General features: G+C 71.1%; 99 protein-coding genes and 2 tRNA genes (1 of these 101 cut by a window edge). 23 read left to right on the top strand and 78 right to left on the bottom strand.

Features of this window, described 5'->3' with window-relative positions; genetic code table 11:
• The 11 genes from ACFWPS_RS02420 to ACFWPS_RS02370 form a co-directional block, all read right to left on the bottom strand.
• Positions 1-871, bottom strand: partial view of a histidine-type phosphatase gene (locus tag ACFWPS_RS02420; RefSeq protein WP_383699998.1) — the 5' portion only. Its footprint begins 482 nt before the window's first position; only the first 871 of its 1,353 coding nucleotides appear in the window; its start codon is at positions 869-871; its stop codon lies off the left edge, out of view.
• An 88-nt stretch (positions 872-959) separates the two neighbouring features.
• Entirely contained in the window at positions 960-1,811 is an 852-nt protein-coding gene (locus ACFWPS_RS02415; RefSeq protein ID WP_383699996.1) for an isoprenyl transferase, read from the bottom strand.
• 31 nt (positions 1,812-1,842) lie between these two features.
• On the bottom strand, positions 1,843-2,592 hold the full coding sequence (gene recO, locus ACFWPS_RS02410) for a DNA repair protein RecO (protein WP_383699994.1): 750 nt from the start codon (positions 2,590-2,592) through the stop codon (positions 1,843-1,845).
• Positions 2,589-2,717, bottom strand: a complete 129-nt coding sequence (locus tag ACFWPS_RS02405; protein WP_383699992.1) for a hypothetical protein — start codon at positions 2,715-2,717, stop codon at positions 2,589-2,591. Before ACFWPS_RS02405 ends, recO begins: the two co-directional genes overlap by 4 nt.
• Positions 2,718-2,766: 49 nt before the next feature.
• On the bottom strand, positions 2,767-2,982 hold the full coding sequence (locus tag ACFWPS_RS02400) for a hypothetical protein (RefSeq protein ID WP_383699990.1): 216 nt from the start codon (positions 2,980-2,982) through the stop codon (positions 2,767-2,769).
• Between the two features lie 122 nt (positions 2,983-3,104).
• The gene (locus ACFWPS_RS02395; RefSeq protein ID WP_383699988.1) at positions 3,105-4,031 is read right to left on the bottom strand and encodes a dihydrodipicolinate synthase family protein; all 927 of its coding nucleotides are present in this window, start codon (positions 4,029-4,031) and stop codon (positions 3,105-3,107) included.
• Positions 4,028-5,029, bottom strand: a complete 1,002-nt coding sequence (locus tag ACFWPS_RS02390; protein ID WP_383699986.1) for an oligopeptide/dipeptide ABC transporter ATP-binding protein — start codon at positions 5,027-5,029, stop codon at positions 4,028-4,030. Before ACFWPS_RS02390 ends, ACFWPS_RS02395 begins: the two co-directional genes overlap by 4 nt.
• Positions 5,026-7,047, bottom strand: a complete 2,022-nt coding sequence (locus ACFWPS_RS02385) for a dipeptide/oligopeptide/nickel ABC transporter permease/ATP-binding protein (protein WP_383699984.1) — start codon at positions 7,045-7,047, stop codon at positions 5,026-5,028. The genes ACFWPS_RS02390 and ACFWPS_RS02385 overlap by 4 nt, the downstream gene beginning before the upstream one ends.
• Positions 7,044-8,003 (bottom strand): ABC transporter permease, encoded by a 960-nt coding sequence (locus tag ACFWPS_RS02380; protein ID WP_383699982.1) that lies wholly within the window; start codon positions 8,001-8,003, stop codon positions 7,044-7,046. The genes ACFWPS_RS02385 and ACFWPS_RS02380 overlap by 4 nt, the downstream gene beginning before the upstream one ends.
• 4 nt (positions 8,004-8,007) lie before the next feature.
• Positions 8,008-9,612, bottom strand: coding sequence for an ABC transporter substrate-binding protein (locus ACFWPS_RS02375; RefSeq protein ID WP_383699980.1), 1,605 nt, complete (start codon positions 9,610-9,612; stop codon positions 8,008-8,010).
• Between the two features lie 207 nt (positions 9,613-9,819).
• The gene (locus ACFWPS_RS02370; protein WP_383699978.1) at positions 9,820-10,236 is read right to left on the bottom strand and encodes a nuclear transport factor 2 family protein; all 417 of its coding nucleotides are present in this window, start codon (positions 10,234-10,236) and stop codon (positions 9,820-9,822) included.
• A 126-nt stretch (positions 10,237-10,362) separates the two neighbouring features.
• Between ACFWPS_RS02370 and ACFWPS_RS02365 the strand changes: the two genes are divergently transcribed.
• Positions 10,363-10,995 (top strand): TetR/AcrR family transcriptional regulator, encoded by a 633-nt coding sequence (locus ACFWPS_RS02365; protein ID WP_383699976.1) that lies wholly within the window; start codon positions 10,363-10,365, stop codon positions 10,993-10,995.
• A 101-nt stretch (positions 10,996-11,096) separates the two neighbouring features.
• Here the strand turns inward: ACFWPS_RS02365 and ACFWPS_RS02360 are convergent, their stop codons facing one another.
• Positions 11,097-14,639 carry a tetratricopeptide repeat protein gene (locus ACFWPS_RS02360; RefSeq protein ID WP_383699974.1) on the bottom strand — a complete coding sequence of 1,181 codons (3,543 nt, stop codon included), beginning with the start codon at positions 14,637-14,639 and terminating at the stop codon, positions 11,097-11,099.
• 326 nt (positions 14,640-14,965) lie between these two features.
• Positions 14,966-15,718 carry an SDR family oxidoreductase gene (locus ACFWPS_RS02355; protein ID WP_383699972.1) on the bottom strand — a complete coding sequence of 251 codons (753 nt, stop codon included), beginning with the start codon at positions 15,716-15,718 and terminating at the stop codon, positions 14,966-14,968.
• 120 nt (positions 15,719-15,838) lie between these two features.
• Between ACFWPS_RS02355 and ACFWPS_RS02350 the strand changes: the two genes are divergently transcribed.
• Positions 15,839-16,447 carry a TetR/AcrR family transcriptional regulator C-terminal ligand-binding domain-containing protein gene (locus ACFWPS_RS02350; RefSeq protein ID WP_383699970.1) on the top strand — a complete coding sequence of 203 codons (609 nt, stop codon included), beginning with the start codon at positions 15,839-15,841 and terminating at the stop codon, positions 16,445-16,447.
• 6 nt (positions 16,448-16,453) lie between these two features.
• Here ACFWPS_RS02350 and ACFWPS_RS02345 read toward each other — a convergent pair whose 3' ends face one another.
• The 5 genes from ACFWPS_RS02345 to leuA all read right to left on the bottom strand — a co-directional run bounded on the left by ACFWPS_RS02345 (position 16,454) and on the right by leuA (position 22,137).
• Positions 16,454-17,416, bottom strand: coding sequence for a hypothetical protein (locus ACFWPS_RS02345; RefSeq protein WP_383699968.1), 963 nt, complete (start codon positions 17,414-17,416; stop codon positions 16,454-16,456).
• Positions 17,413-17,946: a SigE family RNA polymerase sigma factor gene (locus ACFWPS_RS02340; protein ID WP_383699966.1), complete on the bottom strand. Its 534-nt coding sequence runs from the start codon at positions 17,944-17,946 to the stop codon at positions 17,413-17,415. Before ACFWPS_RS02340 ends, ACFWPS_RS02345 begins: the two co-directional genes overlap by 4 nt.
• A gap of 70 nt (positions 17,947-18,016) precedes the next feature.
• A complete protein-coding gene (locus ACFWPS_RS02335) occupies positions 18,017-19,192 on the bottom strand; it encodes an exo-alpha-sialidase (RefSeq protein ID WP_383700422.1) in 1,176 nt (391 codons plus the stop codon).
• Positions 19,193-19,534: 342 nt separating this feature from the next.
• The gene (locus tag ACFWPS_RS02330) at positions 19,535-20,230 is read right to left on the bottom strand and encodes a TerB family tellurite resistance protein (protein WP_383699964.1); all 696 of its coding nucleotides are present in this window, start codon (positions 20,228-20,230) and stop codon (positions 19,535-19,537) included.
• 185 nt (positions 20,231-20,415) lie between these two features.
• The gene (leuA, locus tag ACFWPS_RS02325; protein WP_383699962.1) at positions 20,416-22,137 is read right to left on the bottom strand and encodes a 2-isopropylmalate synthase; all 1,722 of its coding nucleotides are present in this window, start codon (positions 22,135-22,137) and stop codon (positions 20,416-20,418) included.
• 320 nt (positions 22,138-22,457) lie between these two features.
• Here leuA and ACFWPS_RS02320 point away from each other — a divergent pair, with 320 nt between their 5' ends.
• The 4 genes from ACFWPS_RS02320 (at position 22,458) to ACFWPS_RS02305 (ending at position 26,515) form a co-directional block, all read left to right on the top strand.
• Positions 22,458-23,546: a M4 family metallopeptidase gene (locus tag ACFWPS_RS02320; RefSeq protein ID WP_383699960.1), complete on the top strand. Its 1,089-nt coding sequence runs from the start codon at positions 22,458-22,460 to the stop codon at positions 23,544-23,546.
• A gap of 46 nt (positions 23,547-23,592) precedes the next feature.
• Positions 23,593-23,859 carry a protealysin inhibitor emfourin gene (locus tag ACFWPS_RS02315; protein WP_383699958.1) on the top strand — a complete coding sequence of 89 codons (267 nt, stop codon included), beginning with the start codon at positions 23,593-23,595 and terminating at the stop codon, positions 23,857-23,859.
• A 71-nt stretch (positions 23,860-23,930) separates the two neighbouring features.
• On the top strand, positions 23,931-25,256 hold the full coding sequence (locus ACFWPS_RS02310) for a GH1 family beta-glucosidase (RefSeq protein ID WP_383699955.1): 1,326 nt from the start codon (positions 23,931-23,933) through the stop codon (positions 25,254-25,256).
• A complete protein-coding gene (locus tag ACFWPS_RS02305) occupies positions 25,253-26,515 on the top strand; it encodes an MFS transporter (RefSeq protein WP_383699953.1) in 1,263 nt (420 codons plus the stop codon). Before ACFWPS_RS02310 ends, ACFWPS_RS02305 begins: the two co-directional genes overlap by 4 nt.
• A 160-nt stretch (positions 26,516-26,675) precedes the next feature.
• Here ACFWPS_RS02305 and ACFWPS_RS02300 read toward each other — a convergent pair whose 3' ends face one another.
• Positions 26,676-27,533, bottom strand: coding sequence for an NAD-dependent epimerase/dehydratase family protein (locus ACFWPS_RS02300; RefSeq protein ID WP_383699951.1), 858 nt, complete (start codon positions 27,531-27,533; stop codon positions 26,676-26,678).
• Between the two features lie 122 nt (positions 27,534-27,655).
• Between ACFWPS_RS02300 and ACFWPS_RS02295 the strand changes: the two genes are divergently transcribed.
• On the top strand, positions 27,656-28,516 hold the full coding sequence (locus ACFWPS_RS02295; protein ID WP_383699949.1) for a helix-turn-helix transcriptional regulator: 861 nt from the start codon (positions 27,656-27,658) through the stop codon (positions 28,514-28,516).
• Here the strand turns inward: ACFWPS_RS02295 and ACFWPS_RS02290 are convergent.
• Positions 28,504-29,043 (bottom strand): hypothetical protein, encoded by a 540-nt coding sequence (locus ACFWPS_RS02290; RefSeq protein ID WP_383699947.1) that lies wholly within the window; start codon positions 29,041-29,043, stop codon positions 28,504-28,506. The genes ACFWPS_RS02295 and ACFWPS_RS02290 overlap by 13 nt on opposite strands.
• A gap of 138 nt (positions 29,044-29,181) precedes the next feature.
• Positions 29,182-30,150 (bottom strand): GTPase Era, encoded by a 969-nt coding sequence (gene era / locus ACFWPS_RS02285; RefSeq protein WP_383699945.1) that lies wholly within the window; start codon positions 30,148-30,150, stop codon positions 29,182-29,184.
• 144 nt (positions 30,151-30,294) lie between these two features.
• On the opposite strand from era, the gene ACFWPS_RS02280 reads away from it, so the two are divergent.
• On the top strand, positions 30,295-31,605 hold the full coding sequence (locus ACFWPS_RS02280) for an ammonium transporter (protein ID WP_383699943.1): 1,311 nt from the start codon (positions 30,295-30,297) through the stop codon (positions 31,603-31,605).
• On the top strand, positions 31,602-31,940 hold the full coding sequence (locus tag ACFWPS_RS02275) for a P-II family nitrogen regulator (protein WP_383699941.1): 339 nt from the start codon (positions 31,602-31,604) through the stop codon (positions 31,938-31,940). The genes ACFWPS_RS02280 and ACFWPS_RS02275 overlap by 4 nt, the downstream gene beginning before the upstream one ends.
• Here ACFWPS_RS02275 and ACFWPS_RS02270 read toward each other — a convergent pair.
• The 8 genes from ACFWPS_RS02270 to ACFWPS_RS02235 form a co-directional block, all read right to left on the bottom strand.
• Entirely contained in the window at positions 31,834-32,898 is a 1,065-nt protein-coding gene (locus tag ACFWPS_RS02270; protein WP_383699939.1) for a WxL protein peptidoglycan domain-containing protein, read from the bottom strand. The two genes, ACFWPS_RS02275 and ACFWPS_RS02270, sit on opposite strands and share 107 nt — an antisense overlap.
• 96 nt (positions 32,899-32,994) lie before the next feature.
• The gene (locus ACFWPS_RS02265) at positions 32,995-34,329 is read right to left on the bottom strand and encodes a beta-xylosidase (protein ID WP_383699937.1); all 1,335 of its coding nucleotides are present in this window, start codon (positions 34,327-34,329) and stop codon (positions 32,995-32,997) included.
• A 151-nt stretch (positions 34,330-34,480) separates the two neighbouring features.
• Positions 34,481-34,972, bottom strand: coding sequence for a hypothetical protein (locus ACFWPS_RS02260; RefSeq protein WP_383699935.1), 492 nt, complete (start codon positions 34,970-34,972; stop codon positions 34,481-34,483).
• A 511-nt stretch (positions 34,973-35,483) separates the two neighbouring features.
• Entirely contained in the window at positions 35,484-35,834 is a 351-nt protein-coding gene (locus ACFWPS_RS02255; protein ID WP_383699933.1) for a cytidine deaminase, read from the bottom strand.
• Between the two features lie 158 nt (positions 35,835-35,992).
• Entirely contained in the window at positions 35,993-36,352 is a 360-nt protein-coding gene (locus ACFWPS_RS02250) for an MmcQ/YjbR family DNA-binding protein (protein WP_383699931.1), read from the bottom strand.
• Positions 36,349-37,650, bottom strand: coding sequence for a hemolysin family protein (locus ACFWPS_RS02245; RefSeq protein WP_383699929.1), 1,302 nt, complete (start codon positions 37,648-37,650; stop codon positions 36,349-36,351). The genes ACFWPS_RS02250 and ACFWPS_RS02245 overlap by 4 nt, the downstream gene beginning before the upstream one ends.
• Before the next feature lie 15 nt (positions 37,651-37,665).
• On the bottom strand, positions 37,666-38,163 hold the full coding sequence (ybeY, locus tag ACFWPS_RS02240) for an rRNA maturation RNase YbeY (RefSeq protein WP_383699927.1): 498 nt from the start codon (positions 38,161-38,163) through the stop codon (positions 37,666-37,668).
• A 14-nt stretch (positions 38,164-38,177) separates the two neighbouring features.
• The gene (locus ACFWPS_RS02235) at positions 38,178-39,245 is read right to left on the bottom strand and encodes a PhoH family protein (protein WP_383699925.1); all 1,068 of its coding nucleotides are present in this window, start codon (positions 39,243-39,245) and stop codon (positions 38,178-38,180) included.
• A 252-nt stretch (positions 39,246-39,497) separates the two neighbouring features.
• On the opposite strand from ACFWPS_RS02235, the gene ACFWPS_RS02230 reads away from it, so the two are divergent.
• On the top strand, positions 39,498-40,187 hold the full coding sequence (locus ACFWPS_RS02230) for an FAD binding domain-containing protein (protein ID WP_383699923.1): 690 nt from the start codon (positions 39,498-39,500) through the stop codon (positions 40,185-40,187).
• A 298-nt stretch (positions 40,188-40,485) separates the two neighbouring features.
• Here the strand turns inward: ACFWPS_RS02230 and ACFWPS_RS02225 are convergent, their stop codons facing one another.
• Entirely contained in the window at positions 40,486-41,661 is a 1,176-nt protein-coding gene (locus ACFWPS_RS02225) for a carbohydrate kinase family protein (RefSeq protein WP_383699921.1), read from the bottom strand.
• A gap of 178 nt (positions 41,662-41,839) precedes the next feature.
• Positions 41,840-42,790 carry a 5-dehydro-4-deoxyglucarate dehydratase gene (locus ACFWPS_RS02220; protein WP_383699919.1) on the bottom strand — a complete coding sequence of 317 codons (951 nt, stop codon included), beginning with the start codon at positions 42,788-42,790 and terminating at the stop codon, positions 41,840-41,842.
• Positions 42,791-42,897: 107 nt separating this feature from the next.
• Between ACFWPS_RS02220 and ACFWPS_RS02215 the strand changes: the two genes are divergently transcribed.
• Positions 42,898-43,674: an IclR family transcriptional regulator gene (locus ACFWPS_RS02215; protein WP_383699917.1), complete on the top strand. Its 777-nt coding sequence runs from the start codon at positions 42,898-42,900 to the stop codon at positions 43,672-43,674.
• A gap of 399 nt (positions 43,675-44,073) precedes the next feature.
• Positions 44,074-45,261 carry an MFS transporter gene (locus tag ACFWPS_RS02210; RefSeq protein WP_383699915.1) on the top strand — a complete coding sequence of 396 codons (1,188 nt, stop codon included), beginning with the start codon at positions 44,074-44,076 and terminating at the stop codon, positions 45,259-45,261.
• Positions 45,262-45,268: 7 nt separating this feature from the next.
• Here ACFWPS_RS02210 and ACFWPS_RS02205 read toward each other — a convergent pair whose 3' ends face one another.
• The 10 genes from ACFWPS_RS02205 to hrcA all read right to left on the bottom strand — a co-directional run bounded on the left by ACFWPS_RS02205 (position 45,269) and on the right by hrcA (position 56,490).
• Positions 45,269-46,261, bottom strand: coding sequence for an adenosine deaminase (locus ACFWPS_RS02205; RefSeq protein ID WP_383699913.1), 993 nt, complete (start codon positions 46,259-46,261; stop codon positions 45,269-45,271).
• 20 nt (positions 46,262-46,281) lie between these two features.
• A complete protein-coding gene (locus ACFWPS_RS02200) occupies positions 46,282-47,187 on the bottom strand; it encodes a ribonuclease Z (protein ID WP_383699911.1) in 906 nt (301 codons plus the stop codon).
• A gap of 6 nt (positions 47,188-47,193) precedes the next feature.
• Complete coding sequence (locus ACFWPS_RS02195) at positions 47,194-47,547, bottom strand: histidine triad nucleotide-binding protein (protein WP_383699909.1); 354 nt, start codon at positions 47,545-47,547, stop codon at positions 47,194-47,196.
• Positions 47,548-47,637: 90 nt separating this feature from the next.
• Entirely contained in the window at positions 47,638-50,868 is a 3,231-nt protein-coding gene (locus tag ACFWPS_RS02190) for a S41 family peptidase (RefSeq protein WP_383699907.1), read from the bottom strand.
• Positions 50,869-50,914: 46 nt separating this feature from the next.
• On the bottom strand, positions 50,915-51,496 hold the full coding sequence (locus tag ACFWPS_RS02185) for a hypothetical protein (protein WP_383699905.1): 582 nt from the start codon (positions 51,494-51,496) through the stop codon (positions 50,915-50,917).
• Positions 51,497-51,599: 103 nt separating this feature from the next.
• Positions 51,600-51,992 carry a VOC family protein gene (locus ACFWPS_RS02180; RefSeq protein ID WP_383699898.1) on the bottom strand — a complete coding sequence of 131 codons (393 nt, stop codon included), beginning with the start codon at positions 51,990-51,992 and terminating at the stop codon, positions 51,600-51,602.
• Between the two features lie 31 nt (positions 51,993-52,023).
• Complete coding sequence (locus ACFWPS_RS02175) at positions 52,024-52,782, bottom strand: 16S rRNA (uracil(1498)-N(3))-methyltransferase (protein WP_383699896.1); 759 nt, start codon at positions 52,780-52,782, stop codon at positions 52,024-52,026.
• Positions 52,779-53,861 (bottom strand): nitronate monooxygenase, encoded by a 1,083-nt coding sequence (locus ACFWPS_RS02170; protein WP_383699894.1) that lies wholly within the window; start codon positions 53,859-53,861, stop codon positions 52,779-52,781. The genes ACFWPS_RS02175 and ACFWPS_RS02170 overlap by 4 nt, the downstream gene beginning before the upstream one ends.
• Positions 53,862-54,336: 475 nt before the next feature.
• Positions 54,337-55,473, bottom strand: coding sequence for a molecular chaperone DnaJ (gene dnaJ / locus ACFWPS_RS02165; RefSeq protein ID WP_217549614.1), 1,137 nt, complete (start codon positions 55,471-55,473; stop codon positions 54,337-54,339).
• Positions 55,474-56,490: a heat-inducible transcriptional repressor HrcA gene (gene hrcA / locus ACFWPS_RS02160; protein WP_383699892.1), complete on the bottom strand. Its 1,017-nt coding sequence runs from the start codon at positions 56,488-56,490 to the stop codon at positions 55,474-55,476.
• Between the two features lie 172 nt (positions 56,491-56,662).
• Here hrcA and ACFWPS_RS02155 point away from each other — a divergent pair, with 172 nt between their 5' ends.
• Positions 56,663-57,388, top strand: coding sequence for an MBL fold metallo-hydrolase (locus ACFWPS_RS02155; RefSeq protein WP_383699890.1), 726 nt, complete (start codon positions 56,663-56,665; stop codon positions 57,386-57,388).
• A gap of 31 nt (positions 57,389-57,419) precedes the next feature.
• Positions 57,420-58,235, top strand: coding sequence for a DUF3097 domain-containing protein (locus tag ACFWPS_RS02150; protein WP_383699888.1), 816 nt, complete (start codon positions 57,420-57,422; stop codon positions 58,233-58,235).
• 69 nt (positions 58,236-58,304) lie between these two features.
• Here ACFWPS_RS02150 and hemW read toward each other — a convergent pair whose 3' ends face one another.
• Positions 58,305-59,537, bottom strand: coding sequence for a radical SAM family heme chaperone HemW (gene hemW, locus ACFWPS_RS02145; protein WP_383699886.1), 1,233 nt, complete (start codon positions 59,535-59,537; stop codon positions 58,305-58,307).
• 109 nt (positions 59,538-59,646) lie between these two features.
• Positions 59,647-61,710, bottom strand: a complete 2,064-nt coding sequence (locus tag ACFWPS_RS02140; protein ID WP_383699884.1) for a SpoIIE family protein phosphatase — start codon at positions 61,708-61,710, stop codon at positions 59,647-59,649.
• Positions 61,711-61,812: 102 nt separating this feature from the next.
• Here ACFWPS_RS02140 and ACFWPS_RS02135 point away from each other — a divergent pair, with 102 nt between their 5' ends.
• Positions 61,813-65,934, top strand: coding sequence for a HAMP domain-containing protein (locus tag ACFWPS_RS02135; protein WP_383699882.1), 4,122 nt, complete (start codon positions 61,813-61,815; stop codon positions 65,932-65,934).
• The gene (locus ACFWPS_RS02130; RefSeq protein WP_383699880.1) at positions 65,931-66,491 is read left to right on the top strand and encodes a two-component system response regulator; all 561 of its coding nucleotides are present in this window, start codon (positions 65,931-65,933) and stop codon (positions 66,489-66,491) included. Before ACFWPS_RS02135 ends, ACFWPS_RS02130 begins: the two co-directional genes overlap by 4 nt.
• 63 nt (positions 66,492-66,554) lie before the next feature.
• Here the strand turns inward: ACFWPS_RS02130 and ACFWPS_RS02125 are convergent, their stop codons facing one another.
• The gene (locus tag ACFWPS_RS02125) at positions 66,555-68,429 is read right to left on the bottom strand and encodes an AMP-dependent synthetase/ligase (RefSeq protein ID WP_383699878.1); all 1,875 of its coding nucleotides are present in this window, start codon (positions 68,427-68,429) and stop codon (positions 66,555-66,557) included.
• A 273-nt stretch (positions 68,430-68,702) separates the two neighbouring features.
• Entirely contained in the window at positions 68,703-70,577 is a 1,875-nt protein-coding gene (gene lepA / locus ACFWPS_RS02120; protein ID WP_383699876.1) for a translation elongation factor 4, read from the bottom strand.
• Positions 70,578-70,798: 221 nt separating this feature from the next.
• On the opposite strand from lepA, the gene rpsT reads away from it, so the two are divergent.
• Positions 70,799-71,065 (top strand): 30S ribosomal protein S20, encoded by a 267-nt coding sequence (rpsT, locus tag ACFWPS_RS02115; RefSeq protein WP_383699874.1) that lies wholly within the window; start codon positions 70,799-70,801, stop codon positions 71,063-71,065.
• A 205-nt stretch (positions 71,066-71,270) separates the two neighbouring features.
• Here rpsT and holA read toward each other — a convergent pair whose 3' ends face one another.
• The 9 genes from holA to leuS form a co-directional block, all read right to left on the bottom strand.
• Positions 71,271-72,260 carry a DNA polymerase III subunit delta gene (gene holA, locus ACFWPS_RS02110; protein ID WP_383699872.1) on the bottom strand — a complete coding sequence of 330 codons (990 nt, stop codon included), beginning with the start codon at positions 72,258-72,260 and terminating at the stop codon, positions 71,271-71,273.
• A 72-nt stretch (positions 72,261-72,332) separates the two neighbouring features.
• Complete coding sequence (locus tag ACFWPS_RS02105; protein WP_383699870.1) at positions 72,333-72,578, bottom strand: hypothetical protein; 246 nt, start codon at positions 72,576-72,578, stop codon at positions 72,333-72,335.
• Between the two features lie 61 nt (positions 72,579-72,639).
• Positions 72,640-73,521, bottom strand: a complete 882-nt coding sequence (locus ACFWPS_RS02100) for a YceI family protein (protein WP_383699868.1) — start codon at positions 73,519-73,521, stop codon at positions 72,640-72,642.
• 174 nt (positions 73,522-73,695) lie between these two features.
• Positions 73,696-74,541: an arylamine N-acetyltransferase gene (locus ACFWPS_RS02095; protein WP_383700420.1), complete on the bottom strand. Its 846-nt coding sequence runs from the start codon at positions 74,539-74,541 to the stop codon at positions 73,696-73,698.
• Between the two features lie 13 nt (positions 74,542-74,554).
• Positions 74,555-77,161, bottom strand: a complete 2,607-nt coding sequence (locus ACFWPS_RS02090; protein WP_383699866.1) for a ComEC/Rec2 family competence protein — start codon at positions 77,159-77,161, stop codon at positions 74,555-74,557.
• Between the two features lie 5 nt (positions 77,162-77,166).
• Complete coding sequence (locus tag ACFWPS_RS02085) at positions 77,167-78,330, bottom strand: helix-hairpin-helix domain-containing protein (RefSeq protein WP_383699864.1); 1,164 nt, start codon at positions 78,328-78,330, stop codon at positions 77,167-77,169.
• Between the two features lie 131 nt (positions 78,331-78,461).
• Positions 78,462-79,307, bottom strand: a complete 846-nt coding sequence (locus ACFWPS_RS02080) for a DegV family protein (protein WP_383699862.1) — start codon at positions 79,305-79,307, stop codon at positions 78,462-78,464.
• 72 nt (positions 79,308-79,379) lie between these two features.
• Entirely contained in the window at positions 79,380-80,108 is a 729-nt protein-coding gene (locus ACFWPS_RS02075; RefSeq protein ID WP_383699860.1) for a hypothetical protein, read from the bottom strand.
• A 151-nt stretch (positions 80,109-80,259) separates the two neighbouring features.
• Positions 80,260-83,139, bottom strand: coding sequence for a leucine--tRNA ligase (gene leuS, locus ACFWPS_RS02070; protein ID WP_383699858.1), 2,880 nt, complete (start codon positions 83,137-83,139; stop codon positions 80,260-80,262).
• Between the two features lie 427 nt (positions 83,140-83,566).
• On the opposite strand from leuS, the gene ACFWPS_RS02065 reads away from it, so the two are divergent.
• Positions 83,567-84,835: a cytochrome b/b6 domain-containing protein gene (locus ACFWPS_RS02065; protein ID WP_383699856.1), complete on the top strand. Its 1,269-nt coding sequence runs from the start codon at positions 83,567-83,569 to the stop codon at positions 84,833-84,835.
• A complete protein-coding gene (locus ACFWPS_RS02060) occupies positions 84,832-86,445 on the top strand; it encodes an NADH-ubiquinone oxidoreductase-F iron-sulfur binding region domain-containing protein (protein ID WP_383699854.1) in 1,614 nt (537 codons plus the stop codon). Before ACFWPS_RS02065 ends, ACFWPS_RS02060 begins: the two co-directional genes overlap by 4 nt.
• Positions 86,446-86,658: 213 nt before the next feature.
• Here ACFWPS_RS02060 and ACFWPS_RS02055 read toward each other — a convergent pair.
• Positions 86,659-86,731 (bottom strand) — tRNA-Ala (locus ACFWPS_RS02055).
• 113 nt (positions 86,732-86,844) lie between these two features.
• Here ACFWPS_RS02055 and ACFWPS_RS02050 point away from each other — a divergent pair.
• Positions 86,845-88,056: a glycosyltransferase 87 family protein gene (locus ACFWPS_RS02050; RefSeq protein ID WP_383699852.1), complete on the top strand. Its 1,212-nt coding sequence runs from the start codon at positions 86,845-86,847 to the stop codon at positions 88,054-88,056.
• On the opposite strand, the gene ACFWPS_RS02045 is transcribed toward ACFWPS_RS02050, so the two are convergent.
• The 3 genes from ACFWPS_RS02045 to ACFWPS_RS02035 form a co-directional block, all read right to left on the bottom strand.
• Complete coding sequence (locus ACFWPS_RS02045) at positions 88,035-88,268, bottom strand: hypothetical protein (protein WP_006136074.1); 234 nt, start codon at positions 88,266-88,268, stop codon at positions 88,035-88,037. The genes ACFWPS_RS02050 and ACFWPS_RS02045 overlap by 22 nt on opposite strands.
• A 3-nt stretch (positions 88,269-88,271) precedes the next feature.
• Positions 88,272-88,445, bottom strand: a complete 174-nt coding sequence (locus ACFWPS_RS02040) for a hypothetical protein (RefSeq protein ID WP_107436402.1) — start codon at positions 88,443-88,445, stop codon at positions 88,272-88,274.
• A gap of 68 nt (positions 88,446-88,513) precedes the next feature.
• Positions 88,514-89,983 carry an MFS transporter gene (locus ACFWPS_RS02035; protein WP_383699850.1) on the bottom strand — a complete coding sequence of 490 codons (1,470 nt, stop codon included), beginning with the start codon at positions 89,981-89,983 and terminating at the stop codon, positions 88,514-88,516.
• A 94-nt stretch (positions 89,984-90,077) separates the two neighbouring features.
• Here ACFWPS_RS02035 and ACFWPS_RS02030 point away from each other — a divergent pair, with 94 nt between their 5' ends.
• Positions 90,078-91,019 carry a helix-turn-helix transcriptional regulator gene (locus ACFWPS_RS02030; protein WP_383699848.1) on the top strand — a complete coding sequence of 314 codons (942 nt, stop codon included), beginning with the start codon at positions 90,078-90,080 and terminating at the stop codon, positions 91,017-91,019.
• A gap of 67 nt (positions 91,020-91,086) precedes the next feature.
• Here ACFWPS_RS02030 and ACFWPS_RS02025 read toward each other — a convergent pair.
• The 7 genes from ACFWPS_RS02025 to ACFWPS_RS01995 all read right to left on the bottom strand — a co-directional run bounded on the left by ACFWPS_RS02025 (position 91,087) and on the right by ACFWPS_RS01995 (position 95,568).
• Positions 91,087-91,159, bottom strand: a tRNA-Ala gene (locus ACFWPS_RS02025).
• 154 nt (positions 91,160-91,313) lie between these two features.
• Positions 91,314-91,982, bottom strand: a complete 669-nt coding sequence (locus ACFWPS_RS02020) for a histidine phosphatase family protein (RefSeq protein ID WP_383699846.1) — start codon at positions 91,980-91,982, stop codon at positions 91,314-91,316.
• Positions 91,979-92,425 (bottom strand): ribosome silencing factor, encoded by a 447-nt coding sequence (gene rsfS / locus ACFWPS_RS02015; protein ID WP_350780500.1) that lies wholly within the window; start codon positions 92,423-92,425, stop codon positions 91,979-91,981. The genes ACFWPS_RS02020 and rsfS overlap by 4 nt, the downstream gene beginning before the upstream one ends.
• 103 nt (positions 92,426-92,528) lie before the next feature.
• Positions 92,529-94,244 (bottom strand): LCP family protein, encoded by a 1,716-nt coding sequence (locus ACFWPS_RS02010; RefSeq protein WP_383699844.1) that lies wholly within the window; start codon positions 94,242-94,244, stop codon positions 92,529-92,531.
• A 16-nt stretch (positions 94,245-94,260) separates the two neighbouring features.
• Complete coding sequence (gene nadD / locus ACFWPS_RS02005) at positions 94,261-94,944, bottom strand: nicotinate-nucleotide adenylyltransferase (RefSeq protein WP_383699842.1); 684 nt, start codon at positions 94,942-94,944, stop codon at positions 94,261-94,263.
• Between the two features lie 85 nt (positions 94,945-95,029).
• A complete protein-coding gene (locus ACFWPS_RS02000; RefSeq protein WP_167450157.1) occupies positions 95,030-95,197 on the bottom strand; it encodes a hypothetical protein in 168 nt (55 codons plus the stop codon).
• A gap of 209 nt (positions 95,198-95,406) precedes the next feature.
• Entirely contained in the window at positions 95,407-95,568 is a 162-nt protein-coding gene (locus ACFWPS_RS01995; protein WP_217549548.1) for a hypothetical protein, read from the bottom strand.
• Positions 95,569-95,668: 100 nt separating this feature from the next.
• On the opposite strand from ACFWPS_RS01995, the gene ACFWPS_RS01990 reads away from it, so the two are divergent.
• Entirely contained in the window at positions 95,669-96,769 is a 1,101-nt protein-coding gene (locus tag ACFWPS_RS01990) for a M48 family metallopeptidase (protein ID WP_383699840.1), read from the top strand.
• 85 nt (positions 96,770-96,854) lie between these two features.
• On the opposite strand, the gene ACFWPS_RS01985 is transcribed toward ACFWPS_RS01990, so the two are convergent.
• From ACFWPS_RS01985 to proB, 5 genes are all read right to left on the bottom strand, one after another.
• Positions 96,855-97,925, bottom strand: coding sequence for a hypothetical protein (locus ACFWPS_RS01985; RefSeq protein ID WP_383699838.1), 1,071 nt, complete (start codon positions 97,923-97,925; stop codon positions 96,855-96,857).
• Between the two features lie 100 nt (positions 97,926-98,025).
• Positions 98,026-98,604 (bottom strand): hypothetical protein, encoded by a 579-nt coding sequence (locus ACFWPS_RS01980; protein ID WP_383699836.1) that lies wholly within the window; start codon positions 98,602-98,604, stop codon positions 98,026-98,028.
• A gap of 179 nt (positions 98,605-98,783) precedes the next feature.
• Positions 98,784-100,070: a glutamate-5-semialdehyde dehydrogenase gene (locus ACFWPS_RS01975; RefSeq protein WP_383699834.1), complete on the bottom strand. Its 1,287-nt coding sequence runs from the start codon at positions 100,068-100,070 to the stop codon at positions 98,784-98,786.
• A 112-nt stretch (positions 100,071-100,182) separates the two neighbouring features.
• Positions 100,183-100,611 carry a hypothetical protein gene (locus ACFWPS_RS01970; protein ID WP_046733220.1) on the bottom strand — a complete coding sequence of 143 codons (429 nt, stop codon included), beginning with the start codon at positions 100,609-100,611 and terminating at the stop codon, positions 100,183-100,185.
• Between the two features lie 123 nt (positions 100,612-100,734).
• Positions 100,735-101,862, bottom strand: coding sequence for a glutamate 5-kinase (proB, locus tag ACFWPS_RS01965; RefSeq protein WP_383699832.1), 1,128 nt, complete (start codon positions 101,860-101,862; stop codon positions 100,735-100,737).
• Between the two features lie 224 nt (positions 101,863-102,086).
• Here proB and ACFWPS_RS01960 point away from each other — a divergent pair, with 224 nt between their 5' ends.
• Complete coding sequence (locus ACFWPS_RS01960) at positions 102,087-103,487, top strand: polysaccharide pyruvyl transferase family protein (protein ID WP_383699830.1); 1,401 nt, start codon at positions 102,087-102,089, stop codon at positions 103,485-103,487.
• A gap of 15 nt (positions 103,488-103,502) precedes the next feature.
• Here the strand turns inward: ACFWPS_RS01960 and ACFWPS_RS01955 are convergent, their stop codons facing one another.
• From ACFWPS_RS01955 to rplU, 8 genes are all read right to left on the bottom strand, one after another.
• The gene (locus ACFWPS_RS01955; RefSeq protein WP_383700416.1) at positions 103,503-104,663 is read right to left on the bottom strand and encodes a glycosyltransferase family 2 protein; all 1,161 of its coding nucleotides are present in this window, start codon (positions 104,661-104,663) and stop codon (positions 103,503-103,505) included.
• A gap of 382 nt (positions 104,664-105,045) precedes the next feature.
• The gene (locus ACFWPS_RS01950) at positions 105,046-107,160 is read right to left on the bottom strand and encodes a hypothetical protein (protein WP_383699828.1); all 2,115 of its coding nucleotides are present in this window, start codon (positions 107,158-107,160) and stop codon (positions 105,046-105,048) included.
• A 155-nt stretch (positions 107,161-107,315) separates the two neighbouring features.
• Positions 107,316-108,815, bottom strand: coding sequence for a D-ribitol-5-phosphate cytidylyltransferase (locus tag ACFWPS_RS01945; protein WP_383699826.1), 1,500 nt, complete (start codon positions 108,813-108,815; stop codon positions 107,316-107,318).
• A 288-nt stretch (positions 108,816-109,103) separates the two neighbouring features.
• Positions 109,104-110,333, bottom strand: a complete 1,230-nt coding sequence (locus ACFWPS_RS01940; RefSeq protein WP_383699824.1) for a hypothetical protein — start codon at positions 110,331-110,333, stop codon at positions 109,104-109,106.
• 114 nt (positions 110,334-110,447) lie between these two features.
• Complete coding sequence (locus tag ACFWPS_RS01935) at positions 110,448-111,998, bottom strand: alkaline phosphatase D family protein (RefSeq protein WP_383699822.1); 1,551 nt, start codon at positions 111,996-111,998, stop codon at positions 110,448-110,450.
• A 297-nt stretch (positions 111,999-112,295) separates the two neighbouring features.
• Positions 112,296-113,735 (bottom strand): GTPase ObgE, encoded by a 1,440-nt coding sequence (gene obgE, locus ACFWPS_RS01930; RefSeq protein WP_383699820.1) that lies wholly within the window; start codon positions 113,733-113,735, stop codon positions 112,296-112,298.
• Positions 113,736-113,861: 126 nt separating this feature from the next.
• On the bottom strand, positions 113,862-114,116 hold the full coding sequence (rpmA, locus tag ACFWPS_RS01925; protein WP_010041940.1) for a 50S ribosomal protein L27: 255 nt from the start codon (positions 114,114-114,116) through the stop codon (positions 113,862-113,864).
• Positions 114,117-114,130: 14 nt separating this feature from the next.
• A complete protein-coding gene (gene rplU, locus ACFWPS_RS01920; RefSeq protein WP_007381993.1) occupies positions 114,131-114,451 on the bottom strand; it encodes a 50S ribosomal protein L21 in 321 nt (106 codons plus the stop codon).
• Positions 114,452-114,775: the final 324 nt, after the last annotated feature.

Here is a 114,775-nt window from a genome sequence, read left to right as displayed (position 1 = left end):
AGCGGTCGAAGTCCCAGCCCCTGCCGTCCGGGCTCTCCTCGCTCATGGCGGGCGCGATGGCGTAGAGGTTGTAGACAGCGGTGGCGGCGGTGATGTCGTCGGCCGTGGAGGAGAACTCGCCGTCGACGACGCGCTGCACGAACGCCGGCTTGAAGATCCTGCCGAGGACCCGGGCCGCTGCCCGGTGCGAGGCCGGCTGGTCGGTGACCGACTTCAGGGTCGAGGCGAGACGCTCGTCGCCCGCCAGCCACTTCTGGTAGTCGGCGCCGCCGGCCGACTTGTGGAAGTAGAGGAGGTTCTTGTCGACGCGCGCGGTGCCGAAGGAGGACTTCAGCGCCGGATCGGCGTCGGTGAGGGCGGTGGAGAAGACCGTACCGCTGTCGACCGCGCGGCCCTGGCCGGAGCTGACGACGTCGATCTTCTCGCCGCTCGCGGCGATCGAGGAGAACAGACCCGGCAGGCGCTTCTCCAGACGGACCGCCGTCGCGCGGAGTTCGTCCTTGCCGCGGCCGCTGAGGTTGCCGTACCCGATCGCGCTCATGGCCGCTTCGAGGGCCTGCACGTCCGGGCCGAACTTCTCGCCGAGCCGGGTGAGTTGGCCGTCCGCCCGGGCCTGGTTCCAGAGCGCGAGGACGGTGTCGCCGTCCTCGCCGTCCGTCGCGGAGCGGGAACCGTGCCGGGAGACGTTCTCGGTGAAGACGGCGGTGTAGCCGGCGGGCGGCTGCTGGTAGGTGCGCGGGTTCTGGCCAGGGGTGTACACGGCCTTGGTGCCGTAGCTGTCACGGTGGGCGAGCCCGGTGTCCGTGGCGTGCGCGGGCAGCGCGGTGAGGAGCAGGGCGCCGAGGGAGAGGACGGGGACGACTCGCTTCATGAGGACCGTTCCAGAGGCGGGAGACCGGGAGGTGGCCAGGGGTGGATCTTCCGCATCCTCGACGGCCCTCATGAACGAGGAGTGACCGTCAGGTGCCGGACGGGGATTCCTCCGTGCGGCCCTCCATGGCCAGCAGCTCCTCGTTGGGGATGGCCCCGCCGAACCGCCGGTCGCGGGAGGCGTATTCGATGCACGCCCGCCACAGGTCACGGCGGTCGAAGTCGGGCCACAGGACGTCCTGGAAGACCATCTCGGCGTAAGCGCTCTGCCAGATCAGGTAGTTGGAGGTGCGCTGCTCGCCGCTGGGCCGCAGGAACATGTCCACGTCCGGCATGTCCCCGTAGTACATGTGCTTCTGCAGGGTCTTCTCAGTGATCTTCGACGGGTCGAGGCGGCCCGCCTTGACCTCCTCGGCGATCGCCTGCACCGCGTCGGTGATCTCGGCACGGCCGCCGTAGTTCATGCAGAAGTACAGGGTGAGCCGGTCGTTGTCCTTGGTCTGCTCCTGGGCGACCTGCAGCTCCTTGGCGACCGACTTCCACAGCCGGGGCATCCGGCCCGCCCAGCGCACCCGGACGCCGAGCCCGTCGAGCTGGTCGCGGGACTTGCGGATGAAGTCGCGGTTGAAGTTCATCAGGAAGCGGACCTCTTCGGGCGAGCGCTTCCAGTTCTCGGTGGAGAAGGCGTACAGCGAGATGTTGCGGACGCCGATCTCGATCGCGCCCTGCAGCACGTCCAGCACCTGCTCGGCGCCGACCTTGTGGCCCTCGGTGCGCGGCAGCCCGCGCTCCTTCGCCCAGCGGCCGTTGCCGTCCATGACGATAGCCACATGGCCCGGGACCAGCTCGCCCGGGAGCTTGGGCGGGCGGGCGCCGGACGGGTGCGGCTCCGGCGCCTGGTACTCACGCCGCTGGCGCCCCAGGATCCCGCGTACGACCATGTGCTTCTCGTCTCCCTCTGGCTTTTCTCTACTAGCTTTTCTCTACGTACCTGAGCGAGCGCAGCCCGCGCTCCAGATGCCAGTGCAGATAGGCGGACACCAGCCCGCTGCCCTCCCGGACGTACCGTGCCTCGGCCGCGTCCGCGGTCTCCCAGTCTCCCGTAAGCAGCGCGCCGAGCAGAACCAGGGCCTGCGGCGAGGGTACGACGCTGCCGGGCACCCGGCAGTCGACGCAGACGGTGCCGCCGGAGCCGACCGAGAAGAAGCGGTTCGGACCGGGCATGCCGCACTTGGCGCAGGCGTCGAAGCTGGGCGCGTAGCCGTTGACGGCGAGGGAGCGCAGCAGGAAGGCGTCGAGGACGAGATGCGGGGCGTGCTCGCCCCGGGCGAGGGTCCTGAGCGCCCCCACCAGCAGCAGGTACTGCTGCACCGCGGGCTCGCCCTCGTGGTCCGTGAACCGCTCGGCGGTCTCCAGCATGGCCGTGCCGGCGGTGTACCGCGCGTAGTCGGTGACGATCCCGCCGCCGTACGGCGCGATGGTCTCGCTCTGCGTGCACAGCGGCAGCCCTCGCCCGATCAGCTCGCTCCCCCGGGCGAAGAACTGCACGTCGACGTGGGAGAAGGGCTCCAGCCGGGCCCCGAACTTCGACTTGGTCCGCCGCACCCCACGAGCGACGGCCCGCACCCGGCCGTGTCCGCGGGTGAGCATCGTGATGATCCGGTCCGCCTCACCCAGCTTCTGGGTGCGCAGCACGATGCCGTCATCCCGAAAGAGACTCATCGTGCACCGACCCGGGGCGGCTGGGGGTGCGGGGGTCGTCCCCCGCATGGCTGCAGCATGATCCGGTCCGCCTCACCCAGCTTCTGGGTGCGCAGCACGATGCCGTCGTCGCGGAACAGGCTCATGGCCCCATTCTGCCCTGCCGCGGAAGGGGGCGGTTCCGCGACGGAACCTTCAGGGGGCCTCGCCGCGGCTGCGGGCGTTGGCGTGGGCGGTGGCCGCGCTGAGCCGTTCGGCCTGGGTGGCGACGCGTACGGCGTCCGGGTGCGCGTCCCACTCCCGTCCTCCCCCGTACGGCCGCAACTGCACGTAGGGACCCTCGTGGCCCATGACGATGCCGAGCTGTCCGGTACGGGTGTCGACGGCACAGGAGCCGATGGGGAGGTTCATCGCGTTCACCTCACCTGGCTCCCCCGCCCCTGGGAATTTCACGCTTCGCATCACCGATGTGGCGCTGCGTGCCTAGACTCGGCCGGAGTCTGTCCCGGGGGCCCGGGATGCCTCCGTGTCGGCTACATCAGGCCCGCCCCCGCGAGGTACTTCGCCACGCACTCCGTCTCCTCCTGCGACAGCGGCACCTGGGGCTCGGCCGTGGCCGGGCAGTCGATCACCCCGCGCAGGTACAGCGCCGCCTTGAACGCGCCCAGCCCCGCCGAACTGCCGCCCATCCGGGCCGGGTTCCCGGCGCCGGTCATCCGGAAGAGACCGCACAGCCGCTCCTGTTCCGCCCGCGCCCGGTCCCAGTCGCCCGCGCGGCAGAGGCGGTGCAGGCGGACGTAGCCGTCCGGGTCGACGTTGGCGAGGCCCGGCACCGCCCCGTCGGCGCCCAGTGCGAGGGCCGAGTCGACGGTCAGCTCGGAACCCGTCAGCGCGCTGAAGCCGGACAGGCCCCTGCTGCCCGTGACGACCTCGCGGAAGCCCGCCAGGTCGCCGCTGGAGTCCTTCAGCCCCGCCAGCACCCCGTCGCCGGCCAGTTCGAGAACGAGGTCGGCGGGGAGCTTGGTGTGGACGGCGACCGGGATGTCGTAGGCGATCACCGGGACCGGGGACCGGCCGGCGACCAGGCGGAAGTGGCGGGCGATCTCGGCGGGGTGGGTGCGGGTGTAGAAGGGGGCGGTGACGACGACCGCGTCCGCACCGGCCGCGGTGACGGACGCGACGTGGTCCAGGACCCGGGGGGTCGTCATGTCGATGACGCCCGCCAGGACCGGGAGCCGGCCGGCCACGTGGCAGACCACCGTCTCCGTGACCAGCCTGCGCTGCCGGTCCGTCAGGTACGCCACCTCCGACGTCGAGCCGAGCACGAACAGGCCGTCCACCCCGGCCGCCGTCAGATGGTCGACGAGCCTGCGCAGGGAGGGGACGTCCACCTCGCGGTCCGGTGTCAGGGGCGTGCAGACGGGCGGTACGACACCGGTCAGCGGGGTGGGAAGCGTCATCTGGTCTCCCTGGGCGGGCTGTGGCTCGGCTGGTCCTCCTCCAACGGATGGTGACAGCGGTAGCGGTGACCGGGGCGTGACGCGGCCGTGAAGTCAGGCATGCGGACGGCACACTCGTCGTCCGTCCGCCAGCACCGGGTGCGGAACGGGCACCCGGACGGCGGCCGGGTCGCCGAGGGGACCGGACCGGTGAGCGGGATGGGGTCGATCGGGTTCAGCAGGCCCGGGGTGGCCGAGAACAGGGCCCGGGTGTACGGGTGCAGGGCGTGGTCGGTGACGTCGGCGGCCGGGGTGTCCTCGACGATCCGGCCCAGGTACATGGTGATCACCCGGTCGCTCATCCGCCGTACCGTCTGGATGTCGTGGGAGACGAAGACCAGGGCGAGGCCGAGGCGTTCGCGCAGGTCCAGCAGGAGGTTGAGGATCTGGGCGCGGACCGAGACGTCCAGCGCGCTGGTCGGTTCGTCCGCCACCACCAGGCCGGGGTCCAGGGCGAGGGCCCGGGCGATCGCGACGCGCTGCCGCTGGCCGCCGGAGAGCTGGCCGGGGAGGGCCTCGGCGAGCGCCCGGGGCAGCCCGACCAGGCTCATCAACTCCCTTACCCGGTCCTCCCGTTCGGCCTTCGTGCCGCGCTCGTGGACGTCCAGCGGGTCGCGGAGGATACGGCGTACCGGCAGACGGCGGTTGAGGGCCGTCGACGGGTCCTGGAAGACCATGCCGGTGCTGGCGCCGACGGCCGACCGGCGTTCGGCAGGCAGCATCGACCACAGGTCCCGGCCGTGGAAGGTGACCGTGCCGGCGGTCGGCCGCTCGATCCCCACCAGCACCTTCGCCAGTGTCGACTTCCCGCACCCCGACTCGCCGACCACCCCGACCGTCTCACCGGCCGCCACGGTGAGGTCGGCGCCGGTCAGCGCGTACACCCGGTCCCGGCCGAACACGCCCCCGCCGCGGGCCCGGTGGACCACGTGGACGCCGGACAGCTGCACCGCGCTCAAGTCACCGCCTCCGTGCTCGCCGCCAGGTCGACGGCCGGGTGGTGGCAGGCCGCGGTGTGGACGGGGCTGCCGTGGAGGGCCGGTGGTGTCGTACGGCAGATGTCGCTCGCCGCCGGGCAGCGGTCGCTGAAGCGGCAGCCCGCCGGGAAGTCCGCGGGGGACGGCACCACGCCCCTGATCTGGGTGAGCCGCTCGGCCCCTGACTCCAGCGACAGCACGCTGCCGAGCAGGCCGCGCGTGTAGTGGTGGGTGGGGGCGGCGACCAGCTCCGCGGTGACGCCGGTCTCGACGATCTGGCCGCCGTACATGACCACCACCCGGTCGGTGACGTCCGCGACCAGGGCGAGGTCGTGGGAGACGAGGATCAGTGCGAAGCCGAGTTCCTCGCGGAGGCGGAGGAGGAGTTCCATCACCTGGGCCTGGACGGTGACGTCGAGAGCGGTGGTCGGTTCGTCGGCGATGATCAGGCGGGGGTCGCGGGAGAGGGCCATCGCGATGAGGACGCGCTGGCGCTGGCCGCCGGAGAGTTCGTGGGGGTAACTGGGGAGTGTGCGGGTGGGGTCCAGGCCGACGAGGGTGAGGAGTTCGGCGGGGGTGCGGTGGCCGCCGCGCCGGGTGAGTTGTCTGAGCTGGGCGTTGACGGTCATGGAGGGGTTCAGGGAGGAGAGGGCGTCCTGGTAGACCATCGCGATCTCGTGGCCGAGGATGCGGCGGTGGGGGGTGGTCAGGTCGATGGGCGGGTGCGGGCCGGTGGGGGTTGATCGCGCAGTTCCCCGCGCCCCTTCGGGGCGCGTCACCTCACCGGGATGAAAATCGATCCGCCCTGTCACCCTTGCCGACTTCGGCTGCAGGCCCATGATCGTCAGGGCGGTCAGGGACTTTCCGCAGCCCGACTCCCCCACCAGGCCCAGGACTTCGGCGGGATGCACCTCGAAGCCGATGCCGTCGACGACGTTCACGCCCCGGTGGCGGTCGGCGAAGCCGATGGTGAGGTCGCGGACCGACAGCACCGGCGGGCCCTGCTGGGAGGGCAGCGGCCGGGCGCGTCGGCGCAGTCGCTCCCCCGCCTCCGCCAGGCCGGGCAGCTCCAGGACCTCACCGGGCTCGACGGCCGCCACCGGATCGGCCCCCGTCGGCTCCGTCTCCCTCGCCGCCGGTGACGCCCACGCGTCCGAGACGCCCTCGGAGAGGATGTTCAGGGAGAGGACCGTGAGGAGGATCAGCAGGCCGGGGAAGAGGGTGGCCCACCAGCCGCCGGTCAGGACCATGTTCTTGCCGTCCGCGATGACGCTGCCCCAGGACGGGTCGGGGGGCCGTACACCGGCGCCGATGAAGGACAGGGACGCCTCGAAGACGATGGCCTCGGCGACCTGGACCGTGCAGAAGACGAGGATGGGGGCGAGACAGTTGACCGCCACATGGCGGACGACGATGTGCGGGGTGCGGGCGCCGATCACGCGTTCCGCGGTGACGTAGTCCTCGCCGTACTGGTCGAGGACGTTCGCCCGGACCACCCGGGCCACCGGCGGGGTGAACAGGAAGGCGATCGCGCAGATCAGGACCGTGATCCCGCCGCCGAAGACCGCGACGAGGACAGCGGCGAGAGCGATACCGGGGAACGCCATCACGACGTCCAGGCAGCGCATCAGCGCCTCGTCGACGGCCTTGCGGGAGGTGGCCGCGAGGGCGCCGAGGAGGGCTCCCGCGACCAGGGCGAGGCAGGTCGCGCCGAGGCCGATCGCCAGGGACCAGCGGGCGCCGTACACCAGCCGGCTGAGGATGTCCCGGCCGAGGCTGTCCTGGCCCATCCAGTGGCCGGCGGAGGGGTGGCCGGTGCCGTCGGCGGGGGCCTGCTGGGCGAGGGGGTCGTCGGGGGCGAGGAGCGGGGCGAGGGCGGCCACCAGGACGACCACGGTCAGGAAGGCGAGGGCCGCCTTCGACGACGGCGACAGTCTGCGCAGGCGTACGCCGGGGCGGGCCAGGGCCGTGGAGAGTGCGGCGCGGGTGGTCGTCGTCATGCGGCCTCCCTCAGGCGCGGGTTGACCAGCAGGCAGAGGATGTCGATGACGAGGTTGACGACGACGAAGCCGGTCGCGGTGGTGAGGACGACGCCCTGGACCACGGCGGGGTCGCCGTTCTGGACGGCGTCGATCATCAGCTTGCCCATGCCGGGCAGGGCGAAGACGGTCTCGATGACGACGGCGCCGCCGAGGAGGTAGCCGACGCGCAGGCCCAGCACGGTCAGGGGGTTCACGAGCGCGTTGCGGAGCACGTTGCGGCCGACCACGACATGGGGCGGCAGGCCGCTGCCGATCGCGGTGCGGACGTAGTCCTTGTCGAGTTCCTCGACCACCGAGGTGCGGACGATCCGGGTGAGCTGGGCGGCCACCGGGAGGGAGAGCGCGAGGGCGGGCAGGGCCATGGTCTTCAGCCAGCCGGTGACGGAGTCCTCGGGGTTGATGTAGCCGCCGGACGGGAACCAGCCCAGGCCGACGGCCAGGTACTGGATCATCAGCAGCGCCAGCCAGAAGGCGGGGGCGGCGACCCCGACGAGGGAGAGGACACGGATGACCTGGTCGGCGGCCCGGTCCCGGTGGATGGCCGCGGTCACGCCTGCGGCCAGCGCCAGGACGACGGCGATGCCGAGGCCGAGGAAGGTCAGCTGGAGGGTGAGCGGCAGGGCGGTGCGGACCTGGTCGAGGACCGGGGTGCGGGTGAGGGCGCTGGTGCCGAGGTCGCCGTGGAGCAGGCCGCCGACGAAGCGGACGTAGCGCAGGGGCAGGGGGTCGAGGAGGCCGTTGCGCTCCCGGAAGTCGTGGAGCTGTCGCGGGGTGGGGTTGGCGCCCTGGAAGAACGCGGACGCCGGGTCGACGTCGGAGAAGCGCATCACCAGGAACACGAACAGGGCGATGCCGAGCAGCAGCGGCACCAGCAGGGCGGTGCGGCGCAGCAGGATGCGCAGGACGGCGGTCATGCCGTCAGGCCCACTTGGCGGTGAGGACGTTGATGCCGGGATAGGGCTGGGCCCTTATGCCGGTGAGCCTGCGCGGGTCCCAGGCGGTGATCAGCTCGTTGTGGACGACCGGGTAGAGGACGGCCTGTTCGGCGACGACGTCGATGTAGTCCTGGATCATCGTCTTCTTCTTGTCCGGGTCCGGTTCGCGGGTGGCCGCGTCCATGTCCTTGAAGAGCTGTTTCGCGACGGCGTCGTCCGACCAGCGCGCGTAGCCCGTCCAGAGGTTCTCGGGGCCGTAGTTGTAGTGCATGATCAGGTCGGCGTCGAGGCCGAACTGGTTGGGGTTCGAGACGGCGGCGACGACCTGGTAGTCCTGCTTCTGGTCCATCTTGGTGAACACGGCCGTGGTCTCCTGGGGGGACAGGGTCGTGGCGACGCCGATCGCGTCCCAGGACGACTTGATGGTGGGCAGGCAGTCGACGAGCCAGCTCACGTTGACGGCGAGGATGTTCACGTGGAGGCCGCTGACTCCGGCGGCCTTCAGCAGGGCCCGTGCCTTCGCCGGGTCGTGGTCGTAGACCGTCTTCGCGGGCCGGTAGCCGGGGTTGGTCTCGTTCAGGAACGAACTCGCGGGTTTTCCGTGGCCCTTGAGGGCGACCTCGACGATCTTCGCCTTGTCGATGGCGTAGTGCAGGGCCTGCCGGACCCGGACGTCGTCGAAGGGCTTGTGCCGGGTGTTGAACATCAGGAACGCGTTGTTCATCCCGGCGCCGCCGCCGACCGACAGCCCGCCCTGTTCGAGGCGGGGGATGTTGGCGTACGGGATGTTGTCGGAGAGCTGGGCGCCGGCGCCGCCCCCGGAGATCCTGGCCACGCGCGAGGACGCGTCGACGATCGTCAGCCAGTTCATCTTCCGGAAGGCGGGCCTGCGGGGGCCGTTGTAGCGGTCGTACGCGGCGAAGGTGGTGTTCGACTTCGGGTGGTGCCCGGTCTGCCGGTACGGTCCGGAGCCGATCGCCAGTCCCCTGATCGCGTCGTCCCAGGCGCCGGGCCGGGAGAACACGTGCGCCGGCATGATCTTGGCGAGGGTGAGGCGGGCGAGTCCGTCCGGGAAGGGGAACCTGAGGACCAGGTCGACGGTCCGGGTGTCGACCTTGCGGATCTCCTTGAGCCAGCTCGCGAAGAAGCCCTGGGCGAGGGTCCGGGTGCCGGGGTCGAGGATCCGGTCGAAGACGAAGACCACGTCGTCGGCGGTGACCGGCCTGCCGTCGTGGAAGGTGGCGCCCGGGCGGAGGGCGAACCGCCAGGTGGTGGCGTTCGCGTCGGCGGGCAGCCGGGTCGCCAGCGCCGGGTAGGGGGCGCGGGTGATCGGGTCGGTGTCGGCCAGGCCCTCGTAGATGTGGTTGTTGGCGGCCATCGCGAACGCGGACGCCGTCTGCGTGGGGTCCCAGCTGCCGTCGTTGCCGTAGCCGATCACGGCCGTGAGGGTGCGGTCGGAGCCGTCGCCGCCGAGGTCGATCGTGGACCTGGGGCCGCACGCCGCCAGCGACGGCAGGACGGCTGCCGCGCCCAGCGCGCCGGTGTGTTTCAGGAACGTCCTGCGGGCGTGGGTCGCCTCGTCGCGCACGGTGCCTCCAGTGTGGGGGAACGGAGACGTCGGACATCCTGTGTAAGCGCGACCATAAGAGGGGGTTCGGGGGCGGTCAAGGCAACGCACGCGAATGGCGTAAACCACCAGAGGTGGGACCAATGGCACCGTGAGGGGCGAGGCCATGGCACCGCACAGGCGCGGGAGTTGGCGCCGGCCGCACGGGCGGCGGCCGGCGCCGGGGTGCTACGCGGGAGCCGCCAGCTGAGCGGCGACCGCGGCGCCGTCCAGCCACACGTTCTCCCGGGAGATCCGGCCGTCACGGAACTCGAAGACGTGCAGGATCCGGAAGGTGATCCGGCGACCGCCGCCCGGGATGCCCAGCATGGCGCCGGGCACGGTCCCCGTCATCACGTTCTCCACGGTGACGGCGTCGTCGGAGTAGTAGGTGTGGGTCCGCTCCTCGCTCTCGGCGTGGAAGTCCTTGCACAGCTGCCGGTAGAAGTCGAGCGCCGCCGGGATGCCGCGCTTCGGGCCGTTCGGATCGCCGACGACGTCGTGCTCGATGTCGTCGGTGTAGACGGCGACCGAACCCTCCGGATCACCGCGTTCCTCGGCGCTCATGTGCGCCTCGATCAGCGCTTCCATCTCGGCGGTTGTCATGGAGCCCATGGTCGGGAGCCCCCTCTCTCGTCACGCCGCGCGCTCCTCGCGGAGCCCGCGGCCCCCGTAATGAGACAGTGCTACCGTAATGAGAGAAGTTTCTCACGACAAGAGGGGGCTCTCATCATGGAGGGGAGTGCTGGGAGCGCGGGGGGCGCGCAGGACGGCAGGCGCAACCAGAAGCTGCGCACCCGCCGGGCGCTCGTCGACGCGGCCGCCGAACTGCTCCGCGAGGGACGCGCCGTCACCATCGCGGACGTGGCCGAGACCGCCCGGGTCTCGCCCGCCACCGCCTACCGCTACTTCTCCAGCCCCCAGGAGCTGATCCGGGAGACCCGCACCCTGCTGCGCAGCCCGGACGTCACCGCGGACCTGCCCTCCGATCCCGCCGGGCGCGTGGACGCGGTGGTCTCCCGGGTCGCCGACATGCAGCTCGCGAACGAGCCTGCGTGGCGGGCGATGCTCGGCGCGAGCCTGGAGCGGTACTTCCAGCAGACCGACGGACAGGAGGAGCGGTTCCCCACCCGCAGCCGCAACCGCCTCGACCTCTCCCGCGCCGCCCTGGACCCCCTCGCCGCGACCCTCCCGCCGGACGCGCTGCGCCGGCTGACCATGGCTCTCACCCTGGTCTACGGCGTGGAGGCACTGGTCTCGACCCGTGACGTCTGCGACCTGGAGCCCGAGGAGGCGAAGAACGTCATGCGCTGGGCGGCCGGGGCCCTGCTCGATGCGGCCCTGCGGGAGAGCACGGAGGGCTAGTGGCGCTTCGTCGGATTCCTTGGTCGTCGGCGCCGTGTCCGGATGAGGACGGCAGCGGGGCGGGTGCGGCTGCACTCACTCCTGCCGGAGTACACGCTGGACTACATGGCCCCACCTGCTGCGGCGTCCTCCAGTCGCCGGCGCAACGGTTGCAGTAGCGCCGGGTCCACGGACAGTGTCCGCTGGAGGTCCGTCAGGTCCTGAAGTGCTTCGCGGACCCGGGAGGGCTGCGGAGCACGGGCCAGGAAACGCTCCGTCTCTTCCGCTGCTTTGTCCCACTCGGGGAGCGCGCAGTAGATCACCAGAAGACCGCCCATGGCGTCAATGGCATCAGAGCCGTCGGTGGATGCCTCGTCAGTGAGGATCGCTACAGCTCTACGCCAATGTTCGTGCTCCCCAGGGTCTCCGAGCAGTCGCAGAGTCACGGCAGCTTCGAAGTGCGCCCAGGCGTCGTCGGGGTCGAGTCCGATGGCACGGTCGAAGTCGGCGACGGCGTCTTCGAAGTGCTCCATCACACGGTGGGTGATGCCTCGCTGGGCGATGGCCCAGGCGTAGCTGTTGTTGAGTTCGACGGCACGGTCGAGGTCGGTCAGGGCGTCCTCGTAGCGCCCCAGGGCATGGTGGGTCTGTCCACGGCTGCCGATCGCCCAGGCGTACGCGTTATCGAGTTCGACGGCCCGGTCGAAGTCGGCAAGGGCCTCCTCGTAATGCCCCAGGAGACGGTGGCTCTCACCTCGTTCGGCGAGGGCCCACGTATCGCCGGGGGCGAGTTCGATGGCCCGGTTGAGGTCGGCCAGGGCGTCGTCGTAATCCCCCAGAACGCGGCGGGTGATGCCTCGTTGGGCGATGGCCCAGGCGTACGCGTTGTCGAGTTCGACGGCACGGTCGAGGTCGGTCAGGGCGTCCTCGTAGCGCCCCAGGGCGCGGTGGGTCTGTCCACGGCTGCCGATCGCCCAGGCGTACGCGTTATCGAGTTCGACGGCCCGGTCGAAGTCGGCAAGGGCCTCCTCGTAGTGCCCCAGGAGGCGGTGCGCCTCACCTCGTTGGGCGAGGGCCCAGGTGTAGCTGTTGTTGATTTCGATGGCCCGGTCGAGGTCGGCGAGGGCGGCGTCGAAGTGCCCCAGGAGGCGGTGGATCTCACCTCGTTGGGCGAGGGTCCAGGCGTTGTCGGGGTCGAGTCCGACGGCGCGGTCGAGGTCGGCGACGGCGGCGTCGAAGTGCTCCATGACGCGGTGGGTCTCACCTCGTTGGTTGAGGGTCCAGACGTAGCTGTTGTTGAGTTCGATGGCACGGTCGAGGTCGGTCAGGGCGTCCTCGTAGCGCCCCAGGGCATGGTGGGTCTGTCCACGGCTGCCGATGGTCCAGGCGTCGTTGGGGTCGAGTTCGACGGCGCGGTCGAAGTCGGCGAGGGCCTCGTCCTGGCGGCCGGCGAGGCGGTGGGTCTCACCTCGTTGGGCGAAGGCCAACGAGTAGGTGTCGTTGATTTCGATGGCACGGTCGAAGTCGGCGACGGCGTCGTCGTAGCGCTCCATGACGCGGTGGGTTATCCCTCGTTGGACGGTGGTCCAGGCGTCGTTGGGGTCGAGTCCGATGGCACGGTCGAAGTCGGCGACGGCGTCGTCGTAGCGCTCCATGACGCGGTGGGTGATGCCTCGCTGGGTGATGGTCAAGGCATCGTCCGGAGCGAGTTCGACGGCGCGGTCGAGGTCGGCAAGGGCGTCGTCGTAGTGCTCCAGGGCGCGGTGGGTGATACCGCGGTCTGCGAAGTACTCGCCGTCGTCGGGGTTGAGTTCGATGGCGCGGTCGAGGTCGGCCAGCGCGTCGTCGTAGCGGCTCAGGAAAAGGTGGGTGAGACCGCGTCCGTAGTGGGCGCGATCGAGAAGAGGATCCAGCGCGAGGGCTGCGGCATAGTCGGTCAGGGCCTGCCGGTAGTTGTTGGCCGTACGGTGTTCACGGCCACGGAGACAGCGGATGAGTGCCTGGTCCGCGGTGGCCAGCTGCGGCGCGGTCAGCAGTTGGGTCAGGGCGTTGACGAGGAGGGGGGTGTCGTCGGCGTCCGGTGCAGGAGGTGCCAGCGATCGCGACCAGGCGGTCAGGACGGTGGTGTCGCTGTCGGTTCCGGCTTGGGCGAGGATCTGGCTCCAGCGGCGCAAAGCGCCGGCTCCCTGGTCGCAGGCGTGTATCACCTGTCCCAGTGCGTCGGGCAGAGCCTGGCGAGGATCGGCGCAAAGGCGGTGATACGTCTCGTTCAGCCGGTGTTCGCGCCAGGCGCCATCGGCCCAGTGCTGGTCGGTGGTGAGAGCTTCTTCCAGGACGCGGGAGCGTTGCTGGTAGGTGTCCGCGAGCAACGTGTGCTGCTGCTGCCAATGGGCGGGGGACTGGGTACGCTGCAGGCGGAGCATGGGGGTGCGGACGACATCGTGGTAGCGGCATCGGCCGGCCTCCCCGGTGACGAAGGGCAGGCTGCGCAGCCAGGCGTACTCGTCTGCCGCCGTCTCAGGCGCAACGGTCCGGAAGAGATCCTCGTCCAGTTGCAGAGGCAGCGCGCAGGCCAAGGCGGTGGTGCGCCGGTGAGGGTGGGTCTCCCACTTCAGGAAGCGTTCGACGGCGGTATCGGAGGGGTCGCCTATCTCCCCGGTGTTGTGCGGGCGGGTCTGGGCGAGCAGATCGACCAGCACCGGGAGCCGACCGGTCAGCTGCAGGACGACCTCGATGACGTCCGGATCGGTGACACCACGGGCGGCAAGGAGCCTGCGGGCCTCTTCTTCGGTGAACACCTCCAGAGGCACCTCGGCCACCAGCTCCAGATGATCGCCCCAGCATCGGGTGTCGAGCCGTCCCTGCCCGGACAGCACGGCCACCAGATTGACCGGGAGTTCTCCGTATTCCTCGCCGGTCAGGACGTCGCGCAACCAAGTGTTCAGGACCGGGCCGGTTTGCTCGAACACGTCGAAGAACAGCACCATCCAGTCATGCCGCTCGGCTGCCTCGGCCAGGTCCTGCAGGAACACCGGTGTCAGCACCTGCACCGGAGAGAGCACGAGCTGGACGTCGTCGTGGTTGCGCAGCCGGGCGCTGAGCGCGGCGCGTAGTCGGTCGGTGCTCTGAGCCAACTGCTGCGGATCCATCGCTCCTGCCACCGCCCCCAGGCCCGGCACCATACCCAGACCGGCCAGACCGGCCTGGGCCATCACCATGCTGGACACCGACGCGGGGGACGACTGTCCTGCCTCCGCCGTACTACCCGCCGCCTCGGGCCCAGCAGCGCCGATCTGGAGCGCCTCGGCCTCATGACGGCGTTGACGGTAGACCGCCAGCAGCTTCTCGAACCGCTTCAGGACTACTTGCTGACGCCCCAGCTGGGTACTGATCGTCTCCATCGCCTCGATGACACTGTGCACGTCGTCATCGAGATACGCGGTCACCGCCTGCCGCTCCCGGGCAACGGTCTCCCACTGTCGGACCAGCGACGTCTTGCCGACCCCGGCCTGGCCGTGCACGTGGAAGATGTACTGAAAAGCATCGCCGGCCGGATCGCGATTCAGGTTCTCCCGGAACACACTCAGCTCGCCGAGCCGCCCGATGAAACCGCTCCGGCGGCGGCGCCGGTTGAGCTCCTGCCGCGATGGTCTGCTCCCCGCCACCCGAATCCCCCCTCGGCCCCTGAACATGATGCGCCCTCACCTCGGGCGCAGGTAGCCTCTTTCGACCGGTTCGAGCGGGGTCTGGTGCGTGCAGCCGCAAGGCGGCGGAGGCCGAGCCGATGAGCCTCCCCCACGCTCGAATGCACTCGCGCGGGGGAACCCCACCACGGCGGGCGACGCGGTGGGGGCAGCTCCCGGCCGCAGGCCGGGGAACGTCGGCGACCGACGGCAACGCAGCCGATGCGCGTGCCGCGCCCCGCCGCCACGGCGGGATCCTCCGGACAGGCCCTGCGGGCGGCCGGGAGGATCGCGTCGGCTCATGGCCGTCAGGCGATGCCGCCGTTCGCGAAGAGGACCTGGCCGTTTACCCAGTGGCCCGGGCCGGCCAGGAAGGCGACGGTCTCGGCGATGTCCGCGGGGGTGCCCAGGCGCTCCAGCGGGGCCTGCGCCGCCAGCCGCCGCACCGTCTCCTCGTCCTTGCCGTCGAGGAAGAGCGGAGTGGCCGTGGGGCCGGGCGCGACCGCGTTGACGGTGATGTCCCGGCCGCGCAGCTCGCGGGCGAGGACGAGCGTCATCGCCTCGACGGCCCCCTTGCTCGCGGCGTAGGCGGCGTAACCGGGGGCGGCGAGCCGGGTCACGGAGGTCGAGAAGGTGATGACCGCCCCGCCGGCCCGGACCCGGCGCGCGGCCTGCTGGGCGACCACGAAGGTGCCGCGGATGTTGGTGCGGTGCATCCGGTCGAGCTCGTCGAGGCCGAACTCCGCGACCGGCCCGAGGGTCATCACCCCGGCGGTGTGGACGACCACGTCGAGGCCGCCGAACTCCTTCTCGACCGCGTCGAAGGCCTCGGCCATGGCGGTCTCGTCGGCGACGTCGCCCCGGACGGCGACGGCACGCCCGCCGGCCCGCTCGACCGCGGCGACGACGTCCTGCGCGGCCTCGGCGTTACCGGCGTAGTGGACGCCGACCGCCGTACCGTCCGCGGCCAGCCGCTCGGCGACGGCGCGGCCGATGCCGCCGGATGCCCCGGTGACCAGTGCGACGCGGGTGATCTGAGTGTCCTGGGTGTCCTGGGACATCGTGATTCCACCTCTCCGGGAGGAGCAGTTAATGAACGCTGAGTCCATATAATCAGATGGTGGACGCGCCGTCCATATGTCACAGTGAGTGGTCGTCGGACACGGTCGGGAGGCAGCGCGGTGGAGCAGCGGACGGAAGGGACGCCGGTACGGCGGGGGCGCGGGCGGCGGCCCGCGGACGAGGTGCGGGCGGACGTGCTCACCGCCGCCGGGGCCCTGCTCCTGCGGGACGGCATGGCGGCCTTCACCATCGAGCGGGTCGCCCAGGAGGCCGGGGTCAGCAAGACGACCATCCACAAGTGGTGGCCCTCGCGCGGCACGCTCGCGCTCGACGGCTACTTCCACGCCGTGGAGTCCACCCTCGCCTTCCCCGACACCGGCGACATCGGGGCCGACCTGACGGCCCAGCTCCGTGCCTTCGTCCGGCTGCTCACCGGGACGCCGGCCGGACGGGTCATCGCCGGGCTCATCGGCCAGGCCCAGACCGACCCCGACCTGTCCGCCGCCCTGCGGCAGCGGTACTCCGGTCCCCGGCGCGAGCTGGCCGTCACGGCGATGCGGCGCGCCCAGGACCGCGGCCAACTACGCGCCGACGCCGACCCCCGGACCCTGGTCGACCAGCTCTGGGGGGCCTGCTACCACCGCCTGCTGCTGCCCGACGAGCCCCTCACCGAGGAGTTCGCGGACCGGCTGGTCGCGAACCTGCTGCACGGGGTCGGCACCGGCTGAGGCCGGCTACGGCAGGGTCTTCTCGTAGGACGCGTCCCGGTCGGAGTCGTAGGCGAGCTTGCCCGTCGCGTCGTAGCCCTTCAGGTGCGGGGCCGCGGTGACCTGCTTGTGCAGGGTGCCGGTGGCGACGAACCAGCCGTGGTCGAGGACCACCTCGCCCGCGCCGCCGCCGTAGGAGACCGTCATCGTGGCCACCGAGGCACGGTAGCCGCCGATGATCCCCCAGCGGAACGGCAGCTTCCAGTTGCCCTTGTCGATGACCGACTGCTGGTACAGCTTGCCGCTGTTGATGTCCGGGACCACCGGTGTCCCCGTGCCGCCGAAGGGGTCGCCGCTGCTGGTGTTCAGGCCCTCGGCCCGGCCGTCCTTGACGGTGCAGATGAGGCGGGCCGGCACCGGCTTCTCCCGCACCGCGACCACGAAGTAGCCGTCGCCGGGGGCGTTGGAGTCCCCGGTGCTCCGCATCGCCAGGATGATCCGGTAGTCGGCGGGCCTGCCCAGGTCGATGTAGGCAGGATCCTTGGGCAGGTGGTGCGCCTTGTTGTAGTCGAGGCACTTGCCGAGTCCCTCGGCGGCCTGGTCGAAGGTGATCCCGTCCAGCAACTGGTGCGCCGCGGACGCCGGGCGCGCCGGGGCGGTCGGGGTGGCCGACGGTGCCGGGGGCGACGCGGTGGCCGACCGGGTCGGTGCCGGGCGCTCGCTGGCCAGAACGGTGGGGCTGGGCCCGGCCGGGCTCGTCGCCGTGCTGCCGCCGCCCAGCGCGTACGCGCCGACCGGTACCGCCGCCAGCGCCGCCAGCGCCGCCCCGCCCACGGCCAGGCGCCGCCGCCGCTCCAGCACGCCCCGCCGGCGGATCTCCGGATACGGCACCGGTGACGGCCGGACCAGCGCCGCGTCCCCCGCCAGCAGCGCCCGCACCCGGGCCTCGAACTCCGGCTCGGTCGCCCCGGCCTGCTTCTCCCCGCTCACCTGCTGCCTCCCTGCGTGGGCGCCGCATGGCTCATGGCCTGGGCGAGCCCCGGAACCGTACGCAACTTCGCCAGGCCCTTGGACGCCTGGCTCTTGACCGTGCCAGGGGAGCAGCCGAGCACCTCGGCCACCTCGCCCTCGGACAGGTCCTCCCAGTACCGCAGCACCACCACCGCGCGCTGCCTGGGCGGCAGCCCGGCCAGGGCCGCGAGCAGCGTGCCGCGCTCGTCGGCCCGGGACACGGCGTCGTCGTACCCCGCGCGCTCCGGCGGCGCGGCGGTCAGCGACTCGGTGACCCGGCGCTTGCGGAACCGGTCGCTGTTGCAGCTGACCAGCATGCGGCGGACGTACGCCTCCGGATGGTCGGTCCGGGAGACGCGCCGCCAGGACCGGTAGGCCTTCGCCAGCGCGGTCTGCGTCAGGTCCTCCGCGTGGTGCGGGTCACCGGTGAGCAGATAGGCGGTCCGCACCAGATGCGACCACCGCGCTCTGACGAATTCCTGGAACTGGGCCTCTAGTTCGGCCTGCATCGGCCACCCCCTCGCCCTCCAGACCACCGGACCCGTGGATTCGGTTGCCCGGCGGCGAAGGCGGGCCCGGTCAGGGGGCCGTGACGCGGCGGAACTCGATCGTGTCGTACGCCGTCTTCGTGCCCGTCTCGTACAGCACACCCACCGTGCTCCTGGTCACCTGGACCAGGTCGGAGTAGGCGGCCTTGCGATCGGACAGGGTGCGGAGCCTGCCGAAGGTGATGCCCTGGTCCGTGCTGGTCCACAGGGCCATGGCCTTGCGGGCCGTCGGGACCGAGGGGGCCGAGAAGAGCAACGGGCCTTCGGCGCCGGGGAGCTGGAGGACCGAGCCCTCGACCACGGGGACCCTGGCGAGGGTCGGCTGGACGGTGTAGGCGGCGTCCAGACTCTCGCCGCCGTCGCTCGACCAGGCCTCCAGGCGGTTGCCGGGGCTGGAGCCGTTCTGGTCGCGGGCGTTGAAGTAGAGGCGTCCGTCGGGGAGTTGGGCAGCGGTGGTCTCGTTGGCGTTGTCGTGGCCGGTGTACGAGTCGTCGACGAAGCCGAGGTGCCAGCTGAGGCCGCCGTCGTCGCTGTAGATCGCATGACCGCCGTAGTACCTGGCCTCCCGGCCGGTGTCGTCGGAGCCCGCGCGCGGGGCGGCGGAGTGGTCGGCGGCGACGACCAGGCGGCCGCGGTGCGGTCCACGGGTGAGCGCGACGGCGTGCCCGGGGCCGGTGGCGTACCAGCGCCAGCCGGAAGGTTTCACCTGGGCGGTGATCTCGCGCGGGCGGGTGAAGTGGCGGCCGTCGTCGCGGCTGCGCTGCACGTACACCCGGCGGCTCTGCGCCTCGGTGACCTGGCCGCGCATGATCTGCGCCTCGCTCACCGAGCCGTCGTTGTAGGAGGTCACCAGGACGACCTCGCCGCTCCTCGGGTCCACCACCGGCGCCGGGTTGCCGCGGGTGTCCCCGTTGCCGTCGGCCACCACCTGGAGCGGGCTCCAGGTGCAGCCGCCGTCGGCGGAACGTCTCAGCACGACGTCGATGTCACCGCTGTCCCCGGTGGTGGCGTGCCGGCCCTCGGCGAAGGCGAGCAGGGTGCCGCGCGCGGTGCGGACGACGGCCGGGATGCGGTACTGGGCGTAGCCGCCCTCGCCGGAGACATACGGCACAGAGGACTCACAGCCGGTGGCCCACGCCCTGGGCTCGACCGTGAACGCCCCGAGCAGCAGGGCGGCTGCGAGGGAGATCCGGCTCGCACGGGTCACAGGAGACACATGGCTCACTCCTCCATGGTCCCCCCACTCACCTTCACCACACTCCTGCAACGGCCAAACGGGTCACACGGTTTGTCGAGCCGTCAGATACGGCGGGCCCGGCGCCGGGCCAGGTGCGCGGCGCGCGGCCGCCGCACCTAGCCGGTGAACAGGCACGGCGGGAGACGGACTCGGCTGCCGCGGGCACCGTGGCGGCCGGCCGGCACGGAACCGGGGGCCGAGCGGCACGGAGCCGAGGACCGGGCACCATGGAACCGAAGACCGGGCGGCACGGAACCGAAGACCGGGCGGCGCGGGGCGGCCACCACCCCGCCGCGGCCCGGAGGCCGGTGCTCAGGACGGCAGGCGGGCCGCCGCCAGCAGGCGTGTCACGTCGTCGGCGCAGATGGTCAGAGCCGCGCCGACCGTGCCGAGGACCTCGCGTTCGGCGTTGGTGTAAGGGCCGTCGGCGAGCGCGATCCGGGCGGCCTGGAGGAGCAGGGACTCGCGGCCCGCGGGGGCGAGGTGCGGGGCCAGCGGGTCGAGGGCCTCGTGCAGCTCTATCGCCAGGCTCGCGCGGTACGGCTGCTCGAAGACCCGTCCGGTGTCGGCGACGAGGGCCTCCACCAGCGCGCCCAGCTGTTCCTCCGTGACCTCCTCGAAGCCGGCCGCGCGGACCGCGCCCGCCGCCGCCTCCAGGGACGTACGGGAACAGGTGCCGCCCGCGGCGAGGACGGCGAGGGCGACGGTGTGCACGGCGTCGCGGAGCATCGCCGAGAAGCGGGAGGTGGTGGGGTGGTCGAGGACGTCGGTGCCGTAGTGGTGGCGGCAGGCGGCGCACTCCACGACCGGCCCGGTGGTGCCGCGCGGCAGCACGGGCACGCCGAGCAGGGTGAAGCGGCGACGGCCGGTGAGCCGCTGGTAGTTGCGGTCACCGCCGCAGCCGGGGCAGTAGAACTCCCCGTCGCCGACGGGTGTCCATGCGGTGCGGGTGCCCAGGATGCGGGCAGGCCTGGTGGTTCGGCCGTCTCGTCCCCGTACTGGCAGCACGTCGCACCTCCGTAACCCCGTGGCAACATCGCCACCGCTGGCGTGATGTTAGCCACATGGAGGAGCCGGAGTCAGTACCTCGTACGAGACCTGTCCGTGACCTGCACGTCGACTTGGCCGGGAAACGACCTGGCCCCGACCGCCGGACGAGGCGGTCGGGGCCGTGAAGTCGCTGGTCAGAAGGGTCAGCGGGCGGCGCGGTTCACCGCGGAGACGACCGCCTTCAGCGATGCACGCGTCGTGTTCGCATCGATGCCGATACCCCACAGGATCTTGCCGTCGATCGCGCATTCGATGTAGGAGGCGGCCTGCGCGGAGGCGCCCTCGCTCATCGTGTGCTCCTGGTAGTCCAGGAGACGTACGTCGATGCCCAGGCCCTGCAGCGCGTCGAAGAACGCGGAGATCGGGCCGTTGCCGGAGCCGGTCAGCACGGTGTCCTCGCCGTCGACGGTGGCCTCGACGGTGAGGGTGTCGGTGCCGTCGGTGTCGGTGGTCGACTGCCCGGTGCGGACCTGGATGCGGCCCCAGGGGTTCTCCGGGTTCGGCAGGTACTCGTCCTGGAAGACCGACCAGATGTCGGCGCCGGTGACCTCGCCGCCCTCGGCGTCCGTCTTGGCCTGGATGATCTTCGAGAACTCGATCTGCATCCGGCGCGGCAGGTCCAGCTTGTGGTCGTTCTTCAGGACGTAGGCGATACCGCCCTTGCCGGACTGCGAGTTGACGCGGATGACCGCCTCGTAGGAGCGGCCGACGTCCTTGGGGTCGATGGGCAGGTAGGGCACCGCCCACTCGATGTCGTCGACGGTGACGCCCTTGGCGGCCGCGTCGGCCTCCATGGCGTCGAAGCCCTTCTTGATGGCGTCCTGGTGGGAGCCGGAGAAGGACGTGTAGACCAGGTCGCCCACGTACGGGTGGCGCGGGTGGACCTCCATCTGGTTGCAGTACTCCCACACCCGGCGGATCTCGTCGATGTCGGAGAAGTCGATCTGCGGGTCGACGCCCTGGGAGAAGAGGTTCATGCCCAGGGTGACCAGGTCGACGTTGCCGGTGCGCTCGCCCTGCCCGAACAGGCAGCCCTCGACGCGGTCGGCGCCGGCCATCACGGCCAGCTCGGCGGCGGCGACGGCGGTGCCGCGGTCGTTGTGCGGGTGGACGGAGATGCAGACGTGCTCGCGGCGGGAGAGGTTGCGGTGCATCCACTCGAAGCGGTCCGCGTGCGTGGACGGCGTCGAACGCTCCACGGTGGCGGGCAGGTTGAGGATGATCTCGCGGCCCGGACCCGGCTGGTAGACGTCCATGACCGCCTCGCAGACCTCCAGCGCGAAGTCCAGCTCGGTGTCGGTGAAGATCTCCGGCGAGTACTGGTAGCCGAACTCCGTCTCCGGGCCCAGCAGTTTCTCCGCGTACTCCATCACCAGGCGGGTGCCGTCGACGGCGATCTGCTTGATGTCGTCCTTGGAGCCGCGGAAGACGACCCGGCGGAAGACCGGGGCGGTCGCGTTGTACAGGTGGACGGTGGCCCGCCGGGCGCCCTTCAGGGACTCGACCGTCCGCTCGATCAGGTCCTCGCGGGCCTGGGTCAGCACGGAGATGGTGACGTCGTCCGGGATCGCGCCCTCTTCCTCGATGATCGAGCGCACGAAGTCGAAGTCGGTCTGGCCGGAGGCCGGGAAGCCGACCTCGATCTCCTTGTAGCCCATCTTGACCAGCTGGTCGAACATCCGGCGCTTGCGCTCGGGCGACATCGGGTCGATCAGGGACTGGTTGCCGTCGCGCAGGTCGGTGGAGAGCCAGCGGGGAGCGGCGGTGATCCGGTTGTCCGGCCAGGTGCGGTCCGGGATGTCGACCTGCTCGTAGCGGCCGTACTTGTGGATCGGCATGGTGCTGGGCTGCTGGCGGTTCGCCATGATTGCGGGGCTCCTAGTGGGTGTCCGGAAGGACGGCCGACGACGCAACGCGAAGCTCCGCGGGGAGGGAGTCGACCTGGACTACAGGCCCTCGCCGCGGCAGCTAAGAAGAAGCAGCCCGAAACGCATGATGCTCCGCATGCTAGCCGAGCCCCCTCGGACGCGGGGCGCCGTATCAGTATGCGGGACCGGTGGAACAAACGGGACAAAAAGTGCGCCATACCACTCCCCCTCACGGAGAGTGGCTAATTGTCACGGTATTTCACCAATCATGGTTGCGGGTAGTGACAGGCGAGTGACTCAATGCGAGGGTGCGGTGCATGACGACCAACGGGGGCTCTGAGCCCGTCATCAACCGCACGCCCGTGTTCTGCACGATCGTGCCGCCGCACATCCTCGACCACCTCGCCCAGCACGAGGACCAGGCGCTCGCCGACTCCGCCCTGCGCACCCTGCAGCACGACTCCGCGGCCCGCACCCGCCGCCGCATCACCGCGGTCCGCACCACGGCCGCCGCCGTCGCCGCACCGGCGGCCCCCGACACGGCTCCGCACCGCACGATCTACGACGCGGAGCACGGCACCGGCCTGCCCGGCACCGAGGTCCGCGCGGAGGGCTCCGAGCCCGGCCAGGACGCCACCGTCAACCGCGCCTACGCGGGCCTCGGCGCCACCTTCGAGCTGTACCTGAAGGCGTACGAGCGCAACTCCATCGACGGCGACGGGCTGCCGCTGAACGCGAGCGTGCACTACGACGTCAACTACGACAACGCCTTCTGGAACGGCGACCAGATGGTGTTCGGCGACGGCGACGGCGAGATCTTCGTCGACTTCACCACCTCCGTCGACGTCATCGGCCACGAGCTCACGCACGGCGTCACCCAGTACACCGCCAACCTGGAGTACTACGGCCAGTCCGGCGCCCTCAACGAGTCGGTCTCCGACGTCTTCGGCTCGCTCATCAAGCAGTACTCCCTCGGCCAGACCGCCGACCAGGCCGACTGGCTGATCGGCGAGGGCCTGCTCGCCCCGGGCGTGCACGGGGTGGCGCTGCGCTCGATGAAGGCCCCGGGCACGGCGTACGACGACCCGCGCCTCGGCAAGGACCCGCAGCCGGCGACCATGCAGCACTACGTGAAGACCAGCCGGGACAACGGCGGTGTGCACATCAACTCCGGCATCCCCAACCACGCCTTCTACCTGCTCGCCACCACCCTCGGCGGCAACGCCTGGGAGCGGGCCGGCCGGATCTGGTACGACGTCCTCACCGGCGGCGAACTCCAGTCGGACGCCACGTTCGCGGACTTCGCGAAGCTCACGGTCGCCGCGGCCAAGGCCCGCTACCAGACGGGCGAGGAGAGCGAGGCGGCCCTCAAGGCCTGGGCCCAGGTGGGGGTGCAGGCCGCCTGACCGTTCCGGGGTGCACACCGCCCGGTTCCGTACTACACAGGGACCCATGCGTATTCAGGTGAGGCGTACGGGCGGTTTCGCGGGCATCGAGCGCCGGGCCGAGGTGGACACCTCGGGCCGGCCCGACGCCGCCGAGTGGCAGGCCCTGGCCGAGCGCGTGATCGCGGCCGGCCGGGGCACGCCGCCGCCCGGGGTGCCGGACGGGTTCGCGTACGAGATCACGGTGGACGGACGGACGGTGTACGCGGCCGACCCGCGGCTGTCCGAGGACGAACGCGAACTGATCTCACGGGTGTTGAAGGAAGGGGCGTGACCAGGTCCCGTAACGGGTAGTTCACGCCCGGGCGTTGACTTACGTTACCGGGGGTAAGGATGATCCCGGCCATGGCGACAGACGCGGTCCATCCGATCCCCCGCTTCCCCGACGGCTTCCTCTGGGGCGTCTCGACCTCGGCTCATCAGATCGAGGGCGCGGCCGACCTGCGGGAGCCGTCCGTGTGGGACGTGTTCGAGGCGGAGCCGGGCCGGATCAAGGACGGCTCGACGGCGGCGGTGGCCTGCGACCACTACCACCGCCACCGCGAGGACGTGGCGCTCCTGGCCGGTCTCGGCGTGGACGCGTACCGCTTCTCGATCTCCTGGCCGCGGGTGCGCTCGGCGGACGGCCTGGACTTCTACGACCGCCTGGTGGACGAGCTGTGCGCGGCCGGCATCCGCCCGGTCCCGACCCTCTTCCACTGGGACCTGCCGGTCGCTCTGCAGGAGAAGGGCGGCTGGCTGGACCGGGACACCGCGGCGCACTTCGCCGAGTACGTCTCCACCGTCGCGGACCGGCTCGGCGACCGGGTCAAGAAGTGGATCACCCTCAACGAGCCCGCCGAACAGACCCTGTTCGGGTACGCCCTGGGCGCCCACGCCCCCGGGCAGCAGCTGATGTTCGACGCGCTCCCGGTCGCCCACCACCAGCTGCTCGCCCACGGCCTGGCGGTACGGGCACTGCGCGCGGCCGGCGCCGCCGACATCGGCATCGCCAACTCCCACGGCCCGACCTGGCCGGCCTCGGAGGAACCGGCCGACCTGGAGGCGGCCGCCTTCTACGACCTCCTCCTCAACCGCCTGTTCGCCGAGCCGCTGCTGCTGGGCGAGTACCCGGACGGCATGGGCGACCTGATGCCCGGGGACGTCGCCGCCGACCTGAAGGTGATCGCCGAGCCGCTCGACTGGTACGGGATCAACTACTACGCCCCCACCAAGGTGGGCGCCCCGCAGGGCACCGAGATCGAGTTCGGCGGGCTCACCCTCCCCGCCGAACTCCCCTTCTCCGTCCAGGACATCGAGGACGTCCCGGTGACGGACTTCGGCTGGCCGGTCGTCCCGGAGGGCCTCACGGAGCTCCTCACCGGCTTCCGGGACCGCTACGGCGACCGGCTCCCGCCCGTCGTCATCACCGAGAACGGCTGCTCCTACGAGGGCCTCGACGACCAGGACCGCATCGCCTACCTGGACGGCCACGTCCGGGCGCTGCACCGGGCGGTCGAGGCCGGGGTGGACGTGCGCGGCTACTTCGTCTGGTCGCTCCTCGACAACTTCGAGTGGGCGGAGGGATACGAGCGCCGCTTCGGCCTGGTCCACGTCGACTACGCGACGCAGGCGCGGACGCCGAAGTCGTCGTACGCCTGGTACCGGGACGTCCTGCGGGCGCAGAGATGACGACGACCCGTGGGCCGGCCGAGCCGGCCGCCCTGGCGGAGCCCGTCGAGCGGGTCGGCCGCGGCTGGACGTCGGCGCTCTCGCTCGCCAACGGGGCGATCTGGGTGGGCTGGTACGGCCCCCTGCAGATCCTGCTCGCCTCCCAGGCCAAGGACTTCGCGCCCGGCTCCGGGATGTCGAAGGAGACGATGCTGGCCTGGGTGACCGGCGTCGGCGCGGTGGTGTCGCTGGCGGCCAACCCGGTCTTCGGCGCGCTGTCGGACCGTACGACGTCCCGCTGGGGCCGCCGTACCCCGTGGATCGTCGCCGGTACGGCGGGCGGGGCGCTGTCCCTGCTGCTGCTCGCGGGCGCCGGCGGCATGGGGACGATGATGCTGGGCTGGTGCCTGGTCCAGCTGACCCTGAACGCGGCCTTCGCGGCGGTCACGGCGGCGGTGCCGGACCGGGTGCCGAGGCTCCAGCGGGGTTCGGTGGGCGGCTGGCTGGGGGCCGCGCAGATCCTCGGCGTGGTCGGCGGCACCGGCCTGGCGACGGCCGCCGGGGGCGTCGGGGCGGGCTATGTGGCGTGCGCGGTGTTCACGGCGCTGGGCGTGCTGCCGTACGTGCTCCGCCACCCGGACCTGCGGCTGGCGGCCGAGGACCGGGCGCCCTGGTCCTGGCGGGCCTTCCTCGCGGGCTTCTGGCTGAGCCCGCGCCGCCACCCCGACCTGGGCTGGGCCTGGCTGACCCGCTTCCTGATCAACCTCAGCAACTCCCTGGTCCTGCTGTACCTGCTGTACTACCTCCGCGACCGCCTGCACTACTCCGACCCCGACCAGGGGGTGCTGATCCTGACCGCCGTCAACGGGCTGACGCTGATGGCGACGGTCGTGGTCGGCGGGGTCTGGTCGGACCGGGTGGGCCGCCGCAAGCCGTTCGTGATCTGGTCCGGGATGCTGATGGCGGTGGCCACGGCGCTGCTGTCGGTGTGGCAGACCTGGCCGGGGGCGATCGTGGCCTCGGCGGTGCTGGGCGTCGGCTTCGGGGTGTTCACCTCCGTGGACTTCGCGCTGATGACCGACGTCCTGCCGAAGGCGGTCGACCGGGGCAAGGACCTCGGCGTCATCAACGTGGCCAACGCCCTGCCGCAGGTCGCGGCACCCGCCCTCGCCGCACCGATCGTCACCTATCTCGGCGGCTACCGGATGCTGTACCTGGTGGCGGCGGTGATCGGGCTGGCGGGGGCGTGGCTGGTGGGGCGGATACGGGGGGTCGACTGAGCGCCCCGAAGGGGCGCGGGGCCGTGTCCGATATGCGGCTACCGCCGCGATGGGGGTCCCCCCGGGTTCGAGCGAAGCCGAGAACTTGGGGGAGCGACCAGCCACGACGGCGCGGCACACGGCACAACGCGGCACTTCCAGCGGAGCGCTCGGTCCGGTCCTACAGGGCTCCGGCGTCCCGGGCCGTCCAGGCGCTCGGGTAGATCGGCCGGAAACCGAGATCCCGGCGGATCTTACGGTTCGACATGATCCCGTGCCAGGGGTCGCGGTCGGTACCGGTGGACAGGTCCTCGGGCGGCTCGACGCCGGCCAGCCGGTACAGCTCCACGGTCGTGACGGGCGCGTCGTCGGCAATGTTGTAGACCGGGCCGTTCACCGCGGGGGCGTACAGCAGCCGCATCAGCCCCTGCCCGACGTCCGCGTGGTGGGCCATCTGGAGCCGCTGCGCGGGGGCCCAGCGCGCGGCCCAGGGCAGCGCGTTCGCGATGTGCGGGTCCCCTTCGCCGTAGACGAACGGCAGCCGCCCGATCCGCACCTCCATGCCGCCCGCCAGGGCGAGCAGCTCCCGCTCGGCGGCCGCCTTGGACTCGGGGTACGCGCCCCACATCGCGCCGCCGGGCCGGCTCTCGTCGTCCTCGGTGAGCGGGCGGCCGCGCCCGGATCCGTACACGTTCCCGGTGCTGACCTGCACGAACCGTCGTACACCGGCGCTCAGCGCGGCCCGCCCGAGGGCCACCGCCGCGTCCCGGTTGACCGCCCAGGCATCCTCGTCCGGCACCCCGCGGAAGGCGGCGGCGACGTTCACGACGGCGTCCGCCCCGGCGACGGCCTTGCCGAGCGCCTCCTCGTCCCGCAGGTCGCCGACGGCGACCTCGGCACCCAGCGCGGCGAACGGCTCCCCGCGGGCCGCGTCCCGCACCAGCACCCTTACCCGCTCGTCCCCTTCGGCCTGTGTGATCAGCCGCGGCACGAGCCGCCGCCCGACCTGACCGGTCGCCCCGGTGACAAGAGTGATCATGACCTTCTCCTTCGCTCTGGTCCCCTCACCCTCGCCCCGGTCCTCCGCCACCGGGAGAGACCTCCCGATCCGGGGACCGGCAGTCCCTGGATAAGCCGGACGCCCCGGGCCACCCTGGAGAGGTGAACCGCCCCGAGCTCGCCGACTTCCTGCGCCACGCCCGTACCCGCCTGGACCCCTCCGACGTGGGTCTGCCGCCCGGCGCCCGGCGGCGCACCCCCGGGCTGCGGCGCGAGGAGGTGGCCTCGCTGGCCGGCATGTCCGCCGACTACTACACGCGCCTCGAACAGTCCCGGGGCCCGCGCCCGTCCCGCCAGATGCTGACCGCGCTGGCCCGCGCGCTGCGCCTGACGCAGGACGAACGGGACCACCTGTTCCACCTGGCCGGTGAGGAACCCCCGCGCCGGGAGGCGACCAGCACCCATGTCGGCCCGGGGCTGCTGCTGGTCCTGGACCGGCTGCACGACACCCCGGCACTGGTGACCACCGACTGCGGCGAGGTCCTGGCCCAGAACGCCCTGTCACGGGCGCTGAGCGGCGACGTGCTGGCCCGCCCGCCGCGCGAACGCAACCTGCTCCGCCGTTACTTCCTGGACCCGTCGGTGCACGGCGTCTTCCCGCCGGAGGACCGCCCGGCACGGGCCCGCGAACACGTGGCCAACCTCCGGGCGGTGGCCGCCGCCCGCCCCGCCGACCCGGTCCCGGCCGCCCTCGTCGCCGAACTCCTCGCAGGAAGCGAGGAGTTCGCCCGCCTGTGGTCCGAACACGAGGTGGCGGTACGCCGCGCGACGACGAAGCGCTTCCTCCATCCGTCCGTCGGCCTCCTGGAACTGGACTGCGAGGTCCTCATCAACACCGACACCCACCAGCACCTCGTCATCCACACGGCCCGCCCGGGCACGGAGTCGTACGAGCGCCTGCAACTGCTACGGGTGGTGGGGCTGCAGGACATGAGCGCGGCCGTACGGGATCACCAGGTGTGAGCCACGTCCACCACGAGATGGTTGGCCGTCTGGAAGACCCGGAACGGCAGCCGGGCGCGGACGCCCAGGCCCGCCTGGGTGTAGCCCTCGGAGCCGCCGGTGACCTTGAACTCCCGGAAGGTCCGGTACCCGGTGACGTCGACGGACGGCAGTGACGGGTAGGGCTGTCCGGTCGCCGGGTCGTAGCGCGGGGCGAACAGCGAGATCTCCAGGATGGCGCCGCCCTTGATCGGAACGACGACGTCGGACGGGTCCTGGTGCAGTACGTCGACGTAGCGGACCGTGTAGCCGATCGGCTCTGCCGATGTGCCCTGGGCGTCGAAGACCAGCCGGTCGTAGCACTCGTGCTGTCCGGTCCGCACGTCGGTCAGCCGCCTGCCGGCGACAGCGTCACCGGTCTTGTCCAGGCTTCCCCACGTCACGGCACAGTCCACGGCCGTCGGCGCGGCCACCGCCGGAGCCGTGCCGGCCAGCAGGCCGCCGCCCGCCAACATCATCGCCGCCAGTGCAGTACCTATCCGTCGCATGGCTACCCCCCGGTAGTTCGCGTAGGTGTGTGCCTGTTTAGACCGACGGCCTTCCGGAAGGTTGTGCGCAGGGGAGCAGTCCATCGCGGCACAGGGGCCCCTTCCGGAACCGACCGCACCGCGGGTACCGAACGGCCCCTAGAAACCCAGCCGCCGCAACTGCTTCGGATCCCGCTGCCAGTCCTTCGCCACCTTCACATGCAGGTCCAGGAAGACGGGCGTGCCCAGCAGCGCCTCGATCTGCTTGCGGCTCTTGATGCCGACCTCCTTCAGGCGCTTGCCCTTGGGGCCGATGATGATGCCCTTCTGGCTGGGGCGCTCGATGAAGAGGTTGGCGTGGATGTCGAGGAGGGGCTTGTCGGCGGGGCGGTCCTCGCGCGGGAGCATCTCCTCGACGACGACCGCGATGGAGTGCGGGAGCTCGTCGCGGACGCCCTCCAGGGCGGCCTCGCGGATCAGCTCGGCGATCATGACCTGTTCCGGCTCGTCGGTCAGGTCGCCCTCGGGATAGAGGGCCGGGCCCTCCGGGAGCAGCGGCACCAGCAGGTCGGCCAGCAGCTGCACCTGCTTGTCCCCGACCGCCGAGACCGGGACGATCTCGGCCCACTCGAAGCCGAGCTCCTTGCCCAGCTGGTCGATGGCGATCAGCTGCTCGGCGAGGGTCTTGGAGTCGACGAGGTCGGTCTTGGTGACGACGGCGACCTTGGGGGTCTTGCGGATCCCCGCGAGCTCCTTGGCGATGAAGCGGTCACCCGGACCGATCTTCTCGTTCGCCGGGAGGCAGAAGCCGATCACGTCCACCTCGGCCCAGGTGGTGCGGACCACGTCGTTGAGCCGCTCGCCGAGCAGGGTGCGCGGCTTGTGGAGACCCGGGGTGTCGACCAGGATCAGCTGGGCGTCCTCCCGGTGCACGATGCCGCGCACCGTGTGCCGCGTCGTCTGCGGCTGGTTCGCGGTGATCGCCACCTTCTGCCCGACCAGAGCGTTCGTGAGGGTGGACTTGCCCGCGTTGGGGCGTCCGACGAAACAGGCGAAGCCCGCCCGGTGGGCGGCCTTCGACGATTCCGACGGCTCGGTTGACTGGCTGCGAACGCTCATGGCCCCCATTCTCCCTGATCCAACACGCCCCGCCGCACCGTGAGATTTCGGTAACCCAGGCGCAACGAAACGTCACGGAAACACAGCTGTACGCAACCGGAAACCAGGACCGGTGACCCTCTGACGAGCCCCGACCCGACGTTGGAGACGCCCGTGTTCCTCTCCGCCGCGCACGCAGACACCGGTGACACCGCCTGGCTGCTCGCCGCGACCGCCCTGGTCCTGCTGATGACCCCGGGGCTGGCCCTGTTCTACGGCGGCATGGTCCGCACGAAGAGCGTCCTCAACATGCTGATGATGAGCTTCGTGTCGATCGCGCTGGTCACGGTGGTGTGGCTGGCGGGCGGATACACGCTCGCCTTCGGCGACGACATCGGGGCCGGGCTCCTCGGCGACCTGGCCCACGCGGGCATGCGCGGCCTCGGCCCGGACAGCGTCCAGGGCACCGTCCCCACCCTGCTCTTCGCCACCTTCCAGCTCACCTTCGCGATCATCACGGCCGCGCTGATCAGCGGCGCGATCGCGGACCGGGCGAAATTCGGGGCCTGGCTGGTGTTCGTCCCCGTCTGGGCGCTGCTCGTATACGTTCCCGTCGCGCACTGGGTATGGGGCCCGGGTGGCTGGATCGCGCACCACCTCGGCGCCCTCGACTTCGCCGGCGGCCTGCCCGTGGAGATCACCTCCGGCGCCTCCGGTCTCGCCCTCTGCCTGGTCCTCGGCCCGCGGCTCGGCTTCAAGAAGGACGCCATGCGGCCGCACAACCTGCCGATGGTGATCCTCGGCGCCGGTCTGCTCTGGTTCGGCTGGTTCGGCTTCAACGCGGGCAGCGCGCTCGGCGCGAACGGCCTCGCCGCCGCCGTCTTCCTGAACACCCTCGCCGCCGGCTGCACCGGCCTGCTCGGCTGGCTCTTCGTCGAGCAGAAGCGCGACGGCCACCCCACCACCCTGGGCGCGGCCTCCGGCGCGGTCGCCGGCCTGGTCGCCATCACCCCATCCTGCGGCTCGGTCTCCCTGCTCGGCGCCCTCGTCGTCGGCCTCGCCGCGGGCGTGGTCTGCTCGTACGCCGTGAGCTGGAAGTTCAAGCTGGACTACGACGACTCGCTCGACGTCGTCGGCGTCCACCTGGTCGGCGGAATCATCGGCACCCTCCTCATCGGCCTGTTCGCCGAGAAGGCCATGACCGGCGGCGCCGAGGGCCTCTTCTACGGCGGCGGGCTCGGCCAGCTCGGCAGGCAGGCGGTGGCGGTCGTGGCCGTCGCGGCGTACGCGTTCGCGGTGACGTACGGCATCGGCAGGCTGCTCGACAAGGCGATGGGCTTCCGGGCGGCCGAGGACCAGGAGCACACCGGCCTGGACCTTACGGTGCACGCCGAGACCGCTTACGATCACGGGGTCCTGGGCCACGGCGCCCCGGTCGCCCACTCCGTCGTCCCCACCGCCCAGAAGGTCGATTCCCAGGCATGAAGCTCATCACCGCGATCGTCAAGCCCTACCGCCTCGACGCGGTGAAGACCTCGCTCCAGGAGCTCGGCGTGCGCGGCCTGACCGTGACCGAGGCCAGCGGGTACGGCAGGCAGCACGGCCACACCGAGGTGTACCGGGGCGCCGAGTACCGCGTCGACCTGGTCCCCAAGGTCCGGATCGAGGTCGTCGTCGAGGACGCCGACGCCGAGCCCGTGATCGAGGCGGTCGTCAAGGCCGCGCAGACGGGGAAGATCGGGGACGGGAAGGTGTGGGCGGTGCCGGTGGAGACGGTCGTACGGGTACGGACGGGCGAGCGCGGCCCCGACGCCCTCTGAACAGCGGGGGGAACGGCTTCCCCCGGCCCCGCCGCGTCCGGGCGAACAGCGCACCGGCCACCGCCCCGGCGACGAAGACCACTATCAGCACCAGCCACGGCAGCGCGAGGAACGACGCGCTCGCCGACTCCTCGGTGCCGGCCGCGCTGGCCGTCAACGTCACCTTTCCCCAGTCGAGTTGGGGTGCGTCCCGCCAGCGTGCGGTGAGCTTGACCCGCTCCCCCGGCAGCAGCTGGGAGGGGACCCCGGTGAGGTCGCGGCTGAGCAGCGTACGGCCGAACAGGCCCCTGGCACGCAGCCGCACCTTCGGGTCCAGGGTGACGTTCCCGGTGTTGTGCAGGGTGTAGGAGATCGTCGCCGTGCTGTCGCCGAGGCCGGGCACGAGCGGCTGGTGATGGCTGATGTGCACGTTCTCGACGGTGAGGGCCGGGAGCGTCGGCCCGCTCACCCGCAGATAGACGCGGGCGCCGACGGCCCGCTGCACGCCGAGTGCCAGGGATCCGGCCCCCGGATCGACCTTCTCGTCCAGCGCGACGATCGCCCCGGGATGGTCACCGGGCTCGGCGCCCTTCGGCACATGCAGCGTGAACGGGACCGTGACCGTCTTGTGCGGCGGCACGGTCACCCGCGCCTTCCCGATCTTCGCCCAGGCCCCCACCCCCCGCATCTTCTCCTTCACCGTCCGGACGGCGAAGCCGCCGTCCCGTGCGGTGTTGTAGGCGTCGGCCGCGTACAGCCGGAAGGTGAGCGGCTTGCCGGTCTTGTTGGCGACGGCCACCTTGTCGGTGATCGTCTGCCCGCGATCGAGGGAGAGGTAGAAGTACGGCCGCGCCGCGATCTTCGAGGCGACCGGGTAGACGGACCAGCTGCCGTTGTCGGCGGCGCGCGCGGGACCCGCCGTGCAGAGGACGCCGAGGATCAGGCTCAGGAGGAGGACATACGGCTTGGCGCGACGCATGGGTGCGGACCCCCGGTCGGAAGCGGGTCGGTGGCGACCGGGTCTCTCACTGTTCGAAAGCCCGGTCGCCACAAGGGAGTTGAGCTGGCAGTCGGCTCAGGTGAGCGTCAGGGTCAGGACTCCGGAGTACGACCCCGGAGGCGTGAACGCCGGTACGTCCAGGGAGAGTCCGGCGCCGACCGTGAACTCACCGCCGGTGAGCGTGGCGTCCGGGGTCGACGCGAGGGTCGCTCCGGAACTGCCGACGGTGCCCGCCGAGCCGGCCGCACACGTGCTGGGGCTGCCCGACTTGGTCGCACAGCTCGGCGTCCAGCTGAGCTTCCCGGCATCGATCTTGGCGCCGGGACCGGTGAAGTCGGTGACCTTGCCGGTGAGCGACCAGCCGGCCGGCCCGCCACGGAAGTCCTTGACGGTGACGGTCTGCAGGCTGCCCGTGGACGCCCCGCCCTGACCGAAGTCGACCGCCGACAGTGCGACGGAGTCCCCGGCCTGGGACATGGACAGGGTGCCCGCCTTGACGGTGGTCGTCAGCTTCTGACTCCCGTCGGGCACCGGCGTGGTGTCGTTGACGACGTAGGCGGCAGGCCCCGCCCCCGCATCGCTGCTCCACGCGCTCCCCTCATAGGCCACGATCCCGGTCGTCGTCTTGTCGTTGACGACGATGGGCGCGCTGAAGGAACCGTCGGAGCCCGCGGTGGCCGTCGCCGTGTCGGCGGTCTGGGTGTCCCCGGACCGTCCGGCGAGGGTCACGGTCGCCCCCGGCGTGAAGTTCTGCCCGCTGACGGTCACGCTGTCACCGGGGTTGCCGGAGGCCTTGTCCAGGCTGATGGCACGGTTGTTGACCGGGGTGGTCGAGGTCGCCGTGACGGTCTCCGACACCGGGGCGGGCGGGTTGGTGACCGTGCACGGGGTGTCCAGCTCCAGGATGTAGCTGGTGTGGATGTTGTAGTCGCCGGGCGAGAGCGTGATGGCGCCCGGCGAGGTGACGGTGAACGTCCCGGTCATGGAGAACGACGGGAAGGTCCCGTACCCCGGCACCGGATCGTTCTTCTTCGGCCCGGTCACCGTCACATCACCGGTCTGCGCCCCGCCCAACGCGACCTTCCCCGTCGGCGTCATGATGTCGGCCGGCAGGGCGAGGGCGGTGGGGTTGTTGGCGGCGGGCGTGACCACGGTGTAGGTCACGGTGACCGTGTCGCCGACCTTGGGGCTGGTGTTGTCCACCGAGATGTTGGCCGTGGTGGTGCCGTCGATCGGCGGAAGGCCCGCGACGGCGGGCGGGATGCAGTGCGTGGCGAAGTCGACGTTCGTCCCGGCGGCACCGGCCGGGCAGGCCAGCGCGCCACCCGCCGTGACCGCGAGCGCGGTCGCCCCGAACAGTGAGATCCAGCGCCACCGTCGGGATCTTCGTGATTCTGGGGGTGAACCCATGTTTGCCCCCCTCCTGAGGGTTGCGGGCGCAGCGGCTCCTCTGCGCCGACAGGGGGCCATTGATGTGGAGGCCGCGTGAGAAGTCAATGGAGATGCCGCAGAAACCTGACGGTTCATCAGCTTCTGCGGCATCCGGAACGAACCGCTCGCCCTACGAGCCGGTGTACGTGGTGAAGACGAACGGCCCTGTCTGCTGGTGGTCGCTCGCCGTACAGGTGACGGTGATGCCGAAGACGACCATCTTCAGCGAGCCCTGGTAGAAGTCCAGGCTGTCGCCGACGGCCACGGTGCCGGGGAGCGGGCCGATGTCCACGGAGGCACCGGCCGCCATGGCCGGGTTCACGGTCCCGCTGAAGACCCGGTTGGCACCGGTGGAGTTGGTCATGGTGAGCGTGGAGGTGATGCTGTTCGCCGACAGCGCCAGCGGGGTGGTGATGGCGCTGGAGGTGAGCTCGATGGTGGCCGTGGTGTTGCTGGTCTGGGTCGCGGTGAGCGTGGCCGAGCCGCCGCCGAAGAGGCCGCAGCTGGCGGTGATGGTGGCGGAGGTCGGGGTGACGGCGGCGGATGCCGTGGGCGCGAAGGCCAACGCCGTGGCGGCGAGGGCCCCCGCCGCGAGTGCCGCACCGGTGGCTGTTCGTTTCATGGGGATCGGGCTCCCTTCCCGTTACGTGGGAATGCCATGTGGGAATGGCGACCCCGGTCCGGGTGGGTGCGGACACACCGCGGGGCCGAATCTGACGGTCCGTCGGAACTTACGGTCCCATTGATGCGCGAGCGACACAGACCTACAAGGTTGAAATTTGGCCGAGTACGGGGAGGGGGCGGCGGTACGTGTACGACTGCGGGCGCGTGGGGGCTGGTCGCGCAGTTCCCCGCGCCCCTTTCAGGTGGGACCAGCACAGCCGCCCCAAAGGGGCGCTGGGGGTACCCCCGGCCGAAGGCTGGGGGAGGAACTGCGCGACCAGCCACACACCACCCGCACCCACCCACGCACCCCCAGCCACCCCCAGTCAACCCACCGCGCCCCTTCCCCGACGGAGTCAGACAAGTCCTCGCTTCTCAGCCGCCCCCACTCCCCCACCCCCTCACCCGACGGAGTCAGACAAGTCCTCGCTTCTCAGAAGAGCGAGTCGGGTGGGCGGGTGGGCGGAAAATCAGGCGGGGACAGTGAGCCGCACTTCCCCGTCCGGCCCGGCCAGCAGCACCCGCGTCCCCGGCCCCCCAAGATCCCGCACGGCGGCCAGGTCCGCCGCCCCCACCTCCCCGGCCTCACTCACCACCGCCGCCGCCTCCAGCGACTCCGCCCCCGACGCCACCGCCATCGCCACCGCCGTCCGCAGCGCGCTCAGCTTCAGCGAGGCCAGCTCCACGGTCCCCGCCACATACGTACGGCCCGTGGAGTCCCGTACGGCCGCCCCCTCGGGCACCCCGTTACGGGCCCGGGCCGAGCGGGCCAGGGTGACGATCTTGCGGTCCTCGGCATCAAGCGCGCTGCTCTCGGTCATGCCCCGAGCATACGAACAACCCGGACCACCCCTGCTCTCCTCCCCCGCTCCCGGGACGGAGTCAGTCGAGGGCATGGACCGTCTGACTCCGTACAGCCGTGTGCAACGCCCGCCCGGGTCGGTCGGCATCCCGGCCCCCTCCCGGCGGGCAACCGGATTCACGGCCGGTCCAGGCGCAGCCGTTCCGCCTTGGGGAGGCCTGCGACGACGAGGTCGTACGAGTCCTCGATCAGGTCTTTCACCAGGCGCTCGGGGAGGTCGCCGGCCACGGTCACGGTGTTCCAGTGCCGCTTGTTCATGTGGTAGCCGGGGGCGATCAGCCCCTCGTGCTCGCCGCGCAGCCGCACCGCGTCCTCGGGGTCGCACTTGAGGTTGACCTTGAGGGGCTCCGCGTCCATCCAGCTCAGCGCGAACATCTTGCCGAGCACCTTGAAGACCGAGATGTCCGGGTTGAAGGGGAAGTCCTCCTCGGCCGCGTTGAAGGAGAGGCAGAAGGCTCGGAGCTGGTCCGGGGTCACTCGGGGTCGTCCTTCGCGTCGCCGGGCGCCGGAACCGGCTCCACCAGTACCGTCACGATCTTGTTGCGGCGGCCCGCGGCCGACTCGGCGGTGAGGGCCAGCCTGCGGCCGTCGGGGAGTTCGACCTGGGCGGAGGCACCGGCGATCGGCACCCGGCCGAGGGCCTTCGCGAGCAGGCCGCCGACGGTCTCCACGTCCTCGTCGTCGTACTCCTCCAGGCCGTACAGCTCGCCGAGGTCCGTGATGTCGAGGCGGGCGGTGACCCGGTGGCGGTCGTCGCCGAGGTCGGTGACGGGCGGGAGTTCACGGTCGTACTCGTCGGTGATCTCGCCGACGATCTCCTCCAGGATGTCCTCGATGGTGACGATCCCGGCCGTGCCGCCGTACTCGTCGATGACGACGGCGACGTGGTTGCGTTCCTTCTGCATCTCGCGCAGCAGGTCGCCGGCGTTCTTGGTGTCGGGCACGAAGAACGCGGGCCGCATCGCGGTGGAGACAAGGTCGGACTCGGCCTCCCGGCTGATGTGCGTCTTGCGGACCAGGTCCTTCAGATACACGATCCCGACTATGTCGTCCTCGCTCTCCCCGGTGACGGGGATCCGGGAGAAACCCGAGCGGAGCGCCAGGGTGAGCGCCTGCCGGATCGTCTTGTACCGCTCGATGACGACGAGGTCGGTGCGCGGGACCATGACCTCCCGTACGAGGGTGTCGCCCAGCTCGAAGACCGAGTGCACCATCCGGCGCTCCTCGTCCTCGATCAGCGACTCCTTCTCGGCGAGGTCGACCAGGGCCCGCAGTTCGGCCTCGGAGGCGAACGGGCCGCGCCGGAAGCCCTTGCCGGGGGTGAGCGCGTTGCCGAGGAGGATGAGGAGGTACGGGATCGGGCCCATGATGCGGGCCAGGGGCAGCAGGACGTACGCGGCGGCGGTCGCCGTGTTCAGCGGGTGCTGGCGGCCGATGGTGCGCGGGGAGACGCCGACGGCGACGTACGACACGAGCACCATCACGCCGATCGCGGCGAGCAGCGCCTGCCAGGTGGTCGGGATCTCCTGGAGGCAGGCGTACGTGACCAGTGCCGCGGCCGCCATCTCGCAGGCGACCCGGACCAGCAGCGCCACGTTGAGGTAGCGGGTGGGGTCGGCGGCGACCTGGGCGAGCTTGGCGCTGCCGCGCCGCCCGGACTTCACGGCCTCCTCGGCTCGGAAGGTGGAGACACGGGCGATGCCTGCCTCGGCGCAGGCGGCCAGCCAGGCGACGACGACCAGGGCGATCGCGCCGAGGACGATCTGCGGACTCATGCGAGGACGACCCGCCTACGAGACCGTCGGCGCCGGCGAGGGGCCGGTCAGGCCCTGCTCCGCGCGCCAGCCGTCCACGATGGCCGCCTGCAGGCCGAACATCTCGGCCTTCTCGTCGGGCTCCTCGTGGTCGTAGCCGAGCAGGTGCAGCACGCCATGGACGGTGAGCAGCTGGAGCTCCTCGTCCATGGAGTGCTGGGTGTCGGCCTCGGCCCCCTGCCTGGCGGCGACCTCCGGGCAGAGCACGATGTCGCCGAGCAGCCCCTGCGGCGGCTCCTCCTCGTCCTTCGACGGCGGCCGCAGCTCGTCCATCGGGAAGGACATGACATCCGTCGGACCGGGCAGGTCCATCCACTGGATGTGCAGCTGCTCCATGGCGTCGGCGTCCACGACGATCACCGAGAGCTCGGAGAGCGGGTGGATGCGCATCCGCGCGAGGGCGTAGCGGGCGATGTCGAGGATCGCCTGCTCGTCGACCTCGGTTCCGGACTCGTTGTTGACGTCGATCGACATGGCGCTGTGCTTGTCTACTTCCCCTTGTGCGCGGACTTCGAGCGGCCGCCCTGGTGCGCGCCGTTCTCCGAGCCGTGCTTGCTGTCGTACTTCTCGTACGCGTCGACGATACGGCCCACCAGCTTGTGCCGTACGACATCGTGGGACGTCAGCCGGGAGAAGTGCACGTCCTCGACACCGTCCAGGATGTCCTGCACCTGGCGCAGACCGGACTTGGTCCCGTTGGGCAGGTCGACCTGGGTGACGTCACCCGTGATCACGATCTTCGACTCGAAGCCGAGCCGGGTGAGGAACATCTTCATCTGCTCGGGCGAGGTGTTCTGGGCCTCGTCGAGAATGATGAAGGCGTCGTTGAGGGTGCGGCCGCGCATGTAGGCGAGGGGCGCCACCTCGATGGTCCCGGCCGCCATCAGGCGCGGGATCGAGTCCGGGTCGAGCATGTCGTGCAGCGCGTCGTACAGCGGCCGCAGGTACGGGTCGATCTTCTCGTAGAGCGTGCCCGGCAGGAAGCCGAGCCGCTCGCCCGCCTCGACCGCCGGCCGGGTCAGGATGATGCGGTTGACCTGCTTGGACTGCAGGGCCTGCACCGCCTTGGCCATGGCCAGATAGGTCTTTCCGGTACCGGCGGGCCCGATGCCGAAGACGATCGTGTGCTTGTCGATCGCGTCGACGTACCGCTTCTGGTTGAGGGTCTTGGGGCGGATGGTGCGACCGCGCGAGGACAGGATGTTCTGTGTCAGAACCTGGGCCGGGGTCTCCTCCGGGCCCTCCCCGTTCTCGCTCGCCCGCAGCATGGCGATCGAGCGTTCCACTGCGTCCTCCGTCATCGGCTGTCCGGTGCGGAGCACCAGCATCATCTCGTCGAACAGGCGCTGTATGAGGGCGACTTCACGGGCATCGCCGACCGCGCTGATCTCATTGCCCCGGACGTGGATGTCGGCCGCCGGGAAGGCCTTCTCGATCACGCGCAGGAGCGAGTCGCCGGATCCCAGCAGGGTGACCATCGGGTGCTGGGCGGGAACCTCGAACTGAGCTCGGGCCTGCTGCTGCGCGGGGGTGTGAGCTGTGGGTGTCTGAGTCATGGGCCGGCGCTTAAGGCCTGCGGTTCCTCCTCGTCACGGCCGCGTAGCTGAGGGCGGCCTCGCGATATCAAGCGTACGACGCGGGACTGACAACGCCGTAGGCCTTTTCACAGACGAAGGCGCCCCCACTGCAGCCGTGAGCCCTGCATGCGCTCCTGCACGCCGGGGCAGAATCCGAGCCGTCACTGCCATCACGTGGTCGGGGGGCCGCGTCCGCTCCACGCCACCTGTCCGCACAGAAAGCAGGTAGCCGTGCTGCTGCGTCTGCCCACGTCGGTGTCCGAGGCCCGGGAATGCCTGGCCGAGGGGGCGATACCCGTCGGCGGAGCGACCCTGATATGGGCCGCGTGGCAGCGGGACGGCTTCCCGGAACAGGCGGTGTCCCTGCGGGAGGTACCGGAGGCGACGGCGGTCGGGGACGGCGTCCTGGGCGGCGCGGTCCTGCTGCACCAGGTGGACGACCGGGTTCCTGAGATGCTGCGGCAGGCCGCGAAGGGCGTCGGCACGGGGGCGGTGCGCCGGACGGCGACGGTGGGCGGGAACATCGCCGGGTCGAGTCTGCGGGACCTGCTGCCGGCGGCGATCGCGTTGGACGCGTGGGCCGACGTGCTCACGGCGGACGGGGTCTACCGGGTGGACCTGGCCGAGGTACAGGCCAAGTCGCCGGTGCTGCTGGCGCTGCGCTGGCGGGAGCCGGTGAAGGGGGCGTACGCGAAGGTGGCGGATCCGGCGGGCGGGGAGGTGCCGATGATCGCCGCCGCGGCGGTGGACACGGAGGGTGTGCTGAGGGTTGCCGTGCGGGAGGGGTATGCGGTGACCAGCGGGAGTGTGGGCGCCGACGGGGGCGGGGCGGAGGAACTGTTCGCCGGTGCGTTGTCGGGGGTGTCGGAGGCGGGGCGGGAACTGGTGCGGGAGCAGGTTGCCGACGTGCTCGGGAGGTAGGTGCGGGGTGGTGACGGCCGTTCTTCGGCTGCGGGCCGGTGGGGGCTGCTCGCGCAGTTCCCCGCGCCCCTTACGGGGCGCTACGCCCGCCGCTTCTACCCAGCAGCGGGCCGCACCTCAGCCACCCAGCCGCAGGCCACTTCGAAGCTACCCAGCCGCGGGCAGTCATGCCTCCCCCAGTGCCTTGAGGGCCTGGGAGGTGCCCCCAGGGCGGCACGGGTGGGCGCGGGCGGCACCCCGCCGACGCGGGCAAGTGAAACCCCCGGCCCCGGCCCCCACGCACCCGCACCCTCGGCAGTCACCCCGCGCGCCCGAACCCGATCGTCGGCACCGCCCTCCGCAGGGGCCACGGCCTCGCCTGGTCCTCCTCCGGCACCAGGCCCTCCAGGAACGCGTACCGCCGCAGCGCCGCCGGATCCTGCCCGGCCACCGACTGCACCTTCCGCCACCACGCCCCGATCTCCGACCACCCGGGAGCGGACAGCGACCCGCCGAACTCCTGGACGGACAGCGCCGCCGTGAGACCCGCGAAGGCGAGCCGGTCGGCCAGCGGCCAGCCCGCCAGCGTCCCGGTGACGAAGCCGGCGACGAAGACATCGCCCGCGCCGGTCGGATCGAGGGCCTCCACCGCGATCGCCGGCACCTCCGCGGACTCCCCGGTCCGCCCGTCGACCGCGTACGCCCCCTCCGCCCCGAGGGTGACAACGGCGAGGGGCACGTACTCGGTGAGGGCGTGCGCCGCGGCCCGCGGGCAGTCCTCGCCGGTGTACCGCCTCGCCTCCTCCGCGTTCGGCAGGAACGCCTCGCAGTGCTCCAGGTCGGCAAGGCCCGCGAGGTCCCACGCACCGGTGTCGTCCCAGCCGACGTCGGCGAAGATCCGGGTCCCCTCGGCGGCCGCCTTGGCGATCCAGGGGTTGCGTTTGCCGGGCGTGAGGGAGGCGACGGCGGCACGCGCACGAGCGGGGTGGCCGGGTGCGTTCTGCTGCCGGAACAGGGTGTCGGCGGGCGGCTCGTGCCCGTGCGACACCATGGTCCGCTCCCCCTCGTACGCCATGGAGACGGTGACCGGCGAGTGCCAGCCGCGCACGGTCCGGGACGGGGAGAGGTCGATGCCCTCGCCCTGGGCGAGCGCGTCCCAGCAGTACTCGCCGTAGTGGTCGTCGCCGAAGGCGGCCGCGAGGGAGGTCTTCAGGCCGAGGCGGGCGAGGGCGGTGGCCATGTTGGCGATGCCGCCGGGGCTGGAGCCCATGCCCCGGGCCCAGGACTCGGTGCCGCGCACCGGCGCGGAGTCGAGGCCGGTGAAGACGATGTCGAGGAAGACGGTGCCGGTGAGGTAGACGTCCCAGGGCGGGTCGTCCGGCGTACGCAGGCCGGCCAGCGGGTCGACCTGCGCGGCGCAGTGCGGTGCTGTTGCTCCCCTGTCGTCGTCGAGGTACTCCGGTTCCTCTCCGGCGAACGCGTTGGACGCGGTCACGGTGCGCTCCCTGACGTGGTGCGGATCCGGTCAGTCTGCACCATGACGCGGGAGAGGCGGCCGCTCTCGCCGTACGACCGCCCGAACGAGCGGCGCCACCAGCGGGGTACCGCCGGTGCACGGCCCGTGCACGCCCCGCGTGTTCAGCAGGGGAGGCGGGCACCGGTGACGGTGAGGTTCACCGGGCGGCACCCACGAGGTCGAGGCCGGCGGTGAGCAGCGCGTCGAGGTCGGCCAGGTCGGCGGCGGACGGGTCGGTGAGCGGGGCGCGCACGGGGCCCACCGGCCGGCCGCGCAGCCGGGCCGCCGCCTTCACCAGCGACACCGCGTATCCGGGCACCCGGTCCCGCAGTTCGACGAACGGCACGTAGAAGCCGCGCAGCAGCTTGTCGACCATGCCCTGGTCGCCGCCCTGCAGAGCGGCGAAGAAGGCGTCGGCGATCTCCGGGGCGAAGGCGTGCACGGCGGAGGAGTAGGCGGGGACGCCGACGGTGGCGTAGGCGCGGGCCTGGATCTCGGCGGTGGCGGCGCCGTTGAAGAAGAGGAAGCCGTCCGGGGCGGCGAGGGTGAGCCGCTGGAGCCGGTCGAGGTCGCTGTGCCCGTCCTTGAGGCCGACGACGCCGGGGATGCGGGCGATCCGCGCCAGCGACTCGGCGGTGTACGCGACCTGGCCGCGCTGGTAGACGACGAGCGGCAGCCCGGTCCGGCCCGCGATCGCCTCGACCTGCGCGACGAGTCCGTCCTGCGGGGCGCCGACGAGGTAGTGCGGCAGCACGAGCAGGGCGTCCGCGCCGGCCTCCTCCGCGATCCGCGCGAACCGGACGGCCTGCGCCCAGCCGTAGCCCACCCCCGCGACCACGGGCACCCGCCCCCCGGCCGCCGCGACCGTCACGCTCACCACCTGCCGGTACTCCTCCTCGTCCAGCGAGAAGAACTCCCCGGTGCCGCAGGCCGGGAAGAGGGCACCGGGCGCGGCGGCCACCTGCCCGGCGACGTACGCCCGGAACCCGTCCACGTCGAGGGACCCGTCCGCGTGGAACGAGGTGAGCGGGAACGACAGCACCCCGCCCGCCATCCCGTCCCGCAGCCTCCGCACCACATGCTCCGGCTGTCCGGCCACCCCACTCATGTCCATCTCCATATATAGACAGTATCCACGTACAAGAACTGAGACTAGATATGCGAACGCACCCCCGTCAACGGCGCACCCCGCCCGCGCCCCTCTACGATCTGCACATGTCCGAGACAGCAGGCGTCCGCGAGGTGAAGTCCGCGGCGCGCACGGTGGAGCTGCTGGAGCTCCTCGCGGCCCGCGGCGACCGCCCGGCCCGCCTCCAGGAACTGGCGGACGAACTCGGCGTCCCGCGCAGCTCGATGTACGCCCTCCTCCAGACGCTGATCACGAGGGGCTGGGTGCGCACCGACACCACCGGCTCCCTCTACGGCATCGGCATCCGCACCCTGCTGACCGGCACCAGCTACCTGGACTCGGACCCGCGCGTCCGCCTCGTACGCCCCTACCTCGACGAGGCCTCGGAGGCGCTCGGCGAGACGATCCACCTGGGCCGCCTGGACGGCCCGGACGTGGCGTACCTGGCGACCCGGGAGTCCCACGAGTACCTGCGCACGATCAGCAGGGTGGGCCGCCGTCTCCCGGCCCACGCGGGCGCCCTCGGCAAGGCTCTGCTGGCGGAACGCCCGGACGCCGACCTCCCCCGGGGCCCCTACCGGCCCCTCACCCCCCACACCCACACCACCCCGGACGCCCTCTCCGCCGACCTCGCCGAGGTCCGCGCCCGCGGCTACTCGATCGACCGCGAGGAAGGCGTCCTCGGCATCACCGGCTTCGGCTTCGCCCTGCGCTACGACACCCCGCCCCAGGACGCGATCAGCTGCTCGGTCCCGCTGGCCCGCCTCACACCGGCCCACGAGGCCCAGATCATCACGGTGATGCAGGAAACCCGCACAAGAATCGAATCAGCGACGACGGGCGGCACGGTCAACTGGCGCTGAGTGGTCCCACGTTGGCGTAGGGGGCGCGGGGCTGGTGCGGGGGGACGCTCACCGGCGCTTGCCGGGTGCCGCCCGCGGCTGAAGAGGGACGGCTGGGGAGATGCGGCGGGTGAAGCGCCCCGTCAGGGGCGCTGGGGGTACCCCCGGCCGAAGGCTGGGGGAGGAACTGCGCGATCAGCCACGTCGAACCCGCACCCGCCGACTCGCCGCTCCCCCACGGCGCGCGGCGCATCTACCCCCTCCCCCGCACCCGAAACCCCACCGTGCCCCACATCACACCCCCCGCCCTTCTTCCGCTCCCCCTCCCTTGATACAAATTCTCCGCGCGTTCCTGTCCCTCGACGGCCTGCGCCCAACCCCCTTCTCGAGCCGCTTCTTTCGCATGCCCTGGGAACGCCCGTGTCCGCCCCCCGCACCACCCCCTGGCCCCTCGTCGCCCTTTTCACGGCCGGGTACCTGGCCCCGTACCTCCTGCCGACCACCGTCGGCAGGCTCGAATCAGGGCTCCCCCTCTCCGCCACCCAGGCAGGCGCCGTCGGCAGTGCCCTGCTGCTGAGTTCGGCGACGGCCGGCTTCCTCCTCGCCGCCCGGGTGGACCGCACCGGCCCCCGCACTCTCGCCCGCCTCGGCCTCCTCCTCGCGGTCCTCGGCTACGGCGGCGCGGCCCTGACCACCGCCGTCCCCGCGGTCACAGCCGGCGCGGCCGTCGGCGGTTTCGGCTCCGGCACGATCACCGCCGTCGCCGCCACCGGCATCGCCGCGCAAAGGGACCCCCACCGCACCACCACCCTCGGCCTGCTCGGCGTCTCCGCCCTCGCGGGTGCCGTCTATCTGACGGTCCCGCACCTCGGCCCCGGCCACGCGCAGCCCCTCGCCGCGATCGCGCTCACCGCGCTCGCGGTCTGGCCGCTCACCGCCCGCCTGTCTCCCCGTACCGCCCCGGCCCTCCCCCGCACCGCCGCCGGCTCCCGGCTCCCGCACCTCCGCTCGGGCCTGCTGCTGGCCGCCGCGATGCCGTGCTGGTCGGCCGTGCAGAACTCGCTCTGGGGGGTCAGCGGCCGTATCGGCCTGACGCAGGCGCATCTCAGCGAGGCGACCGTCGGCGCGGTGTTCGCGGTGGCGCTCGGTACCGGCCTGCTCGGCGTGGTCGGCGCGGGCGCCCTCGGCCCGCGGCTCGGCCGGGCCCTGCCGATCGGTCTCGGCACCGTACTGATCGCGGGCTGTATCGCGCTCAGCGCGTCCGCGACCGACCTCACGTCCTTCGCGACCGGCGAGATCGCCTGGAACCTGCTCTACCCGGTCGTCCTGTCGTACGTCATCGGCCTCGCCGCGTCCCTCGACCCGCGGGGCCGCTGGGCGGTACTGGTCGGGTCGGCGTCGTCGCTGGGGACGGCCGTCGGCCCGATGACCGGCAGCCTGCTGGCGGCGCGGGCCGGTTTCCCGGCGATGGGAACGGTCCTCGCGGTGGCCCTGCTGGCGGTCGCGGTACCGCTGACGGCGGTGGCGCTGCGCCGCAGGACCACCACCGTCACGACCGGCCCGGCGCGCACCGACGAGGCGCCGGTACGACTGGACGTCGCGGCCTAGTCGCGGCCTAGCCGAACTCGAAGGCCTCGACCTCGGCGAGGTACCGGGCCCGCAGTTCCTCGTCGTCCTCCAGGAAGGAGGCGAGGAAGGAGTTGCGGGCCAGCTCCCGCATCTGCTCCCTGGACAGGCCCAGGGCATCGCGCACGGCGTGGTAGTTGTCGGCGACGTAACCGCCGAAGTAGGCGGGGTCGTCGGAGTTGACCGTGCACAGCAGCCCGGCGTCGATCATGGCCGGAAGCGGGTGCTCGGCGAGCACGTCGACCGCGCGCAGCCGGACGTTCGACAGCGGGCACAGCGTCAGCGGGATCCGCTCCCGCACCAGCCGGGCGACCAGCTCCGGGTCCTCCATGCAGCGCAGCCCGTGGTCGACGCGCTCGATGCCGAGCAGGTCCAGCGACTCGGTGATGTACTCCGGCGGCCCCTCCTCACCGGCATGGGCCACCCGCCGCAGCCCCAGTTCGGCCGCGGCCTCGTACACCTCCCGGAACTTGACCGGCGGATGCCCGACCTCGGCCGAGTCCAGCCCGATGCCGATGATCCGGTCCAGGTACGGCTTCGCGGCCTCCAGCGTCCGCATCGCCGACTCGGCGGACTCGTCCCGCAGGAAGCACATGATCAGGCGGGTGGAGACCCCGTGGTTCTCGACGCTGCTGCCGAGCGCCCGCCACAGGCCCTCGACGACCGTCCCCATGCCGACGCCGCGGGCGAGGTGCGCCTGCGGGTCGAAGAAGATCTCGGCGTGCCGCACGCCCTGGGCGGCGGCCCGCGCGAGATAGGCGTTCGCGAGGTCCTCGAAGTCCTGCTCGGTGCGCAGGACGGCCATGAGCTCGTAGTAGAGGTTCAGGAAGGACTGCAGGTCCTCGAACTGGTACGCCTTGCGCAGTGCGTCGGTGTCCGCGTACGGCAGCTCGACGCCGTTGCGCGCGGCCAGCCGGAACGCCAGCTCGGGCTCCAGGGTGCCTTCGATGTGGAGGTGCAGTTCTGCTTTGGGGAGGGGCATCAAAGCATGGTAAGGCCGCTTCACCTGCGCTTCGGAACCGGCACTCGGAGCAGGTCGTAGGCGACGGTCAGCTCGCCCGCGTAGCCGGCGGCCCGTGCCTGCCGTTCGAAGTCCTCGGGGTCGGCGTAGCGCTGGCTGAAGTGGGTCAGCACGAGGTGCCGTACCCCCGCGTCCCGGGCGACGGCCGCCGCCTGGCCGGCGGTCAGGTGGCCGTGTTCTTCGGCGAGTTCGACGTCCTCGTCGAGGAACGTGGACTCGATGACGAGCAGGTCGCAGCCCTCTGCAAGGGCGTGCACCCCGTCGCACAGCCGGGTGTCCATCACGAACGCGAACCGCTGGCCGCGCCGCACCTCGCTGACCTCGTCGAGCGTGACGTCCCCGAGGACGCCCGCGCGCTGGATCCGGCCGACGTCGGGGCCGGTGATGCCGTGCGCGGCGAGCCGTTCGGGCAGCATGCGGCGGCCGTCGGGCTCGGTGAGCCGGTAGCCGTACGACTCGACGGGGTGCGAGAGCCTCCGGGTCTGAAGCGTGTAGGAGCGGGTGGCCGCGAGGTCGCCGTCCGCGTCGACGGGGGCCTCGGTGATGCCGACGGTCTCGCGGTAGGCGGTGGCGTACCGCAGCCGGTCGAAGAAGCGCTGCCCGGAGCGCGGGTAGTGCGCGGTGACCGGGTGCGGGACCTTGTCGAGGTTGATGCGCTGGATGACGCCGGCGAGGCCGAGGGAGTGGTCGCCGTGGAAGTGGGTGACGCAGATCCGGTTCAGGTCGTGCGCGGCGACCCCGGCGCGCAGCATCTGCCGCTGGGTGCCCTCGCCGGGGTCGAAGAGGATGCCCTCGCCGTCCCAGCGCAGCAGGTAGCCGTTGTGGTTGCGGTGCCGGGTGGGGACCTGGCTGGCGGTGCCGAGGACCACCAGTTCACGTACGGACACGGCGAGTTATCCGGGAGGCCACTGCAGGCCGCGGCCGCCGAGGACGTGGGCGTGGGCGTGCCAGACGGTCTGGCCGGCGCCGCTGCCGGTGTTGAAGACGATGCGGTAGCTCTCCAGTTTGTCCTCGTCGGCGACGGCCTGGGCCTCACGCAGTATGTCGGCGGCGATGGCGGGTTCGCCTGCGGCGAGCTCGGCCGCGTTCCCGTAGTGGACCCTGGGGATCACCAGGACGTGGGTGGGGGCCTGGGGATTGATGTCCCGGAAGGCGACGGTGGTGTCCGTCTCCCGGACGATCGTCGCGGGGACATGGCCTGCGACGATTTTGCAGAACAGGCAGTCGTCCTGGGGTTCCCCGGCCATGTCTTCTCCTCACCGGTGATCAGCTTCGGGAGCATCGTAGTCGGTTCGGCTGCGGGCCGGTGGGGGCCGAGCGCGCAGTTCCCCGCGCCCCTAAGAGGTCGGCAGAGTCGGCGGCGTTTTCGCGGGACTGTTCTCCAGCGCCTCCAGCGCGATCCGTACCGCCTCGTCCAGCTGGGGATCCCTCCCGGCCCCCCAGTCCTGCGGGGTCTGTACGACCTCCACGTCCGGGTCGACGCCGTGGTTCTCCACGCCCCAGCCGTAGCCCTCCAGCCAGAACGCGTACTTCGGCTGGGTGACCAGGGTGCCGTCGACCAGGCGGTAGCGGCTGTCGATGCCGATCACGCCGCCCCAGGTGCGGGTGCCGACCACCGGGCCGATGGCCAGTGCCTTGATCGCCGCGTTGACGATGTCGCCGTCCGAGCCGGAGAACTCGTTCGCGACGACCACGACCGGTCCCCGGGGCGCGTCCTTCGGGTAGCTGAACGGCCGCATGCCGCGCGGCAGGTCCCAGCCGACGATCCGCCGGGCCAGTTTCTCCACCACGAGCTGGGAGGTGTGCCCGCCGCGGTTCTCGCGGACGTCCACGACGATGCCCTCGCGGGCCATCTCCACGGTCAGGTCGCGGTGGATCTGGGCCCAGCCCGGTGCCTGCATGTCCGGCACGTGGAGGTAGCCGAGGCGGCCCCCGGACAACTCGTGCACATGGGCCCGCCGGTCGGCCACCCACGCGTGGTACCGCAGGGGTTCCTCGTCGGCGACCGGCACGACGACCGGGTGCCGCAACTCACCGCCGCCCGCCGGGGACACGGTCAGTTCGATCGCCTTGCCGGCCGTGCCGACGAGCAGCGGGCCGGGGCCGGTCACCGGGTCGACGGGGCGGCCTGCGACGGCCACGATCGCGTCGCCGGGGCGTACCGCGGCGCCGGGTGCGGCGAGAGGGGAACGGGCGCCGGGGTCGGAGGTCTCGGCGGGCAGGATCCGGTCGATGCGCCAACTGCCGTCCGGATGGCGGGAGATGTCGGCGCCGAGGAGGCCCTGGCGGGCGCCGTTGCCGTAGCCGCCGCGCGGGGTGACGTAGGCGTGCGAGGTGCCGAGTTCGCCCTGGACCTCCCAGAGCAGGTCGACGAGGTCGTCATGGGTGGCGACCTGCTCGACGAGCGGGCGGTAGCGGGTGAGGACGCCGTCCCAGTCGACGCCGCCGAGGTCCGGGCGCCAGAACTGGTCGCGCATGATGCGGCCGGTCTCGTCGAACATCTGCCGCCACTCGGCGGCCGGGTCGACGGTCTGCCGGACCCGGGCCAGGTCGACGGTGATGTTGGTGTCGCTGTCGTCGTCGCCCGAGGCGCGGCGGTCGCTGGGTACGACCTTGAGCTTGCTGTCGGCCCACAGCAGGACGCGTTTGCCGTCGCCGCTGACCTCGAAGTGGTCGGCGTCGGAGGAGAGGTACTCGATGCGCTGCTGGGCGAGGTCGTAGCGCTCCAGCTCGGTCTTGGGCGCCGGGTCCTCGGGGTGGGCGCGGGAGGCGCCGAGCACGCCGCGCACCGGGTGGCGCAGCCAGAGCACGCCGTCCTTGGCGGTGCGGAGCGTGGAGTAGCGGCCGGCCTCGACGGGGAAGGGCACGATCCGGTCGGCGAGGCCCTCCAGGTCGATGCGGGTGGCGGGGGTGCCCTCGGCGTCCGGGGTCTCGTCCTTGTCGGGGGTCTCGAACGGGCGGCCGTGCCGCTGCGGGCCGAACGGCGAGGGCGTGGTGGCGGCGAGGGTGATCAGGTGCGGGCGGTCGCCGACCACGAAGGCCAGGTCGAAGACGTGCTCGTCGTAGACCGGGTCGAAGGAGCGGGTGGAGAGGAAGGCGAGGTGTTTGCCGTCGCGGGTGAAGGCGGGGTCGTAGTCCCGGAACCGCAGCGGGGTCGCCTCGGTGACGGTGAGGTCGGTGGTGTGGGCGATGCGGAGCTGGCAGAGCCCGCCGGCGCCGGGGTGGGACCAGGCGAGCCAGCCGGAGTCGGGCGAGAAGGCCAGTCCGGAGACGTCGCCGTCCTCGCTGCGGTCGACCTCGCGGACCTCGCCCGTCTCCCGCTCGACGAGGAGCAGCCGGCCGTCGTGGGCGGCGACGGCGACCCGGCCGCCGTCGGGGGCGACGGCGAGTTCCAGGACCCGGCCGAGCTGTCCGGCGGCGATCCGGCGCGGGGTGGAGCCCGGCGCGAGCCCGGTCGCGGGGGCGAACTCCAGGGCGTCGTCGCCCTCGGCGTCCGTCACCCACACCACCCACTCCTCCGCGTCCACGCGGAAGGTGACGGGCAGCCGGGCCCGGACCCCGGGCTGGGCGACGAGCGCCCGCGCCGGGCCCGAGCGGTGGGTCACCCAGTGCACGCCGCCGCGCACCAGGACGGCGCTGCCGCGCGCGGTGTGGTCGGGCGAGGCCGAGCTGAACCAGCGGGTCGCGTTGACCGGGTACGGCTGCCGGTCCACGCGGGGTCCGCCGAGCCGGATGTCCAGGCGACGCGGTTCGGCGCCCTCCAGGTCGTCGAGGAGCCAGAGTTCACCGGCCGAGGCGTAGACGACCCGGGTGCCGTCGCCGGCCGCGTGCCGGGCGTAGAAACCGTCGACGAGCGTGTGCCGGCGCAGGTCGGAGCCGTCTGCGAGGGAGGAGTACAGCGCGCCCGTGCCCTCGTGGTCGGAGAGGAAGGCGATCCGGTCGCCGGCCCACACGGGGTACTCCAGGTTCCCGTCCAGCTCCGCGTGCAGCCGTACGAACTCGCCGGCGCCCTCCCCGTCGTGGACGTCCCGATCGATCCACAGCTTGCCCGCCGTACCGCCCCGGTACCGCTTCCACCAGGCCGCCTCCCGCCCCATCGGCGCGGACAGCAGCACGGTGCCCGGCCCTCCGAAGGCGACATGGCCGACGGGGCCGTACGGCAGGACGGTGGACGGGCCGCCGTCGAGCGGGACGGTGTGGGCCCAGCTGCGCCGGAGGCTGGCCTGACCGTGGGTGGTGACCGCGAGGACCTGGCCGTCGGCGGTCCAGCCGCGCACCTGGGTGCGGGCGCTCCCCCAGTGCGTCAGCCGGGTCGAGGAACCGCCGTCGACGGGGGCGAGGTGGATCTCGGGGGCGCCGTCGCGGGTGGAGGTCCAGGCGACCGTGGTCCCGTCGGGCGAGATGCGCGGCAGCGTCACGGGGACGTTGTCGGCGCTGACCCGCCAGGCCCGGCCGCCGTCCAGGGGCGCGAGCCACACGTCGTCCTCGGCGGTGAAGGCGACCAGATCGCCGTGGACGTGCGGAAATCGGAGGTAGGACCGCGGTCCGTTCGCTGCACCCTGAGTCACTCGCTCAGCCTATGCATCGGGGCGTGTTCCCGGTGGCCGATTTCGATCACTTGCCCTGCACCGGCCAGCACTTGGGGTCGCCCTGGCACCAGACGGTCTTCGTGACGGTCACGGTGGGGCCGGGCTGCTGCCCGTACGTGGGCGGCCGGTAGGTGCTGTACGTCGGCCCGGGCGTGGCGTCGCAGTCGCCCAGCCCGTTCACCCGGAACCACTCCTTGCCGCCGACCCTGGCCACCAGGTTCCCGCGCACACAGGCCCCGCTGACGGCCTTGGTGACCCGGCCGGTGACGGTGATGCTCCGGCCGTCCTTGGTCCGGCCCTGGCAGTCGACGGAGACGACGGTGGTGGAGGTGGCCGACGGCGTCCTGGTGCTCTTGGTGCTCTGGGTGTCCTTCGTGCTCTTCGCCGACGAGCCGTAGTTGCCGGTGCAGGTGAGCCAACTGACGTCGACGTGCTGGCGTTTCAGCTCGGCGGTGGCGGTCCGGTCGGTGGTGTAGGCGACCGTCGCCGTGTTCAGATCGCTCGGCTGGCAGGCCACCACACCGCCCACGGCGATCACCACGAGCCCCGTCACGGCCGCCGCCCTGGTGCCGCGCGGCCGACGCCAAATCCGCCTCAATACCCCCATGGAGGGCAGCCTGCCACCGTCCCGCCAGTGACGGAAGGGGGCATACGGCCACTCACGTGTTCGGAGAGGTCCCCCGTGCCGGTGCCCCCTCCACGGGGGTTCCTCAGGTGCGCAGCAGCAACCACTCCTGCAGCTCCACCAGGTTCCCCTCCGGGTCCTTGAGGTGGGCGGCCCGCATGCGTTCCGTCATCGGCGCCGGCCCGTGCACGAGGACCGCCCCCCGCGCGACGATCTGCTCGCAGTAGCCGTCGAGGTCGTCGACGCGCAGCACCACCAGCGAACGGTGCCCGGTCGCCGTGTCCCCCAGCTCGCCCAGTATCGCGGCCATCATCGCCCGGTCCTGCAGGGCGATCCCCGCCGACCCGGCATGCGGGCTGAACTTCTCGTACGGCCCCTCGCTCGCCCCCGACTGCGGCTTCAGCCCGAGCACCTCGGCGTAGAAGCGGTAGGCGGCGGCGAAGTCGCTGACCAGGAGCCGCACTTGGGCGAGTTCCACGGCGTGTCCCCCAGGGTGTGGTGCGGTGGGTTCAGGACCACCGGCCGGCGCGGCCCAGCAGCAGGGCCACGGCCGCCGTTCCGGCGGTCGACGTGCGCATCACGGTAGGCCCCAGGGTGTACGCCTTCGCACCTGCCTCCTCGAACAGCGCCACCTCGTCCCGGGCGACACCGCCTTCGGGCCCGACGACCAGCACGATCTCGCCCTCGCTGGGCAACTGGACCTCCGCGAGCGGCTCGCTGTCATGCCCGAAGTCGGAGTGGAGCACGGCGGCGAGGTCGGCTTTGGCGAGAAGTGCGGCAACCTGCTTGGTCGTCGCCGCGTCCGCGACCTCGGGGAACCGCACCCGGCGGGACTGCTTGCCGGCCTCCCGGGCGGTGGCCCGCCACTTGCCGAGCGCCTTCAGCCCCCGCTCGCCCTTCCACTGGGTGATGCAGCGGGCGGCCTGCCAGGGCACGATCGCGTCGACGCCGACCTCGGTCATGGTCTCCACGGCGACCTCCCCCCGGTCCCCCTTGGGAAGTGCCTGCACCACGGTGATCCGGGGCTGCGGCACGGGCTCCTCGTAGACGCTCTCCAGGTCCATCACCACCAGCCGGTCCTTGCCCTCGGCCGCCCGCACGACGCCCTCCATCCAGCGGCCGCGCCCGTCGGTGAGGATGACGTCCTCGCCGGGCTGCAGCCGCTTCACGGAGACGGCGTGCCGCCCCTCGGGACCGTCCAGGACGACCTCGCCACCGGAGAAGTCGGGCACGATCAGCGGATCGAGCACGAACACAGGAGCAGTCATCGGCTCTCCCCCTCCCCCTTGGTCGACAACGCTGTCGACGCGGCGGCGAGTTCCTCCGCGAGGGTCTCCACCAGCTGTCCGGCGGGCAGCTCGCGGGCCATCCGGTGCCCCTGCCCGGCCCACAGGGCCATGCCCTGCGCGTCTGTGGCCTTGGCCGCGGCCTTGCGCAGCGGGGCGGTGAGGTGGTGGACCTCCGGGTAGGCGGCGGGGGCGTACGGGCCGTGCTCGCGCATGAAGCGGTTGACCAGGCCGCGGGCGGGCCGCCCGGAGAACGCCCGGGTCAGCGCGGTCCGCGTGAACAGCGGGTCGGTGAGGGCCTGCTTGTGCAGGTCGGCGGCGCCGGACTCCGGGGTGGCCAGGAAGGCCGTCCCCAGCTGTGCGACGCTCGCCCCCGCCGCCAGTACGGCCGCGATCTGGCTGCCGCGCATGATGCCGCCCGCGGCGACGACCGGGATCCCCACGGTCTCCCGCACCTGGGCGACCAGGGACAGCAGCCCTATCCCGGACCCGTCGTTCTCCGGCACGTCCCGGTGGGTGCCCTGGTGTCCCCCGGCCTCCACGCCCTGTGCGATCACCGCGTCCGCCCCGGCCCGCTCGACGGCGAGGGCCTCCTCGGCGGTGGTGGCGGTGACCAGCGTGACCATCCCGGCCCGCCGCAGCGAATCCAGCACATCCCGCGTCGGCACACCGAAGTGAAAGGAGACGGCGGCCACCGGGTTGTCGAGCAGCACGGCCAGCTTGGCCTCGTACCCGTCGTCCCGGCCGCTGTCCGGGTCGCCGAGCTCGGTCTCGTACCAGGCGGCCTCACCGGCCAGCTGATGCGCGTAGATCTCCACGGCCCCGGACTCGGCGTACTCCGGCTGCGGCATGAAGAGGTTCACGCCGAAGGGGCGACCGGTCAGCCCTCGCAGTTGCTTGATCTCCTGGTACATCCCGTCGGCGGTCTTGTACCCGGCGGCAAGGAATCCCAGCCCGCCCGCCTCGGACACGGCAGCGGCGAGCTGCGGCACGGAGACCCCGCCTGCCATGGGGGCCTGCACGATCGGAAAAGGGAAGAGATCGGTCAGTGCGGAGGACATGACGGCATGTTGTCACGTCCTCCGAACAAGACCGAATCGGGCCGCCCCTTTGGCACATGCCAGAAATTTCCCCGCCCCACAGACACCGTGACCTGGTGACGCCACCCCTCACCGACCGAGCCGGGTAACAGCCCCGCCCCCCTCATCGACCGAGCCGAAGAGCGGCCTCGCCCCTTCATCGACCGAGCCGAGGAGCGGCCTCGCCTCCTCATCGACCGAACCGAGGGGCGGCCTCACCTCCCCATCGACCGAGCCGGGTGGTGGCCCCGCCTCCTCACCAACCAAGCCGAAGAGCGGCCTCGCCCCTTCATCGACCGAGCCGAGGAGCGGCCTCGCCTCCTCATCGACCGAACCGAGGGGCGGCCTCGCCTCCTCATCGACCGAGTCGGGTGGTGGGTGGGCATGGGTTTCGGGGGTCCAGGGGGCGGAGCCCCCTGGTGGGGTCGAAGGGGCGGAGCCCCTTCACGGTGACCCGTCAACGCCCGTTGAACGCGTCCTTCAGCCGGCTGAACAGCCCTTGCTGACCGGGCTGAAACTGCCCCGTCGGCCGCTCCTCCCCGCGCAGCTTCGCCAGCTCCCTCAGCAACCGCTCCTGCTCAGGATCGAGCTTGGTCGGCGTCGTCACCTCGACGTGGACGATCAGGTCACCCCGCCCGCCGCCACGCAGATGCGTGACACCGCGCCCGTGCAGCGGGATCGACTGCCCGGACTGGGTCCCCGGCCGGATGTCGACCTCCTCCAGCCCGTCCAGCGTCTCCAGCGGCACCTTCGTACCGAGCGACGCCGCCGTCATCGGAATCGTCACCGTGCAGTGCAGATCGTCCCCGCGCCGCTGGAACGTCGAATGCGGCAGCTCGTGGATCTCGACGTACAGGTCACCGGCCGGACCGCCACCCGGTCCCACCTCACCCTCACCGGCGAGCTGGATCCGCGTGCCGTTGTCGACACCGGCCGGGATCTTCACGGTCAGCGTCCGCCGCGACCGCACCCGCCCGTCGCCCGCGCACTCGGGGCACGGCGTCGGCACGACGGTCCCGAAGCCCTGGCACTGCGGGCAGGGCCGCGAGGTCATGACCTGCCCGAGGAAGGACCGCGTCACCTGCGAGACCTCACCACGGCCCCGGCACATGTCACACGTCTGGGCGGAGGTGCCCGGCGCCGCGCCCTCACCGTTACAGGTGTTGCAGACGATCGCCGTGTCGACCTGGATGTCCTTGGTCGTACCGAAGGCCGCCTCGTCGAGCTCGACCTCGATCCGGATCATCGCGTCCTGGCCGCGCCGCGTACGCGACCTCGGCCCGCGCTGCGACGCCGTACCGAAGAACGCGTCCATGATGTCCGAGAAGTTCCCGAACCCACCGGCCCCGAAGCCGCCCGCGCCCGCGCCGCCGCTCTGCGACAGCGGATCCCCGCCGAGGTCGTAGACCTGCTTCTTCTGCGGGTCCGACAGAACCTCGTAAGCGGCGTTGATCTCCTTGAACCGCTCCTGGGTCTTCGGGTCCGGGTTGACGTCCGGGTGCAGCTCGCGTGCGAGCCGACGGAAGGCCTTCTTGATCTCTTCCTGCGACGCGTCGCGGCGCACGCCGAGAACGGCGTAGTAGTCCGTGGCCACTTACGACTCCGCCAGGATCTGTCCGACGTACCGTGCCACCGCTCGTACCGCTCCCATCGTTCCCGGGTAATCCATGCGGGTCGGTCCGACCACGCCGAGCTTGGCGACTGCCTCGCCGCCCGAACCGTAGCCGACCGACACCACTGACGTGGAGTTGAGTCCCTCGTAGGCGTTCTCGTGACCGATGCGTACGGTCATGCCCGAATCCCCGGCCTCGCCAAGGAGCTTGAGCAGCACCACGTGCTCCTCCAATGCCTCCAGGACGGGCCGGATCATGAGGGGAAAGTCATGTCCGAAGCGGGTGAGATTGGCGGTGCCGCCGATCATCAACCGCTCCTCGTTCTCCTCGACGAGCGTCTCCAGCAGGGTGGAGAGCACCGCCGAGACCGCACCGCGGTCCTCGGCCTCGAAGGCTTCCGGCAGATCCTCCACCAGCCGGGGCACGTCCGAGAACCGGCGTCCCGCGACCCGGCTGTTCAGCCGCGCCCGCAGATCCGCCAGAGACGTTTCCCCGAAGGGCGCCGGGCAGTCGACCATACGCTGCTCGACCCGCCCGGTGTCGGTGATCAGCACCAGCATGAGCCGGGCCGGAGCCAGCGACAGCAGTTCCACGTGCCGCACGGTCGACCGCGTCAGCGACGGGTACTGCACGACCGCCACCTGCCGCGTCAGCTGTGCCAGCAGCCGAACGGTCCGCGCCACCACGTCGTCGAGATCGACGGCGCCGTCGAGGAAGTTCTGGATGGCCCGCCGCTCGGGCGCGCTCATCGGTTTGACGCCGGCCAGCTTGTCGACGAACAGCCGGTAGCCCTTGTCGGTGGGAATCCGCCCCGCGCTGGTGTGCGGCTGGGCGATGTACCCCTCGTCCTCCAGAGCGGCCATGTCGTTGCGCACGGTCGCCGGGGAGACCCCCAGGTTGTGCCGTTCGGTCAGCGCCTTCGAACCCACCGGCTCCTCGGTGCCGACGTAGTCCTGGACGATGGCGCGCAATACCTGAAGCCTGCGTTCACTCAGCATCCAGCGCCACACCTCCAGAAAGTCGTCCCCGCGGCCTTTCGGGTCCTTCGGGTCTTTCGTCTGGCACTCTGCGAACGCGAGTGCCAGCATCCCCGGCCCAGTGTACGGCCGTGGGGTACTGACTGGGCAAGGTCGGTCAGGACCCATGGCGTTCTACGGCTAGCGTCGCGGCATGACGGTGACTTGGGAAGAGCTGGGCTGGGAGCGGGTGGCCGAAGGGGTCGGCCGGTGCCGGCTGCCGGGCTGGGACTGCACGGCGGGCCTGGTTCTCGGCGCGGGCACGGCCCTGATGGTGGATGCCGGCTCCAGTCTGGCCGAGGGCGCACGGTTGCGCATGGAGGCGCAGGCGCTGGCCGACCGCCGTGTGACCCATCTCGCGCTCACCCATCCGCACTTCGACCACGTCTTCGGCGCGGCCGCCTTCGCGGGCGCGAACCTGTACGCGGCGGTGGGCACCGAGGCCGTCTTCGCGTACGACCGCGAGGCGCTCCGCCTGGACGCGGTCCGCAACGGCCTCCCCTCCCCCGAGGCCGAGGAGGCGGCCGACGCCCTTCCCCGCCCCCGCCGTCTGGTCTCCGGCGAGTGGACCCTCGACCTCGGCGACGGCCGCCAGGCCCTGCTGGCCAACGTGGGTCCCGGCCACACCGCCCACGACCTCGCCGTCCTGGTCCCCGGCGACCCGGAGGTGGTGTTCTGCGGCGACCTGGTGGAGGAGTCCGGCGATCCCCAGGCCGGTCCCGACGCCGTACCGTCCCGCTGGCCGGCGGCCCTGGACCGCCTCCTGTCGCTCGGCGGCGATCGCGCCCTGTACGTACCCGGTCACGGAGCGGTGGTGGACGCGGCGTTCGTACGGGCACAACGCGACGCCCTGGCGGCCCGTTTCGGCGTGTCGCGGTGACCGTGCCCGGGCTTCTCCTATCGTCATCCGAATGCGCCAGTACTCCGCCGACCTGACCCCGCCGTGGAAGCAGCCGAAGCCGGTGCCCGAGGTGGCTGCCGAACCCGGTCTGGTGGTGGAGGAGCCCGGCACCGGCTTCTGCGGCGCGGTGATCCGCTGCGAGGCGGGCACGGTCACCCTGGAGGACCGCTTCGGCAAACACCGCGTCTTCCCGCTGGAGCCGCGCGGCTTCCTCCTGGAGGGCCGGGTGGTCACCCTCGTACGCCCCACGTCGGCCGCCCCCGTACGTCCTTCCCGCACCGCCTCCGGCTCGGTCGCCGTCCCCGGCGCACGCGCGCGTGTCGCCCGCGCGGGCCGCATCTACGTGGAGGGCCGCCACGACGCGGAGCTGGTCGAGAAGGTCTGGGGCGACGACCTGCGCGTCGAGGGCGTGGTGGTGGAGTACCTGGAGGGCGTCGACGACCTCCCCGCCATCGTGGCCGAATTCGCCCCCGGCCCCGACGCCCGCCTCGGTGTCCTCGTCGACCACCTGCTCCCCGGCACCAAGGAGTGGCGCATCGCCCAGTCGGTCACCAGCGACCACGCCCTGGTCGTCGGCCACCCGTACATCGACATCTGGGAGGCGGTGAAACCGTCGTCCCTGGGCATCGACTCCTGGCCCCGCGTCCCGCACGGCCAGGACTGGAAGACGGGTGTGTGCCGGGCCCTCGGCTGGCCCACGGACAACACGGGCGCGGTATGGCAGGCGATCCTCGCGCGCGTGGGCTCCTACAAGGACCTGGAGCCGGAGCTGCTGGGCCGGGTGGAGGAGCTGATCGACTTCGTCACGGGCAGCGGTGGGGCCTGACCCGGCCTGACCCGGGTACCGGCACGGCTTTCCGGGGCCGGCCCCGGTCCGGTCCACTCCGCGGGGTGATCAGTCCACCAGATCCCTGACCACCGCATCCGCCAGCAACCGCCCCCGCAGCGTCAGCACGGCCCGCCCCTCCGCGTACGGACCGGCCTCCAGCAGGCCCTCCCCCAGTGCCCGCCGCGAGGCCTTCAGCCCCTCCTCCTTCAGCAGCTCCAACGGCACCCCCTCGCGCAGCCGCAGCTCCAGCAGGATCCTCTCCACCCGCCGGTCCTCGTCCGTCAGGACCTCACGCCCGGCCCCCGGCGACCGCCCGGACGCCAGCGCCGCCGCGTACGCCCCCGGGTGCTTCACGTTCCACCACCGCACGCCCCCCACGTGCGAGTGCGCCCCGGGCCCCGCGCCCCACCAGTCGGCGCCCCGCCAGTACAGCTCGTTGTGCAGGCAGCGGCCGGCCTCGGACGTGGCCCAGTTGGACACCTCGTACCAGTCGAAGCCCGCCCCCGCCAGCACCGAGTCGGCGATCAGGTAGCGGTCGGCGTGGACGTCGTCGTCGGTCATCGGGACCTCGCCCCGGCGGATCCGGCGGGCGAGCTGGGTGCCCTCCTCGACGATCAGCGCGTACGCCGACACATGGTCGGGACCGGCCCCGATCGCCGCGTCCAGCGAGGCCCGCCAGTCGTCGTCGGCCTCCCCCGGGGTGCCGTAGATCAGGTCGAGGTTCACGTGCTCGAAGCCGGCCGCGCGGGCCTCCGCGACGCACGCCTCGGGCCGCCCCGGGGTGTGCGTGCGGTCCAGGACGCGCAGCACGTGCTGCCGGGCGCTCTGCATGCCGAAGGAGATCCGGTTGAAGCCGCCCTCCCGCAGGGCCGCCAGATACGCGGGGTCGACGGACTCCGGGTTCGCCTCCGTCGTGACCTCCGCGTCGGCCGCGAGCCCGAACTCGTCACGGATCGCGTGCAGCATCCGTACGAGATCGGCGGCGGCCAGCAGCGTCGGCGTACCGCCGCCCACGAACACCGTGCGCACCTCGCGCGGGTCGTCGCCGAGGATCTTCCGCGCCAGCCTGACCTCGTCGATCAGTGTGTCCGCGTAGTTGTCGCGGGAGGCGAGGACACCGCCGGTGCCGCGCAGCTCGGTCGCCGTGTAGGTGTTGAAGTCGCAGTAGCCGCAGCGGGTCGCGCAGTAGGGGACGTGCAGGTAGAACCCGAGAGGGCGGGCGGCGGCACCGGCGAGCGCGGACGCGGGCAGCGCGCCGTCGTCCGGAACCGGCTCACCGTCGGGAAGTGCGGAAGGCATGTCCTCCATTGTCCCGTACGGCGCCGATTCCTCGGCTACCCACTACCTGGCTGCCCAGCTACCCGGCTACCCGGCTGCCCGGCTGCCCGGCTGCCCGGCCTCTCGCCGGCTACTCGGCCTGGAGGACGAGCAGCGCGAGGTCGTCCTCCGGCTGTCCGCCGCCGAACTCGTGGACGAGCCGTCTGATGCGTTCGGCGATCAGATCGGCACTCAGCCCCGCGCAGCCTGCAAGGGCCCGCGCGAGCCCGTCGCCGTCGTCGAACTGGCGGCTGCCGGAGCGGCGCTCGGTGACCCCGTCGGTCACGCACAGCAGGGTGTCGCCGGGCGCGAGCTCGATGGTCTCGCTGGTGTACGTCTCGTCCTCGACGACCCCGAGCAGGGTCTGCGGGCGGGCGGCGGTGCGGACCTCGCCGTCGGGGCCGAGGAGCAGCGGCAGCGGGTGCCCCGCGGAGGCGAGGGTGCAGCGGATGCCGCCGTCGTCGAGGGGGGTGAGCTCGCCGTAGAGGAGGGAGAGGAAACGGGTCTGCGGGCCGTCGCCCGGCGGCATGGGGCGGCCGCCGGCGGCGACCAGGGCTCGGGCGGCGGCGTCGGCGGCCTCGGTGGCGTCGTCGAGGAGGAGCTGGTTGAGCCGGTCGAGGACGTCGGCGACCCGGTACCCCTCGCGGGCGAGGAGCCGCAGCCAGGGCCGGGCGAGGCCGATGACGACGGCGGCCTCGGGGCCCTTGCCCTGGACGTCGCCGACCGCGAAGCACCAGCGGCCGTCGCCGGCCGGGAAGAGGTCGTAGAAGTCGCCGCTGGGGCCGCCCTTGTCACAGGGCTCGTAGACGAGCGCGCTGCGCACGCCCGGGATCTCCGCGACCGCGCCGGGCAGCAGCCCGCGCTGGAGTACGGCGCTGATGGTGGCCTGGCGGGCGTACTGGCGGGCCGCGCCGATGGCGAGGGCGACCCGGCGGCCGAAGTCCTCCACCAGGCCGGTGATCTCGTCGGGGATGCCGTCCGGGCCGGAGCGTCCGATGACGAGCGTGCCGAGCGGGCGGCCGCCCGCGATCAGCCGGTAGGCGAGCGCCGAGCCGAGGGCGCCCTGCGGGCCGAGCGCCGCGCCGGGCCAGGGATACGGCTCGGGCCCGGACCGTAAGCCGTTCTGCGCGCACGGGGGGTCCTTCTCCAGGGCGCGGCGCAGTTCCTCGATGCGGTTCTCGCTGCCGTGCCAGACCCGGGCCAGCCGCGGGCCGCCCGCGCCGGCCGGGTCGCCCCAGCCGCCCCCGCGCCCGGTCGCCTCGTCCTCCAGCCACACCGCGCACCAGTCGGCGAGCCGCGGCACGATCAGCTGGCCGGTGAGCGCGGCCACCAGGTTCTCGTCGAGCTGCCCGGCGAGCAGGTCGGAGGCCTCGGCGAGGAAGGACAGCGCGCCCCGGTTGAGCCAGTCCCGGTCGCGTTCGGGGCGGTGGGAGCATCCTGCGCTCTCCGTCGCGGCCGCGTGCGCGTGTACGTGCCCGTGCCCGTGCGCGTTTGGGGCTGGGGGTGGCTCGGGGGCGAGGATCTCGGCGACCTTCAGCTGCTGTTCGTCGGGGAGCGTGCCGCCGCGGCCGGTCAGCCGGGCCCACACCGACTTCGCGCCGGTGCGGTACGTCACCCCCCAGGACTCGGCCAGCGAGGCGACCAGACGCAGCCCGCGCCCGAACTCCGGTGTCTCGTACGGCGTCTCGCCCGGGTGGTCGCGGGGCGCCCGGGAGGGATGGTGGTCGGTGACCTCGACGACGAACGCCGTCTCCTCCCGCTGCTCCAACCACCAGTCGACCTCGACGTCCGTGCCCGCGTGCACGACGGCGTTGGTGACGAGTTCGCTGACGACGACCATGGCGTCCTCGGCGACCCGCTGCTGCTCCGGGCAGAGAAGTCCGCAGTCGGTCCACTCGTCGAGGCAGGCGCGCACCAGGGCGCGCGCGGATCCGGGCGCGAGGGGGCTTCCGGGCAGGGTCGCGTGCCCCTGCGCGCGCGGGCCCGCGGTGTCGTGCGCGGGCGCCGCGGTGTCGTGCGCGGGCGCCGCGGTGTCGTGCGCGGGCGCCGCGGTGTCGTGCGCGGGCGCCGCGGTGTCGTGCGCGGGCGCCGCGTCGTGCGCAGGCGCCTCACGGACCCGGGAGACGGTCTCCCGTTGCGTGGGTATGGCCCCCATGTCCAGCTCCCCGAGCAGTTCGGACGAATACATCCCGATCGATGCGGACAGAGTGACAGACTGACTGCGCCCATAAGCACCGAGTTACCGAAGTGGGCCGCCATGAGTGAGAACAGTGCTACGCGTGTGCTCGAAGACGGACAGAAACCGGAACAACTCCGAGCATCCGAACTGCGCCCTCTGCTCGCCGCGATGACCGCCGCCCGCGACGGCGACTTCAGCAAAGTCCCGGAGACCGGGATCGCCGGGACCACCGGGGAGGGGATCGTCGCCGAACTCACCGCGGTCTTCAACCAGATCATGGACCGCGGCATTCACTTCAACACCGACCTGCGGCGCGTGAAACGGGAGCTGATGCGCCACGGCCGCCTGGACGAGCGACTGTCGGCGAGCCCCGGCCAGGGCGCCTGGACGTCCCGCGTCAACGACGTCAACCAGGTTCTCGACACCCTGGTCGCACCGGCGGCGAACGCCACCCGCGTGCTGGACGCGGTGGCCGGCGGCGACCTGACCCAGCGGGTCGATCTGCACGACGGCAGCCGGCAGTTGCGCGGCGACCTGCGCCGACTGGCCCGCGCGGTGAACACGATGGTCGACCAGCTGTCCCTGTTCACCGGCGAGGTGACCCGGGTCGCGCGCGAGGTCGGCACCGAGGGGCGGCTCGGCGGCCGGGCCAAGGTGCAGGGGCTGTCGGGGAGCTGGCGGGACGTCACCGAGGCCGTGAACACCATGGCGTCCCGGCTGACCGCGCAGGTCCGTGACATCGCCCTGGTCACGACGGCGGTCGCGCGCGGCGACCTGACCCGCACGGTGACCATCGAGGCGACCGGTGAGCTGCTGGAGCTGAAGCTCACCGTCAACACCATGGTCGACCAGCTGTCCGCGTTCGCCGGCGAGGTGACACGCGTGGCCCGCGAGGTCGGCACGGAGGGCCGGCTGGGCGGCCGCGCCCAGGTGTGGGGGGTTTCCGGCGTCTGGAAGGACCTCACCGACAACGTCAACTTCATGGCGTCGAACCTGACCTCCCAGGTCCGCAACATCGCACAGGTGACGACGGCCGTCGCCAACGGCGACCTCTCGCAGAAGATCATGGTCGACGCGCAGGGCGAGATTCTTGAACTGAAATCAACCATCAACACGATGGTGGACCAGCTGTCCGCGTTCGCCGACGAAGTGACACGCGTGGCCCGCGAGGTCGGCACCGAGGGAAACCTCGGCGGCCGGGCGCAGGTCAGAGGCGTCTCGGGCGTCTGGAAGGACCTGACGGACAACGTCAACTTCATGGCCGACAACCTGACTTCCCAGGTCCGCAACATCGCCCTGGTCTCCACGGCCGTCGCCCAGGGCGACCTCGGCAAGAAGATCACGGTTGAGGCGAAAGGCGAGATTCTTGAACTGAAGTCGACGATCAACACGATGGTGGACCAGCTCTCCGCGTTCGCCGACGAAGTCACCAGGGTCGCGCGCGAGGTCGGCACCGAGGGAAACCTCGGCGGTCAGGCCCAGGTCAGAGGCGTCTCGGGGGTCTGGAAAGAACTGACGGACAACGTCAACTTCATGGCCCTGAACCTGACGTCCCAGGTCCGCAACATCGCCCAGGTGACGACGGCCGTCGCCAACGGCGACCTCTCCAAGAAGATCACCGTCGACGCACGCGGCGAGATCCTCGAACTGAAGGACACCGTCAACACGATGGTGGAACAACTGCGTGCCTTCGCCGACGAGGTGACCCGCGTGGCCCGCGAGGTCGGCACCGACGGCCGGCTGGGCGGCCGCGCCCAGGTGCTCGGCGTCTCCGGGGTCTGGCGGGACCTGACCGACAACGTCAACTACATGGCCGACAACCTCACCTCGCAGGTGCGCAACATCGCCCAGGTGGCGACGGCCGTCGCCCAGGGCGACCTGTCGCGGAAGATCGACGTGGACGCGCGCGGCGAGATCCTGGAACTGAAGACCACCATCAACACGATGGTCGACACCCTGTCCTCGTTCTCCTCCGAGGTGACCCGGGTGGCCCGCGAGGTGGGCTCCGACGGCCGGCTGGGCGGCCAGGCCCGCGTGGAGGGCGTGTACGGCACCTGGAAGCGCCTGACGACCAACGTCAACGAGCTCGCGCTCAACCTCACCACCCAGGTCCGCGCGATCGCCGAGGTCGCCTCGGCCGTGGCACAGGGCGACATGTCCCGCTCGATCACCGTCGAGACCCGCGGCGAGGTCGCCGAGCTGAAGGACAACATCAACCTGATGGTGGCCAACCTGCGCGAGACGACCCGCGCGAAGGACTGGCTGGAGTCCAACCTGGCCCGCCTCGCCGCACTCATGCAGGGCCACCGGGACCTGATGGAGGTCGCCGACCTCATCCTGCGCGAGCTGACCCCGCTGGTGAACGCCCAGTACGGCGCGTTCTTCCTGGCCGACCCGGACGAGGACGGCGCCGCCGTACGCACGGCCGTACCGGCGAAGGGCCTCGCGTTCATCGCCGGCTACGGCTCCGCACAGGGCGCGACGGTCGAGACCGGCGGCCTCCCGGTGCACGGCCTGGTCCGCCAGGCGGCCCGCGAGAAGAAACGGATCCTCGTCGAGGAGACACCGCGGGACTACATCAAAATCAACAGCGGCCTCGGCGAAGCCGCGCCCACGACGATCGTCATCATCCCGATCCTCTTCGAGGACAAACTCCTCGGCATCATCGAACTGGCCTCCTTCTCCCGCTTCTCCGACGTCCACCTCGCGTTCTTCGACCAGTTCGTCAACACCATCGGCGTGGCCATCAACACGATCATCGCCAACTCCCGCACGGAGTCGCTGCTCGGCGAGTCACAACGGCTGGCGATGCAACTCCAGGAACGTTCGGACGAACTTCAGAAACAACAGGCGGAACTGCAGCGCTCGAACGCGGAACTGGAGGAGAAGGCCGCTCTCCTGGCGACCTCCTCCCAGTACAAGTCGGAGTTCCTGGCGAACATGTCCCACGAACTGCGCACTCCGCTGAACTCCTTGTTGATTCTGGCCCGACTGCTGTCCGACAACCCGGACGGCCGTCTCTCCGACCAGGAGGTCCAGTTCGCGACGACGATCCACCGCTCGGGCTCGGACCTGCTCCAGCTCATCAACGACATCCTGGACCTGTCGAAGATCGAGGCCGGCCGGATGGACGTACGCCCCAAACGCCTCCCCCTGATCAAACTGCTCGACTACGTCCACGCGACCTTCCGCCCGCTGACCCTGGACCGGGGCCTGGCCTTCGAGGTGACCGTCGGCGATGACGTACCGCGCGAGATGTACTCGGACGAACAGCGCCTCCAGCAGATCCTGCGCAACCTGCTCTCCAACGCGATCAAGTTCACCGCCAAGGGCCGCGTGGAACTGCGGGTGGGCCGGGTGAAGGACCCCGAGCACCGCTACGTCCGCGACAGCGACGAGGTGATCGCCTTCGAGGTGTCGGACACCGGCATCGGGATCGCCGCCGAGAAACTCCCGGTGATCTTCGAGGCGTTCCAGCAGGCCGACGGCACCACGAACCGCAAGTACGGCGGCACCGGCCTCGGCCTGTCCATCAGCCGGGAGATCGCCGGACTGCTGGGCGGCCGGATCGTCGCCGAGAGCGAACCGGGCAGGGGTTCGACGTTCACGCTGTACGTCCCCGTCGTCAGCCCCGGCCACACGGCCGCCGGCCCGACCCCGCAACACCACACCGGGCCGGCCCTCGGCCCCGCAGCGGCCACCGCCCCCGACCCCGACGACTCCTGGCCGGCCCCGACCAGGCTCGAGGCGTGGCAGACGGGCCGTGCGGGCCGCGTACTCCCCGGCCGCCGCGTCCTGATCATCGACGACGACATCCGCAACGTCTTCGCCCTCACCCACGTCCTCGGCCGCGTCGGCATGCCGGTGCTGTACGCGGAGAACGGCCGGGAGGGCATCGAGACCCTGGAACGCAACCCGGACGTCGAACTCGTCCTGATGGACATCATGATGCCGGAGATGGACGGCCACGAGACCATCGCGGCCATACGCCGCGCCCCCCGCTGGACCGGCCTGCCGATCGTCGCCCTCACCGCGAAGGCGATGCCGGGCGACCGGGAGAAGTCGATCGCACGCGGCGCCAACGACTACGTACCCAAGCCGGTGGACGTCGACCGGCTGCTCACCGTCGTCTGCGCACTCCTGGACCCCGACAGCACGCGGAACGGCGAGACGGCCGACGGCGAAGGGACGGAGCAATGACCGCTGACGAGCGTGCCGGCATCCTCCTGGTCGACGACATGGAGGACAACCTGATAGCGCTGGAAGCCGTTCTGGGGTCGCTGAACGAGCCGATAGTCCGGGCGCGCTCCGGCGAGGAGGCGATGAAGGCCCTGCTGCGCCGCCGCTTCGCCGTGGTCCTCCTCGACATCCGCATGCCGGGCATGGACGGCTTCGAGACAGCCGCGAACATCAAACGCCTCGACCAGACGAAAGACGTCCCGATCATCTTCCTGACGGGAGCGGAGGAGGACGCCGGGTACACGTTCCGGGGCTACGCGACGGGCGCGGCGGACTATCTGACGAAGCCGTTCGATCCGTGGGTACTGCGGGCGAAGGTCAACGTCTTCCTGGAACTGCACCGGAAGAACCAGCAGTTGCAGGAACTGCTGGCCCGTGAACAGGCGGACTTCGGCGAGTTGAGCAAGCGGTTGGCCGTGATGGAGGACCGGTTGTCCGAGGAGCCCGTCGATGTGGCAACGCTGAGGGAAGAGACCAGGGAGCTACGACAACTGTTGAACAAAGCCAGGTCGAACTGATGTGAAGGGGCGCGGGGAACTGCGCGACCAGCCCCCCACGCACCCGCACCCGACGTCGCCCCCCTATGCCTCTCGTGTCCCCGCGTACATCTCGTCAATGAGGTGCTTGTACTCCCGCTCCACAACCGGCCTCTTCAGCTTCAGACTCGGCGTGATCTCCCCGTGCTCCACGTCCAGGTCCCGGGGCAGCAGCCGGAACTTCTTGATGGTCTGCCACCGCTGCAGCCCTTCGTTGAGCTGCTTGACGTACCCGTCGACCATCTCGACGGTCACCGGCGCGGCCACCACCTCGGCGTAGGACTTGCCGTCCAGGCCGTTCTCCTTGGCCCACTCCATGATCGCGACCTCGTCGAGGGCGATCAGGGCGGTGCAGAAGTTCCGGTCGGCACCGTGCACGAGGATGTTGGAGACGTAGGGGCAGACCGCCTTGAACTGTCCCTCGACCTCGGCGGGCGCGATGTACTTGCCGCCGGACGTCTTGATGAGGTCCTTCTTGCGGTCGGTGATCCGCAGATAGCCGTCGGGGGACAGCTCGCCGATGTCACCGGTGTGGAACCAGCCGTCGGCCTCCAGGACCTCCGCCGTCTTCTCGGGCAGCCCGTGGTAGCCCTGCATGATGCCGGGGCCGCGCAGCAGGATCTCCCCGTCGTCGGCGATCCGTACCTCGCAGCCGGGCAGCGGCTTGCCGACCGTACCGGTGCGGTAGGCCTCGCCGGGGTTCACGAAGGAAGCGGCCGAGGACTCCGTCAGGCCGTAGCCCTCCAGGATGTGCACGCCGGCGCCGGCGAAGAAGTAGCCGATCTCGGGCGCCAGCGCGGCCGACCCGGAGACACAGGCCCGCAGCCGCCCGCCGAAAGCTTCCCGCAGTTTGGAGTAGACGAGCCCGTCGGCGACCTTGTGCCTGGCGGCGAGCCCGAACGGCGCGGTCGCGGCACCGGTGCGGCGGAAGTTGTCCTGGGTGACCTTGGCGTACTCGCGGGCGACCTCGGACGCCCACTGGAAGATCTTGTACTTGGCGGCGCCGCCCGCCCGGGCCTTCGCCGCTACGCCGTTGTAGACCTTCTCGAAGATGCGCGGCACGGCGGCCATGTACGTCGGCTGCACGACCGGCAGATTCTCGATGATCTTGTCGACGCGGCCGTCGACGGCGGTGACGTGGCCGACCTCGATCTGCCCGGAGGTGAGCACCTTGCCGAAGACGTGGGCGAGCGGCAGCCACAGGTACTGCACGTCCTCGCTGCTGATCAGCCCGGTCGCGGCGATCGCCTTCGCCATGTACGACCAGTTGTCCTGCGGCAGTCGTACGCCCTTGGGGCGGCCGGTGGTGCCGGAGGTGTAGATGAGGGTGGCGAGCTGGTCCTTGGTGATCGCGCCGACCCGCTCCTTGATCAGCTCGGGGTGCTTCTCCAGGTACCTGGCGCCGCGCTGCTCCAGTTCGGCAAGGGTGATGACCCAGTCGCCGGTCTCGACGCCGGCCGGGTCGATGACGACGACCTGGACGAGCTCGGGCAGCTCGGCGCGCTTCTCGACGGCCTTGGCGACCTGCGCCGCGTCCTCCGCGATCAGCACGCGGCTTTCGGAGTCGGAGAGGATGAACGCCGACTCCTCGGCGTTGGTCTGCGGGTAGACGGTCGTGGTGGCGGCGCCGGCACACAGGATGCCGAGGTCGGCGAGGATCCACTCGACGCGGGTGGAGGCGGCGAGGGCGACCCGCTGCTCGGGCTGGATGCCGAGTTCGATGAGACCGGCCGCGATCGCGTAGACCCGTTCGGCCGCCTGCGCCCAGCTGAGCGACTTCCAGTCGTCCGGGCCCTGACCGGAGGCCGCGGGCACCGGGTAGCGGTAGGCCTCGGCGTCCGGTGTGGCCGCCACGCGATCCAGGAAGAGGGCCGCCACGGACGGCGGTCGGTTCTCGATCAGTGTCTGTGTGTCGGTCACGACATCCTCCGGGGCCCGCGACGGTGCGGCTGGCTCAGTGCGGCTGGGGTTTACTCACGGTGGGGTTCGCGCTGGTTGTTTAACTCGCGAGTAACTATCAAGCAGGGATCAGAGTAAGCCGCGACCGGCCTGTACGTAAGGGGCATCGGCCTGTCTGTTTCGCCGCATGGTCCACGCAGAGCGACGCTACGCGCGCGTAGGGGTCCACCGCACTTTCGTACGGCGGACCCCCGTTGTACCCGATTTGAGCCCGGGACGGATTATTACCCGCGGTTACTTCTTGCTCTTGGCCGATCCCGCGCTGTCATCGCTGGAGAGCACCGCGATGAAGGCCTCCTGCGGAACCTCCACGGAACCCACCATCTTCATCCGCTTCTTGCCTTCCTTCTGCTTCTCCAGCAGCTTCCGCTTACGGGAGATGTCACCGCCGTAGCACTTGGCGAGGACGTCCTTGCGGATGGCGCGGATGGTCTCGCGGGCGATCACCCGGGAGCCGATGGCGGCCTGGATGGGCACCTCGAAGGCCTGCCGCGGAATGAGCTCGCGCAGCTTGGCGACGAGCCGCACGCCGTACGCGTAGGCCGCGTCCTTGTGGGTGATCGCCGAGAACGCGTCGACCTTGTCGCCGTGCAGCAGGATGTCGACCTTGACCAGGCTGGAGGTCTGCTCGCCGGTGGGCTCGTAGTCCAGCGAGGCGTAACCACGGGTCTTCGACTTCAGCTGGTCGAAGAAGTCGAAGACGATCTCCGCGAGGGGCAGCGTGTACCGGATCTCGACCCGGTCCTCGGACAGGTAGTCCATCCCGAGCAGGGTGCCGCGCCGGGTCTGGCACAGTTCCATGATCGAGCCGATGAACTCGGTCGGCGCGAGGATCGTGGCCCGTACGACGGGCTCGTACACCTCGTTGATCTTCCCCTCGGGGAACTCGCTCGGGTTGGTGACCGTGAACTCGGTCCGGTCCTCCATGACCACGCGGTAGACCACGTTCGGCGCGGTGGCGATGAGGTCGAGCCCGAACTCTCGCTCCAGCCGCTCCCGGATCACGTCCAGGTGCAGCAGACCGAGGAAGCCGACACGGAAGCCGAAACCGAGGGCGGCGGAGGTCTCCGGTTCGTAGACGAGCGCGGCGTCGTTGAGCTGGAGCTTGTCGAGGGCCTCGCGCAGCTCGGGGTAGTCGGAGCCGTCCAGCGGATACAGACCGGAGAAGACCATCGGCTTCGGGTCCTTGTAGCCGCCGAGCGCCTCGGTGGCGCCCTTGCTCTGGCTGGTGACGGTGTCACCGACCTTGGACTGCCGGACGTCCTTCACACCCGTGATCAGATAACCCACCTCGCCGACGCCGAGTCCGTCGGCGGACAGCATCTCCGGCGAGTTGGTGCCGATCTCCAGCAGTTCGTGGGTGGCGCCCGTCGACATCATCTTGATGCGCTCGCGCTTGTTGAGCTGGCCGTCGATGACACGGACGTACGTCACGACACCGCGGTAGGAGTCGTAGACCGAGTCGAAGATCATGGCGCGGGCGGGCGCGTCGGCGACGCCGACCGGCGCCGGGATCTCCTTGACGACCTTGTTCAGCAGCGCGTCCACGCCGAGGCCGGTCTTGGCGGAGACCCGCAGCACGTCGTCCGGCTCGCAGCCGACCAGGTTCGCCAGCTCCTCGGCGAACTTCTCCGGCTGCGCGGCCGGCAGGTCGATCTTGTTGAGCACGGGGATGATCGTGAGGTCGTTCTCCATCGCCAGGTAGAGGTTGGCGAGGGTCTGCGCCTCGATGCCCTGGGCGGCGTCGACGAGGAGGACGGTCCCCTCGCAGGCCGCCAGCGACCGCGAGACCTCGTAGGTGAAGTCGACGTGCCCCGGGGTGTCGATCATGTTGAGGATGTGCGTGCTGCCCTGGTCCGGGCCCTCCGTCGGGGCCCAGGGCAGACGCACCGCCTGGGACTTGATCGTGATACCGCGCTCGCGCTCGATGTCCATCCGGTCGAGGTACTGAGCACGCATCTGCCGCTGCTCGACCACACCGGTCAGCTGGAGCATCCGGTCGGCGAGCGTGGACTTGCCGTGGTCGATGTGCGCGATGATGCAGAAATTGCGAATCAGAGCCGGGGCGGTACGGCTCGGCTCGGGCACATTGTTAGGGGTCGCGGGCACGCAGGGTCCTGTCTCTTGAGGCGCCTTATGCCTCGGGTCGGATCGATACGTAGTCTCCATGGTCCCATGGCGGGAGACCCGGGACCGGTTTGGGCCATTGTCCGGCTCGCTGGTAACGTGGGCAGCTGTGTCTCATGCCCTCTCAGCGCGAGGCACAACTTCAAGAAATCATCGGCACGGGACCTTCGCGGCCCCGTACCAGAACCTGAAAAGGCTCATTCGTGGCGAACATCAAGTCCCAGATCAAGCGGATCAAGACCAACGAGAAGGCTCGGCTGCGCAACAAGGCCGTCAAGTCCTCCCTGAAGACCGCGGTCCGCAAGGCCCGTGAGGCCGCTGCCGCGGGTGACGTCGAGAAGGCCACCGAGCTGCAGCGCGCTGCCGCGCGTGCGCTCGACAAGGCCGTCTCGAAGGGCGTCATCCACAAGAACCAGGCCGCCAACAAGAAGTCGGCGCTCGCTTCCAAGGTTGTTTCCCTCAAGGGCTGAACACTTGATTTGACGCCGGTGGGACCCGGGCGGGCCCTCTCTCATCCGCCCCCGACCGGCACCCGAGGATCGACGCGCGGCCTGCGTTCGCCACGCGGGCGTCGATCGACAGCTTGAAACGAAGGCCCCGGCACTCGCCCTTCCCCAGGGCGGACACCGGGGCCTTCGGTATGCCCGGGCGCCTCCCGCGCCCCCCTCTTGCTTGCTACCCCCGGCCTCGTGACCGCGCCGCCCGCGCGATCGTCACGACGGCCTTCTCCAGGGCGTACTCGGGATCGTCCCCGCCGCCCTTCACGCCCGCGTCCGCCTCGGCGACGGCCCGCAGCGCCACCGCGACCCCGTCCGGCGTCCACCCCCGCATCTGCTGCCGTACCCGGTCGATCTTCCACGGCGGCATCCCGAGCTCCCGCGCGAGATCGGCGGGCCGCCCGCCCCGCGCCCCGGCCAGCTTCCCGATCGCCCGTACGCCCTGTGCGAGCGCGCTCGTGATCATCACCGGGGCGACCCCGGTCGCAAGCGACCAGCGCAGCGCCTCCAGCGCTTCCGCGGTACGCCCCTCCACGGCCCGGTCGGCCACGGTGAAGCTCGACGCCTCGGCCCGCCCGGTGTAGTAGCGCCCGACGACGGCCTCGTCGATGGTGCCCTCGACGTCCGCGGCGAGCTGGGTCACAGCCGACGCCAGCTCCCGCAGGTCGCTGCCGATGGCGTCGACGAGCGCCTGACAGGCCTCGGGCGTGGCGGACCGCCCCACCGCCCGGAACTCGCTCCGTACGAACGCGAGCCGGTCGGCCGGCTTGGTCATCTTCGGGCAGGCGACCTCCCGGGCCCCTGCCTTGCGCGCAGCGTCCAGCAGCGCCTTGCCCTTGACCCCGCCCGCGTGCAGCAGCACGAGTGTGATCTCCTCGGCGGGCGCCCCGAGGTACGCCTTCACGTCCTTGACGGTGTCGGCGGACAGATCCTGCGCGTTGCGTACGACCACGACCTTGCGCTCCGCGAAGAGCGAGGGGCTGGTCAGCTCTGCAAGGGTGCCGGGCTGCAACTGGTCGGGGTTCAGGTCCCGTACGTCCGTGTCGGCGTCGGCGGCCCGGGCAGCGGCCACCACCTGCTGCACGGCACGGTCGAGCAGCAGTTCCTCCTGCCCCACGGCCAGCGTCACCGGGGCAAGCAGATCGTCATCAGCACTCTTCTTGGCCATCGCGCCAAGCATCCCACGGCCCACTGACAACGGGCCCGGCCGCACCTTCCCCACCCCCGGCCGCCCGCGCTGCTACGGCTCCTCCCGCCATCCCTCCCACTCCCCCGCGAACTCGTCCAGCTCCGCCGGGTCCAGCCGTCCCTGCTCGTCCGTGAGCAGCACCAGCCACTGCGCGTCCTCCGCGTCGTCCTCCCCCGCCAGCGCGTCCCGCACCACCCGCGGCTCCTCGTCGACCCCGAACCGCTCCCCGAGGGCCTGGGACGCCTCCTCTGCCGCATCGCGGTCCGGCAGCACCAGCACATGTCTCACATCGCTCACGGCCCCATTCTCGGGCACCGCCGACCACCGCGACGAGCAGGACAGGGGCGGAGTGGCCTGCTCAGCCCTTCGGGACGATCTGCACGTCCAGGTCGACGCGGATGCTCGGCCCGACGACCGCGATCCCGCGCGCCAGCATCGTCTGCCAGCTCACCGTGAAGTCGTCGCGGTGGAGTTCGGTGGTGGCCCGGCAGGCGGCTCGCACCTCGCCCTCCATGCCGTTGCCGAGCCCGAGGTACTCCGTGCCGAGAGTGACCGTGCGCGTCACGCCGTGCAGGGACAGCGCCCCGGTGACGGCCCACCTGGTGCCGCCCCTGTGCACGAACCGGTCGCTGTAGAACTCCAGCGTCGGAAACCGCTGCACGTCCAGGAAGTCGGCCGACCGCAGATGGTCGTCGCGCATCCGGACACCCGTGTCGATGGTCGCGGCGTCGATCACGACGTGCATCGCGGACCGCTCCACCTGCTCGGCCATCCGTACCGCGCCCGCGAACGAGTTGAACCGCCCGTGGATCCGGGCCAGTCCGATGTGCCGGGCGGTGAAGCCGATCGAGGAATGCGTCGGCTCGATCTCCCAGTCCCCGGGCGCCGGCAGCTCCGGCGGCCGGGCGACCTGGAGGGTCACGTCACCGAGCGAGGCGAGGCAGTTCTCGCCGACCTGCGCGGTGGCCCGGTACGGCGTGAACCCCTCGGCGGACACCGCCAGCCGGTACTCCCCGGCCGGCACGGTCGTCACGAACGACCCGTAGGGATCCGTGCCCCCGCCGACCACCGTGCGTCCCATGGTGTCGCTGACCGCGAACTCGGCGTTCGTCACCGGTTGGTTGACCGGGTCGAGCACCCGGCAGCTCAGCACCCCGGCGTCGGGCGGAGTCCGCACCGCCGCGAGGGGGCTCGTCCGCTGCACCCGGTTCGTTCGGTTTCCCATCAAGCGGCCGAACATCCTCGCCACCCCTGTACGCCTCGCCACCATCCGTTACCGAAGAAACATTCGATCACTGTTGCGGCTTTCAGGGCAACACGGGCCCACATCGCGGGAATCCGGCGCATGCGCCGGAACTACCCACGAGTAGTATGCTACGCGCCAGTAGAAACATATTCTCCGGTGAAGACCGAATTAGCCGTTCCGGTTTACTTTCCATGGATTTCGCACAGTCGGCACACAGTCGAGCTCGATCCCGAACCGCTCCCGGTAGACCCCGAGCACCTCCTCGTCACGCTCCAACTCCCGTACCTCACGCGCCCCGCCAGCCGCCGTCTCCGTCAACGTCCGCCCGCTGAGCGTGATCCGCCCGCCGTCCTCGGTGACCCGGGAACAGACCAGCGACTGTGTGAAGTGCGACGACGGCGAGGTGCTGTGCCACCACGCCCCGGCCGTGAAGTCCCCGAGCACCCGCGGCCGGACCTCCAGCCGGTACTGCGGCCGCCCGTCGCGCAGCACGTCCAGATCCCCGGCCACCGCGCCGTCCTCGCCCCGTACCCCCGCCGCGTCCGGCCCGGCCGCCGCGATCCGGAACGTTCCGCCGGGATCGGCCTGCTCAGCCCGCTCCGCGAACGCCAGCGGGTAGTGGCTGTGGGCCCCGAACCCCACGTCGGCGAGCCACTCGCCCCTGTCCACCGTCCGCACCCGCAGCGCGAGATGGTCGTACGGGATCCCGAGCCGCTCCTCCGCCCCGTACACCCGCCCCGCCAACGGCGTCACCTCGAAACCGAGCGTGGTCAGCAACACCGAGAAAGCGCCGTTGAGTTCGTAGCAGAACCCGCCCCGGCCCGCGCTCACCACCTTGTCCAGCAGCCGCTTCCCGTCCAGCACTATCTCCTCGCCGAGGTGGATCGACAGGTTCTCGAAAGGCACCGTCCGCAGGTGCCGCAGATGCAGCTCGCGCAGGGCCTCGGCGGTGGGCCGGGCCGGACGGGCGGCTCCGAGCCGGCGGAGGTAGGCGTCGATCTGCGCGGGGTTCACCGAGTCCATGCCCTCAGTCTCGCGCCACGTGCAACTCCCTCGCCTCCCCGCCCGTGCCGCCGCCGGTCACGGCGAGCGCCCCGTCCCGGTCGGTCCGCAGCACCACCGCCCCCACGGCCCGCAGCTCGGCCACCGTGCCCGGTGCCGGATGCCCATAAGGGTTGTCCGCCCCGCACGAGATGAGTGCGACCCGCGGCGCCACCAGCCGCAACAACTGCGGATCCTGATACGCCGACCCGTGATGGGCCACCTTCAGCACGTCCACCCGGCCCAGTCCGGCGGCGGCCGGTGATCTCAGCAGCTCCTGCTGGGCCGGGGGTTCGAGATCCCCGAGCAGCAGCATCCGCAGTCCGGCCGAGCGGACCAGCAGGGCGACACTGGCGTCGTTCGGTCCGTCCGGTTCAGGGGCCGGGTCCGGGGGCGGCCACAGCACCCGCCAGTCCAGCGGCCCGGCCCTGCGCCGCTCCCCGGCGACCGCCCGCGTGACCGGGACACGGTGCTCGGCGGCCTGCCGCCTGACGAACTCCGCCTGGTCCGCGGGTTCCTCGAAACCGGTCGTCTCGATCTGCGCCACCTCACGCCCGCGCAGCACCCCGGGCAGCCCCGCCACGTGGTCGGCGTGGAAGTGGGTGAGGATCACGAGCGGGATCCGGGTGATGCCGAGTTCCCGAAGGCATTGGTCGACCAGCGCCGGATCGGGCCCGGCGTCCACCACCACTCCGGTGCCCGCGCCCGCCGCGAGCACGGTCGCGTCGCCCTGCCCGACGTCGCACATCGCCAGCCGCCAGCCGGGCGGCGGCCAGCCCGTGATCACCCGGGTCAGCGGCGCCGGCCGTACCACCAACAGCACGAGCAGCACTCCCAGCGCCCCGCACCACCACGGATGCCGCAGCAACCGCCGCCCCAGCAGTACGACGACCACCGTCACCCCGGCCAGCAGCAGCGCCCCCGCCCAGCTCCCGGGCCAGTCCACGCCCGCACCCGGCAGCCCGGCCCCGGCCCGGGCGATCCCCGCGATCCACCCGGCCGGCCAACCGGCGCACCACGCCAGCACCTTGGCCACCGGCATCGACACCGGAGCCGCCACAAGCGCCCCGAACCCCAGGACCGTGGCCGGCGCGACCGCGATCTCCGCCAGCAGATTGCAGGGCACCGCCACCAGGCTCACCCGGGCCGACAGCACCGAGACCACCGGCCCGCACACCGCCTGCGCCGCCGCGGCCGCCGCCAGTCCCTCGGCCAGCCGCTCCGGCACCCCGCGCCGCCGCAGCGCCTCGCCCCACCCGGGCGCCAGCATCAGCAGCGAACCGGTGGCCAGCACCGACAGCAGGAAGCCGTAACTGCGGGCCAGCCACGGGTCGTAGAGCACCAGCAGCAGAACCGCCGTCGCCAGTGCCGGGACCAGGGACCTGCGGCGACCGGTCGCCAGGGCGAGCAGGGCGACCGCGCCGCAGGCCGCGGCCCGCAGCACGCTCGGGTCCGGCCGGCACACCACGACGAAGGCGAGCGTGAGCGCCGACGCGAACAGCGCGGTCGCCCGCAGCGACAGCCCGAGGCGCGGAGCCAGCCCCCGGCGCTCGGTCTGCTGAGCCAGTCCCGGCGGTCCGACGAGCAGGGCGAGCAGGATGGTGAGGTTGCTGCCCGACACCGCGAGGGTGTGCGCGAGGTCGGTCGCCTCGAACGCCTCGTCCAGTTCCGGGGTGATCCGTGAGGTGTCCCCGACGACCAGCCCGGGCAGCAGCGCCCGCGCGTCCTCGGGCAGCCCGTCGGTCGCCTCCCGCAACCCGGCCCGCAACCGCCCGGCCAGCCGCTGCGGCCCGCTCGGCTCCCCCACCACCATCGGCGCGGGTCGGTCCCGCACCCGCAGCATCGCCGCGACCCGGTCCCCGCCGGCCGTGGCCGGCGCCAGCCGCCCGCTCACCCGCAGCCGCGTGGAGGGCAGCAGCCCGAGCCACCGCGCCCGGCCACCACCACCGGGCGCCCGCACCCCCGTGTCCACGACCACCAGTACCGGGGAACGCGTCGTCATCGCGGTCCCGTCAGCCTTCTCCACCCGCCGCACCTCGCCACGCACCAGCACGGCGGCCTGGGTGGCGTGGTCCCCTCGCACGCGTGGCCTGGCGGCCCACGGGTCGCCCGTGAGCTCCACCTCCGCGCTCACGGTGGCGTACTCGCGGGCCAGCGCGGGAACCGGTCCTCGGCGTACGTCCGCCCCGTGCAGCCCCGCGGAGGCGGCGGCCCCGGCGACGCAGAGGAGCAGCGCGCCGGCCGAGGCCTGCCGCCAGGCCGGCCGGGCGGACCCGGTTGCGGCTCCGGTTACGGCTCCGGCTCCGGTTACGGCTCCGGCTCCGGCGGTCACCGCCCCCGGCCGGGGGCGCGTCCGGCCGAGCCGCAGCAGGATCACCCCGGCGACCAGGCAGACGACGGCGGTACCGGCCGTCCACCCGGCCGGTGCGTCCAGTGCCAGCGCCGCCGTCGCCCAGACGGCCAGCGCGGGCGGCACCAGCCGCAGGTCGGCCCGCGCGTCCTGCCGGGCGTGCGCGGTTCCGAGCCGCTCCCCCGGGCCGACGTGCACGCCCCGGTGTCCGACCACGGGGCCCGAGGCCGCACCGTCGGTCATGCGACTCATGGCCGTACCAGGTCCCGCAGGTCGGAGTAACGGCGGTCACCGATGCCCCTGACCTGGCGAAGTTCGTCGACCGAACGGAAACCGCCGTGCTGTGTGCGGAAGTCGACGATGTGCTGGGCGAGCACCGGGCCGACTCCGGGCAGGGCGTCGAGCTGCTCCACGGTCGCGGTGTTCAGGGAGACGGGAACGGACGGGCCGGCTCCCGTCGCGGCACCACCCACGGCCTGGCCCGGCACGGCCGGCGGGGCGGGGCCCCCGACGACGATCTGTTCGCCGTCCGTCAGGAAGCGGGCACGGTTGAGTCCGTCGGTGTCCGTACCGGGCCGCACCCCGCCCGCCGCCCGCAGCGCGTCGGTCACCCGGGACCCGGCCGGCAGCGTGTGGACCCCCGGGTCACGGACCTTCCCGGTGACATCCACCACAATCTCCCCACCGGACCTGCCGGTTCCTCCGGTCCCACCGGTGGGACCGGTCCCGCCGGTCCGGTCGAGCGCACCGGGCGCCGCGGCGGTACCGGCTCCGGCGGCGGCGCCTACGGCGGGTCCCGGCTCCTCGCTCTTCTCGTACGGCGCCTCCGCACGCACCACCTCCGGCGCGCTCACGGGCTCTGTCCGGCCCGCCCAGAAGTGCTGCACGGCCAGCGCCGCAGCCACGACGAGGACCACCCCGAGGGCGACCGCGCCCCGGCGTTCCAGCCCGCAGCGCGTCTGCAGCCACACCGGCATCCGTTCCCGTACGGCGAGCCCGACCCGGGACCGCAGCCCGGGCAGCGCCGGCTCCCGTCGCGCCGTGGCCTCACCGGCCAGCGCACGGGCCGACGACATCACGGCCGCCGCCGTGGACAGGGCCGCCGCGGCGGTGCGCGCTCCGGCCGTGGCCGTGCGCACCGCGGACGCGGCCGCGGTCAGTCCGGTCGCCGCACCGGTGCCGGTCACCGTTTCCGCGGTGGGCGGTCCTTGCCCCGGCACCGGCGGCCTGGCGACGGCCCGTTCACCGAAGAGGAGTTCCGCCCGGCGGCGCAGTTCGTCCGCCGGGGCGGGGCGGTGCCGGAGACGGGCCCGGACCGGGGAGCTGCGGTGCCGGGTGCGGCCGTCGGAGGTGGGGCCCCGGCCCGGGCCACTGGTCGCATGTGTCTCGTGTGAGCGTGATCGAAGTGCCATGCGACGAGGATCGGGCTTCCCGCCGATCCGCGATGATCTTGGTCAGTTTCCGTGGACCGCGGCCGAGTTGTGGACAACTCCGCCACCCGCACGAGTGATGGTGCCGAGGCTCACGCCCCCGCGTCCACAGGTCACCGCAGCGAGACGACCGCCCCGAGCAACCCGGGGCCGGTGTGCGCGCCGATGACCGCACCGACCTCGCTCACATGCAGGTCGACCAGCCCGGGCACCCGCGCCCGCAGCCGGTCGGCGAGGGCCGAGGCACGGTCCGGGGCGGCGAGATGGTGGACGGCGATGTCCACCTCGGCGCCGCCCGCACGCTCGGCGGTGAGCTCCTCGAGGCGGGCGATGGCCCGCGACGCCGTCCGCACCTTCTCCAGGAGCTCGATCCGTCCGCCGTCGAGCTGGAGCAGGGGCTTCACGGCGAGCGCGGAGCCCAGCAGGGCCTGGGCGGTGCCGATGCGACCGCCACGGCGCAGATAGTCGAGGGTGTCGACGTAGAAGTACGCGGAGGTGCCGGCGGCCCGCTTCTCCGCCGCCGTGACGGCCTCGTCGACGGTGCCGTCCGCCTCGGCGGCCTCGGCCGCCGCGAGCGCGCAGAAACCCAGGGCCATGGCGACCATCCCGGTGTCCACCACGCGCACCGGGACGGGTGCCTCGCGGGCGGCGACGACCGCCGCGTCGTAGGTGCCCGACAGTTCGGCGGACAGGTGGAGCGAGACGATGCCGGTGGCCCCGGCCCCGGCGACCCTGCGGTACGTTTCGGCGAACACCTCCGGGCTGGGCCGGGACGTGGTGACGGGGCGCCGCTTCTGCAAAGCCTGGGCCAGGGAACGCGTCGAGATCTCGGTGCCCTCTTCGAACGCTCGGTCGCCGAGGACCACGGTCAGGGGCACCGCGGTGATGCCGTGGCGCTCCACCGTCCGCGGCGGCAGGTAGGCCGTTGAATCGGTGACGATCGCGACATGGCGGGACATGAGCTGGAGGTTACCTGGCGTAGCCCGGGCGCGGCAGCCCGCCCCCGACGGCCCGGACCGGGACCGGCCGAGTCAAGTGGTGCTCTCCGGCCGGGGCTTCTTCTGCCAGGGGTAAGCCCGAGGGCGGCCGGGCGGGGTGATCGCGGGCTGCACCGGGTCCTCGGCCGCGGCGGACCTGGGTTGTTCGGGCCAGGTCTGACGGTCGCCGGGGCCGGCGGCGGCCTCGGGCCACGGCGGAGTCTCCGCGGCCGGGTCCGGCCGGGTCCAGTGCCGCAGGGCGTCCGCCTCGACGCCGATCTGGCTGCTCAAGGTGTCAAGATCGTCGTCGGCGAAGCGGCGGGCCCGGTCGCGGGCCGCCCAGCGCAACGCGTCCGCGGATTCGGTGATGCGCTCGGTGCGGCGGCGCAGCTCGGGCAGGCGCGTGGCGAGCGTGGCCCGGTCCGGTTCGGACTCCAGGCGCCTGAGTTCGCCGTCCAGTTCCTGCCCGTGCGCGCTGAGGCGCTGGAAGAGGCCGAGGGACTCCTTCAGCGACTCGTCCTCGGCGACGCCCGCATACAACGCGTCCTGGGTGGCCCGCATCGAGGTGCGCAGGGCGAGCCGGAGCTGGGCGATCTCGCCCGCCGGGCCGATCTGGACCATGGACTTGGCGCGCAACGTGTGATCCTCGACCGTGCGCCGGGCCTGCGTGATCGTACGGTCCACCCCGCGCTTGGCGGCACCGACCGCCTTGAACGTGACGTACGCCCCACCGGCGACGAAGAGCAGGAAGAGCACGGCGAATACGGCGATCACTGCTTCCACGGTGCTCCTCCTCGCTGCCCACCACCCCGGCCGTTTCCGGGCACTGTGTGGATGGCCCTGCCCCACAACGGTAAACGCAAAGAGCAGGCCCGGAGTTCCAGAAAAACCCCGAACCTGCCCGTAGGGGACCACCCGGAGGCGGTCCGCGGTGTCACGCCGTGACGATGTTCACCAGCTTCGGTGCGCGCACGATCACCTTGCGGATCCCGGCGCCGCCCAGCGCCGCGACGACCTTCTCGTCGGCCAGCGCCGCCTTCTCCAGCTCTTCGTCGGAGATGGCCGGCGGCACCTCCAGGCGGGCCTTGACCTTGCCCTTGACCTGTACGACGCAGGTCACGGTCTCGTCGACGACGTAGTTCGGATCGGCGACCGGGAAGTCCCGGTGCACGACCGAGTCGGTGTGGCCCAGCTTGCGCCACAGCTCCTCGGCGATGTGCGGGGCCAGCGGCGCGATCATCAGCACCAGCGGCTCGGCGACCTGACGCGGCACCGCGCCGCCCGCCTTCGTCAGGTGGTTGTTCAGCTCGGTGACCTTGGCGATGGCCGTGTTGAAGCGCAGGCCCTCCAGATCCTGGCGGACCCCGTCGATCGCCTTGTGCAGGACGCGCAGCGTCTCCTCGTCCGCATCGGCGTCGGTGGAGGTGACCTCGCCGGTGGCCTCGTCGACGATGTTGCGCCACAGCCGCTGCAGCAGCCGGAACTGGCCGACCACCGCGCGCGTGTCCCACGGCCGGGAGACGTCCAGCGGGCCCATCGCCATCTCGTACAGGCGCAGCGTGTCGGCGCCGTACTCGGCACAGATCTCGTCGGGAGTCACCGCGTTCTTCAGGGACTTGCCCATCTTGCCCAGCAGGCGGGTGACCTTCTCGCCCTGGTAGTAGTACTCGCCGCCCAGTTCCTCGACCTCGGCGGCGGGCACCGGGAAACCGCGTGCGTCGCGGTAGACGTAGGCCTGGATCATGCCCTGGTTGAACAGCTTGTGGAACGGCTCGACGGACGAGACGTGCCCCAGGTCGTACAGGACCTTCGACCAGAAACGGGCGTAGAGCAGGTGCAGCACGGCGTGCTCGGCACCGCCGACGTACAGGTCGACACCGCCGTGCGGCATGCCCTCGCGCGGGCCCATCCAGTACTGCTCGATCTGCGGGTCGACCAGCTGCTCGCTGTTGTGCGGGTCCAGGTAGCGCAGCTCGTACCAGCAGGAACCGGCCCAGTTGGGCATGGTGTTGGTCTCACGGCGGTACTTCTTCGGCCCGTCGCCCAGGTCCAGGGTGACGTTGACCCAGTCCTCGTCGCGCGACAGCGGTGTCTCGGGCTGGGTGTCGGCGTCCTCCGGGTCGAAGGTGCGCGGCGAGTAGTCGTCGACCTCCGGCAGTTCCAGCGGCAGCATCGACTCGGGCAGCGCGTGGGCGACGCCGTCCTCGTCGTAGACGATCGGGAAGGGCTCGCCCCAGTAGCGCTGGCGGCTGAACAGCCAGTCGCGCAGCCGGAAGTTGACGGTGCCCTCGCCGATGCCCTTGCGGGCCAGCCACTCGGTGATACGGGCCTTGGCCTCGGCCACCGGCAGGCCGTCCAGCTTGATGTCGTCGTGGGAGGAGTTGACGATCTTCGCGTCGTACGAGGCGAAGGCGTCCTCCCACGTCGACGTGTCGGTGCCGCGGCCGTCGGTCGGCTCGATAATGCAGACGATCGGCAGCTCGAAGGCGCGCGCGAACTCGAAGTCGCGCTGGTCGCCGGCCGGCACGGCCATGATCGCCCCGGTGCCGTAGCCCATCAGCACGTAGTCGGCGATGAACACCGGGATCTTGTCGCCGTTGACCGGGTTGGTCGCGTACGCGCCGGTGAACACACCGGTCTTGTCCTTGGCCTCGGCCTGCCGCTCCACGTCGGACTTGGCACCGGCCTGCGCACGGTACGCGGCGACGGCCTCGGCGGGGGTGGCGTGGCCGCCGGTCCACACGTCGTGAGTGGCCTCGGGCCATGCCGCCGGGACGAACCGGTCGACCAGCGGGTGCTCGGGAGCCAGCACCATGTAGGTCGCGCCGAACAGGGTGTCCGGGCGCGTGGTGAAGACGGTGATCTTCTCGCCGTCGATCGGGAAGTCGACGCGGGCGCCCTCGCTACGGCCGATCCAGTTGCGCTGCTGCAGCTTGATGGCCTCGGGCCAGTCCAGCTCGTTCAGATCGTCCAGCAGCCGGTCGGCGTAGGCGGTGATGCGCATGTTCCACTGGCGCAGCTTGGCCTTGAAGACGGGGAAGTTGCCGCGCTCGGAACGGCCGTCGGCGGTGACCTCCTCGTTGGCCAGCACGGTGCCCAGGCCGGGGCACCAGTTGACCGGTGCGTCGGAGGCGTAGGCCAGGCGGAACTCGCCCAGGACGTCGGCGCGCTCGGTGGCGGTCAGCTCGTTCCACGCGCGCGTGTGACCCGGTACGGCACGCTCACCGGACTCGAACTGGGCGATCAGCTCGGAGATCGGGCGGGCCTTCTTCGCCTCGTCGTCGTACCAGGAGTTGAAGATCTGCAGGAAGATCCACTGGGTCCACTTGTAGTAGTCCGGGTCGATCGTGGCGAACGACCGGCGCTTGTCGTGGCCCAGGCCCAGCCGGCGCAGCTGGACCTTCATGTTCTCGATGTTGGCTTCGGTGGACACGCGCGGGTGCGTGCCGGTCTGCACGGCGTACTGCTCGGCGGGCAGGCCGAAGGCGTCGAAGCCCAGGGTGTGCAGGACGTTGTGGCCGTTCATCCGCTGGAAGCGGGCGAAGACGTCGGTGGCGATGTAGCCCAGGGGGTGGCCGACGTGCAGGCCCGCACCGGACGGGTACGGGAACATGTCCATGATGAACTTCTTGGGCCTGGCGACCAGCGCGGGGTTGCCGGCCAGGTCGCCCGTGGGGTTCGGCGCCGCGTAGGTGCCGTCGGCGTCCCAGAAGTCCTGCCAGCGTGCCTCGATCTCGGCCGCCAGGGCGGCCGTGTAGCGGTGCGGCGCGGCCTCCGCCGACGTGGCGGTGGCAGCGGGGTTCATCTCGCTCATGATCCTCAAAGCTCCATCGGTCGTCTCTGCCTGCGGCTGTGGACGTTCTAGAAACGAAAAATCCCCTCGCACAGGAGGGGACGCCGCGCCGATGCCGACCAACCGTTTCATCCGGCGGTCGGGACTGATCAGCGCGGCCCGCTAAGCAGAAGGCGTACGGCACACATGGCGTCAGGGTACCGCAGCCGTTGAGCAAGCCGCGACGCGCTTGCGTATCAACGGTTGACACGTGCGTCTGAGGCGACCACCGGGACGAGAGTTGAACCAGGTTCAAAAATTAGTTCGCGTAACGTCCGCTAAGGGACATCACAAGGGCCGCATGACCCTTTGATAACAACGCAATAACTCAAACCTCGTACTGATCGGTATGGCGCCACTTAGGCTGCGGCACCGGGACCGCTTTCCCGAACTGCTCGGAGTTGCCCCCATGAACCCTCGTCGTAGTAACAGCACGCTTCCCAAGCCAGGCCGTTCGGCCTGGGGGGTGGCGTCCGCTGTCGTCCTGTTGCTCATACCCGTGGTCGTGCTGACCGGAGGCAGCCAGTTCCAGTCGTTCCTGAACTTCGGCGCGGGCGTACTCTCACTCGTCTCGCTGAGCTGCTCGGTGATCTGGGGCCTGATCGCACAGGACCGCATCTTTCTCAACACCCGCCAGCGAATCGTCGGCCAGGCGGTGCACCGGACGACCGCGGTCGCCTCGATCGCTTTCCTGCTGGTGCACATCGTCACGAAGATCGCCCTCGATCACACCGTGGTGATCGCCGCGATCATTCCGTTCTCGCTCGGCATCACCGGAAGCGCCGGCCTGATCGGGCTCGGTTCGCTGGCCGGACTGCTGATGATCTTCGTGGGCGTCACCGGCGCCCTGCGCAGCAACTTCGCCGCCCCGGCCGTCGTCGCGGCCCGCTGGCGTGCCATGCACATGCTGGCCTACCCGGCCTGGTGCGCCGCGCTCATCCACGGCCTGTACGCGGGCCGCGCGGCGAAGCCGTTCTTCATGATCTCGTACGACCTGTGCCTGGTCGGCGTGATGGCCGCACTGGCGCTGCGCGCCGCCCCGCGCCCGTTCAAGCGGCGGGTCGCCGACCGCCTCGTCTCCGTCCTGGGCAGTTCGGAGCGGCCGGAGCTGGACGACCTGGACGCCAGCCGCGCCCGGGTGGGCGAGTCCACGCTGCCTGGCTACGAGGCCATGCGCGAGCGCGAGCCGAGGCCGTCGCGCGCCGACACGGCGACCTCTCAGTCGAACCCGCTGTTCCCGTCCGCGGCGGCCGCCGCACCCGGCCCCGATCCGGCCTCCGGCTTCGCCGCCGCCTACCGGGCCACGTCCGCGCCCGGCCAGCCGCAGTCGCCGTTCGCGGCCGGCCAGACCGCGCGTATGGAGCGCATGGACGGCCCGTCCAGCACCTCGGGCAGCTGGCCGATCCCGTCCCCGCCGCCGGTCGGCGAAGCCCCCCGGTCGGCGTACGACCCGCTCCAGGACACCGGATACAACATCCCGGCCTATGGCAATCCGGGCGTCGGCGGCACGACCGGACGTGATGTGTACGACACGGGTGAGACGAACGCCCGGTACGGGACGTACAACTCGAATGACACGTACAACAGCGGTCCCGCCAACGAACCACCGCCCGGCGCATCCTTCGACGCCCCGGGTTCGGGCGAACCTTGGAACACGCCTTCCGGAGGCTATAGGTGAACGAGGCCCTGCCCGACGTCCCAGAAGTCCGCGTGGTCGGCCTTCCGCAGCTAACGTCGGGCTTCGACCTTGTCGAAAGACTCGATCTGCCCATGCACCTCAAGGTGCATGGGCCGCTTGAACCCCTGGGCGGGGAGCAGCTCGCGCAGCTCTCCGAACGCATCAACCTGAAGGGCCGCGGCGGCGCGGGCTTCCCCTTCCACAAAAAGCTGCGCTCGGTCGCCGAGGCCGCGATCAAGCGCGGCGTACGGCCGGTCGTCGTCGTCAACGGCAGTGAGGACGAACCGGCCTGCCGCAAGGACACGGTGCTGATCAACCGTGCCCCGCATCTGATCCTGGACGGTGCTCTGCTGTGCGCCGAGGCGCTGGGTGCCCGCACGCTCGTGGTGGGGGTCACCCGGGAGTCCACGCAGCGCTCCATGGAGCAGGCGCTCGCCGAGCGCGGTCTGAGCAACGGCCGGCGTTCGGCGCTGAAGGCGTTCGTCCAACGCAACCCGGTCCGCATGGTCACCGGCGCCGCCGCGTCGCTGGTCCGCTCGATCGACGGCGGTCCGGCGATCCCGCCCGGCCGCAAGACCAGTGCCTCGCAGAACGGTGTCGGCGGCGCGCCCACGCTGCTGTCGAACGCGGAGACGTTCGCGCAGCTGGCGATCGCCGCCCGTATCGGCCCGGAGCGTTACGGCAACACCGGCCTGTACGACGAGCCGGGCACCGTCATGCTGACGGTCTCCGGGGCGGTCGCCCGCCCCATGGTGATCGAGGTCCCCACGGGCGTGCCGCTGCGCTACGTCCTGCAGCTGGCCGGCGCCCCGCCGGTGCCGCAGGGTGTGCTGACCGGCGGCTACCACGGCAAGTGGATCGACGCGGCCACGGTCAACGAGGCGATTGTCTCCCGCAACTCGCTCGACGCGGTGGGCGGGGCGCTCGGCGCCGGCGCCATCCTGCCGATCACGCAGGAGACCTGTCCGCTGGGCGAGTCACTGCGGGTCGCCCAGTGGCTGGCTGAGGAGAGCGCGGGACAGTGCGGTCCCTGCTACCTGGGCCTGCCGGCGGCCGCGCGCGGCATGGAGGACATCCTCAACGGCGGTGGACCGGCCGCCCTGGAGGCGCTCAAGCAGGTCGCGAAGAACGTGAAGCGGCGCGGCGCATGCTCGCACCCGGACGGCTCCGCGATGTTCCTCGAGTCGACGATCAAGGCGTTCACCGACGACCTGGCCGCGCACGTTCTCGGAAACGGCTGCGGACGGCCCGTGGAGGGCGTTCTGCCGCTCTTCGAGGACGGCAAGATGCCCACGGGCATCCCCGGCGGCGGAGAGCCCGAGGACAACGGCGCCGGCAGCCGCCAGAAGATCTACGTCGACTGGACGCTGTGCCGGGGCCACGGTCTGTGCGCGGACATCCTCCCGGAGGTCTTCGAACTGGGCGCGGACGGTTTCCCGACGGTCGCGCAGGCGAAGGTGCCCCGGTTCGCGGAGGCCAAGGCGCTGCGCGCGGTGCGCCGCTGCCCAGCGCTCGCCCTGCGCCTGGAGGAGGACACGCGTTCGCAGGCACCGGCCAAGAACCTGCCGGTTCTCTCGCAGGGCCGCGGCCGCCGGGCGCTGGGACGCTGATCGCACATTTCACGGCACGCATGTGGGGCGGGTCACCCTGGTCGGGTGGCCCGCCCCACGCGTGCGGGACGAACCCGAGGACGAGGTTGCCGGCTGTTTTCGGGACAACGCCGAACGGGAGAAGATCACCGGAAGAACGTCGGCCGGAGCGAGGTCCACCACCAAAACGCCGAAGGCGGACCATCCGTTCGGATGGTCCGCCTTCGATTTCTGTGGAGCTAAGGAGAATTGAACTCCTGACCTCCTGCATGCCATGCAGGCGCTCTACCAACTGAGCTATAGCCCCTTGTCCCGTTCCGCCTGGCTTCCCTGGCGGCGACGCCAACATTACACGGTCGAAGGGGTGCACCACCAAATCGTTTCCGTTCTGTACGGATACGGAGGCTAGTGTCGGACTTCGTGACCGTGATCGCGTTCTCCGAGACCCGGCGCCGGGCGCCGGTGGCCCTGGGAGCGTGTCTCCTGTCGTTCACGGCGTTCTGGATGGCCCAGCGGGCCGCGCACGTGTCGATGATCGACCTGATGGTCTACCGGGCGGAGGGGGCGACCGTCCGCTCGGGGGGCGATCTCTACGCGCTGCGTACGACGGCGGCTCATCTGCCGTCCACCTACCCTCCGTTCGCGGCACTGCTGTTCACGCCGCTGACGTTGCTGGACGTCACGGGCATGCGCACGCTGGCGACGGCCGCGAATCTCGCCCTGCTGCTGGTGTTCGTCGGGCTGTCGATGCGGCTCGTCGGGCACGCGCGCGTGGAGCGCGTGCTGTGGGTCGCGGCGGCGGCGGTGTGGTGCGAGCCGGTGTGGACGACCGTGCGCTACGGGCAGGTCAACCTGCTGCTGGCCGTACTGGTGCTGCGGGATCTGTCACGCCGTCCGGCCGAACGCCCGGACCGCTGGGCGGGGGTGGGGGTGGGGCTCGCGGCTGCGGTCAAGCTGACACCCGCCCTGTTCGCGGTGTTCCTGCTCGCCACGGGCCTGACCGCGCGCCTCGCAGGACGGGACGGGGGCCCGTGGCTGCGGCACGCGCGCGGGTCTGCCGCCGCCTTCGCGGGGGCGACCCTGCTGGCGGCGGCCGTCCTGCCGTACGACTCGTGGCGGTTCTGGACCGGGATGGTGTTCCGGACGGGGCGGGTGGGCCGGGCCGAGGAGACCGCGAATCAGGCCCTGCGCGGCGTTCTGGCGCGCTTGCTGCACACCCCCGACCCGGGAGCCCTCTGGGCCGCCACGGCGGCCCTGACGGCCGTCCTGGGGCTCGCGGTGGCGGTGACGGCGGAGTTGCGGGGCCGGCGGGCCTGGGCGGTGGCCGTCTGCGCGGTGACCGCGCTGCTGATCAGCCCGGTGTCCTGGTCGCACCACTGGGTGTGGTGCGTACCGGTGGTGCTGCTGCTGTGGACGCGCGGGCAGCGGACAGCGGCCGCGGCCACGCTGCTGGTCTTCTGCTCGTACGCCCTGTGGTGGGTGCCGCACGGCCAAGGGCGGCCCGAACTGCACCAGGACACCGTCGCCTTGACGCTGTCCGGGCTCTACACGGTCACCGGGGTGCTGTTCCTCGCGATCGCCCGGACATCGTTGCCGAAGCCGGGCCCCGCTCAGGCCGTGACGAACGAATAGAACCGTTTGAGCGTGCAGTGCTCTTCGAGGAGCCGGCCGTAGATCGGCTCGCCCTCCAGTTCACGGTAGGTCTCGATCGGGTCGCCTTTTATGATCAGCGCCCGCGCGCATTCCTCGCACCAGTACTGGTAGTCGGGGTTGATCGGCTCCATGTCGCGGACGATCGGGGTACCGCTCCCGCACCAGTCGCACTTCCGCCTGTGTGCACCCATCGATCAGCTCCAGCTGTGGCCGCAGGCCGTGCACACGTAGGAGATCCCGCCGTTGTCGCCGAGCACTTGGGCGACATGTACGGAACCGCAGGAAGGGCAGAGCAGCCGGGTGGTCGTGTCCCGTATCAACGCCGCACCGAGGAGGTGGCCGCCCTCCTCAAGGATGCTCGCAGGCATCGCTACTCCTCCCGTCGGGCCGCGCCCCCTTCCGGCCGTTTGATTCTGCCACGGCCGGACCAATACGGTCAGCGACGCCTCAGTACCAGTCCGGACACGGCACCCGCGGCCGCTGTCGCGGCGAGCGCCCATGCGCAGGCTGACAGCGCCTCCGCAGAGGTATACGCCCGCGGGCCCCCAACTGACTCAAGCCGGTTCAAGAACAGTGTGCCGAACGCGGCGACCCCTATGAGCTGACCGAGCTGGGTGACGGTCGCGAGGAGTCCGCTGGCGTCCGCCGCGTCCTCGGGGCGCACGGTTGCGAGCGCGCCGGTGAGCGTGGGGCTGAACGCGAGCGCGAGCCCCGCGCCCAATCCGGCGTACGCAACATAGAGCTGCGCGCCCCCGTCGCCGCCCCCGTGGAAGGCCAGCCCGACGCCGGTCACGCCCAGCGCGGTGAGCACGAACCCGGCCGGAGCCAGCGCCCGCTGCCAGGCGGCCGGCCACCTGCGCCAGGTGAGGGCGACCGCGCCGAAGACGACGGCGGTCGGCGCGAAGGTGAGACCGGCGCGCAGCGCGCTGTAGCCGAGGCCGCTCTGGACGTGCAGGGTGAGCGTGAAGAGGAATCCGGCGTTGACGGCCATGACGGCGAGGATGCGCAGGACGGCCAGGGCCATGCCGGGGTGGCGGAGCACCCGGAGAGCGATCAGCGGAGCGCCGCCGCGCCGGGCCAGCCGCGACTCGTAGCCGCAGAACAGCGCGAACAGGAGCACGGCGGCGGCCAGGGACAGCCAGGACCACAGCGGCCAGTTCTCCTCCTGTCCCAGCACCAGCGGGACCGTCAGCAGCGACACGGCGGCCCCCAGCAGGACCAGGCCGGGCAGGTCCAGCCCGCGTGCCCGATCGGGACCGGATCCGGCGCCGAACGGAAGGACGCGTCGGCCGAGGACGAGGAGTACGGCGCCAACGGGCACGTTGACGAGGAACACCGGCCGCCAGCCGGTGCCGAACAGGTCGGCGCTGACCAGGACGCCGCCGATGATCTGGCCGGCGGCGGCGCCGACCGCGAGGACCGCGGAGTAGGCGCCGAGCGCCCTGATGCGGGCCTCGCCGGTGAAGGAGCGCTGGATGATGCTGAGGACCTGCGGGATCATCACCGCCGATCCGGCGCCCTGCACCAGCCGGAACACGATCAGCTCGGTGGCCCCCTGGGCCAGGCCGCAGGCGAGCGACGCCGTCGTGAACAGGGCGAGGCCGGCCAGGTGGACCCGGCCGTGGCCGAACCGGTCGCCGAGCCGGGCGCCGGTGATCAGCAGTACCGAGTAGGTGATGGCGTAGCCGGCCACGACCAGCTGCAAGTCGGCGCCGGAGGCGTGGAGTTCGGAACCCATGGTGGGGGCCGCGACGTTCACGATGAAGACGTCCAGCACGGCCATGAACAGGGCCGCGAGGACGACCGCGAGGAGCAGCCGGGGCCGGTTGTCAGTGCCGGGTGCTTCACTTTTCGCAGGGGTCGGAGCCGTTGCGGGACCTGGTCCCGTCCGGGGTGTCGTCGTCATGCGTCCGAGCGTGGCGGCGGGCCGGTACGGGTGCCGAGAGCCCGCCGATGCTGGTACTGGCAGCACCTGGCAGGGAACGGGGGCCGCGCCCACGATGGAGGACGTGACGACGGGGGACGTGACGATGGCAACGACAGCACACCGCCGCAGGCCCGAGCTGGCGGCGTTCCTGCGCAGCAGGCGGGCCCGGGTGCAGCCGGCGGACGTCGGGATGCCGCCGGGGCTGCGGCGGCGCACGCCGGGGCTGCGGCGGGAGGAGGTCGCCCAGCTCTCGGGCGTGGGCGTGACCTGGTACACGTGGCTGGAGCAGGGCCGGCCGATCAACGCGTCGGCGCAGGTGCTGGACGCGGTGGCGCGGACGCTGATGCTGGACCTGCCGGAGCGCGAGCATCTGTACCGGCTGGCGGAGGTGCCGTTCGCCCCGATGCCGGAGGGGCTGTCCCGGTCGGTCGGCGCGGAGGTGCAGGGCATCATCGACGCGCTCGACCCGCTGATGGCGGTGGTGTACACGTCGCGCTACGACTTGCTGGCCACCAACGCCGCCTATCGGGACCTGTTCCTGGTGCCGGAGACGGTACGGATCGGCGTGCCGAACGTGCTGTGGACGCTGTTCACGGTCTCGGAGGACGCCTGCCCGGTGGTGCACCTGCAGCGCGAACTGCCGGTGATGGTGGCGACCCTGCGTTCCTCGTACGGCAGACATGTCGGAGAGCCGGCCTGGGAGGACTTCATACGGGCGCTGTCCCAGGTCAGTCCGTACTTCGCCCGGTTGTGGGCGAGCGGGGCGGTCGCGCAGCCGGGGCCGCGGGTGAAGACGTTCCGTCATGAGGCGGTAGGAGAACTGCGGATGACCTCGCAGTCGCTGTCGATCGACGGGATGCCGGAGGCACGGATCGTGGTCTACACGCCGGAGGACGAACGGACGCGGGAGCGGGTGGCATTGCTGCGGGAGCGCCGGCAGCGGCTGTGGCCGGTGACGGAGGAGGAGGCCACCGAGATCATCCGGGAGTGGAACACGAGAAATCCCGCCCTCTGAATCTGAAGAGGACGGGATTTCCATCACCGATCTTTGACAACTCGACAGTGTGCAGAGTGTCGATCTGTGGAGCTAAGGAGAATTGAACTCCTGACCTCCTGCATGCCATGCAGGCGCTCTACCAACTGAGCTATAGCCCCTTGCGTTCTTCCCGTCTTTCCGCTCGGCGGGGTGAACAAGAAGAACTTTAGCCTGCGACCTGCCGGAAAGTGAAATCCGGGCCCCGGGGCGGGCCGGGTGACAGGAGAGACCTCAGCCGCCGGCCTTCAGTCGTCGGCCCTCGGTCGTCGGCCCTCAGTCGTCGTCGCCGAGGACGGGCTCCGGGAGGGTGCCGGCGTTGTGCTCCAGGAGCCGCCAGCCGCGGGCGCCCTCGCCGAGCACGGACCAGCAGCAGTTGGTGAGACCGCCGAGGCTCTCCCAGTGCTGGGACTCCAGGCCGAGGAGACGGCCGATGGTGGTGCGGATGGTACCGCCGTGGCTGACCACCACGAGGGTGCCGTCCTCGGGGAGCTTCTCGGCGTGCCTGAGCACGACGGGGGCGGCCCGGTCGGCGACCTCGGTCTCCAGTTCGCCGCCGCCGCGGCGGACCGGCTCGCCGCGTTTCCAGGCGGCGTACTCGTCGCCGTGGCGGGCGATGATCTCCTCGTGGGTGAGTCCCTGCCAGACGCCCGCGTACGTCTCCCGCAGTCCCTCGTCACGGATCACGTCGAGGCCGGTGAGGGCGGCGAGCTGGGCGGCCGTGTCTGCGGCCCGTCGCAGATCGGAGGAGACGATCGTGTCCGGGCCGAGGGAGGCGAGCAGGCGGGCCGCGCGGCGGGCCTGGCCGACGCCGGTCTCCGTGAGCTCGACGTCGGTGGAGCCCTGGAAGCGGCGCTCCACGTTCCAGGCGGTCTGGCCGTGCCGCCACAGGATGACGCGGCGACCGCGGCCCCTGCGGTCGGTCACCTCAGCCGTGGCGCTCATCGCCACTCCCCGCCCGGCTCGCCGGTGTCCTCGGCGGCCTGCAGCTGGGCGTGGGCCGCCGCCTTGCCGCGGGTGGCCTTGGCGTCGGCCGGCAGCTCGATCTCGGGGCAGTCCTTCCACAGCCGCTCCAGGGCGTAGAAGACACGCTCCTCGCTGTGCTGCACGTGGACGACGATGTCGACGTAGTCGAGCAGGATCCAGCGGGCCTCACGGTCGCCCTCGCGGCGCACCGGCTTGGCGCCGAGTTCCTTCTGGAGGCGTTCCTCGATCTCGTCGACGATCGACTTGACCTGGCGGTCGTTGGGTGCTGAGGCCAGCAGGAAGGCGTCCGTGATCGACAGGACGTCGCTGACGTCGTAGGCGATGACGTCGTGGGCGAGCTTGTCGGCGGCTGCCTGGGCGGCGGCGGAGATGAGCTCGAGGGAACGGTCGGTTGCGGTCACTGCGTGGCTTTCCTTCGGCGGTCGTTTGACACCAAGGGTCTCACGGACCGCCGGGCGCACCCCACGTGATTACCGCGTCACGTGGGGTGCGACGGGCCGCCGCTCAGGAGGAGGACGGCTTGTAGTCCTGGCCGAGGACGACCGAGACGTCGGCGCCCGAGCCGACCGTGCCCTTCTGGACGGCGCCGGTGCCGAGGCCGAGGGTCTTGGCGACCTCGGTGGCGTTCTCCTTGTCGGCGGCGTCGGAGTACAGCACCTTGGAGGTGGCCTGGGTGCCGGAGGCCGTACCGCCTTCCAGGAAGGTGTATCCGCCGTTGACGAGCACCACGCGGGCCTTCTCGGTGTCGTCCTTGACGCCGGTGGCGTTCTGGACGGAGACGCGGACCGCGGAGCCGGCCGAGGGGCTCTTGGCGGTGCCGCCGAGGATGTCCTTGACGACGCTGGAGCTGGTCTCGGCGCTGAGGGTGCCGTCGCTCTGCACCGGCAGCAGGGCGGTCTTGTAGTCGCCGTCCTTGGCGAGGTCGGCGAGCTTGGCGAGGAAGGTGCCGAGATCCTTGTCGGTGAGGGACGGGTCGAGGATCTGCGCGAGGGTCTGCACGGTGGTCGTCGCGGCGGAGGAGTCGGAGGACATCTTGCGCAGGACACCCTGCATGACCTGGCCGAACCGCTCCAGCTGGGCGTTCTGGGCCTCGCCGGAGGCGCGGTAGGTGGCGTAGGCGACGGCGGCCTTGCCGCTGAGGGTCTGGTCCTTGCCCTTGTTGACGAGGGGCTCCTCGCCCTTCTTCTTGGCGTCCGGGTCGGGGACGTCGGCGTTCGTGTCGATGTCGATGTTGCCGACGAGTTCGACGAGGTTCTGCAGGTAGGGGGTGTCGAGGCGCCAGGTGCCCTCGATGCTGGTGCCGAGGACGGTGTCGAGCTGGTCGCGGGTGCCGGAGGAGCCGTCGTCGTCGACGGACTTGGCGAGGGTCGTGGTGGTGCCGTCGTCGTCGGTGAGGGCGAGGGAGTTGGGCAGCAGGACGGTGCTGCCCTGCTTCGTGGTGGTGTTGTCGACGAGCAGCACGCTCGAGGTGCCGCCACCGCCGGTGTTGTGCAGGTGGAGGACGATCACGTCGCGTTTCTGGGCGACCGCGGAGGTCGTCGTACCGCCCTTGGTGCCGGAGGAGGACACGCCGGGGAGTTTTCCGGCGTACCAGAGGTAGCCGACGCCGCCGACGGCGACCAGGACGAGGACGACGACCAGGGCGATCATCCGGCTGCGGGCGCGGCGCTTGGCCTCCTCGCGGCGCTCGGTGCGGTTCTCGGTGAAGTTCAGCCAGTCGATGACGTCCTCGGAGTCACCGTCCGGCTGCTCGACGAACGCGAACTGCCCGGTGTGGTAGTCCCGTTCGTCATCCTCCTGGCGGGGTTCGGCGGGTTCCCGGACCGGTCCGGCCTGCTGCGGGATGTGCGCGGTCTGCTCGGCGACCCGGGGCTGCCGGCTGCTGGTGGCCGCCTGCCCGTAGGGGTCGTAGGCCGTCTGGCCGCCGGTGCCGTACGGGTCGTACCCGGGCGTGGGTGGCATGGACGGCTGTTGTCCGGTGTCGTAGACGGACGGCTGTTGTCCGGTGTCGTAGGACGGCGCGGCCTGCTGCCCGCCGCCTGCGTAGGGGTCGTAACCGTAGCCCTGGCTCTGCCCTTGCCCCTGGCCCTGGCTCGCGTACGGGTCGTACGTCTGCTGCTGTTGCGCCGGGATCTGGCGGTACACCGGCTGTCCGTACTCGTCGTAGCCGACGAGTTCGTACTGGTCGCTTCCGTAGCCCGCGTCGTATCGGTCGTTCACCGGTGCCCCTCTCGGCTCACTCGCCGCGGTACAGGTCGCGCTTGTCGATGTAGCGCACGACTCCGTCCGGCACCATGTACCAGATGGGGTCGCCCTTGGCGACTCTCGCACGGCAGTCTGTGGAGGAGATGGCGAGCGCGGGAACCTCCACCAGCGAGACGCCACCCTCGGGGAGACCGCGGTCGGTCAGATGGTGACCGGGCCGGGTGCAGCCGATGAAGTGGGCCAGGGAGAAGAGTTCCTCGGAGTCCCGCCAGGTGAGGATCTGGCCCAGTGCGTCGGCGCCGGTGATGAAGAACAGGTCGGTGTCGGGGTTGAGGGCCCGCAGGTCGCGCAGGGTGTCCACGGTGTAGGTGGGACCGCCGCGGTCGATGTCGATGCGGCTGACGGAGAACTGCGGGTTCTCCGCGGTCGCGATGACCGTCATCAGATAGCGGTCCTCGGCCGGTGAGACGGCACGGGCGGTCTTCTGCCACGGCTGCCCGGTGGGCACGAAGACCACCTCGTCGAGGTGGAACTGGGCGGCGACCTCGCTGGCCGCCACGAGGTGACCGTGGTGGATCGGGTCGAACGTTCCGCCCATGACGCCGAGGCGGCGTTTGCCGGTGTGCCCGGGGCCCGCCGGCGTGTACCGCGGGGTCGTCACCATGTCGTCGGCCTCGTCATTCGCCGGACCGGTAGGCATGTCCTGCTCTCCCATGCGTGCAGACCCTACCGGCCCGGCCCGCGGGCCCCGCCCGGAGGACCGGTGAACCGGCGGTCCGGTGCCGGGCTCGGCGTCCGGCTCAGCGGTCGCGGTTGAAGCGGGTGGTGATCCACAGCAGGAGCAGCAGGATGACGAAGGCGCTGCCACCGGTGACGGCCGGGTTGAGGCTGTTGTGGTTGCCGCCGTGCTCCTCGCCCTCGGCGGCGAGGGTGACCAACTGGGCAGCGGCGCTGTGAAGATTCATCATCTGCGGCAGGACCTATCGCGTGTGGACGGGATAAAGATGTCGGCTCATCGTAAGCGTGCGGCCCGTCGGCGATCACGCCGACTCCTCCGTTGGGCCGACGTCTGAGCGCCGCCCGGCCGACGCCCGGCCCGGCTCCCGCGTTCTCCCGAGCTCCCGCGTCCTCGTGCGTCCTCGTGCTTCACAACGGACAGGGGAACGATCCCGGCGGCTCAGTCGTCCTTCTGTTTGTACCCGCGCAGCAGGAACCAGGCGGTCAGTGCGCAGCCGACGAACATGACGACGATGACGACCCGGAGCAGATCGCCCGAGCCCTGGTGCTGGGCGGCGCTCGCGGCCTGGGTGAGCCAGGCGGCCGGGGGGTGGTGCTCCATGAGGACTCCTTCGGCTGTACTGCCCGTCCACGGTATCTCCGCCTAGGCTGGGCCCTGCTTCGGGGGCACACAGTGGGCACTCACGCACCTGGGGGATGACATGTCCGACGACGGCCACGAGCAGAACGGGCACGAGCGCGTGCCGAGCAGGCAGCGCAGGCGGTTCCCGGGGATCTCCTCGCGTGCGTACGAGCATCCGGCGGACCGTTCGGCGCTGGTGGCGCTGCGCAGGCTGAGCGGCTTCGACACGGTCTTCAAGGCGCTCAGCGGGCTGCTTCCGGAGCGGAGCCTCAGGCTGCTGTTCCTGTCCGACTCGGTCCGGGTGTCCGACCAGCAGTTCACACACCTGAACGACATGCTGCGGGACGCCTGTTACATCCTGGACCTGGAGAAGGTCCCGCCGATGTACGTGACGCAGGATCCGCAGCCGAACGCGATGTGCATCGGCCTGGACGAGCCGATCATCGTGGTGACCACGGGACTGGTGGAGCTCCTCGACGAGGAGGAGATGCGGGCGGCCGTCGGCCACGAGGTGGGGCACGCGCTGTCCGGGCACTCGGTGTACCGCACGATTCTGCTGTTCCTGACGAACCTGGCGCTGAAGGTCGCCTGGATCCCGCTGGGCAACCTCGCCGTCCTGGCGATCGTGACGGCCCTGCGGGAGTGGTTCCGCAAGTCGGAGCTGTCCGCCGACCGGGCCGGGCTGCTGGTGGGCCAGGACCTGCGGGCCTCGATGCGCGGGCTGATGAAGATAGCGGGCGGCAACCACCTGCACGAGATGAACGTGGACGCGTTCCTCAAGCAGGCCGAGGAGTACGAGGCGGGCGGCGACCTGCGCGACTCCGTCCTGAAGATCCTGAACGTGCTGCCGCGCTCGCACCCCTTCACCACGGTCCGCGCGGCCGAGCTGAAGAAGTGGGCCGAGTCCCGCGACCACCAGCGGATCATGGACGGTCACTACCCGCGGCGCACCGAGGACAAGGACACCTCGGTCGGCGACTCGTTCAAGGAGTCCGCGGCGAGTTACGCCGACGATGTGAAGGGCTCCAAGGACCCGCTGATGAAGCTGGTCACGGACATCGCGGGCGGGGCGGGAGGCCTGGGTGGCCGGGTGAAGCGCGGCTTCGACGGGTTCACGAGCGCACCGCCGTCGAAGGACGCGCCGCCGCGGGACACTCCCTCGCAGGGCGAAGAGGAGTAGCGGACCCGGGACCCGGGCCGGGCTCCGCCGGGCCGGGCTCCGCCGGGACCTGCGACTCGGTCGCCGAGACCTCGGGGCCGGCCGCTCAGACCTTCGGCTCGGCCGCGGCGGCCAGCGTCCCGCACAGGGCGGTGGCGCTGTCCGTGGCGAACGGGTTCGTGCCCGCCGGGCCGCCCGCCTTGGCCGTCTGGCCGGCCAGGAGGGGTTGCAGGTGGTCGGCGGAGTCCTCGGCGCAGGACTGGGGGCCCGCCTGGATGTAGGAGACGACCAGCTGGGTCTGGTGCAGACGAAGGTCGTCGCGGTCGAAGCGGAAGGTCAGCTCGCGGCGGACGGTGAACAGGGAGACCTGGGCGCCGGCCGGGGCGCCGGTGGGGCGCAGCGCGTAGACGAAGGTGTGGTCGGCGGTGACCTCCAGGGTGGCCGGGTCGGTCTCGGTGGCCTGCAGGTTGCCCTGGACGCGGATCCTCGGGTCGGCGAGCTCGGCGCGGGTGGGGTCGAAGCGGACCAGCCATCCCGTGGGGGCGTGCCGGCCGTCCGCCGTGGGGTGGTCGACGCTCTGGTCGAACTGGTCGAGCTGACCGGGGTCGAGCAGCGCCCGCGCGGGCCGCACCGCGCTGCTGTCGAGGACCTCGGGGTAGAGCGAGGAGCGGACGAGGTAGTCCTTGGCCGTGGTCAGGGCGGTGACCACCTGGCTGTCGGAGAAGTGCGCGGTGCTCCGGGCGGCCGGCAGCGGTATCCCCTCGGCGCCGACCTCGTACCGCGCGGCGGGGCTGTGCGCGAACAGGGCCTCGGCGTCGGCGCCGCCGGGCACCTTGCCCTGGGGGGAGAGCGGGATGACGGTCATGCGCAGGGGGTCGACGGGCTGCTGGGCCTCGTCGGTGCCGTAGGGGTGGCGGACGCCCATGTAGATCGCGGTGCCGAAGGCGACGAGGATCAGGACGACGAGGATCAGGGCCTGCCGGGTGAGGCCACGGCGCAGGGGCGGCCGACGGCGTACGGCGGGCGCATGGTCGGTCATGCGTTCGCGTGCGGAGGACTCCTGGAGGCGGGCAGCGCGAACAAACGATTCGTCGAAGACGACGGATCGGTACTCGTCCTCGCCACCCACGGGGCCGCCCTCGGGTGTCCCCTCAGGTGGGTCTCCTGGCCCGCCCATACCTTCAGAGTAGGTCTCGGGAGCCTCAGGTAAACGCGCTGCTACACGACAACTTCTGACAGGTTCTCACCAGAACTGCCACCGGGGCGGCCGAGGCCGCTCAGGGGGTGCGGGGGACCGCGGAGGCCGCCGGCTTGGCGGGTTGGGAGTAGTCGGCGGACACGGAGGGTGCCGCCGCGGTGCCCTGCTCCTGGCCCGTCGAGGGGGGCCTGGGCACCTGGTCGCGGCTGCCGCCCGAGGAGGCGCTGCGGTAGACCGCGGCGAAGGCGAGCGCGACCATGCCGATGCCCATGACGAGGGCGAGCACCCAGGCGACGGGACGGTGCCAGCGGACGTGTTTGCCGTACGTCCCGGCGGCGCCGTACCGGTCTTCGAGCACGTCGGCGTCGTCCAGGTCGTCGAGTTCGCCGCCGAGATCGGTGCCGTCCGGGCTGTAGCGGTCGTCGTAGCGCTCGCCTCTGGCATGGGCGCGGCGGGCCTCGGCCTCGGAGGCCTCGGCTCTGGCCTGGGCGGCTGCAAGGAGGCGTTCGACGGCGGTCGGCTCGTGAACCACGGCCGCCTTCACGAAGGCCTCGTCGAAGACCACGGCGTCGAACTCTTCGTCCGACATTCCGTGGTCATGGTCGTCGTCGGGCTCCCAGCCGTCAGGGAACGGCGTGCCCCCCACGTCCTCCGGCACGGATCCAGAGTAGACCTGGGGGGTCAATTTGGGCAGACGGTATGGAAATTCATAGGCCCGGTGAGACACCTCTCACGCCGTCCCCGGGGCCCGTACGCCCTTCCGCGCGCCCGTACGGCGTGGGTACGCCCTTCTGCACGCCCTCGCCGCCATGAGGGCGCCGTACGGCCGTACGGGCGTCAGCGGCGGATGTGGCCGTCGCCCGTGACGATGTACTTGGTGCTGGTCAGCTCCGGCAGGCCCATGGGGCCGCGGGCGTGCAGCTTCTGGGTGGAGATGCCGATCTCGGCTCCGAAGCCGAACTGGCCGCCGTCGGTGAAGCGGGTGGAGGCGTTCACGGCGACGGTGGTGGAGTCGACCAGCTGGGTGAAGCGTCGGGCGGCCTGCTGGGAAGTGGTGACGATGGCCTCGGTGTGCCCGGAGGTCCACAGCCGGATGTGTTCCACGGCCTTGTCGAGCGAGTCGACGACGGCGGCGGCGATGTCGTACGACAGGTACTCGGTCTCCCAGTCCTCCGGGACCGCCTCGACAACGGTCGCCTTGGAGTCCTCGGCGTAGGCGAGGACGCGTTCGTCGGCGTGCACGGTGACGCCGGCCTCGGCGAGGGCGTCCAGGGCACGCGGCAGGAACTCGGGGGCGATGTCCTGGTGGACGAGGAGGGTCTCGGCGGCGTTGCAGACGCTGACCCGCTGCGCCTTGGAGTTGATGAGGATGTCGATGGCCATGTCGATGTCGGCGTGGGCGTCGACGTAGACGTGGCAGTTGCCGGTGCCGGTCTCGATGACCGGGACCTTGGACTCCATGACGACGGTCTGGATGAGGGAGGCGCCGCCGCGCGGGATGAGGACGTCGACGAGGCCGCGGGCGCGCATCAGCTCGTGGACGGACTCGCGGCCCTCGCCGGGCACCAGCTGGACGGCGTCGGCGGGCAGCCCGGCACCGCCGACGGCGTCACGCAGGACGCGGACCAGGGCAGTGTTGGACTCGTAGGCGGAGGCGGAGCCGCGCAGCAGGACCGCGTTGCCGGACTTCAGGCAGAGGGCGGCGGCGTCGACGGTGACGTTCGGGCGGGCCTCGTAGATGATGCCGACGACGCCGAGCGGGACGCGGACCTGGCGCAGGTCGATGCCGTTGGGGAGGGTGGAGCCGCGGACGACCTCGCCGACCGGGTCGGGCAGCTTCGCCACGTCGCGGACGTCGGAGGCGATGGCGCGGACCCGCTCCGGGGTGAGGGTGAGGCGGTCGATGATCGCCTCACTGGTGCCGTTCTCGCGGGCCTTGGCGATGTCCTTGGCGTTGGCCTCGACGATCTCGCTCGTGCGGACCTCCAGGGCGTCCGCGACGGCGAGCAGCGCGTCGTCCTTCACGGCACGCGGCAGCGGCGCGAGGTCGGCGGCGGCGGCCTTGGCACGGTAGGCGGCCTGGGTGACCGGGGACATGGCGTCGTACGGCGAGAGCGTGGTCATGAGGGAAGGGTAGTGCGCGCCGGCGGGCCGTCCACGCGTCATCCCATACCGCGAGACGTGGATCAAAACGGGTGAATACCGGCCGGCGTCACAGGCGACGCCAGGGGCGGCGTCAGAACGGGTGGATGCCGACCGGTGTCGCGGGCGGCGGGCCGTAACCCTCGGCGATCCGCTGGTGGTAGGTGGCGCGGTCGATGACCTCAAGACCGACGATCTCCCAAGCCGGCAGTCCGGCGGTCTGGCGGTGCTCGCCCCACAGCCGCAGGGCGACGGCGGCGGCGTCGTGGAGATCCCGGGCCTCTTCCCAGTAGCGGATCTCGGCGTGGTCGCAGGCGTAGCGGCTGGTGAGGAGGAAGGGGTGGTCGTGGGCCAGTTGTTCGAGTCCGCGGCGCAGCTCCGGCAGGGGGACCTCGGCACCGCAGACGCTGAGGGTGACATGCCACAGGCGGGGCAGGTCCTTCGGCTCCTCGTAGGTGTCCCCGGCCGCGACGCTCGTCAGAGCACCGCGGGAGGCCGCAGCCCCAGGGCGCACTCGTCTCACGACGGCCTCCTTCAGCTGTGCTCGTGCGGAACGCGGTCCTGAGACAAAGTTGAGCAGGCCGCAAGGGTTCGTGTGGCGGTTTTACGGAACGTCCCCCACCGGGGTCCGTCGTTACGCCCCGTTTTACGGGTGCAGGATCACCAGGTCGTCCCTGTGTACGACCTCGCGTTCGTACGCCGGGCCCAGCTCGCGCGCCAGCTCCCTGGTCGAACGCCCGATCAGCTGGGGGATCTCCCTGGCGTCGAAGCTGACGAGCCCGCGGGCCACCGCGCGTCCTTCGGTGTCGCGCAGTTCGACCGGATCACCGGCAGCGAAATCGCCCTCCACGGCGGCGATCCCGGCCGGCAGCAGCGACTTGCGGCCCTCGACGACCGCGCGGACGGCGCCGTCGTCGAGGGTGAGCGAACCCTGCGGGGTGGAGGCGTGCTGGAGCCACAGGAGGCGGTCTGCGGATCGTTTGCCGGTGGGGTGGAAGTAGGTGCCGGTGTCGCCGCCGGAGAGCGCGTCGGCGGCGTGCACGGCGCTCGTGAGGACCACCGGGATGCCCGCGGCGGCGGCGATCCGGGCGGCCTCCACCTTGGTGACCATCCCGCCGGTTCCGACGCCGGCCTTCCCGGCGCTGCCGATCTCGACGCCCGCGAGGTCCTCGGGTCCCTTCACCTCCGCTATCCGGGAGGTGCCGGGCCTGCCGGGGTCGCCGTCGTAGACGCCGTCGATGTCGGAGAGGAGGACCAGCAGGTCGGCGTGGACGAGGTGGGCGACGAGGGCGGCGAGGCGGTCGTTGTCGCCGAAGCGGATCTCGTCGGTGGCGACGGTGTCGTTCTCGTTGACGACCGGCAGTGCGCCCATCGCGAGCAGCTTGTCGAGCGTGCGGGAGGCGTTGCGGTGGTGGGCGCGGCGGCTCATGTCGTCAGAGGTGAGCAGGACCTGTCCGACGCGGACGGCGTAGCGGGCGAAGGAGGCGGTGTAGCGGGCGACGAGCAGGCCCTGGCCGACACTGGCGGCGGCCTGCTGGCGGGCCAGGTCCCGGGGACGGCGGCGCAGGCCGAGCGGGGCGAGTCCGGCGGCGATGGCACCGGAGGAGACCAGGACGATCTCCTTCTCCCCGCCGCTGCGGCTCTTGGCGAGGACGTCGACGAGCGCGTCGACACGGTCGGCGTCCAGGCCGCCGGAGGCGGTGGTCAGCGAGGAGGAGCCCACCTTGACGACGATCCTGCGGGCCTCGCCGACGGCCTGCCTAGCCCTTGCCACGTCCTGTCCCCACTTCCTTGCGCGTGGCAGCAATCTACGCGAAGGGGATGTGCGGGGGACGCGTCCGTCCAGCCCCCGGACATCGGGACGGACGCAACACCCGCAGACGACGAGTGATCGGTCGACCACGCCCCGCTTATGGCAAAAAGGTTGCACTGACTGCTTATAGAAATTGAAGCAAACGCAAAGTTAACTTGAAGTTTGTGTCATCTAAAGTTCGCAGCGTGAAGCGCATCCTCCTCAGGTCAGGGAAGAGCCCCTACGACGTCGTCACGGTCGAGGAGGCTCTGCACCGGGACGTCATCGCCACCAACTCGGGCAACCTGATCTTCAGTGATGCCGCCCACAAGATCCTCGAGACGCCGGGCACCGAGGTCGTCTCGAACGGCATGCCCTCCGAGGCCTCCGCCGCCGCACGCATCAACGAGGAGTACGACGCCTTCGTCGTCCCGCTCGCCAACGCCTTCCGGCCCTCCTTCGAGAGCGCGTTGAAGCGGATGACCCGGCTGATCTCCAGGCTGGACATACCGGTGGTCGTGCTCGGCGTCGGTGCGCAGACCGGGGTGAGCTACAACCCGGAACGGCTCAAGCGGATTGAGCCGACCGTGCGGGAGTTCTGCGCGGCGGTACTGGAGCGCAGTGCGTCGATCGGCGTACGGGGCGAGTTCACCGAGCAGTACCTGAAGGCCATGGGCTTCAAGGACGTCGAGGTCATCGGCTGCCCCTCGCTGTTCATGTACGGCGAACAGCTCCCGGTGCACAAGAAGGCGCTGGAGTTGACGCCGGCATCGCGGATCGCGATCAACGGCTCGCACAGTGCCGTACGTGCGCAGGGCCTGGACCGGATCATCACGCGCACCCACGAGCGCTATCCGAATCTGCGTTTCGTCGGCCAGAACCTCAGTGACGCACGGCAGTTGCACTGGCGGGACCTGTCGGATCCCAACGCCGCGGTGACCGCGATGCCGACCCACCCGGACCATCCGATGTTCCGCGAGGACAAGGCGCGGGTCTATGTAGACCCGTTCACCTGGATCGACGATCTGCGCTCCTTCGACTTCTCCTTCGGTTCGCGCATCCACGGCAACATCGCGGCGCTGCTGGCCGGCACGCCGGCCACTGTGCTGTGCGGTGACTCGCGGACGCTGGAACTCTGCCGTTACTTCGAGATTCCGCACCGGCGCCTGGACCAGGCGGTGAAGGACCCCGAGTCGGCGGACCCGGCGAAGCTGTACGCGGAGGCCGACTTCGGCGGGCTGGTCGGCGGTCACCGGGAGCGTTTCGAGCGGTTCACCGGGTTCCTCGGCAGGAACGGGCTGGAGAACACCTTCACGCACGGCGACGGCGGAGCGGCCTTCGAGGAGCGGATGCGGACGCTGGCGTTCCCGGCGGGAATCCGCCCCTGGAACGATGCGGACGTCGCCTCGCTCACCTCGCGGTTCGGCTGGCTGCACAGCCGTATCGAGGAACTGTCGCTGGACAACGCCCGGCTGGAGAAGGAACTGGCGCGCGCCGGGTCCCGCGCCGCCAAGACGGCCGCCGTGCCGCCGTCGGCCTCGGTGTACCGGCGGGCCCGGCGGGCCGTGGGCAAGCCGATCCGCCGGGCGCTGGGGTCGGGCGGATAACCGCGCGGGGCCTGGTCAGGCCGTGGCCGCCTTCACGTCCCGGGTCGGCAGCGACCGCCGCAGCTTGCGCAGCGCGCGCCGCAGGACGTTGTTGGCGGCCTCCTCGCGGTAGCCCTTGACGGCGCGGGCCTCGCGGGGTTCGGCGAGATAGATCCAGTCGGGGAGCCCGGCCGTCTTGGAACGGAAGTGCGGGTAGCCGAGGTAGACGCGGGTGCCGCGCTTCTCCAGGACCGGGGTGGGCTTCTTCTTGGCCCGTACGAACTCGACGACGTCCGGGAGGAGCTCGGTACGCCGGACGGCGACCAGGTGCAGCTGGAGCCGCTCGTGGACCTTGAGGCGGCGGGCCACCTCGGGGTTCCAGTGGGCGTCCATCAGCGGCTTGACGAGCTCCAGTTTGTGCTGCCGTACCTGGTCGGTGTCCTTGAGGAACTTGGGGCCGAACTGCGGGAGCACCGTGACCTTGAACGGCCGGACCATGAGGCTGTCGCGCCGCGGCCCCGCCGGGACCATCTCGGCGATCAGGTTGATCAGGGCGCGCGCGGAGTCGAAACGGAGGGTGTAGCTGCCGCTCTTGGTGACGTGTTTGCCGTCCTCGCGGCCGACGAGGTAGTAGCAGGGGTAGTCGGCGATCACGGAGACGCCGTCGGCGCGCAGATAGGCCTCCATGGTGAACAGCGCGTCCTCGCCGGTCCACAGGGACTCGTCGAACCGCATGCTGTGCCGTTCCAGCAGCGCGCGGCGGAAGAGTTTCTGGGCACTGAGCGCGAACTTGATGTTGGAGGAGAAGACGTCGGTACGGCCGAGGGTCTCGCCCCACATCGACTGTGGTGCCTTGCGGTTGATCCCCTCGACCTTGCCGAGGACGACGTCGGTTCTGTTCTTGTCGGCCATCGCGACCATGCGTTCCAGCGCCTCGGGACCGAGCCGGTCGTCGGCGTCCAGGAAGAACACGTAGCGGCCGGCGGCCTTGGCGAGGCCGACGTTGCGCGGGCCGCTGGGGCCGCCGGAGTTCTCCTGGCGGATCACGGTCACCGGCATGGCGGCACGGGCCGCGAACCCCTCCAGACACTCCCCCGTGCCGTCGGTGGAGCCGTCGTCGACGGCGATGACCTCCATGCGGGCCGGGTCGAGGGTCTGCTGCTCGACGGAGGCCAGACATTCGACCAGGTACGGCATCGCTTCGTACGCCCCGATGATCACGGTCACATCAGGCTGCGCAACGACGGTCACGTTTCCCCCTAGTCAATGATGCGTTCCCCCTGTGTCACCTCGAACGCAACGTCTTAGATGACCGATCGGCGCAACAGGTTGCCTTGGAGTACACACTCAGTGGCCCAGCTCACATGAAGAGCGGACTGCCTGGTGGTGTACAGCGGGTTACACCGGACAGTACGGGCGCACGGTAAGAGCTACTCAACTCGAACGACGAAGCATCGGTAAGAAGAAATCCGCGCATTACTAAGCAGTGGTAAGAGAACGCATCGCATCGGCGCAACCGGAACGGGCCCGGTCCCGGGGAGATCCCCGGGACCGGGCCCGTTCGCGGTCTTCGCGGGTGTCAGCCGGCGGTCGCGCCCTCCGCCTCGCCGGCGGTCGTCCGCGGCTTGCCACCGGGCAGCGCCTCGGCGAGTTCGGCCGCCTCGGGGTCACCGGCCGCGATCCGGGCCTCCTGGCCCAGGTTGCGGGTCTCGGCCTTGCGGGCGAGCGCGGCCGCCGCGCCGTTGAACTGCTCGATGGAGGTCGGCTCGTCCGGCCCGAGCAGGTAGTGCTTGAGCTCGTCCCGGTCCGCGGCCAGCGGATCGGCCGACGGGTCGCGTACGGCGTCCAGGAGACCGCCGAGTTCCTTGGCGCTGTTGGAGAGGATCACAGCGGCGCGCACGGCGGTGTTCGCCCGCTTGAACTCCTCCACGCCGACGCCCGCGGAGTCGGTGACGGCGTACGGCTTGCCGCTCGCGATGAAGTCGGAGACCACGCTGGAGATGTCGGAGACCATCGCGTCGGAGACGTTGAAGCAGTCGTACAGGCGGGGTTCGGCGCCCGTGATGACGGCGTGCTGGTACGACGGCAGGGCCTGCCAGTAGAAGTCGTCCCAGTCGGCGCGCAGCCGGGCGATCTCCTCGTGCTTCTTCAGGTCGACGACGTCGTCCCGGCTGGCCTCGGCCTCGTCGCGCTTGTCGTCGCCGGTGCCGGCCAGCTCGGTCAGACGGGTCTCGATGCGGGTCAGTTCGGCCTTCGCCGCCGTCTGGGCGGCCGTGTCGGCGGTGAAGCGGGCATCGGTGGCACGGGCGGCGGCGGCCTTCTCCACGAGGGCGGTGACGCGCCGGTGGGCGGCGCCGGCCTCGGGGCTGACGGTGCCGGTGAAGGGGTGCGGCTTGTACAGGACGCGGACCGGCGGGTCGGCCTTGACCAGCTTCTTCACGATGTTCTCGCCGGCGAGAACGAGCGAGGTGTTGCCGGGGTCGCCGTCCCAGCCTTCCCAGGTGGGCGCGTAGAGCACGGTGGGGATACGGCCGTCGGGGACGCCCTGCCAGCTCTGGATGGGGGCCAGCTGGGGTCGGCCGACCTCGACGATGTCGTCGTCGCGGACGCCGACGTCGGCGATGGCGTAGCGGTCGCGGCCCGCGCGGCCCGCGGTCCACACCTCGTCGTACACCTTGCTGAACGGGTTGACGCTGGCCAGCTTGTCGCTGTCGCCGTGGCCGATGAAGACGTGCTTCATCGTGGGGACGCGCAGCAGGTGGATGTTCTTGCCGACGTTGGCCGCGTAGAGGGCGACGCGGACCGTGGAGAGGTCCATGTTCATCAGGTGCACGCCGCCGGGCACGCAGATGACGGGGACGGTCGTCGGGGCGAGGCTCTGTAGGATGACCCGCTCGCGCAGCAGGATCAGCGGGCGGGACTCCAGCTGTTCCATGGTCTCCAGCCACATGTTGACCTGGTATGCGGAGTCCTTGGAGCCGGAGAAGTACAGCACGGTCCCGGGCCGGTACTCGGCCAGCCAGTCGTCGACGGCGGCCAGCACCGTGTCGGCGCCGGGCGGGGTCTTGCGGCCGCGTACGTACGGCATCAGTACCAGTACGTACAGGCAGCCCAGGGCGAGGGTGATCCCGACACCGACGAAGCCGGCGACCACGTTGTCCGTCATCGCCGAGATCAGCAGGCCGACGACGGCCGCGAGGTCGAGGTGGAGCATCTTCTCGGCGGAGCGGTCGAGCAGGCCGCGCGGCGGGGCGTCCGGGATGCGGATGCGGGACTGCAGGTCGACGTTGCGGGTGGCGACCGGCATCCGGCGGCGGTTGCGGATCAGGGTGACCAGTGCGCCGTGCGGGGCCTGCAGGCCGTAGAAGGCGATGAAGCAGGCGATCGCACCGTAGAAGACCAGACCGTTCGAGAGGTCCATCCGGGCCAGCAGCAGGATCAGCAGCAGCTGCCGGATCAGGAAGCGGATCGACAGACCGGCCCGGACCTTGCTCAGGCGGTTGATGAGGTAGCTGCCCTTGCGGTGCAGGTAGTGGTCCGCCAGGTACGTGACGGCGGCCGCGGCCGCGAAGGCGTAAACGCTCGGGACGAGCGCGGCGACCATGAGGACCGGGAAGCCCAGCACCATGAGTGCCGCCGCGGCCAGCTCGGCCGCGCTGCCCACCCGGGCGACGCGAATAGCTGTGGATATCACGGAGAACCTTTTGCTGACAAAAAGGCCTGAATTTGACCTTGCGGACGATCTGGGAGGTGGTCGATCTGGGTTTTTACGGGTTCAGGCCCCTGTGAATGCTCAGCGAACGCGCGCAACCACAGAGGCCTGAATTACAGATGACTAATGGCTGTCGATTATGCCACGCCGTCCTGACGGTCCAGGACACTGGCCAAGGCCTGCTCGAAGCCGGAGGCCTGGCCGGCGGCCGCCGTCGGGTCCTGCTGGCGGACGTCGATGACATGGCCGGTGAGTTCGGAGAGCAGCACGTCGAGGGAGGTGCGGGCGACGGCCTCGGAGGAGAGCAGCGAGCCCGAGGGTTCCTGGCCGAACGCCTTGGTGCGCATCGGGGTGGCGGTGCGCTCCGGGTTGATGCAGTTGACGCGGACGGCGTCGCCGGCCCACTCGTCGGACAGGGCCTGGGTGAGGTTCACCATGGCGGCCTTGGTCGAGGAGTAGAGGCTGTACTCGGCGCGGCCGCGGGTGTAGCTGCTGGAGGTGTAGAGCAGCAGCTGGCCCTGGGTCTCGGCGAGGTACTTGTAGCTCGAACGGGCGATCTGCACCGGGGCCAGGTAGTTGACCTTCAGCGCCTCTTCGATGGTGGCGTTGTCGGTCTCGGCGAGCTTGCCGATGCGCAGCACGCCCGCGGTGTTGACGACGTAGTCGATGCGGCCGGTCTCGGCGTACGCCTTGGAGAGGGCGTCGTCGACCTCCTCCGGGTTCTCCACGTGGGTGCCGGTGGTGGAGCGGCCGAGGGCGTAGACGTTGGCGCCGTAGGACTCGGCGAGTTCGGCGATGTCCTTGCCGATGCCGTACGAACCGCCGAAGATCACCGCGGTCTTGCCGGTGAGGAGCTCGCGGTAGGCGTCCTCGCTCTTCTGCTCGGGGGCGGCGCTGGAGGCGAGCTGGAAGAGCTTGTCGGCGATGAAGACGTCGACGGGCTGGGTGACCTTCATGTTGTACTCGTCGCCGGCCACGACGTGGATCGGCACGTCCGGCAGGTACTTGAGGACGACGGAGCAGTCGTCGGTGGCCTGGAAGTTGGGGTCGCCGTCGGCGACCGCGTAGGCCCGCTTGATCGTGGACAGCTTGAACGCCTGCGGGGTCTGGCCGCGGCGCAGCCTGGAGCGGTCCGGGATCTCGGTGATGAACTCGCCGTCCCCGCCGTGGGTGCGGGTGACGATGATGGTGTCGGCGGACGGGATGGCGACGTCGACGGCCTGGTAGCGCTCCAGCGCGATCACGCAGTCGTCGATGACGCGCTGCGACAGCAGGGGGCGTACGGCGTCGTGGAAGAGGACGTTGAGGTCCTCACCATCGGCCAGGCCCTCGCCGAGGGCCTCGATGGCGCGCTCGGTGGTCTCGTTCCGCGTGCTGCCGCCCTCGATGACCTTCTTGACCTTGGTGAACCCGGCCTTGGCGACGATCTTCTCGACGTCCGCGACGTAGCCCGGTGTCATCAGCACGATGATGTCGTCGATCGAGTCGGCCTTCTCGAAGGTGGCCAGGGTGTGCTCGATGACGGCCTTGCCGGCGATCTTCAGCAGCTGCTTGGGGATCGACAGACCCACCCGCTGGCCGGTGCCACCGGCCAGGATCACTGCGGTGGTTCGGGGCTTGGCTATGTGCTGGGACACAGGTGACCTACCTTGGGGCATCAGGGAACCAGGAAATGGTCCCACTTCTGGTAACCGCTGTGCAAGGTGAGCGCCGTCCACTGCATATGTGCCCGCAACCTTTCATTCACCTTGCACCGCTGGTGATGGGCGTCGCCCGCCGGACCGCTGGAAGAGTTCCGTGAATTTGCTGTGAGTAACTACACAGCGCATTCCGATTGCTGTGCGTGACGCGATGCACGTCTCAGCAGCGCTACGCCGTGCTACAGGGACGCCCTAGCCGGGCTGAGCCGTCCCCCCTCCCGCACCTCACCGCCGTCGCAGCTTCTTCAGACATCGGTGGCCCAGGACCCGTACGAGCTCCTTGGACGACGTCTGGTGCACGGTGCGGGACTTCGGCTCGGCGGTGTGGCGCACCGGTGCCGAGGCCGCCGCGGCGAGCGCGCCGTAGAGCGCCTGGGCGGCGACCTCCGGGGCGATGCGGGCCTCGGCGGCGGGCGGTCCCGGCTGTGCGGGGATGGCGGGCAGGGCGTGGAGGAGGGCGGGGTCGCCGATGATGCGGACACCCATGGCGCCGATGCGTTCCACGATCTCGGCACCGATGCGCCCGGCGGCCTCGACGGCCCAGTCGGGGGTGGAGATCTTCACGTCGGCGGCGGTGGGGCTGCACGAGTTCTTCATATGCATGACGGCGCCGTTGCGGACGAGCTTGGAATACAGCTCGTCGGGGAGTCCATTACCACGGAATTCCACGTTGAGATTTCGCAGCATTTCGGTCTCGGCGAGGGTGAGGGAGCGGTTCGCCGCGTCCGGGACGGGCTGGAGGAGTTTTTCGGGAAGTCCGAGGAGGGCTTCGAAGGTGCGCATCAGGCCGTCGCGGTCCCGGTCGTCGACCACGACGACGGTGATCCGGTCGGCGCCGACCGCGCGGATCCAGCGTTCGACGAGCCGGTCATGCCGGTGCCGGCGCCAGAAGCTGGGGTTGGGCTTCTCGTAGGGGGCCTTGCGGAGCATGTGCTCCAGCCATTCCTCGTAGCCCATGCGCAGTCCGTTCTGCACGTACTGCTGCCACTGCGAGGGCATGATCCTGGCGAGGGGGCGGAGGGTGACGAGGACGTGGACGCGTTCGCCGCCGAGCTGTTCGACGATGCGGGCGACGGTCTCGTCGTCGGGGGCGTCGGCGAAGAACTCGCTGCTGATCACCGAGGTGCGGGAGCCGGTGGCCTCGATCTGCTTGAGCAGCCGCGTCCAGTGCTTCTCGGTGGGCACGGTGTCGCCCATCATCGCGGGCCGGGCGCAGGCGGCGAGGGCGGCCTCCATCGGGTGCCGGGTGGTCGCCGGGAACTCCACACAGTGTTCGGGCAGCTTGTCCTTCGCGGCGAACAGGGCGCCCTGGATGGCCGTGGTCCCCGTTTTGTGCGGGCCGATGTGCAGCAGGCGGGTACCGGCAGGCAGGGCGGCCAGGGGACCAGTGGGGCTCACGGGGCCTATGGGGGCGTTGTTCACCGGGGCTTCGCCTCTCGTACAGTCCGTCTCCATGGTTAACAGAAGGTAAGACGTTTACCTTGGGTTCACCTGAGAGGAGCCTGGGACACAGATGAGTCCCAGGCTCCTGTTACAAAGACTTGACGTTCGGCGCGCCCGGTTCGTACGTCAGACGACCTGTACGCCCGGTTCATCCGTCTCGACCCGCAGGGTGGCGAGCGTACTCGCGGTGGCCTGTGGGCTGACGACGGTGTCGACGACTCGCACGCGCGCGTCGATGCCGTCGCGGCGGATGTCGAACAGGTGGTATCCGCGGTGGGCGTCGATGACCTTCCAGTGCGGGTTGTCGGCCTTCAGCGGGTCCCACTGGGAGTGGAAGGCGGCCTGGTCCTGGTCGCCGTTGCTGGAGATGGAGGTGCCGACGAACTCGGCGCCGACGACGCCCGACGACGGGTCCGCGAAGTCCTTCTTCAAGTCGCTGATCATGGTGAGATGACGGTCGCCGCTGAGCACGACGGGGTTGCGAACGGAGGCGAACTCGTCGAGCAGGGCATTGCGTTCGACCTGGTAGCCGTCCCAGGCGTCGTAATACCAGAGTTTTCCGTCGCCGGGCAGGATGTCGGTCTCGGCCATCATGATCTGTGAGGCGATCAGGTTCCAGCGGGCCGGCAAGTCGCGCAGTCCGTCGAGCAGCCACTGCTTCTGTTCGGCGCCGAGCATGGTGAGCGAGGGATCCTCCGCGGCCGCCTGGCTGGTGACCTGGTCGCTGCGGAACTGGCGGGTGTCGAGGACGTTGAGCCGGGCGAGGCGGCCGAACTCCAGGCGGCGGTACATCTGGATGTGCGGCCCGTCCGGGATCGCGGTGGCCCGGACCGGCATGTGCTCGTAGTAGGCCTGGAAGGCGGCGGTGAGCCGGGCGACGAACGCGTCGTGGGACTGCTTGCCGGGGTCCTGGGGGATCTCGCCGGCCCAGTCGTTGTCGACCTCGTGGTCGTCGAAGGTGACCACCCAGGGCGCGTTCGCGTGCATGGCGGCGAGGTCGGGGTCGCTGCGGTACTGGGCGTAGCGGTTGCGGTACTGCACCAGGGTGTACGGCTCTCCGGTGCCCTCGTGGCGGCGGGGTCCCGCGGAGGACGGGGTGGACTCGTAGATGTAGTCGCCGACGAAGAGGACGATGTCGGGGTCCTGGGCGAGCATGTCGGCGTACGGGGTGAAGTAGCCGTGCTGCCAGTTCTGGCAGGAGGCGAGGGCCACGCGCAGGGTGCCGCCCTTGCGGTGCGGGTGGGGGGCGGTGCGGGTGCGGCCGGTCGGGGAGATCCGGCCGCCGGCGCGGAAGCGGTACCAGTAGGAGCGGCCGGGGCGCAGTCCTCGTACGTCCACGTGAACGCTGTGCCCGTACTCGGGCCGGGCGTGGGCGGTGCCGCGGCGGACGACCTTGCGGAGGCGCTCGTCCTCGGCGATCTCCCACTCGACGGGGACGATCTCGTCCGGCATGCCGCCGCCGTTCAGGGGATCGGGGGCGAGCCGCGTCCAGAGCACGATGCCGTCGGGCAGCGGGTCGCCGGAGGCGATACCGAGACCGAACACTCCGTCGGGCAGCGGGGTTTCGGCGGCCCGGGCGACGGACGGCAGCCAGAGCTGGGCGGACGTGGCGGCTCCGAGGACGGCTGCGCCGGCGGTCAGAAAGCGGCGGCGGTCGGGCGATGGTGCTCCGGTCATGCGCGGACTCCCTTGCCACAGTGGCCTCTTGGACGGTCTGGCTTTCGGAAGCTCCCACGGCCGGACGGTCCGTCCGCCGAACACGGGCAGGCGTGCGCATGACAAATAGGCAGACAACAGAAAACCCGTTACGGCCGGGAACGGGTCCCGGCCGTAACGGGCCTGACAGGTCTACAGATCTACGGGTCTACAGGTCTGACGGGTCTGACGGGTCTGACGGCAGATCGGCGCCCCCGGGGACCGGGGAAGCCGGCAGCCATACGGGCCCTACCGGCCCTACCTGCCCTACCGGCCTTGCTACTCGAACGGGTCGAAGTCGCCGTACTCCCGAAGGGACTCGTCGCGTTCCGCATCCCGGTCGCGGCGGCGCTGCACGGCGGGCCGCTGCTCCTCGAAGCGGTGGTCCTCGCCGCGCCGGCCGAGCATCTCGGCGCCGGACATCATGGTCGGCTCCCAGTCGAAGACGACGGCGTTGTCCTCGGGGCCGATGGCGACGCCGTCGCCCGAGCGGGCACCCGCCTTCATCAGCTCCTGCTCCACGCCGAGCCGGTTGAGGCGGTCGGCGAGGTAGCCGACGGCCTCGTCGTTGTTGAAGTCGGTCTGGCGGACCCAGCGTTCCGGCTTCTCGCCGCGCACCCGGTAAAGCCCGTCGTCCTCCGGGGTGACGGTGAAGCCGGCGTCGTCCACGGCCTTGGGCCGGATGACGATCCGGGTCGCCTCCTCCTTGGGCTTGGCCGCGCGGGCCTGGGCGACCAGGTCGCCTAGCGCGAAGGTCAGCTCGCGCAGCCCCAGGTGGGCGACTGCGGACACCTCGAAGACGCGGTAGCCGCGGGCCTCCAGGTCGGGGCGGACCATCTCGGCGAGGTCCTTGCCGTCGGGGACGTCGATCTTGTTGAGGACGACGATCCGGGGCCGGTCGCCGAGGCCGCCGTACTGCTTGAGCTCCTCCTCGATGATGTCGAGGTCGGAGACGGGGTCGCGCTCGGACTCCAGGGTGGCGGTGTCGAGGACGTGGACGAGGACGCTGCACCGCTCGACGTGGCGCAGGAACTCCAGGCCGAGGCCCCTGCCCTGGCTGGCGCCGGGGATGAGTCCGGGGACGTCGGCGATGGTGTAGACGGTGGAACCGGCGGTCACCACGCCGAGGTTGGGGACCAGGGTGGTGAACGGGTAGTCGGCGATCTTCGGCTTGGCGGCCGACAGCACCGAGATCAGCGAGGACTTGCCTGCGCTCGGGTAGCCGACCAGGGCCACGTCGGCGACGGTCTTCAGCTCCAGCACGATGTCCTGGAGGTCGCCGGGCACGCCGAGCAGCGCGAAGCCGGGGGCCTTGCGGCGGGCGCTGGCGAGGGCCGCGTTGCCGAGGCCGCCGCGGCCGCCCTGGGCGGCGACGTAGGAGGTGCCGTGGCCGACGAGGTCGGCGAGGACGTTGCCGTCCTTGTCCAGCACCACGGTGCCGTCGGGCACCGGCAGGACCAGGTCCTGGCCGTCCTTGCCGGCCCGGTTGCCGCCCTCGCCGGGCTTGCCGTTGGTGGCCTTGCGGTGCGGGGAGTGGTGGTAGTCGAGCAGAGTCGTCACGGACTGGTCGACGGTCAGGGTGACGTCGCCGCCACGGCCGCCGTTGCCGCCGTCGGGGCCGCCGAGCGGCTTGAACTTCTCCCGGTGTACGGAGGCGCAGCCGTGGCCTCCGTTACCCGCGGCGATGTGCAGCTCGACGCGGTCCACGAAGGTGGTCATGGTGCAGTGCCTCCAGATACTTACGGGGTAATACCTATGTCAACACGCGAAAGGCGGACCCGCCTTCCCGATCGGGAAGTGAGGTCCGCCTCGCGAATCGTTCGGTCTGGGCCTTGAAACTCAGGCTCAGGCGACCGGGACGATGTTCACGACCTTGCGGCCACGGTGGGTGCCGAACTGCACCGAACCGGCCTGCAGCGCGAACAGCGTGTCGTCGCCGCCGCGGCCGACGCCCGCACCCGGGTGGAAGTGGGTGCCACGCTGGCGGACCAGGATCTCGCCCGCGTTGACGACCTGACCGCCGAAGCGCTTCACGCCGAGGCGCTGAGCGTTGGAGTCACGACCGTTACGGGTGGACGATGCGCCCTTCTTGTGTGCCATCTCTCCTCAGTCCCTTACTTCGCAGCCGCGGGGATCTCAGTGACCTTGATCGCCGTGTACTGCTGGCGGTGGCCCTGACGACGGCGGTAGCCGGTCTTGTTCTTGTAGCGAAGGATGTCGATCTTGACGCCCTTGTGGTGGTCCACGACCTCGGCCTGGACCTTGATGCCGGCCAGGACCCACGGGTCGCTGGTCACAGCGTCGCCGTCGACAACGAGCAGGGTCGAGAGCTCGACCGTGTCGCCAACCTTGGCAGTGGAAATCTTGTCAACCTCAACGATGTCGCCGACAGCAACCTTGTGCTGGCGACCACCGCTGCGCACGATGGCGTACACGCGGATCTCACTCTCTCGCTCGGGAACGGCACCCCCGCAGTCCAGCCGCCCGACGAACGCAGGCGGCCTCTCCGGAACACCGTGTGCTCCCGAGGAAGAGGTTTACGGGGATGTGGCGCGTCCTCATATCCATGGACACGCCGACGGTCAAGGTTACGGGGCGGTGGCCGAGGGGGTCAAACCGGGCCCCGGGGTGTGTGGGACCGGTCACTCGGACCGGGGCCCGATAGGCGGGGGGGCGGGACCGAGGTCCGGCCCCCCGCCCCGGCGTCACCCCTCCTCTGAGGGGGGGGCGGCCGGGGTTGGGTGGTTAGCCGTGGAGGT

Origin of the sequence: Streptomyces sp. NPDC058457 (assembly GCF_042720695.1) — a bacterium.
Classification (GTDB): Bacteria; Actinomycetota; Actinomycetes; order Streptomycetales; family Streptomycetaceae; genus Streptomyces.
The sequence above is the reverse complement of the archived record's forward strand: the minus strand, read 5'-3'. Positions and strand labels throughout refer to the sequence as shown.

What these genes read in the sequence shown, in the direction of transcription:
- ACFWPS_RS02220 (WP_383699919.1), bottom strand. Translation starts at nt 42,790, where the DNA reads ATGAGTGGGGTGGCCGGACAGCCGGAGCATGTGGTGCGGAGGCTGCGG.
- nadD (WP_383699842.1), bottom strand. Translation starts at nt 94,944, where the DNA reads ATGGGAGAGCAGGACATGCCTACCGGTCCGGCGAATGACGAGGCCGAC.
- ACFWPS_RS02080 (WP_383699862.1), bottom strand. Translation starts at nt 79,307, where the DNA reads ATGTCCCGCCATGTCGCGATCGTCACCGATTCAACGGCCTACCTGCCG.
- ACFWPS_RS02255 (WP_383699933.1), bottom strand. Translation starts at nt 35,834, where the DNA reads ATGACCGAGAGCAGCGCGCTTGATGCCGAGGACCGCAAGATCGTCACC.
- ACFWPS_RS02275 (WP_383699941.1), top strand. Translation starts at nt 31,602, where the DNA reads ATGAAGCTCATCACCGCGATCGTCAAGCCCTACCGCCTCGACGCGGTG.
- ACFWPS_RS02040 (WP_107436402.1), bottom strand. Translation starts at nt 88,445, where the DNA reads ATGCCTGCGAGCATCCTTGAGGAGGGCGGCCACCTCCTCGGTGCGGCG.
- ACFWPS_RS02045 (WP_006136074.1), bottom strand. Translation starts at nt 88,268, where the DNA reads ATGGGTGCACACAGGCGGAAGTGCGACTGGTGCGGGAGCGGTACCCCG.
- ACFWPS_RS02090 (WP_383699866.1), bottom strand. Translation starts at nt 77,161, where the DNA reads ATGACCGACGGTGCGGCCTCGGGCCCCGTGGTCGGACACCGGGGCGTG.
- holA (WP_383699872.1), bottom strand. Translation starts at nt 72,260, where the DNA reads ATGGCCAAGAAGAGTGCTGATGACGATCTGCTTGCCCCGGTGACGCTG.
- ACFWPS_RS02150 (WP_383699888.1), top strand. Translation starts at nt 57,420, where the DNA reads ATGCGCCAGTACTCCGCCGACCTGACCCCGCCGTGGAAGCAGCCGAAG.
- ACFWPS_RS02215 (WP_383699917.1), top strand. Translation starts at nt 42,898, where the DNA reads ATGTCCGAGACAGCAGGCGTCCGCGAGGTGAAGTCCGCGGCGCGCACG.
- ACFWPS_RS02260 (WP_383699935.1), bottom strand. Translation starts at nt 34,972, where the DNA reads ATGAAACGAACAGCCACCGGTGCGGCACTCGCGGCGGGGGCCCTCGCC.
- ACFWPS_RS02170 (WP_383699894.1), bottom strand. Translation starts at nt 53,861, where the DNA reads ATGTCCTCCGCACTGACCGATCTCTTCCCTTTTCCGATCGTGCAGGCC.
- ACFWPS_RS02415 (WP_383699996.1), bottom strand. Translation starts at nt 1,811, where the DNA reads ATGGTCGTACGCGGGATCCTGGGGCGCCAGCGGCGTGAGTACCAGGCG.
- ACFWPS_RS02385 (WP_383699984.1), bottom strand. Translation starts at nt 7,047, where the DNA reads ATGACGACGACCACCCGCGCCGCACTCTCCACGGCCCTGGCCCGCCCC.
- ACFWPS_RS02245 (WP_383699929.1), bottom strand. Translation starts at nt 37,650, where the DNA reads ATGAGTCCGCAGATCGTCCTCGGCGCGATCGCCCTGGTCGTCGTCGCC.
- hemW (WP_383699886.1), bottom strand. Translation starts at nt 59,537, where the DNA reads ATGCCTTCCGCACTTCCCGACGGTGAGCCGGTTCCGGACGACGGCGCG.
- rpmA (WP_010041940.1), bottom strand. Translation starts at nt 114,116, where the DNA reads ATGGCACACAAGAAGGGCGCATCGTCCACCCGTAACGGTCGTGACTCC.
- ACFWPS_RS02140 (WP_383699884.1), bottom strand. Translation starts at nt 61,710, where the DNA reads ATGGGGGCCATACCCACGCAACGGGAGACCGTCTCCCGGGTCCGTGAG.
- recO (WP_383699994.1), bottom strand. Translation starts at nt 2,592, where the DNA reads ATGAGTCTCTTTCGGGATGACGGCATCGTGCTGCGCACCCAGAAGCTG.
- ACFWPS_RS02155 (WP_383699890.1), top strand. Translation starts at nt 56,663, where the DNA reads ATGACGGTGACTTGGGAAGAGCTGGGCTGGGAGCGGGTGGCCGAAGGG.
- ACFWPS_RS02395 (WP_383699988.1), bottom strand. Translation starts at nt 4,031, where the DNA reads ATGACGCTTCCCACCCCGCTGACCGGTGTCGTACCGCCCGTCTGCACG.
- ACFWPS_RS02085 (WP_383699864.1), bottom strand. Translation starts at nt 78,330, where the DNA reads ATGGCACTTCGATCACGCTCACACGAGACACATGCGACCAGTGGCCCG.
- ACFWPS_RS02315 (WP_383699958.1), top strand. Translation starts at nt 23,593, where the DNA reads ATGCGTATTCAGGTGAGGCGTACGGGCGGTTTCGCGGGCATCGAGCGC.
- ACFWPS_RS02175 (WP_383699896.1), bottom strand. Translation starts at nt 52,782, where the DNA reads ATGACTGCTCCTGTGTTCGTGCTCGATCCGCTGATCGTGCCCGACTTC.
- ACFWPS_RS02130 (WP_383699880.1), top strand. Translation starts at nt 65,931, where the DNA reads ATGACCGCTGACGAGCGTGCCGGCATCCTCCTGGTCGACGACATGGAG.
- hrcA (WP_383699892.1), bottom strand. Translation starts at nt 56,490, where the DNA reads ATGCTGAGTGAACGCAGGCTTCAGGTATTGCGCGCCATCGTCCAGGAC.
- ACFWPS_RS02400 (WP_383699990.1), bottom strand. Translation starts at nt 2,982, where the DNA reads ATGAACCTCCCCATCGGCTCCTGTGCCGTCGACACCCGTACCGGACAG.
- ACFWPS_RS01940 (WP_383699824.1), bottom strand. Translation starts at nt 110,333, where the DNA reads ATGGAGACGGACTGTACGAGAGGCGAAGCCCCGGTGAACAACGCCCCC.
- ACFWPS_RS02030 (WP_383699848.1), top strand. Translation starts at nt 90,078, where the DNA reads ATGGAGGACGTGACGACGGGGGACGTGACGATGGCAACGACAGCACAC.
- ACFWPS_RS01935 (WP_383699822.1), bottom strand. Translation starts at nt 111,998, where the DNA reads ATGACCGGAGCACCATCGCCCGACCGCCGCCGCTTTCTGACCGCCGGC.
- ACFWPS_RS02065 (WP_383699856.1), top strand. Translation starts at nt 83,567, where the DNA reads ATGAACCCTCGTCGTAGTAACAGCACGCTTCCCAAGCCAGGCCGTTCG.
- ACFWPS_RS01990 (WP_383699840.1), top strand. Translation starts at nt 95,669, where the DNA reads ATGTCCGACGACGGCCACGAGCAGAACGGGCACGAGCGCGTGCCGAGC.
- ACFWPS_RS02365 (WP_383699976.1), top strand. Translation starts at nt 10,363, where the DNA reads ATGGAGGGGAGTGCTGGGAGCGCGGGGGGCGCGCAGGACGGCAGGCGC.
- ACFWPS_RS02355 (WP_383699972.1), bottom strand. Translation starts at nt 15,718, where the DNA reads ATGTCCCAGGACACCCAGGACACTCAGATCACCCGCGTCGCACTGGTC.
- ACFWPS_RS02100 (WP_383699868.1), bottom strand. Translation starts at nt 73,521, where the DNA reads ATGTTCGGCCGCTTGATGGGAAACCGAACGAACCGGGTGCAGCGGACG.
- ACFWPS_RS02135 (WP_383699882.1), top strand. Translation starts at nt 61,813, where the DNA reads ATGAGTGAGAACAGTGCTACGCGTGTGCTCGAAGACGGACAGAAACCG.
- leuS (WP_383699858.1), bottom strand. Translation starts at nt 83,139, where the DNA reads ATGAGCGAGATGAACCCCGCTGCCACCGCCACGTCGGCGGAGGCCGCG.
- ACFWPS_RS02370 (WP_383699978.1), bottom strand. Translation starts at nt 10,236, where the DNA reads ATGACAACCGCCGAGATGGAAGCGCTGATCGAGGCGCACATGAGCGCC.
- ACFWPS_RS02320 (WP_383699960.1), top strand. Translation starts at nt 22,458, where the DNA reads ATGACGACCAACGGGGGCTCTGAGCCCGTCATCAACCGCACGCCCGTG.
- ACFWPS_RS02340 (WP_383699966.1), bottom strand. Translation starts at nt 17,946, where the DNA reads ATGCAGGCCGAACTAGAGGCCCAGTTCCAGGAATTCGTCAGAGCGCGG.
- ACFWPS_RS02035 (WP_383699850.1), bottom strand. Translation starts at nt 89,983, where the DNA reads ATGACGACGACACCCCGGACGGGACCAGGTCCCGCAACGGCTCCGACC.
- ACFWPS_RS02000 (WP_167450157.1), bottom strand. Translation starts at nt 95,197, where the DNA reads ATGATGAATCTTCACAGCGCCGCTGCCCAGTTGGTCACCCTCGCCGCC.
- leuA (WP_383699962.1), bottom strand. Translation starts at nt 22,137, where the DNA reads ATGGCGAACCGCCAGCAGCCCAGCACCATGCCGATCCACAAGTACGGC.
- ACFWPS_RS02270 (WP_383699939.1), bottom strand. Translation starts at nt 32,898, where the DNA reads ATGCGTCGCGCCAAGCCGTATGTCCTCCTCCTGAGCCTGATCCTCGGC.
- ACFWPS_RS02235 (WP_383699925.1), bottom strand. Translation starts at nt 39,245, where the DNA reads ATGACTCAGACACCCACAGCTCACACCCCCGCGCAGCAGCAGGCCCGA.
- ACFWPS_RS02195 (WP_383699909.1), bottom strand. Translation starts at nt 47,547, where the DNA reads ATGGCCGGGGAACCCCAGGACGACTGCCTGTTCTGCAAAATCGTCGCA.
- ACFWPS_RS02205 (WP_383699913.1), bottom strand. Translation starts at nt 46,261, where the DNA reads ATGCCCCTCCCCAAAGCAGAACTGCACCTCCACATCGAAGGCACCCTG.
- ACFWPS_RS02290 (WP_383699947.1), bottom strand. Translation starts at nt 29,043, where the DNA reads ATGCGACGGATAGGTACTGCACTGGCGGCGATGATGTTGGCGGGCGGC.
- ACFWPS_RS02405 (WP_383699992.1), bottom strand. Translation starts at nt 2,717, where the DNA reads ATGAGCCTGTTCCGCGACGACGGCATCGTGCTGCGCACCCAGAAGCTG.
- ACFWPS_RS02310 (WP_383699955.1), top strand. Translation starts at nt 23,931, where the DNA reads ATGGCGACAGACGCGGTCCATCCGATCCCCCGCTTCCCCGACGGCTTC.
- ACFWPS_RS02265 (WP_383699937.1), bottom strand. Translation starts at nt 34,329, where the DNA reads ATGGGTTCACCCCCAGAATCACGAAGATCCCGACGGTGGCGCTGGATC.
- ACFWPS_RS01975 (WP_383699834.1), bottom strand. Translation starts at nt 100,070, where the DNA reads ATGACCACGCTCTCGCCGTACGACGCCATGTCCCCGGTCACCCAGGCC.
- ACFWPS_RS02380 (WP_383699982.1), bottom strand. Translation starts at nt 8,003, where the DNA reads ATGACCGCCGTCCTGCGCATCCTGCTGCGCCGCACCGCCCTGCTGGTG.
- ACFWPS_RS01995 (WP_217549548.1), bottom strand. Translation starts at nt 95,568, where the DNA reads ATGGAGCACCACCCCCCGGCCGCCTGGCTCACCCAGGCCGCGAGCGCC.
- ACFWPS_RS02185 (WP_383699905.1), bottom strand. Translation starts at nt 51,496, where the DNA reads ATGGGGGTATTGAGGCGGATTTGGCGTCGGCCGCGCGGCACCAGGGCG.
- ACFWPS_RS01985 (WP_383699838.1), bottom strand. Translation starts at nt 97,925, where the DNA reads ATGGGCGGGCCAGGAGACCCACCTGAGGGGACACCCGAGGGCGGCCCC.
- obgE (WP_383699820.1), bottom strand. Translation starts at nt 113,735, where the DNA reads ATGACCACCTTCGTGGACCGCGTCGAGCTGCACATCGCCGCGGGTAAC.
- ACFWPS_RS02305 (WP_383699953.1), top strand. Translation starts at nt 25,253, where the DNA reads ATGACGACGACCCGTGGGCCGGCCGAGCCGGCCGCCCTGGCGGAGCCC.
- ACFWPS_RS01955 (WP_383700416.1), bottom strand. Translation starts at nt 104,663, where the DNA reads ATGCCGTACCTGGTCGAATGTCTGGCCTCCGTCGAGCAGCAGACCCTC.
- ybeY (WP_383699927.1), bottom strand. Translation starts at nt 38,163, where the DNA reads ATGTCGATCGACGTCAACAACGAGTCCGGAACCGAGGTCGACGAGCAG.
- era (WP_383699945.1), bottom strand. Translation starts at nt 30,150, where the DNA reads ATGGGGGCCATGAGCGTTCGCAGCCAGTCAACCGAGCCGTCGGAATCG.
- ACFWPS_RS02020 (WP_383699846.1), bottom strand. Translation starts at nt 91,982, where the DNA reads ATGAGCGCCACGGCTGAGGTGACCGACCGCAGGGGCCGCGGTCGCCGC.
- ACFWPS_RS02300 (WP_383699951.1), bottom strand. Translation starts at nt 27,533, where the DNA reads ATGATCACTCTTGTCACCGGGGCGACCGGTCAGGTCGGGCGGCGGCTC.